Genomic DNA, 115,343 nt, shown 5'->3' with positions numbered 1-115,343 from the left:
TCATTCGTAACGAAAAGGTCGTGGGTTCGAGTCCCACTTGTGGCTCAAAAGAAAAAGGAACGTGAAAACGTTCCTTCTTCTTTTGTTTTGGCCCGGTAAGTTTGTTCTCCCTGAGGGAAAGCTTTGTTGCCGTTTTTGCGTGGGCAGTTATTTGCCGTTTTTGCTTTCTTCTTCGGAAAAAGCGTCCTGCACCTCTTTCTTTTTTTCTTCGTGGTCTTTCTTCGTGTAATTTTTCACGTTGTCGACGATCTCTTTTACTTCGTTCCAGAAATTTTCCTCACAAGGATCGCATGTGTTACAATTCTCTTTCATGGCTGTTTTATTTTATTAATGAATAATTCTGCATGAAGACATGCAAAATACGTACTACACCGGCTGCGGACAGGGAATGTTCTCGGGAAAAGGGTTAGCCGGCCTTTTGCCGGACGGTATCGATTTTTTGCGTTAGCGGTCGATCGGTCGGCGAAAAGCTGTAATTATGCTATACTCTTATTTTGCATTAAGAATTCGCAAGTCGCCTGTTTTTGCGGATAATATAGTGTACGAAGATCGTGGAGGGGGGAATTTCCATAATGACGCCGACATCGTTTGGGTCCGTGTGCAGATTTAACTGGCGGTAGTTCGTCCGGCTGAATTTTATCCACGGATTGTTGTGCATCGGAATTTTAAAGCGATAGACATGCTGGAGGCGGCTGTTTTTCGTTTCGTCGATCACGGAATCATCGTCCGCCGATTGGCATATATACACGTCGTTGTCGTCCGAAGAGGTGCAACAGCCGGTTGTTCCGGACGAAGGAAGAGAGCAATTCCATGGTTCGTGGGCGCCCGATGATGTCCAGCCATTTTTTCATGCCTTCGGTCGATTTGCACTCTCTCTGGTCGATGAGTTTGTCGGCTTTCGGTCTGTCTCCCGTGTAGATGTTCATGCTTCGGGGATCTTCTATTTTGTACAGGGTCGAATGTCCGCGCACGTGTCCCAGAAAATTGGATACATAATATTTTCCTTGAACAGAGACTTTGCTTTCCCGAAAGGTTCCAGCTCTGCCCGCGTTTGTCGAAATACAGGGTTCTGGCTCCTTTGCGGCTACCTATTCGGGCGACGAGCGTGTCGTTCTGACAATGCAGGTAGTGATAGCTGGTAAATACTTGCGAGATGTCGATTTCTGAGAGTTTCTCCCCTGTTTTCGAAAAAGCGTAAAACTTATCTGTCCAGTCTCTGAAATTCGTCATGTCGAACATCCGTCTGGAGAGAATGTAGTAGGTGCCGTCGAGCAGAGTCATCGAACCCAGGTCCAGGTCGCAATCGACATAGACTATACCGAAATTATTCCGCCGATATATAAGGACATTGATTTTTACAAGAATGGGCTGGGCATTATACAGGACTTCGACGACATGTAGGCTCTGGTGTTGAGCAGCGGTGAAATAACGCCTTTTATATATACTTATATCCCGGATGAGAACGGCAATTACTATCTCGTCGTTGACGGCGATCCGTATGACGGTAAAGAATTCGGTTTGATGAATGCTAAAGGGAGATATTGATACCGCCCGTCTACGACGAGATGGATAACCGGATAACCAATCCTTACTATTCGGATGGGTGGGTAGGGGGAGTCGCCAAGACTTACCTGCCCGAAAATCATGTTCTGATTCTGAAAGACGATCTCTGGAGCGTTATGGACGTTTCGACAGGGAAATACATCTTGAAAGATTTCGAAAGGATAAACGGGGTTTATAACGATCAGTATATCGTAAGGAAGAGATTGTCTCCTCACGAGCCGAGTAATTTTGCAATCGAATTCTACATAAGATTCTCAGGTAAACGAGGCGCCGGTTCAAATCAAAGATCTCGTAATACTTTCATAAGACAGACAAGGCTCTCATATATGAGAGCCTTGTCTGTCTTAGTAGCGGGGGAAGGACTTGAACCTCCGACCTTTGGGTTATGAGCCCAACGAGCTGCCAACTGCTCCACCCCGCGGTATTATGGTACAAAGATAACCAAAAAAAACAAATCCGCAAAAAATATCGGCTTTATTTGGCGCGTGCCGAAGGGGTGTTGCGCACAATAGGCTGGTTGTTATTTGTTTATATCGAATATGGAATGATTGCGTGCCGGATTGCCGGATGCGGCGCACCGGTTTCCAGACGCTTTATCCGAAAATCAGGTTCAGTACGTAAGCCAGCCGATAGCCGCCTTTGAGCAGTTGCTTTTCGGCCAGCAGGTTGCCTTCGTAGCGTTCCGTGTCGGAAAGTTCCGTGTCGGGTCTTACGATGTCGTAAGCGACGATGCAGTTGCGGGCATTGTCGCTCACCCACTCCCTGGGAGTCCCGCTGACCATTTCGGCCTTTTCGGCTTTCGAACAGCGATCCAGTTGTTCGCACCATTCCGTAACGCTCCATGCGTGGGGGCCGAGCGAAGGCATGTCGTCCCATACGCTGTGGAACAGAATCGCCTCGCCGTCCACTTTCAGCCAGTAGTTCGACGGGCGGTAATTGTAAATGACGTGAGCCGGACAGTGCATGTCGGGCAGGAAGTGAACCAGGTGTTTGATCAGCAGCAATACGGTCGAATCGTCCATGCTCTTGTACTTGCCATCCTTCATCCGGTCGATCGCTTTTTCTACGGCCATCAGCGCATCGCCTGGGAAGTCGCCTTCCGCATATTCGAAATCCTTGTTGACCGGAACGCAATGGTCGAACCATTCGTTCGAGTAGCCGCTTTTGGTAACGTAGCCGAGGTAGTCCATCCACGAGGCGTAATAGATGATGTCGTGTCCTTCGAGGTATTTGGCGATGTTCTTTTTCGCTTTTTTTGTCATGTTTTGTTGTGCGATGGCCGCCGAAATGTCGTGGCCCAATTTGTTCCATCCGAACGAAGAGAAAGGAACGGCCGCCAGCAGGAACGCCGCGATCAGAAGTTTCTTCATAGCGCTTTTTATATATTCGGGTTTAACGATGATTTCATCGTAAAGATAGAAATAATTCGGACTGCGACGATGTTTTGCTCGGATTTCCGGCCGAAAAAAGACATTCCGGTTCCGATATCAGCAGGGAGGATTGCATCCCGGGTCGTCGCACGTCTCTTCCGGCCGTTCGAATTCCAGGGTGGCGTGGGTGATTCCCGTGTGTTCGAGCAGGTGTTTGATCCGGTGCTTGAGCGCTGGAATTTGTTCCGTGTCGCGAACGGCGATGTGGGCTGTCAGGGCGTTCTCGGTCGTGCTGATGGCCCAGATGTGCAGGTGGTGGACGTTTGCGATTCCGGGGTCCGCATCGAGGATCTCTTTCCGGATCCGCTCGCTGTCGATCCCGGTCGGGACGCCGTCCAGCGACAGACGCAGGCTGTCGTGCAGCAAATGCGCGGTCGAGATCAGGATGACTACGGCGATCACCATGCCGATGATGGGGTCGATGACGTACCATCCCGTAAAACTGATGACGATGCCCGAAATCAGTACGCCGACCGAAACCAGCGTATCGGCCGCCATGTGCAGGTAGGCGCCTTTGACGTTCAGATCTTTCTCCTTGTCTTTCAGAAATAGCCATGCGGTAAAGGCGTTGATGACGATTCCCACGCCGGCGACCCAGGCGACGCTGCCCCCGGCGATCGGAGTCGGATTTTTCAGCTTGTCGATACTTTCGGCAAAGATGACGCCGACGGCCACCAGCAGGATACATGCATTCAGCAGCGAGACCAGCACCGTGCTTTTTTTGTATCCGTAAGTGTATTTCGGGGTCGGTTTCAGCCGGGCGAGCCGGAATGCCAGCAGCGATAGGACGAGGCTGACGACGTCGCTCAGGTTGTGCCCCGCGTCGGAGATCAGGGCGACGGAGTCCAGAAAGAGTCCCGCGCCGAACTCGACGGCTACGAAAACCAGATTCAGCAGAATGCCCAGCATGAAAGCCCGGTTCAGGTGATCGACCGAATGATTGTGCGTGTGTGCCATGATGTTTTGTTTTATAAGCAGGGCAGCCGGCTCTTCGGAAGAAGGGCCGGCTGCCTGTATGTTTAAGACGGAACAGCCGTCTCCCGTTCCGGTTTAGATCGAAAGCGTTCTCAGCGTATTCAACAGCTCCCGTTTGATCGGTTTCTGGTTTTTGATCGCTTTGCTGAACGGGATGTAAACCAGTTCGTCGTTCTGGATGCCGACCATTACGTTGCGCTGGTCTTCGAGCAGGGCGTTGATGGCGGCTTCTCCGAGCCGGCTCGCCAGAATCCGGTCGCTGGCCGACGGCGAACCGCCGCGCTGAATGTGTCCCAGGATCGTTACGCGGACATCGTACTGCGGAAATTCGTTCTTGACCCGTTCGGCCAGTCCGATGGCGCCGCCGGTCAGTTCGCTTTCGGCCACCAGGACGATGCTGCTGTTCTTCGATTTGCGGAATCCCTGTTGGATGAATTCGCCCAGTTGGTCGACTTCCGTCGCGATTTCCGGGATGATGGCCGCTTCGGCTCCCGAAGCGATGGCTCCGTTCAGCGCGAGGAATCCGGCTTCGCGGCCCATGACCTCGATGAAGAAAATGCGTTCGTGCGAGGTCGCCGTGTCGCGGATCTTATCGACCGATTCTACGATGGTGTTCAGAGCGGTATCGTACCCGATGGTCGTATCGGTGCCGAACAGGTCGTTGTCGATCGTTCCCGGCACTCCTACGATCGGGAAATTGTATTCGGAAGCGAAAATCCGCGCTCCGGTCAGCGACCCGTCCCCGCCGATTACGACCAGCGCCGAGATGCCGTGCTTTATGATGTTGTCGTAAGCGATCTTCCGGCCTTCCGGCGTCCGGAACTCCTCGCAGCGCGCAGTTTTGAGGATGGTTCCTCCCTGCTGGATGATGTTGCTGACATTCTGGGTCTGGAACGGAATGATCTCATCGGTTATCAGGCCTTTGTATCCTCTCATGATCCCTTTTACGTCGAATCCGTTGTAAATAGCCGCCCGCGTCACGGCGCGGATGGCCGCATTCATACCCGGGGCGTCTCCGCCCGACGTCAGAATACCCACGCATTTCTTTCCTTCCATAATCGTTCCTCCTTTTCGGTTCAATCTTTATCCGTTACAAAAATAGTAATTAATCAATTCCCCTGCACATTGGATGCCTGATTTTTTGAACGGAAAGAAAAGAAGAAACCGGAACGTTAATTCCGGTTTCTGCGGTTCAGAATAAAGAAAATTCCTGCGAAGATGAAAAGAAGGGGGAAAATGATCTTTTCGAACGGGATATCCAGGCACAGCCGGTCGACCAGCAGCAGCAGGATTCCGATCGCCGTGACGATGCCGCCCGGGATCCACCGGCTCAGCGAAAGCAGGTAGGTTCCGATCAGAACGACCAGCATGTGCCAGGAGAAGATCAGCTCGAATGCGCTGTCGGATAGCAGCCCGAAGTTGTTCAGCAGCCACAGGATGCCTGCGAGGATCAGGATGATCCCGATAAAAAGATTGCGCGGACGGATTATTTCAACCGTTCGGTTGCGTCCGGGTTTGTCGTTTTCGATGATTTCCATGCCGATGGTAGTTATTGGGTTGTGTCGGGTCGGCCGTCGGGATCTGCCGACGCGCCCCCCGTTTTCCGTTTTATTCCGTATAATATTCGATGCGAACGGTGTCGGTGGCCGTCGAGTCGCCTATTGAAACCGTTTCGACGCGCACCGTATCGTTGACGATCGTCGGAGTCGGGATGACGGTCACGCTCCGGGTTACATTGAAAAAGAGTTCGATGTTGTCTTTTCGCACCGCTTCTTCCAAGCGGTCGTAATTCCTTACGACGTATACGCCGATATAGATCAGGATTAGAATCCAGATACCGAACAGCACGGACAGGGTCGTTTTCCGACTCGGCAGGTCGAAAACCAGTTTCATCAGCAGGTAGATGACGATGAAAACCGGCAGGACGAACACCAGCAGCAACAGGATCACCAGCAGGACGCTCTGGGTGCCGGCGATGTGGAACGGCATTCCGACGATCGATCCGCCGATCAGGAATGAAATGACGGCGACGACGGCTGCGATGATGCTCAGCGCCAGAATGCCGCCTACGATCAGAACGAAGGCCTTGATGCAAAACAGCAATACCCGGCCCAGAACATAAAGCAACTCGGAAAATACCGAGGCCGTCCGTTCGTTTTTCGGCGAAGGATGGGCGCTGTTCAGATCTTCGCTGATGTTACGGTGGATCGACGAGGCGGTGATTTTTTCCCCGCTCATCTCCAGCCTTTGGCGCGGCGTGCGCGCTTTCGGGATCGAGAACCACAGGATCAGGTAGAGCAGGGAACTGACGCCGATCAACACCCCGAAAAATCCGCAAAACATATTCAGAAACGGGATGACGCTGATGCAGACCAAGATCAACAGCGGCGAGCAGAAAATCAGGCGCACCAGGATCGGGTCTACCCGGAAATAGGTGGCTATTCCGTTGCACACGCCGCCGAGTTTGGCTCCGTCGGGGTTGCGGTAGAGCCGTCGCGCGAAGTTGTCGGATGGAACGCTGTCTGCCTGAATGTTGTCTGCCGGCGTGCGCGTATCCATGCCGTCGGGCAGACCCAGTTGGCCGATAATGGTACGGATTCGCTCGGCGGTGACCACCGTGTCGGCGTCCTGTTCGTTCAGGATCAGTTCGCTGATGCGGGCTTCGATATCCGACAGGATTTCGGGGCCGTCCGGATTTCCTTTGTATCCTACCTCGATCCGTACCAGGTAGTCTTTCAAAAGCCGGTATCCTTCGTTTTCGAGGATAAAAGCGATGCCGGCGATGCTGACATTGATCGTGTTGTTCATGGCTGTCGGGTTTTAACGGTTTCCGTCGCGGATGATCCGGATCTGCGAGATCAGTTCACTCCATGCGATGTCGAGTTGTTCGAGGCATTCTCGGCCTTTCTGCGTGATCGAATAATACTTGCGGGGCGGTCCTTGCGGCGATTCTTCCCAGCGGTACGAAAGAAGCCCCTGGTTTTTCTGCCGGGTGAGCAGCGGATAGAGCGTCCCTTCCACCACGATCATTTCGGCGGCCTTCAGCTCGGCGATGATCGATGAAGCATAGGCGTCGTTGCGCGATATGATCGACAGGATGCAATACTCCAGGATCCCTTTCCGCATCTGGGCCTTGATATTGTCTATATTCAGTTCTGTCATGGCCTTACCTCCTGTATTCGTTATAGTTCTCTTGTTTTGCCGGTTCCAGCGGGATGATGATCCACATGACGATGTAGACCATCAGGCCGACTCCGAAAATGATGAACAGCGCCATAAGGACCCGGACCAACGTAAGATCGATTTCCGAGTACTCGGCGATACCGCCGCATACGCCGCCGATGATCTTCTCGCGGCGGCTCCGGTAAAGCCGGCGCTGCCGATCGGGTCCCGGTCCGGGTTCTTGGTCCGGGAGACTGCGGCGCGGTTCCCCGAACTCGCGGGCGCTGCCGATGATCGCGATCGCCCGTTTGACCAGCGCCGCGTCCACGACTTGCGACTGGGCCGAAATCGCGCCGTTGAAAATATCGGCGATCCGTATCTCGATGTCCTGCATCGTCTCTTTGTCGTCTACGCCGTCCAGACGGATTTCGATTTCGTTCAGGTATTTTTTCAGCATGCCGTAGGCGTCTTCGTCCACGATGAACGGAGCGCCTCCTATGTTTACGTTTACGGTCTTTTTCATGATGTCGCTTTTTTGAGATTAAACGATATTTGAATGGATACGACAAATATATGGAATAAAATTATACTTTGCAATACAAAGTACCATGTTTTTCTCAATCTATTCCGGTGCGTAAACGACAAAAGCCTTACAATATGCTTATTGTAAGGCTTTTATTTGGAAATGAGATCGGAATTATTTTTCAGAAAAAGAAAATAATTCCCGAATCAGTGCGAGGAACCGACCGGTTTAGGCCATGTCCCACTGTTCGCGGATCAGTTTCAGCGCAGCCGGAACGCTCTGCGTCCTGTCTCCTTTACAGCCGCATTCGAAGCTGACGTAATTCGGGTAATTCATCGCTTTCAGGGCGCGGAAGCCGTCCACGTAGTTGTCTACGTCGCCGTCTTCGCCGGGCGTGTTGCGGGTGCCGCGGCTGGCGATGTGTACGTGTTGCAGGTGCTCGCCGGCGGAGAAGAAGGCCCCGTAGTCGGAAGGTTCTTCGAAAGTCATGTGCCAGAAGTCGCCCATGCATTTCACGGCGGGATGTTTCGCATCGCGGCAGATCGAGGCGGCGTCGCCTACTTGGCGCAGGTAGAATGCCTCGTTGCGGTTCAACGGTTCGAGAATGACGGTCGTGCCGCACTGTACCGCGTAATCGCCCAACTGGCGGAGCTGGTCTACCAAGTAGTTGCGGGTGTCCATCGTGTGCGGCATTGCGGGAACCTGCCCGTTGAAAGCCGGAACCATGATGACGCCCGTCGAGCCGAGTTCGCCGGCCGCAGCGATGATCTCGCGCATCGTTTGGTCGAACTGTTGCCGCACGGCTTCGTCTTCCGACAGAATGAAGCCCTGGAAACCGGCGCAGATCGCGCTGACCTTGATGTTGCGTCCTTGCAGCAGTTTTTGCAGTTCGCCGACCCGTGCGGCCAAGCCGGCTCCGCCGGGTTCGAAGCCGACCACGCCGTTCTGTTCCATGAAATCGAATTTCTGCTCCAGCGTTTCACCGGGAGCGGTTCCTTCCTGGAACGAGAGTTTCAGTTCCGTTTTTTTCTTTTTAGTGCTGTCGCATCCTGCGAGCATGTTCAGCGGACTGACCGCTGCGACGGCTCCGCCGACCAGCGTCGCCCGTAAAAAGTCTCTTCTTTTCATATTTTTGATTGTTTGTTTCGGTTCGATAATTCGTCCTGCAATCGTTTCAGGTAACGGTCTATTCCCTCGGCATCGCCGGTGCGCGGCGTCCAGGGCGCCAGGTCGGACTCTTGCAGCGGGACGTACGGGCCGGGCTTCACTTCGTAGACGACCGTACCGCTTTCGAGCACCAACAGGCTATGCCACTCGCCGGCCGGAATGTCGAATCCGTAAACGCCTTGCTGCGGGTCGATCACGGCACATTCGGCAATTTCGCCCCGGTCGTTGAAAATGAACGAGGCGACGCTGCCGCGCAATACCACGATCGCCTCGTCCTTGGCAGGATTCAGGTGGCGGTGCGCCGGCAGGTAGCTGCCCGGTTCGAGCGCATTCAACAGCCGGTTTACCGGATCGTCCGGCCGTTCGTGAAAGTTATAATTCTTTCGGAGACGGTCGTCCGTTCTGGCCTGGGCGGAGGTACGGTTCAACAGTTCGGCATCGATGAGTTTCATCTTGTTTCAGGTTGTCTCCCGGAACGAATAAAAACGGGTATAGATGTATATACCCGTTTTATTGCCGGAATCCGGATCGCCGGAGTTCGTTCTATTTGCCTGTGCCCGGGACGGGAACGGTATAGATGCTCATGTCCATCGGGCCGAGTTCCATCTTGGCAGGCGTGAGGTTCAGCGGCGATGCCGTCATTTCGTCCCAAGAGACCGACTTGCCGGTGTAAGCCGATTCCCGGCCCATAATGGCGCACATATTCGATGTGGCGGTCTCTTCGGCCTGTACGATCGGGGTATTGTTGCGGATGCAGGAGATCCAGTTGACATGCTCCAGCGTGTACGGGTCGTTTTGCTGGTGGGCGGCATCTTCGGTCGCGCTGTCGTACTGCCATACGATGTTGCCCTGCAGGTCGCGGATGGCGAAGTCGGTGCTGCTCCACGATCCTTTGGTTCCCTGGATGAATTCGCTGACGTTGGAATCGCAGCCGTCGATCTGGCGGCACATGCTGTGCATATGAACGCCGTTGTCGTATTCGAAATCTACGCTGAAATTGTCGTACTGATCCCCCGTCACGCGGCGCTGGCGGCTTCCGAAAGCGGTGGCTCGTTTCGGCTTATAACCCGAGAACCAGTTGAATACGTCGATATTGTGAACGTGTTGTTCAACGATATGGTCTCCGGAAAGCCATTTCCAGTTCACCCAGTCGCGGATCATCCACTCCATGTCCGACCAACCTTTTTCACGGTTGCGGTACCACAGCATCGGCTGATTCCAGTAGACGTTGCCGCCGGTAATTTCGCCGATCAGACCTTCCTGCACCTTTTTATACGATTCTACGTAGGGGCGTTGATGGTGACGCTGCGTTCCGGTGATAACGCACAGCCCCTTGGCCTGGGCCTGCTTGGCCGCGGCCATTACGGTGCGGTAACCTTCCGGATCGACGCAGATCGGTTTTTCGAGGAAACTGTGTACCCCTTTTTCGGTGGCGTATTTGAAGTGTTCCGGACGGAAAAACGGGGGCGTGGCGATGATTACCACGTCTACGCCGGAATCGATCACGTTTTTATAGGCGTCGAAACCGGTGAAGCATTTGTCGTCGGCTACTTCGATCTGGTATTTGTCTTTCAGCGTGTTTTTCAATCCCTGCAGACGGTCGTCGAATACGTCGCCAAGCGCCGTGATCGTGACTCCGTTGGCGGCGGCCAGAAAGTTCTCGGCCGCTCCCGAACCGCGTCCGCCGCAGCCGATCACGCCGGCTTTCAGTTCTTTTCCGTCGGCCGCTTTGTCGGGCAATTCCGGAATGTAATATTCCCCGGGCGCCTTCAACGGTACGTAAGCCGTCTTTTTGCTGTTTCCGCACGAGGAAAGAAGCGGTGAAAAGCCCAGCGCTCCGGCTACGCCGGCCACTGCCGAATAGGAGAGGAACTCCCTTCTGGTAATTTTGTTATCCTTGCTCATAATAGTTAATGTTTAGGTTTTATTGATTTGGTTTCTTTTTTGTCGGACAAGCTCTGACGATTACGGTTGCTGACCCTCGGCGGGTTCGCATACGACCCGGAACCCGATGCTGCGGATATCCGAGTACCACCAGATACTTTTCGGATTTTGCGGATCGGTTTTCAGCCATTTGTCGTGCTCGGTATGTCCGCGGGCGGCCGATCGCAGATCCGCCGCGTCGTCGGAGAACTGACCGCCGCGCACTACGTGTTCTTTCCCCGATGCGGGGCCTTTCGGATCGACTGCGCCGTCGGGCATTTTCGCGTAGGCGTCTTCGGCATACCAGTCCGAACAGTATTCCATTACGTTGCCGAGCGTATTTTTAAGCCCGAACGGGTTGGCTTGTACGAACGACGGCTCCTGGGTTTTGTTCTTGCTGTTTTTGGTATAGACGACGTAACGGTTTATGTTGGTCGTGTCGGCATCGAAGAATTTCCGCCAGAAGCCCTGATCGGAGAGTTTCTTCGGATCGCCGGCGAAGAAGTAGGGCGTTTCCGTTCCGCCGCGCGTCGCGTATTCCCATTCGGCTTCGGTCGGCAGACGGTATTTCTTGCCGGTTTTTTTCGACAACCACTGGCAGAACGTTTCGGCCGCGTAATGGGTCATCGTGATGGCCGGCCGGTTGCCGCTGCCCCAACCCTGGTCGGGGATGCCGAACGGCGGGGTCGGGCCGCTGATCGCGTCTACTTCCGGGTTCGAATTGTTGGCGTAAACCTTTTCCGGCGGCGTGCGTCCTTCCGACATGGTCTCGGCGTAAAAAGCCCAGTACTGATCCCAGGTCACTTCGGTTTCGCCGATAAAGAACGGCGAAACGGTCACTTTTTTTACGGGGCCTTCGTCGTCCCTGCGGAACGGTTCGTCGTCCGGGCTGCCCATTGCGAAAGTTCCTCCGGGGATCGCTTTCATGTCAAACGATACGGTCGTACCGGGGATGGTTTCGGTAAAATTCTCGAATGCGGTTACGGTAGCCGCTTCGGTGAACGGTTCGCCTTTTTTCGCTTCGGGCTGCGGGATGCCCTGCATTTTCGCATGCGTATAGTTCGGATCGTAATGGCCTACGTCCAGATGGCAGCTGATACACTGCAGGTCGAGTTTCTTTTCGTTTTCTTCGTAGTAGAGATGGGCGGTGATACCTTCCTGACTGAGCCGCGACGGGAACAACTGCTGATGGCACTCCTTGCATGATTCGTTGTAGACGATCGTGACGGCGTGGTCCAGTTCTTTTTTACTTTCCCAGTCGAATTCGGAACTGTCTTTCGTCCAGTAGGCCCACAAATCTTTCAAACCGGTCCGCGCTTTGGCCGTGAAATGCTTGAAAGAGCCTTTCGGGGGCAGGTGGCATTCGGCGCAACCGGTCACTACGCCGCTTTTGCTGTTGTGGTGCGACGACAGTTTCCAGCTTTTATCCGCCTGAGGGTGCACATGGCACGACTGGCACGACTCGTCCGTCGAACTCTGCATGTAAACTCTGTTCAATCCGATCGTGATGCTCGCTCCGACGGCAACCGCCGCTATGACAGTTAAAATGAGTCCTTTACGGCTAAGCCCTATAATTTTTTTCTGATGCTCTTTTTTTTCGGATTTCCCGGACATACAAACTGATAGTTAAAATTTTCAATTAGCCACACTCCGCAGCTTAAATACAAATTTATATAAAATATGCCAGAAAAGCCAAAACATCGCCGAAACTTTTACTAAGAATTTTTATTAAAGTGCGTTCTAAATCACTTCCGGTTGAGGCCGATGTTCTTTCCGGAAAATGTGCGGGGGGGGGTTATTCGGCTGAAATTCCGGTTCGAAATCTACCACCCGGCTCGTTTTTCGCCCGTATAGCGACTCCGAGATGGGCGGACAGCCGGAACTTCTCTTATGATGTTTAGGGGGGGCCTGCGGATAAAATGAAGATCGACAATTCGAAGCGGTCGGCAGCGACGGGATCGTCCCGGTTGCTAAACATGATCGGCCGGGGGCGATCACTGTGTCGGCAGCGTGTATACGAAACTTTTTCGGGTAATAAAAAACGCCTTCATCGCATGAAGGCGTTTTTGTCAGGTGTGCGATGTCGAAAAATCAGTCGTTGCCGATTTCGCTTCCCATCATATCGAGCAGTTCGTTCGTAATCAACTGCTGGCGTGTTTTGTTGTACTGGATCGTAAGTTCCTGGATCAGTTCGATCGCATTGTCCGTCGCCATTTGCATGGCGATTGTCCGGGCGGCATGCTCGGCGGCGTTCGAATCCAGCAACACGGTGAAAATTTTCAGCCCCAGCACCTGCGGGATCAGCGTGTTGACGACCGTCTCGCGATCCGGTTCGACGATATAATCCGCGCTCAGACCTTTCCCTTTCTGCTGTTCGGTGTCGATCGGCAGGTACTCCTCGCGCGTCAGCACCTGTACGGCCGTGCTTTTGAAATGGTTGTATATCAGTTCGACGCGGTCGATCTCGTGATTTGCGAACATCTTCATCAACCGGGCGGCTAGATCGGAAGTTTCTTTGTAAGTCGGTTTCTCAGCCATTTTCTGGTAATCGCCCTGCGGTTCGAAACCCTCTTTGCGGGTCGCTTCGGCGATTTTTTTCCCGATCGGGAAGATCAGAATGTTTTCCCGTTTCAGCTTGCCGTAAGAGGCGATCGTTTCGTGCAGTTTTTTAGCGACATTGGCGTTGAATGCACCGCAGAGCGACGAGTTTGACGAAACGGCCACGATAGCCACCCGCTGCACTTCCCTCTTTTCGGCAAAGGGAGAACTGACCGAACCTTCGGCCGACAGGAATCCCGACAGGATACCGTTCAGCTTCCGCTCGTAGGGGAGCATGTTTTCGATGGCTCCCTGCGCGCGGTGCAACTTGGCCGACGCTACCATTTTCATGGCCGACGTGATTTTCAGCGTACTGTTGACCGACGCGATTCTTCCCTTGACCTCTTTCAGCGATGCCATGGCTTATGACTTTTTAAGTGCCGAGGCGACTGCTGCAGCCACTTCCTCGATTTTGGCGGTTACCTCGTCGTTGATGATGCCTTTTTTCAACGTGGCGAGCGTTTCGCTGCCCAGCAGGTTGTTGATCAATGCCGTTTCGAAATCCTGCACCCGATCCAGCGGAACGTCTTTCAGCAGGCCGTGCGTACCGCAGTACAGTACGGCGATCTGTTGTTCGACCGGCATCGGCGAGTATTGCGGTTGTACCAGCAGACGGGTGTTTTTCTGTCCTTTGTCGATCGTCAGCGCCGTCACCGGATCCATGTCGCCGCCGAACTTCGTAAACGCTTCCAGTTCGCGGTACTGGGCCTGGTCGATTTTCAGCGTGCCGGCCACCTTTTTCATCGCCTTGATCTGCGCGTTACCGCCGACGCGCGATACCGAGATTCCGACGTTGATAGCCGGGCGGTTTCCCTGGTTGAACAGGTCGGTGTCGAGGAAGATCTGACCGTCGGTGATCGAAATCACGTTGGTCGGGATATAGGCGGCTACGTCCCCCGCCTGCGTTTCGATGATCGGCAGCGCCGTCAGCGAACCGCCTCCTTTGACCTTGCCTTGCAGGCTGGGCGGTAGGTCGTTCATCTGCTCGGCCACTTCCTGCTGGTTGATGATCTTCGCGGCGCGTTCCAACAAACGGGAGTGCAGGTAGAAGATATCGCCCGGATACGCTTCGCGGCCCGACGGGCGGCGGAGAATCAGCGATACTTCGCGGTAAGCTACCGCCTGTTTCGACAGGTCGTCGTAAACGACCAGCGCGTGGCGTCCCGTATCGCGGAAGTATTCGCCGATGGCGGCCCCGGCGAACGGTGCGAAATATTGCATGGCGGCCGGGTCGGAAGCCGTAGCGGCCACGACGACCGTATAGTCCATCGCTCCTTTTTCACGCAGCGTGTTGACGATCGTGGCTACGGTCGAGCCTTTTTGCCCGATGGCTACGTAGATACAGTAGATCGGGTCGCCCGCTTCGAAATTGCTTTTCTGGTTCAGGATCGTATCGATGGCGATAGCCGTTTTTCCGGTCTGGCGGTCGCCGATGATCAGTTCGCGCTGTCCGCGGCCGATCGGGATCATCGCGTCGACGGCTTTCAGTCCGGTTTGCAGCGGCTGGTTCACCGGCTGCCGGAAAATAACGCCCGGCGCTTTGCGTTCCAGCGGCATTTCGATCGTTTCGCCACCGATCAGTCCCATGCCGTCCAGCGGATTGCCGAGCGGGTCGATCACGCGACCGAGCATCGCTTCGCTGACGTTGATCGACGCGATGCGCTTGGTGCGTTTCACGGTGTCCCCTTCGCGGATCTGATCCGTCGGGCCCAGCAGCACGGCGCCGACGTTATCTTCCTCGAGGTTCATTACCACGGCCCGGATGCCGTTGTCGAACTCCAACAGTTCGTTGGCCTCAGCATTCTGCAAGCCGTAGATCCGGACGACGCCGTCGCTGACCTGAAGCACCGTGCCGACTTCTTCGAACCGAAGGTCGGTGTCGATTCCCTCGAGCTGCATCCGCAGCACGTCCGAAATCTCGCTTGCCTTTATATTTTCAGACATACCTTCTTTGTTTACTGATTAAAAACACTATACAATCCGTTTGTTCTTTTCGACGAATTGTTTCTTGATATTGCGCAGTTGCGTCGCAATACTGGCGTCCAGCCGTTCCGAGTCCATTTCGAAAACGAACCCGCCGAGCAATTCCGGTCTGACGGACGTTTTGAGTTCCACCTTCCCGTTCGTTTCGGAGGCGATCAGGTCGATGATCTTCCGTTCGGTTTCGGGGGTTACGGGTACGGCCGTTTCCAGCCTGCCGGTGCTGATGCGGTTCAGTTTGCGGTACAGATCGAGGTACATCAGGCTGATCGATTGCAAGTAACGTTCCCTGCGGTTGTGCAGCACGAGCCACACGAACCGGTCGAATACTTCGCTCGTTCGTCCTCCGCCCGCGGTACGGATCAGTTCCGTTTTCTTGTCGACCGGCAGTACGGGATTATCCAGTACCCGGCGCAGCGCGTGTTCGCGTTCGAAACTTCCGGCCACGGCGGACATCTCGGCGTACACCTGTTCCGCGCATTTTTTTTCATACGCGAACTCTAGCAACGCTTTGGCATACCGTACCGGGATCATTCCTGTGTTCATACGCTACGACTGTTTCATGTCGGGCATCTCCTCGAGCAGGCGGTCGATCATCGACATCTGCGCCGGGGTGTTGTCCAGCTTGTTACGGATCACTTTTTCGGCGATATCGACCGACAGCATCGCGATCTGGCTGCGTACTTCGCGCACGGCGGCCTCTTTCTCAAGCCGTATCTGGCGTTTCGCCTCTTCGAGTTGTTTCTGGGCTTCGGCCTGCGCCTGTCCCTTCGCCTCGCTGATGATACGCTCCTTGGCGGCGGCGGCTTCGTTCAGGATTTTCATCTGATCTTCGCGCGCTTGCTGCAGCAGGGCTTCGCTTTCGGTTTTGATATTGTCCAGTTGGGCTTTTGCCTCTTTGGCCGCTTCCAGAGACTTTTCGACGAAAACCCTACGCTCCTCGACCATCTTCGTGATAACCGGGAAACCGTATTTGGCCAGGATCACGAAAACGACGATGAACGACAGCAGCATCCAAAACAGGAGGCCCGATTCGGGTTGTAAGAGTCCCATCGCTTTCCGGATTTAGGATTAAAGCGCGAGGAAACAAACGACCACGGCAAACAGCGCAACGCCTTCGACCAGCGCCGCGATGATGATCATATTCGTACGGATATCGTTCGAAGCTTCCGGCTGGCGTGCGATGGCTTCCATCGCCGATCCGCCGATCTTACCGATACCGATACCTGCTCCGATGGCGGCCAGACCGGCGCCGATCGCTGCGCCCAGTTTTCCGAGGCTCAATTCTGCTGCAACCTGTAACAATAATGTAAGTAACATAACTTTAGGTTTTTAATTGTTATTTGAATTAGTAACTTTTTGAAATTCCGTATCCGGATTAAATTTCCGCTTCTTCGGTTTTATGGTGCTCCACGCGCGCCAGGCCGATGAATACGGCCGACAGCATCGTGAATACGTAGGCCTGGATAAACGCCACCAGAAGTTCCAGCAGGTTCATGAAGATGCAGAACAATACCGATACCACTGTCATCGATCCGTTGACGGCCGGGCCCATGCTGACCGTGACGAATACCAGGCACGTGAGACTCAGGATCACCGCGTGTCCGGCCATCATGTTGGCGAACAGACGGATCATCAGCGCGAACGGCTTCGTGAAAATACCGACCAGTTCGATCGCCGGCATCATCGGAACCGGACATTTGAGCCATACGGGAACCTCCGGCCAGAAAATCTCTTTCCAGTATTCGCGCGTCCCGAACAGATTCACGGCGACGAATGTGCACAACGCCAACACCATCGTGATTGCGATATTGCCGGTCACGTTGGCCCCTCCGGGGAAAATCGGGATCAGCCCCATGATGTTGTTGATGAAGATGAAGAAAAAGACGGTCAGCAGGTACGGCGCGAACCGTTTGTAATCTTTCCCGACGCAGCTTTTGATCAGGTCGTCGTGGATCATCATCACGAACATTTCCATCGCTCCGACGAATCCGCCCGGCGCGGCCGTTTCGACTGTGCGTTTGCGGTACCACCGTGCGACGCCGAGTACGATGCAGACGAGGATCAGGCTGTTCAGCAGCAACGCGAACACCGTCTTCGTGATCGACAGGTCGAGCGGGCGCATCTCCTGTCCGTTGATGCGTTCGACGATCTTGCCGGCGTACGGGCCGTCCTGCGCGATGTAATAGCCGTTATATTCCCCATGTTCCAGGCGCGACGATGAGAATACGTTCCAGTGTCCGGTCTTGCTGCGAACGATCACCGGCAGCGGAACCGTCACGTGCGTTTCGCCCCAGGTCGTGATGTGCCATCCGTAAGCGTCGCCGATGTGTCCGAAAACGATCTCCTTCACGTCTGCGTCCTCGCCTTTGGGCAGGTCTTCCGCCGCTGCGGGTTTCGCGATCCCGAACAGCAGCAGACACACGATGGCAACGATATGTCGTAAACTATTCATTCCCTTCGTTTTTTTTCAATTTGTTTTCATAGTGCCAGAAAAACACCGTTTCGAATAGCAGGAAAATCAGGTAGTAGGCGAGAAACGTCACGACGAACTCCGTATTGCGAACATCCACCAGCGACGTGTAAAGCCCGATCAGCAGAACGAAAAGCAACATTTTCGCCACTTTCATGCCGAGGAACAGTCGCGTCATTTTCCGCCCGGTGTTGCGGCGGAAAAGCGCCACGAAAATCAGCCCCCAGAAATAGAAAAACAGCGGCATGTACGGCAGCCATTCCACATAATGTTTCGGGTAAGCGCCCAGCATCAGCGCCGCGCCGCCCCAGCCCGAAATCAGTGTCAGGAGGGTCAGCCCGATCACGTAATGCCTTTTAAATTTACGTTCCCCGTTTTCCATTTTTTCCAGTCGTTTGAGAAAGCCCGACGCTTCCCCGTGTTTTCTTTTTTCTGTCGTCAGACGCTTTCGACGCAGACCGACACTTTGTCTTTTTTCACTTCCGCAAAACCGCTCGCGATCGCCACTTTTTCTTCTTTGCCGTCTTTGAGCAGGTATTTGACCTCCCCTTTGACGAGGGCGGAGATGATCGGAGCGTGTCTTCTGAGCACGGTGAACTCGCCGAGCGCTCCCGGCAGCGTTACGCGCTCAACTTCTCCGCTGTAAAGCGTCCGTTCGGGGGATAAGATCTCGAGGGTCATACGGCAGCCTGTGCTAACAGTTTTTTACCTTTTTCGATCGCTTCGTCGATCGTTCCGACATTCAGGAAGGCCGGCTCGGGCAGGTAATCGACTTCGCCGTCGAGGATCATTTTGAACCCGCGGATCGTCTCCTCGATGGTGACCATCACGCCCGGTACGCCGGTGAACTGTTCGGCCACGGTGAACGGCTGCGACAGAAAACGCTGTACGCGGCGCGCCCGGTTCACGGTCTGCCGGTCTTCGTCCGAGAGCTCCTCCATGCCGAGGATCGATATGATGTCCTGCAACTCCTTGTTGCGCTGAAGGATCTGTTTTACGCGCTGCGCGGTTTCGTAGTGTTCCTTGCCGACCACCAGCGGATCGAGGATGCGCGAAGTCGATTCGAGCGGATCGACGGCCGGGTAGATCCCCAGCTCGGTGATCTTGCGGCTCAGTACGGTGGTGGCGTCCAGGTGCGTGAACGTGGTCGCCGGGGCCGGGTCGGTCAGGTCGTCCGCCGGCACGTAAACGGCCTGTACGGAGGTAATCGAACCTTTTTTCGTCGAGGTGATCCGCTCCTGCATCGCGCCCATTTCGGTGGCCAGCGTCGGCTGGTAACCCACGGCCGACGGCATACGTCCGAGCAGCGCCGATACTTCGGAGCCCGCCTGCGTGAAACGGAAAATATTGTCGATGAAGAACAGGATGTCCTTGGTTCCGGTTCCCGCGTCGCGGAACGATTCGGCTACGGTTAGCCCCGACAGCGCCACCGAAGAGCGGGCTCCGGGAGGTTCGTTCATCTGTCCGAACACCAGCGTGGCCTGCGATTTCTCGACCTCCTTGTAATCCACCTTCGACAGATCCCATTCGCCTTTTTCCATGCTCTCCTTGAACGCCTCGCCGTAGCGGATCACGCCCGATTCGATCATTTCGCGCAGCAAGTCGTTGCCCTCGCGGGTACGCTCGCCGACGCCTGCGAAAACCGAAAAGCCGTGGTGTTTCTTGGCGATGTTGTTAATCAGTTCCATGATCAGCACGGTCTTGCCGACGCCTGCGCCGCCGAACAGTCCGATCTTACCGCCTTTCGAATAGGGTTCGAGCAGGTCGATCACCTTGATACCGGTGTAGAGCACTTCCTGCACGGTGGTCAGTTCGTCGAATTTCGGGGGTTCGCGGTGGATCGGGTAAGCCCCTTTTTCGTCGAGCGGCTTCATGCCGTCGATCGCATCGCCCACGACGTTCATCAGCCGCCCTTTGATCTGCTCGCCGACCGGCATGGTAATCGGGCTGAAGTGCGATACCGCTTCCATTCCCCGGCGCAGGCCGTCGGTGCTGTCCATCGCGACGGTGCGCACGGTGTTTTCACCGATGTGCTGCTGTACTTCGACGATCAGGATTTTTCCGTTGTCGCGCCGGATCTGCATGGCGTCGTGGATGCTGGGCAGAACGACCTCGTTTTCGGGGCCTTCGAACGCCACGTCCACCACGGGGCCGATAATCTGCGAAATGCGACCTGTAATCTGCGACGGATGGGCCGTGTTCGATATGTTTTCCGATTCCATAACTTTTTTCCAATTAAAAAAAACATTTCAAAGGTACGGAGTTGAACGGATCAAAAAAGTCCCGATCCACGGCATTAATGTCCTAAATTTCTTTTTTACTACCTTTTTTTCTCCTTGTCGGAGTTCCGCCGGTTTGTTATCTTTGCCCCTGTCCGGCACATTTATGCCGTTGTGCGAAGATGATGAAAAAAGAAGGATTGCCCGGTATCGGCGTAGCGCAAATCGGGCCGGCGGACGGCCGCGGTTACGTGACCGATCATTTTCTGGTTACCGACCGCAGGTGGAGCGCGCCGGCTCTTTTCGCCGAGCCGGTACGGTTTTACGGCGCGTGCACCGGAATTTGTACGGCGGGGAGTTGTACGATCTCGCTGAACCTGAAAATTTCCGAAATCCGTCCCGGCGATTTAATCTTCATCGTCCCGGGAACGATCGTCCATATTCCGCGCCAAAGCGACGATTTCAGCCTTTGCATGACCGGTTTTTCCGCGGAATTCCTGAAAGGGATTTACCAGGCGATCAATCCGCTTTATCCGTATATTTTCCAGACTCCGGTGCTGCCGCTGGCTGCGGACGACGCCGAAACGCTGCTCGATCTGTTCGATTTGCTGTACGAGAAAGCGCTGCGCAAGGAGCACTGTTATTGTAGGGAGATCGTGCAGAACCTGCTGTTGACTCTTTTTTACGAGATCAGCGCCCTGTATCAGAAAAAATATGCGAAAAGCGACCGGCAACTGACCCGCGACGAGGAGATTTTCCGCAAGCTGATCCGCCTGATTATCCTGCATTATAAAGAGGAGCGGACGGTGGCTTTTTATGCGCGGGAGTTGTGTCTGACGCCTAAATACTTGTCGTCGGTCGTTAAGAAGACCACCAACCGCACCGTTACCGAATGGATCAACGAGACGGTCGTGCTCGATGCGAAAACGCAGTTGAAATCGTCGCAGATGACCGTGCAGCAGATCGCCAACTACCTGAATTTCCCGACACCGTCGTTCTTCGGCCGTTTTTTCAAGAAGCATACGGGCATGACGCCGAAAGCGTACCGGCTCAGCGAATAAGCACGCACCGGGCTGAAAATCCTGTCGGAACGGCCCTTTAATTATTATATAATAATCGCCGGGTTTTGTCCAGGCGACCGCTTCCCGTTAAAGTCCTCCCTGTCCTTTGCCCCCGAACAGTTCCGTCGCCGAAACGGCCAGCGTAGCGATGCTGATGCGGCACGAAGGGGCTGCTTTCAGGATGGTTTCGGCGCAGGCGGTCAGCGTCGAACCGGTCGTCAGCACATCGTCGACCAGCAGGATATGGCGTCCGGCCAGCCGTTGCGGACGGCGTACCGAAAAGATGTCCGCCACGTTTTCCCAGCGGTCTTTGCGGTTGCGCATGGCGGTTTGCGAACGGTTGTAGGATTTACGGACGAGACTGCGGCAATCGGTCTCCCTGCCGAGCGCCCCGGCGATGCCGCGCGCGAGGTACTCCGCTTGGTTGTAGCCCCTGCGGAAAAGTCGCCTGTAATGCAACGGTACGGGGACGATCAGGTCGACCGTGTCGTACAGGCCGCTTTCGGACAGCTCCGCGCCGAACATCGCTCCGAGTCGCAGGCAGGTTTTCCATTGTCCGTGGTATTTGAATCCGTGGATCATCGCCCGGTAGCGGCCGTGCCGGGTGAAAAAGAACATCGAGGCCGCCTCTTGCACCGGAACCAGTCCCCAGAATTTACGGGCGACCGGGTTGTCGTGCTCGGCGGCATACCCGGTCAGCGGCATGTCCCAGCGGCAGTGCGGGCACAGCCACCGGACGCTCTCGGGCAGCGCCCGCCCGCAGGCCGGGCACCGTTCCGGGAAGAACAGGCGGAATATTTCCGAAAAATAGGTGCGAAGCATGACGGACGTTCTGGGTTTGGACATCGGCCGTTGCGGCCCTGAAAAAATCGATTATTCGGGAGAACCGGATTGCCAGCGTTTCAGGTGCGGGAAAAACTGTCGCATCTGCTCGCGGGCTTGTTCGCGGGTGTACTGTACCGGGGAATCGCGGTTGAATTCGTCCAGGTAGTTCAGGCAGTTTTCGATCATTTCGTCCATCGTGCATTTCTGCGTGAACGTTCCGTCCCGGAAACAAAAATGACAGTACGTTTCGTTTGGGGTTCGGTCGGCGTTCGTGCCGAATTGGGAGGCGTCCGTAAGCGGCATGCCGCAACTTTGACAGAATTTTTGTTCCATAATTAGGTACATGATATCGGTAAGCTCTAAAGATAGCGTTTTTTCCCGAAAAAACGCTATTGCGGGTCTACGTCTACGACGATGTCGACCGGCCGGAATTCCGGCACGGCATGCAACCGATCGAAAAGTCCGGACAACTCTTTTTTCACGGCGGCGACCGGCAACTGCTTTTCGATTTTCAATAGGAACTGCAACCGGAATTGTCCGCGTATCCGATCTACTGCGGGCGGTTCGGGGCCGAGCAGCCGGCGGCCGAACCGGGTGCGCGCTTCCGTCCCGAACGCCGCAGCCGCTTTCCATAGCAAAGCGTGATCGCGATGGCGCAGCAGGACGGCGATCAACCGGCAGAAGGGCGGGTAAAAAAAGGCGCGGCGTTCGGCCAGTTGCGAGCGGATCATCGCATCGTAGTCGCTGTCGCGCGCCTGCCGAACGACCGGGTGTTCGGGCTGGGCGGTCTGGATAACGACCGTTCCCTGCTCTTCGCGGCGTCCGGCGCGTCCGCCGACCTGCATCATCATCTGGAAAGCCCGCTCCCCGGCCCTGAAATCCGGGTAATTCAGCATGTTGTCGGCGTTCAGGATGCCGACCAACGCGACGCCGCCGAAATCGAACCCTTTCGTGATGATTTGCGTCCCGACCAGGATGTCCGTTTTACGCTGTTCGAACGAAGCGATGATGCGCCGGTAGTTGCGCGACGAACGCGCGGTGTCGGCGTCGAGCCGTTCGATCGCGGCCTGCGGAAAGATCGCCGCCAGTTCCTCTTCGATTTTTTCGGTGCCGAAGCCTTGCGGAAGCAGTTCGCCGGTTCCGCACGACGGACAGGTTTTCGGGATCGGCATGTGGTAGCCGCAGTAGTGGCAGCGCAGCGTTCCGTCGTTTTTATGGTAGGTCAGCGAAACGTTGCAGTCGGGGCAGACGCCCGTCCAGCCGCAATGCCCGCACTCGACATACGGCGAGAATCCCCGCCGGTTCTGGAACAGCATTGCCTGACGACCCCGTTGCAGCGTCCGGTCGATCTGATCGAGCAGGATTTTGTTGAAATGCGAGTACTTTTCGCCGCGTTTGGCGGCGCGCAGCGTGTCCGACACGATCACCTGCGGCAGCGTGACTCCGCCGTAGCGTTCCGAGAGCACGATGTGTCCGTATTTGCCGGTTACCGCATTGTGGAACGATTCGGCGCAGGGCGTCGCGCTGCCGAGCAGCACTTTGGCGCCGCAGACGGATGCCAGCACCACGGCGGTGTCGCGGCCGTGGTAGCGAGGGGCCGAGTCGGTCTGCTTGAAGCTGGTGTCGTGCTCCTCGTCGACGATTACCAGCGACAGGTTGCGCAGCGGCAGCAGTACCGACGAGCGCACGCCGATCACGATCCGTCCGCCGTCGCAGCGCAGCAGTTCGTGGTAGACGGCGGCTCGGCGGTTGTCGCTCAGCCGCGAATGGTAGACCGTGACGGCTTTTCCGAAATAGCTTTCCATGCGCCGGATCAGTTGTGCGGTCAACGCGATTTCGGGCAGCATGTACAGCACGTTGTGCCCGGCTGCCAGCGCTTCGGCCATCAGCCGGATGTAGATTTCGGTCTTGCCGCTGCCGGTTACCCCGTGCAGCAGGACGACCTCTTTCTCCGAAAAACAGGTTTTGATCCGCTCGTAGGCCGCCGTTTGCGCTGCCGAAAGTTCGGGCAGTTTGTCTGGCGCGGCGGGCGCGTCCGATGCCGGGATTTCGGTATCGGCGATCCGGATAAATCCTTTTTCGGCCAACGCTTTGAGGATCGCGGTCGGAGCCGAAAGCCGTTTGCGCGGAATTTCGATCGGTGCGCCGAAGTCGGGATTCCCGGTTTTTTCGAGGTATTCCAGCAGGGCTTTGTACTGGGATTTCGCGCGCGACAGGGAATCCAGCGCGACGTGCAGCCGTTCCTCATTGCGGATGTCCGGATGCAGCGAAACGACCGTTTGCCGCGGCTGCATGTAGCCGCGGCCGAACGTCTCGTCCTCCGAAAAACCGTCGGATTTCAGGCCGGCCGGCAGCGCCGCCCGCAGTACCATTCCCAACGGACACATGTAATATTCCGACAGCCAATGCCACAGCCGCAGTTGTTCCGCCGTGGCGACGGGTTCCGCGTCCGCGATCCGCCCGACCGGTTTGATCCGGTCGAAAGGCGGCCGCTGGCCGTGCAGCCGGTCGACGATCCCGGTGTAGTATTTCCGGGCTCCCAGTTGGACGATCACCCGGCAGCCCGGCACGATCTGCCGCAGCATCGCGTCCGGGACGGCGAAAGTCATGGCCGGCGCGGCCAGAGGCAGGATCACGTCGGCGTAGCGGTCGGCCGTCGCGGGAGATTTGTCGGGTCGTTTTTCCAAAGAAGGATGTTTTTCGACAAAAATAGCGTTTTTTCGGGATTGTTTCCGGGTGAAGCCGGTCGTCGCGGCAAATTCTTCCGGCGGCTGCTCCGGACGGGCGGCAAGTGCAAAAAACTGTTGGCAGATCGAAAAATCTTGCCGATCTTTGTTAATCGGATCGCCGTCGCTCGGGTTGCGCGGCGGGAAACCGAAATAACGATGGAATATGAATGCGGATTTCTCGAAGACGGCTGTTTTAAAGACTATTAAAGAATATACGTTGATTTCGATCGGTCTGGTGATGTATTCTTTCGCATGGACCGGCATCCTGATTCCGGCCGATGTGATGGGAGGCGGAATCAACGGCGTGGGCCTGCTGATCTATTATGCGACCGGCGGGACGAACGGCGGCGTGCCGCTGGGGCTTTCGTTCCTGGTGCTGAACTCGGTGCTGGTGGCGGTCAGTTCGGTGTTGGTCGGGCTGCGGTTCGGCGCGAAGACGATCTATGCGATCGTTTTCATTTCGGCGGCGATGTCGGTGATGCAGGGGTTGATACCGAACAATCTACTCGGACTCGGCAACGACAAGCTGCTATCGGTAATTCTCGGAGGGGCCGTGGCGGGCGGCGGTATCGGCATCTGTTTCACGCAGGGCGGCAGCACCGGCGGCACGGATATCATCGCGATGATCGTCAACCGTTACAAGACGATCAGTTACGGACGGATCATCATGCTGTGCGACCTGCTGATCATCGGCTGTTCGATTTTCATATTCAAGAATATTACGGCCGCCATTTACGGTTACGTGATGGTGGCCGTCAACGGGTATACGATCGACGCCGTGATGGCCGGCAACCGGCAGTCGACGCAGGTGCTGATCGTGTCGAAAAAATACGAAGAGATCGCCCGGCTGATTTTCAGCGAGATGCGTAGGGGCGTGACGTTGCTCGACGGCGAAGGGTGGTACACGAAGCAGCCGACGAAAGTGGTGATGGTGGTTTGCCGCAAATACGAAACGGGAACGCTGTTCAAACTGATTAAACGGGTCGATCCGGAGGCCTTTATGACGGTCGGCAACGTGATGGGCGTTTACGGTCATGGCTTCGAAGCGTTGAAAAAATAGGTTAGAGATTTCGGAAAATTTATGCCGGAACGTTATCATATCGGAATGAAAATAAAAGAGAGCGGCGTCGCGTTGTCGCACATCGTCGAGATCGGAGAGAATCTGGCGGCTCTGAGCGCCCGTACCGGGGCGGAATACCTGCGGCTGAACCGGGGGATCAATTCGGTGGTAAATATCGACCTGCGGGAGGTGATCGCCGGGATCGACTTCAATACGGCGCAGATGCAAACCTATCCGCCGGGGCGCGGTTTTGCGGCGTTGCGAGACGCGATCAATGCGGAGTACTTCGGCGGCGAATCGTCGCGTGACAACCTGCTGATTGTGCCGGGGGCGATGAACGGACTCGACCTGCTGGCGCAAAGCGTCGACATCGAGCGGCTGTATCTGCCGGTTTATTACTGGGGGTGCTATTTCAAATTGCTGACCATCCGGGGCGTGCAACGCGCCGAATACCCGTCGCTCGACAGACTCGAGTCGATGATCCCGCGACTGACCGGCTGCGGCGTGCTGATCTGCGATCCGGGCAATCCGCTGGGACAAAAGTACGACGACGCCCGTTTGTTGGCGTTGCTGCGCAAATTGGACGCCGCCGGCGTAACCGTCTTTTTCGACAGCCCCTACCGCCGGGTTTTCCGCGACGCGACGGACACGTTCTACCGCGAAATACGCCCGTTGCGCAACGTGGCGATCGTCGAGAGTTTCAGCAAGTCGATGGGGCTCAGCGGGCAGCGGATCGGGTTTATCCATACGACCGATCCGGGACTGTACGCCGAACTCGAAAAGCGGACGATGTACACGAACAACGGCGTCAACGCGTTCGCGCAGACGCTCGTGCTGCGCTTGCTTACGACGCCCGAAGGACGGCGCGCCGTCGCGGATTTCAAAGCGGCGACCGTGCGGGACATCGGGCTGAATATCGCTTACCTGAAAGAAAACGGCCTGCTGGCCACGGAATTTTACCGCGAGTCGATGCCGGTCGGCATTTTCGCGATCGTCGACCGCAGCGAGAAGGAACTGCTCGAACACCGCATCGGCAGCGTGTCGCTGGACTTTTTTACGCGCGACGCGGCGTTGGCCGGTTACGCGTCGAGGTTCAGCCGGATTTGCGTATCGGTTCCGCATACGAAGTTCCGCGAATTTTTCGATCCGCTCGTCCGCCGATGATATTTCGGCCTCTTCGGCTGATTAATGGGGCTGCGGCGAACCGTTTTTGACGAAAAATTCATAACTTTGTACGGAATATTGATTTTTGACCTTTACGATGAAAAAGTTTAAACGCTATCTTGTCACATCGGCGCTCCCGTATGCCAACGGGCCGGTGCATATCGGACACCTTGCGGGGGTATACATTCCGTCGGATATTTATGTGAGGTACCTGCGCCTGCGGGGCGCGGACGTGATCTCCGTATGCGGTTCCGACGAGCACGGCGTGCCCATCACGATCAAGGCGCGCCAGGAGGGAGTCAAGCCGCAGGATATCGTTGACAAGTACCATAATATCATCAAGAACGCTTTCAAAGGACTCGGCATGTCGTTCGACATCTATTCGCGGACGACTTCGCCCACGCACCATAAAACCGCGTCGGATTTTTTCCGCGCGCTGTACGACAAAGGAGAGTTCATCGAAAAGACCACGATGCAGTATTACGACGAGGAGGCCGGGCAGTTTCTGGCCGACCGCTACATCGTCGGCACCTGCCCGCACTGTCAGAACGACCGCGCATACGGCGATCAGTGCGAGAAGTGCGGCAGTACGCTGAGCGCGACCGACCTGATCGATCCGCACAGCGCCATTACCGGGTCGGTTCCGGTGATGCGCGAGACGACGCACTGGTTCCTGCCGCTGGACAAGCACGAGGAGTTTCTGCGCAAATGGATACTCGAAGAGCATAAGGAGTGGAAGGTCAACGTGTACGGGCAGTGCAAAAGCTGGCTCGATTTGGGATTGCAGCCCCGCGCGGTGAGCCGCGACCTGGATTGGGGGATTCCCGTTCCGGTCAAGGGTGCCGAGGGGAAGGTGCTGTACGTGTGGTTCGACGCGCCGATCGGTTACATCTCGGCGACCAAGGATCTGACGCCCGACTGGGAAAAATACTGGAAGGACGAGGACACCAAGATGGTGCATTTCATCGGCAAGGACAACATCGTTTTCCACTGCATCGTGTTCCCGTCGATGCTGCGCGCGCACGGCGGTTATATCTTGCCGGAGAACGTGCCGGCCAACGAGTTCCTGAATCTGGAGGGAGAAAAGATCTCGACGTCGCGGAACTGGGCGGTGTGGCTGCACGAATACCTCGAAGAGTTTCCGGGCAAGGAAGACGTGCTGCGCTACGTGTTGTGCGCCAATGCGCCGGAAACCAAGGACAACGATTTCACGTGGAAGGATTTCCAGACGCGCAACAACAACGAGTTGGTGGCCGTGCTCGGCAACTTCGTCAACCGCGCGCTGGTGCTGACGCAAAAATATTACGACGGGAAGGTTCCCGCCTGCGGCGAATTGACCGATTACGACCGCGATATCCTCGGCGAACTGCCGCAGATCAAAAAGGCGCTCGAAGAGAATATCGAGAATTACCGTTTCCGCGAAGCGCTCAAAGAGGCGATGAACATCGCCCGTCTGGGGAATAAATACCTGGCCGATACGGAGCCTTGGAAGTTGTATAAGACCGATCCGCAACGCGTGCAGACGATCCTGAACGTTTCGTTGCAGATCACCGCGTCGCTCGCGATCGCCGTCGAGCCGTTCATGCCTTTTACTGCGGAGAAGATCCTGAGGCTGCTCGACGTCGAAAAGTTCGGCTGGGATCAGCTCGGAGATACGGCCCTATTGAAGCCCGGACACCGGATCGGGACGCCCGCCTTGCTGTTCGAGAAAATCGAAGACAGCGTGATCGAGGCGCAGCTCGAAAAGCTGGCCGCTACGAAACGGGCCAACCTCGCAAAGGAGGCCGGCAAGAAGGTCGAACCGCAGAAAGAGAGCATTGCGTTCGACGATTTCGGAAAGATGGATATCCGCGTGGCGACGATCATCGCCGCCGAAAAGATAGCCAAGACGAAAAAGCTGCTGAAGCTGACTATCGATACCGGGATCGACAAACGGACGATCGTGTCGGGCATCGCCGAGCACTATACTCCCGAATCGCTTGTCGGACGGCAGGTGCAGGTGCTGATCAACCTGGAGCCGCGCGAACTCAAAGGCGTGCTGTCCGAGGGGATGATCCTGATGGCGCAGGACGCTACCGGAAAGCTGGTGCTGCTGTCTCCTGCCGAGCCGGTCGGCAACGGCACGATGGTGGGGTAGCGGGAATAAAAACGGATTTGTGACGATTGAATAAAAATAGAGTTATGGACTTAGATTGGAAAAACCTATCTTTTGGGTACATCAAGACAGACTATAACATACGGAGTTATTTCCGCGACGGAGCCTGGACAACGCCCGAACTGACAACTGAGGAAACGGTCACGATGCATATGGCCGCGACCTGCCTGCACTACGGGCAGGAGGCTTTCGAAGGACAGAAAGCATTTCGCGGCGCCGACGGCGTGATCCGTATCTTCCGTCCCGAAGAGAATGCTAAACGGATGCGCTCCTCGGCCGAATACCTGAAAATGGCTCTGCCGCCGGTCGATATGTTCGTCGATATGATGAAGCGGGTGGTTAAGGCCAACGAACGTTTCGTCCCTCCCTACGGGACAGGCGCTTCGCTGTATATCCGCCCCGTGCTGTTCGGCACCGGCCCGCAGGTCGGCGTAAAGCCCGCCGGGGAATATCTGCTGATCGTTTTCGTTACTCCGGTAGGTCCTTACTATAAGGAAGGGTTCAATCCGATCAAGGTGTTGATCGACCGCGACCACGATCGCGCCGCTCCGCTCGGAACGGGGCACGTGAAGGCCGGCGGGAACTACGCGGCGAGCCTGACTTCGGCCGAGATCGGGCATGAAAAAGGATATCCGAGCGTGCTGTATCTGGATGCAAAGGAGAAAAAGCACATCGACGAATGCGGCGCGGCCAACTTTTTCGGCATCCGCGACGGCGTTTACATTACGCCCAAATCCCATTCGGTGCTGCCGTCGATCACGAACATGAGTTTGATGACGCTGGCCGCGGAGATGGGGCTGAAAGTCGAACAGCGTCCGGTCGATTACGACGAGCTCGGGACGTTCGACGAGGCCGGATCGTGCGGTACGGCGGCCGTTCTGTCACCGATCGGCAGCATTTACGATCCGCAGACCGGACATACTTTCGTTTACAACGACGGCAAGCCGGGCAAATGGAGCGAAAAGTTGTACCACCGACTGCGTGCGATCCAGTATGCCGAGGAACCCGATACGTACGGGTGGATGGCTGCGTTGTAAGGATTCGTTTTTGAAAAACAGGGAACTGCGGACGGGGAATCCCGCTCCGCAGTTTTTAATCCGGGTACGATGACCGAAAAGGAACTGGCCGCCGAACTGAAAGGCAATTTTACCAAAGGGTTTGCCGGGCGTTACGGGAAATTGATTGCGGAAAACGATCTTTTCGGGTTCGCGCTGAACCTCGGACTCGATCGCGATCCGGCCGTCGCGTTTCATGCTTCGTATGCGTTGGAAAGGGCGTTTTTTATCGCGCCGGAGGCGTTCGGGCGGCATATCGGGCATTTCGTCCGGAATTACCTTGCGATCGTCAATCCGAGCGCGTGCCGTCATTATTCGAAGATGATGGCGTGGCTGCTCGACCGGAGGCGGATCGAACTGACCGACAGTCAGCGTCAACAGGTTGCCGAAGCGACGTTCGACCGGCTGATCGACCCGTCGGTGCGTCCGGCCGTAAAAGTGTGGTCGATGGAGATACTCGACAGCCTGTCGGCAGAATTGCCGTGGGTCGAAGAGCAGCTTTACGATACGATCTGTTGGCTAATGCGCGACGACGGTCCGGCGCTGCGGAACCGGGGGACGAAAATCTGCCGCCGCATCCGTGCGCGACGGAAGACTACGCGACGGTGATTGTCGTTTATTCCCGTTTTTTATATCTTTAGGGCATCAATTACTTCGATTATGGCAAAGAAACTGACCGTAGCGCTGATCTACGATTTCGACGGCACGCTTTCGCCGGGCAACATGCAGGAGTACGACTTTATTCCGGCGATCGGCAAAAGCAACCGCGAGTTCTGGGAGGAGAGCAACGAAACCGCCCGCGAACAGGACGGCGACCCGATCCTCGCCTATATGTACCGGATGCTGCACGAAGCCAAGAGTTCCGGCATTTCGCTGCGTCGCGAGTCGTTCGCCCGGTCGGGACAGAATATCGAACTGTACGAGGGCGTTCGCGAGTGGTTCCCGCGGATCAACGCCTATGCCGCCGAACGCGGCATCCAACTGCAGCATTACATCAATTCGTCGGGCCTGCGCGAGATGATCGAAGGGACCCCGATCGCCAAGGAATTCCGGAAGATTTACGCCTGTTCGTTCCTTTACGATATCGACGGCGTGGCTTACTGGCCGGCCGTGGCGGTCAACTACACCAATAAAACGCAGTTCATCTTCAAGATCAACAAAGGGATCGAAAGCGTGTACGACAGCCGGCGGATCAACGAGTATATCGAGGAGGAGCAGCGTCCGGTGCAGTTCCGTCACATGATTTATTTCGGCGACGGGACGACCGATATTCCGTGTATGAAACTGGTCAAACAGCAGGGAGGACATTCGATCGCCGTCTACAATCCCCGTTCGCGCCAGAAACGCATGGAGATGATGGAACTGATCCGCGATAACCGCGTCAGCTATATCTGCGCTGCCGATTACAGTCCCGATAAGGAGATCGACTGTCTCGTCAGGACGATCATCGACAAGATCGAAGCCGACCACAAGTTGAGCAAATTCTATAAAAAGTAATTTGTATTTTTAAAAGCTATGAAAATTATTTTTGCTACCAATAACCGTCATAAGCTGACCGAAGCGCAGGAGATTCTCGGCAGTGGTTATCAGTTGGTAACGCCTTGCGATCTGGGTATTACCGAGGATATACCGGAAGAGCAGCCGACTCTGGAGGGAAATGCTTTTCAGAAGGCCCGCTACCTGTACGACCGCACCGGGCTGGACTGTTTCGCCGACGATACCGGTTTGGAAGTCGATGCGCTCGGCGGCGCGCCGGGGGTTCGTTCGGCCCGTTATGCCGGGGAGGGCAGAAATTCGTCCGACAACGTGGCGCTGCTGCTCGAAAACCTTTCGGGACAGGCCGACCGAAAGGCCCGGTTCCGCACGGTGATCGCGCTGATCTTCGGAGGAAAGGAATATCAGTTCGACGGGGTGGTCGACGGTACGATCACGGATACGCCGCACGGCGGGGGAGGATTCGGTTACGATCCGGTTTTCGTTCCGGACGGTTACGACGTCACGTTCGCGGAGATGGATTCTGAAGCCAAAAACGCGATCAGTCACCGCGGCCGCGCCGTCGAAAAATTGGCGGCGTTTCTTTCGGGAGCGAAATAATGCGTACGTACAAAGCCCGCGGCGTGGTGCTGCATACGATCAAATACGGCGACAGTTCGATGGTCGCCTACCTGTTTACCGACTTGTTCGGGCGGATGAATTACATGATCCAGGGCGTGCACAGCAGCCGGGGGCGGGGCAACAAGGCGGCGCTGTTCCAGCCGATGTTCCTGGTCGAATTCGAAGGGATCGAGCAGCCGCAGGCGCGGATGCATCGCATGAAGGAGGTGCGCAGCCTGACGCCGCTTTCGAGCCTGCCGTTCGACGTCCGCAAGAGCACCATTTCGCTGTTTATGGCCGAGGTGCTGTACCGATTGATCCGCGAGTCGGAGGCCAACGAACCGCTGTTCGATTTCGTCTGTCGGTCGGTCGTGCAGTTGGATCGGATGACCGAAGGGATTTCCAATTTTCACCTGTGGTTCCTCGTGCAACTTTCCGCCTACCTCGGATTCTATCCGGGCAACGAGCCGATCCCGAACGGTTATTTCGATATCCGGGGCGGCGTGTTTACGCCGTCCGTTCCGGCGCATCGGATCTGCATGGACGCTTCCTGTTCCGGCTTGCTCGGCGATCTGATGGATTGCGAAGCCGACCGGCTCGGTAGCCTGCCGTTGTCGCGGACGCAGCGTTCCGCTTTTATGGAGTCGATGCTGCTGTTTTTCGGTTATCATCTGGACGCTATCCGTACCGTCCGGTCGGTGTCGATTTTGCGTGAGATTTTTTGAGACTTGTCCGCGGCGGGCGCTCGTTTGGCTTGCGACCGATCGACGGTCGGGATGGCGTTTGCGACCGGATCGATCGAGCCGCGGGGGCGGCAGGAACCGTTTATTTTGCCGGATAGTCGGCGCCGTTTTTCAGCATACTCCCGGCGCCAAGGAAAATCTGCTGTCTTCGAAAACCGCCTGAAATCTGAAAATTATAGGACGCGTTATTCTTTTTATCGGATTTGCGGCCGGCTTACGTGTAGTTCGGGATGCTGTGAATCTTCCGGTACGGTTCGTTGAATCAAAAGATTTCGACGGCGATGGTTCGCCGGGAGCGGAGAGGCGTTGCAGTAACGAGGCCCGCTGCCCCGACCGGGCCTTATTTCGATAAAAAAGAGGAACGGGTCGATTATCGACCCGTTCCTCTTTTTATAAGAAAACGTCCGGAAAACCGGCTGTTCCTATGCAGTCGTCGATCGCCGCGATTAGCAGCGGAACGCTTTTTTCAGTTTATCGACGGCATCCAGTTTCTCCCATGCGAAAAATTCGATCTCTTTGCTCACTTCTTTTCCTTTTTCGAAAAGGGTTACTTTTTGCGTATAAGGACGGTTGCCGAAGTGTCCGTACGAAGCGGTCGCTTCGAAGATCGGGTTGCGGAGTCCGAATTCGCGGACGATGGCCGCAGGCCGCAGGTCGAACAAGTCGTTGATTTTCGCGGCGATCTGCCCGTCGGTCATTTTCACTTTCGAAGTTCCGTTCGTGTTGACGTAGACGCTCAGCGGTTGTGCGATTCCGATCGCGTAGGACAGTTGTACGAGCACTTCGTCGGCGATACCGGCCGCTACGAGGTTTTTGGCGATGTGCCGGGCGGCGTAGGCTGCGCTGCGGTCGACCTTCGAACTGTCTTTGCCGGAGAATGCTCCGCCGCCGTGGGCTCCGCGTCCGCCATAGCTGTCGACGATGATTTTGCGGCCGGTCACTCCGGTATCCCCGTGCGGGCCGCCGATCACGAATTTGCCGGTCGGATTCACATGCAGGATGTAGTCGTCGCCGATCAGTTCGGCCAGGCAGTCGCCGGCTCGTTCCAGGCGGGCTTTGGTGCGCGGAATCAGGATGTTTTGGACATCTTCGCGGATTTTGGCGCACATCGCTTGTTCAGCGGCTTTTTCGCCGCCCGCTTCGGCGGCCGTAATGAATTCGTCGTGCTGGGTCGATACTACAATCGTATGCACGCGTTGCGGTTTGTTGTCGTCGCCGTATTCGATCGTAACCTGGCTCTTGGCGTCGGGTCGCAGGTAGGTCATCACCTTGCCTTCGCGGCGGATGGCGGCCAGTTCCTTCAGGATTACGTGCGACAGGATCAGCGTGGCGGGCATCAGCTCCTTGGTCTCCGAGCAGGCGTAACCGAACATGATTCCCTGGTCGCCGGCGCCCTGCTCCTCTTCGGTCTCGCGTACGACGCCCTGGTTGATATCGGGCGACTGTTCGTGGATCGCCGACAGCACGCCGCACGAATTGCCGTCGAAACGGTAATCGGCGTTCGTATAGCCGATCCGGTTGATCACGCGGCGCGCGACGTCTTGTACGTCCACGTACGCTTCCGAACGGACTTCACCGGCCACGACGACCAGCCCCGTGGTGCAGAGCGTTTCGCAGGCTACTTTCGAATTGGAATCGTGACGAAGAAATTCGTCGAGGATTGCATCGGAAATTTGATCCGAAACCTTGTCGGGATGTCCTTCGGACACCGATTCGGAGGTAAATAAAAATCCCATCTTTAAAATTTTTTAATGGTTTAAAATACTTTTAAACAATGGGAAAAACTCAGCTGTTGTAGATGAACACAAATACTATTTTAGCATTTTTTTCCGTGGTTGCAAGCGGCCAAATCTTTCCACAAATTCAGTAACGGCGGCAAAGGTAATAACATTTCGGATATTTGCCAAAAGTTTTCGGCGTATCGCTTTTGCGGAATAGTACGGCGTTGCGTTCGTTTTCGGCGTCCGTCGTCGTCAGAAAGGATAGCCTACGCCGAAATTCAGCGTCGTGTTCTGCATCCGGAAGTTCTGAATCCAGCGCTGTCCGGCCGCTTCGTTCGGGTTGTGCAGTTTGATGCCCCAGTCGATCCGGAATACGAAGAAACTGAAATCGAACCGCGCGCCGAGTCCGGTATTGAATCCCAGTTGTTTGTAGAATCGGTCGATCTTGAACTGCGATTCTTCGCCGTAGCCGCCCTGTCCGAGGAACCAGATGTTGCCGACATCGAAAAAGAGCGCGCCTTGCAAGATTCCCCAGACTGGAAAACGGGCTTCGAGATTCGTTTCGAGTTTGAAGTTCCCCAACTGGGTGGGATAGTCGCTGACCCAGCGCACTTCGTTGCCCGGGCCGAGCGTCCGGGCCAGCCAGCCGCGCATACTGTTGCTGCCGCCGCAGTAGAACAGCCGCTCGAACGGGATGGATGTCGAATTGCCGTAAGCGTATCCCCATCCGCCGTAGAAGCGATATACGAGACTGGTTTTCGGCCCCAATACGAATTTTCGCGCCAGGTTCAGATCGAACCGGAAATACTGGGCGTACCGGATACCGAACAGTTTGTAATACTCTTCCCCCGACGAACGGCCGAACAGGTGGCTCAGTCCGTCGATCAGGTTACCGTTCGTTTCGAAATTGAACCGTAACGCCAGCGAATTGCGTTCGGTGTTGATCTTCTGGTTGTTGAAGATATACGAGCCGGACAGTCCGGCGATCAGCTGCGATTCGTAGCTGTTCCGCAGGTAGGGATTCTGCAATTGTTCGAGGAAAGCCGTGTCGATCTGCCGCAGTTTCACCACGCTGATGTCCGCCGGCCGCAGGACGAAGGTGCTGTTTTTGCCGTTGCCCCACGTATAGCCCCAGACGCCGCTGGCCAGCGTACGATGGTAGTACGGGCGGCGCTGTACGCTGTAGGAGACTTCTACTTTCGTCCGCGGATTGAAGGCTCGGTTGTAGCGGTCGATTCGCAGCGGCGTGATGAAACGGGGAAACGAAAACGAGGTCGATACGCCTAATTCGAACGAGTTGCGCTTCTGTTTGACGCGCATGAATTCGTAGCCTCCGCGCACCTTGATGTCGAACAGTTCGACGCCGCGGAACAGGTTGCGGTTCTGGTAGCCCACCGTGGCGGCGATTCCGAAATAGTCGGCCGACGTGGTTCCTTCGAGTTCCAGCGAGTATCCCTGCCGCAGCGCAGGCGTACAGAAAATAGTGCAGTTCAGGTAGTGTTCGGTGCCGTACGAGGCTTCGCCGATGCCGGTGGAGTCCTGCGACTGCCCGATGTAGGTGATCCGGTTGTCCCGCAGCAGCGTATCGCCTTCCGCTTCCGAAAAGAGGATGCTGGCGCTTTTGTAATAGTCGAGCCGCATGATGTTTTCGTAAGTCCGTTTCACTTCGTCGGCATTATACAGGTAGTTCGGGTAGAGACTGATCGTTCGGCGCAGGATCTCCGCCCGCACTTTCGACCGGGTGTCGTAAACGATTTTCAGGCCTTTGTAGTCGAGCGTGTCGAGCCGGCTTTCGTAAAGAGAATCCGACACGGCTGCCGAGGGGTTGTAATCCGGATAGATATAGATGTTCCGGATGCGGTAAATTCGGTTGTCGTCGAGCGTCGCTTCGCCTTCGGCGGTATATCCGGCCATGTAGCGTTTTACGACCATCGTCAGGTTGACCGTGCGGTTGCCCGCCGTCGAGTCGGCTACATAACTGATGTTGTTGATCGAGAAGTTGTAATATCCCCGGTTTTTCAGGAATGAAGTGATCCGTACCCGTTCGTCGTCCAGCGTATTCGCATCGAAAATGTCGCCCGTATGCAGCAACGTCGAAATCGTGTCGCTGAAAATGATCGATTGCAGCGACCGGTCCCGGAAATCGTATCGGATGCTGCCGATCCGGTACGGTTCGCCTTGCCGGGCGAGGTAGGTGACTTTCGCTTTTTTGCCCGAAGTGTCGACCCGAAATGCCGTCGAAGCGTCCAGGAAGCCTTTGCCGTTCAGGTAAATTTTCATGCCTTCGGCCGAACGGGCCGTCAGTGTCGAGTCGAGCAGCACGGGTTCTTTGCCGATGCGGCGTTTGAAACGGTTCCACCAGTTCGTTTTGTCCGGGTCTGCCGAATTGTAAGCCCACAGATAGAAATTGGTTCCCAGGAAACGTTTGGTCGGATGCTGGCGGATGAATTGTTCCAATTCCGTCCGCGTCGCCCGTTCGTCCCGCGTCAGTTGTTTCTCCCGTTCGATCCGGACGTCGCTTTTGGACAGCAGGTATTGCCCGGACGGAATGTGCCGCGTCGCGCTGCATGCTGCGAGCAAGCAGCCGCAAACGACGACGACCGGCAGCCGCAGCCGCCTTTTTGCCGCCTCTGCAAACGAATCCGACCGGAATATCCTACTCACTCCGCCAACTATTTTACAAATTTGAAACGCACCCGTAGAACGCCGTCCGCGCAGTCGCTCGAGATCAGCCTGACCGGCGGGATCTCCGCCGTGTTCGATACGTGCGCCCCGATGCACGGACAGCTGTCGAAATCGCCGATATGGACAATGCGGACGGTGGTTGCGCCTTCCGGCAGCCGCGACAGGTTGTAACGGGCGGCGGCCTCTGCCGCGGTCAATATTTCGTCCCGCACGTCCGCGTGCGAGGCGATCTGTTCGTTGACCGTCCGTTCGATTCCGGTCAGCTCTTCGGGCGTCAGGTTGCGGTGAAAGCGGAAATCGCATTTCGATTTCTTCTTTTCGATATGGGTCGAAAAGGCCCGGCCGCACCCGAGCGTCCGGGCGATCGCCCCGTTGATCAGGTGCTCGGCCGAGTGCATCGGCTCGAAATAGTCTTTTCCGTTCGGAGTTTGTTCGATCTGATTCATCGTTATTTTAAAACCGATTTTACGAATTTGTCTTCGATGTAAAAAACGCCTTTCCGGGCTTCGAACCGAACCAGGCAGTACTCCGGGTCTTCGACTCCTCCCGGAAAATGTTTGATAAACCACTCTTGCCACATGATCTTTTTGACCGCAGGGTATTCGATCACTTCGGCCGTTCCGGTTAGTGCGACGCTGTCTCCGCGGTCGAAAAAAGAGATGCCGGCGCGCGGGTTCCGGCGCAGATGCGCCGTTTTGTCGGAGCTGGTGCCGGTGGCGAACCAGATCGTAAACGGTTTTTCGGCGCGTATTTTGACGACCGGAACGGGGCGCGGGAAACCCTTTTCGTCCAACGTCGCCACGGTAATCACTTCGCACCGTTGTAACAGCGCGAACGCTTTTTCGTGAATCGTTTCCATATCCGGTCGGTCTTACGGGTTCTTACTGGTTGAAGAACCCCTGTTTTTTCAGCATTTCGAAATATTTCCGCGAAAAAAGACGGTTGTCTTCGCCCTTGTAGCGACGTTCGGTGAAAATACGCGCCAGGTTCGGTAGGTCGTTCGCTTGCAGCAGGCCGGCCGTCTCTTCGGAAGCTTCCTTGTCGGCCCAGATCGCGTCGATCGCTTCGGGCGTGTAATCGTGGTAGCGTTCGCGGTGGATCACCCCTTCCAAGGGCAGGCGGTCGGTCGGCGGCGGCAGTTTGTCGGGGTAGCCCATCGTCACGGTAGTGACCGGGATCACCCCCTCGGGCAGGGCGAGCACCTCGGCGATCCGGTCGGCGTTGTAGGTCGTCGTGCCGAGGTAGCAGATGCCGAGCCCCTCCGACTCCGCTTCGAGACAGACGTTTTGCGAAGCGAGGATCGCGTCGATCGCGCCGTTGACGAACCAGACGAAATTGTCGTACTGCGGGTCGGCCCCCCGCTGGCGGCACCACAGCGAGAACCGGCGCACGTCGACGCAGAACGTCAGCACGATCGGGGCCTGAGTGACCATCGGTTGTCCGAAATGGCACGGCGACAGTTGTTCCCGGATCTGCGGGTCGGTCGTCACGATGATGCTGTATATCTGCATATTGCCTGTGTTGGAAGCCCTCGTGCCGGCTTCCAGAATCCGTTGCAGCAGGGCCTCGTCCACCGGATCCGGCTTGTAGCTGCGCACCGACCGATGCTCGAATATCGTTTTGATCATAGCTTTCTGTCTTTTTAACGGAAACGCGGATTCCGCATGAATTTATACAAATATCCGCTATTTTTTTGAAAGAGGAAAAGCTTTTTGAAAATTTCGCGATATTTGCACGGATAAGCCGGAAACGATATGAAACAAAAATTTTATAAATACCACGGAGCGGGCAATGATTTCGTGCTGATCGATAACCGTTCGGGCGGATTCGACGTTTCCCGCGCGCATGTGGCCGCCCTGTGCTGCCGCCGCACCGGGGTCGGCGCCGACGGGCTGATGCTGCTGGAAAACGATCCCCGGGAGTTGTTCAGGATGCGCTATTTCAATGCCGACGGCGGCGAATCGACCATGTGCGGCAACGGCGGCCGTTGCATCGTGTTGTTCGCCCATCATTTGGGGATCGGCGGATCGCGCAAGCGTTTTTCGGGGATCGACGGCGTGCACGATGCGCAAATCCTGTCGGCGGACGCGACGGCGGGCGAGATCCGGCTCGGCATGATCGACGTTCCGCGCGTGGAGAAATTCCCCGATCATTATTTTCTCGATACCGGTTCGCCGCACCATGTCGAATTCGTGCCGGATGTCCGGCGGGAGGACGTCGCCCGAAAAGGCGCAATGATACGCCGCAGCGATCCGTACGCCGCCGCCGGAGGGACGAACGTCAATTTCGTGGAGATCGTTTCGGACGGTCGTATCCGGGTGCGTACTTATGAGCGGGGCGTTGAGGCCGAGACGCTTGCCTGCGGAACCGGGGCCACGGCTTCGGCGCTGGCGGCTGCCGTGCGATCCGGAAGCGATTGCCGGAATTACCGGGTCGACGTCGAGGGCGGAGTCCTTTTCGTGTCTTTCGAACGGACAGGAGACGAGCGTTTTACGAATGTGACGCTTACCGGCCCGGCGCAAAAGGTGTTCGAAGGCTGCCTGGCGGAAAAATTTTAAACCCGAAGCGGTTGTTTTTTCAAAAAAAATCTCTATCATTGCAATCGTACAAAGGACGTGAATCCTGCGTACGAAGAACTGAAATCCATGTCAAACGTTTAAACCCTTACGTTTTCACGACCCATGAAATCGACCCATGTTTTCCGGAACAAGGCCCATGATTCCGAACCGGAAGATTCGTTAAAGCGAGCGGCCAAGCTCGAACCTATTAAAAAAAGCGGAAAAGAGAAGCGGGCGATTTACAGCCGACTCGACGAGGACGACGACGACGAGTTACTCTCTTTCAAGAAACGCGAATCGGTTCTCGACTATTTCGACGACGGCGAGGAAGAACAGGACGAACGATAAACGATCGTTTATAAATCGAATGAAACGGGAATGGCTGCCGCAGGGCGGCCATTTTTTACAAAATATCGAACAATCATGGAAAAATTCATCGTTGCCGCCGAAACGGCATTGCGCATCAGCGACTCGCAGCAGGGGGATACGACGCTCGTACTGCTGCACGGCTACCTGGAATCTCTCGAAGTGTGGGAGGATTTCACGAAATTGCTGACGCCCTACTACCGTGTGATCGCGATCGACATTCCCGGTCACGGCATCTCGGAGGTGCGGGGCGAGGTGCATAGCATGGAGTTCGTGGCCGATGTGCTGAAAGGGGTGCTCGACAAGCAGGGCGTCGCGCGCTGTTTCGTGGCCGGGCACTCGATGGGGGGATACGTCGCCGAAGCTTTTGCGGCCCGTTATCCCGAAATGTTGCAGGGGCTGATTTTGTTCCACTCGACGCCGAATGCCGATACCGATGCGAAAAAAGAGGACCGACGCCGCGAGATCGAACTGATCCGCAGCGATAAGAAAGAACTGATCGCATCGCTTTTCGCTCCGAAAGGTTTTGCCGAGGCGAACCGCAAGCGGCTTCGCGGGCGGATCGAACAATTGCAGGAGCTGATCTCGTCGACCGACGACGACGGCATTGTGGCGCTGCTGAACGGGATGATCGGCCGCAGCGATATGAACGACATGCTGCACGGTTTGAAAGTGCCGCAACTGTTCATATTCGGCCGGATGGACGAATTTATCCCGGTCGAACGGGCCGAAGCGCTGGTCGCCGCTCATCCGCAGGCCGAAGCGGCGTGGCTCGATCATTCGGGACACATGGGCTTTTTCGAAGAACCCGAGGCCGCCGCGGAAATCATTCGCGGATTTATCGATAGGCACGCGGCTTGCTGAATGTTTCCGGCGCAGCCGCGAGGTACGGGGAATAAAACGGATGCTTTCTATTCGGCTAAATAATCTTTTTGTTTCACATGCCGGTAGTATTGCTGTAGGCGCGCTTTCAGGTCGCGTTCGGCGGCTTCCAACGCGGGGGTGCGGATTCCCGAAATATCGTTTTTTTGCAGGGTGTCGCTGCGTAGGTAGGCCGACAGCGTCCGTTCTCCGTCGAAAAAGAGCACCAGCGAATCGGTAATGCCCTGGTAAGTTCCGCCCGCATAATTCGAAACCATCGGTTCGCGGTCGGTTTCGCGCAACACGTCCCGTCCGAAGGCGAAATAGGGCCGGTCGTAGCCGGTCAGCCCGAGCAGCGTCGGCATCAGATCGATTTGCTGGGCGACCGAACGGTTTACGCCGCGCAGCGATCCGTCCGGCGTGTAGATCAGGCAGACGATTTGCGTGTTGCCGGTCGGGGTCAGCGTTTTCGGGGCGAAGGTTTCCGACGATACGTGGTCGGCTACGAAGACGAAAATCGTATTTTCGTACCACGGTTCCCGGCTCGAAGTCTCCATGAAACGGCGCAGTGCGAGGTCGGTGTACGCCACGCCTTTGTGTACCTTGGTTTTTCCTTCCGGCAGCGTCGCGGCGTATTTTTCCGGAACGACGAACGGGTGGTGCGAACTGAGCGTGAAAGCCGATGCGAAAAACGGCTGAGGCGTTTCGGACAGCACGCGGCTCATGTACTGTAGGAACGGTTCGTCCCAGATGCCCCAGTAGCCGTCGAAATCGTCTGTGCCGCACCGTTTTTCATAATCCTCGCGGCTATAATAATCCTGTACGCCGGCCTGCGCCGCATAGGCGCCGAAACCCATCGAACCGCGTCCCGAACCGTTGAAGAACGACGTTTTGTATCCTTTTTCGGCCAGCAGTGCCGGCAGCGCCTTCATCGGGGCGAGCGCCTGAGGCATCAGTACGAACGGCGTCCGGTAAGAGGGGATCGACGACAGCACCGAGGGCAGCGCCTCGATCGATTTGTGTCCATTGGCGAATGCGTTCTGAAAATAGTATCCTTCGCGCATCAGCGAGTCGAGGAACGGAGTGTACCCGTGCCCGTCCGGATAGAGGTCGGGATTCAGCAGCGCCGAATGTTCGCTGCTGAAACTTTCCAGGATGAAAATGACGATATTGCGGTCGCCGAACGCAAGGGAGTCGCCCGCAGCGGCCTCCGGCCGGTGGATCGGGGTGTAAATGGCCTCGAGCGTCCGGTCGTCGAAGAATTCGGTGTACGCGATCGAGCGGTTGCCGAGCGTCCGCAGCATACAGAACGGGTTGCTGAGGATCAGGTTCGCCTTCGGACTCGACGCGGTATACAGCGTGGCGTTGCTGAGCGTGATCGGGCGCGTTTGTCGGCTGAATCCGCCCCGTATGCCCCCGATGGACAGTCCGACTGCGACCAGCAGCGCCGGCAGATGGATCAGCGCGTAGGCCGTGTTCGACCGGATCCGCGACGGAGCGACCCGGATGCGGCGGTAGGCCCAGACGAGGGCGGCGATCAATCCGGCGGCAAACAGCGCGACGTACCAGTTTTCGGCGAGCGCTTTCAGCAGTACGGTTCCGGTATTGTCGTTGTTGCCGAGGTAGGAGAGTTCGTCCGAGGTGAACCTTTTTTTCGCGTAGTGGTAATAGACGCCGTCCGAGACGTTGACGATCAGCGCGAGGGCGTTGGCGACGGAAAAAAGCCAGAACAACATCGTGCCGTACCACCGCCGTTCGCGCAGCCGCAGCGGTACGAGCGACAGCACGATGAACAGCGAGTTGACGTACAGGATCGACACCGTGTCGAACACCAGGCTGCCGTGTAGCAGTCCGGGCAGTTCGCTTGCCGCGAGCGGCCCGATTTCGGCCCGGTTCTGCAGGAAGAATACGATGCGGCACAACAGCCATGCCGCGTACAGCAGTCCCAGCCTCAGGACGAGCGCCAGCGCCGGGCAGAATCCGTCGAAATGCCTGCCGTTTTTCCGGTTCATTTTTTCGTGCGTTTTCCTTTGATGACGATTTCGGGTTTGCAGTAGACCGTCGAATGGGGCGGAACCGACTCGGTGAGCCATACGTTACCGCCGATCACCGTGTCGTGGCCGATCACCGTGTCGCCGCCGAGGATCGTGCTGCCGGCGTAGATGATCACGTTGTCCTCGATGGTCGGATGGCGCCGGACGCCCGAAAGCTCTTTGTCGACAAACGTGGCGCCCAGCGTGACGCCCTGGTAAATTTTGACGTTCCGCCCGATAACGGTCGTTTCGCCGATGACGATCCCGGTGCCGTGGTCGATGTAGAAGTTCGGCCCGATGGTGGCTCCCGGGTGGATGTCGATTCCGGTCTGGCTGTGCGCGTATTCCGAAATCACGCGCGGCAATACCGGTATTTTCAGTTTGTGCAGAACGTGCGACAGGCGGTACACCATCACGGCGTAGAATCCCGGATAGCACAAGATCACCTCTTCGGTGCAGTAGGCCGCCGGGTCGCAGTTTTTGTAAAGGTTGGCGTCCTGCATCAGCCGGGTGTATATCAGCGGGATTTCGCCGAAAAACCGTTCGGTGAGATGTTCGCAGCAACAGTCCATGTCGGCGCACAGCGGGCTGATGATCTCCAGGAAATCGTGCTGGAGATTCTCCCATTTCAGATCCATTTCCTTCAGCGAGATGTTCCTTTTGTCCCGTACCGGGAACAGCAGGTTGGTCAGCGTGTCGATGAAACGGCGCGTGGCCACCTGAGACGGAACTTCGCGGTAAAACACCTGCGTCATCTTGTGCAGGCGGGACGGGAAATTCTTGATTACGTCGGCCATAGTCTATCTGATTGCCCGATCGTACGGAGCGTCGGCCGGCCGACGGCCGGCTTCGTCCTCCGCGATCAGTTGTTGAATATACAGTTCGATATCTTTTTTCAGTTTTTTATACAGGAAACACTCCTTATACTGTTCGTTGTCGAGCAGTACCTCGCGCACGTTGCGCAACGAGTTGTTGTAATTGCTCAGTTCGTTTTTCAACGACACGCCCTGCTTGGTTCCCGAAGTGATCCGTTCGACGGTCATGTCCCGCAGCCGTTCGCAAACGGTGTGCAGAAGGATCAGCACCACGTTGTCCAGCAGCGTATGGCCCTGCATGAAAAAATAGACATTGTCGGTTTCGACGCCGAACTGCCGGATATGGTGCCCGAAAGCGGCCACTTCGCCGATCCAGGTCGGATGGTTGGCTTCCAACGTTCGGAGACGCTTTTCGACCTGACGGCCGAGCCAGTGCAGCGTTTCGGCGCCGTCGTCGCGCAAATCGAGGTAGTTGAGCCGGACGCTGCTGCGGAAGTCGAGCAACGAAAAGGCCTTTTCGCTTTTGCGGCGGGCGGAGTAGGCGTACCACAGGAACAACGGGTAGATCGTCCGCGAATAAGCGGTCATGAACTTTTCGAAGTTGAAGATCAGCGTATCGTTTTTGGTCGCTTTGACGCACACCTTATGCAGCGACGGGGGGTGGCACAGGAAATTTTCGGTCGCATAGGCGTAGGTGTGGAACAGCCTCGGGGTGTTGTTCACCAGCCGCGACTGGTCGTTGAAGTTTTTGAACAGGTAGTCGAAGTCGCTGTCCATGCACAGGATCGTATCCCGGTCGCGCTCGTCGATCATCGCCAGCAGGACTTTTTTGCCTTTTGCCAGGTCGTCGCGCAACGGGACGCTGATTTCGAACTTCAGCCGCTCGGTTTCGTAGTCGTCGAAGATGCTGCGCCAGAACGCCACGTCGTCGTACCCTTCGACGAACACGCGGATCAGCCGATACGCGCCGTTCGCGTAACGGGAAACCATCGGAACCGTTTTGACCGGTTCCTGGAGTCGTATTGCCTGCCGTTCTTTCCTGCGTTTTTTCATATTCGGGTTCGGTTTGGATAAAGGCCGATGCGTTACCGTTCTTCCGGCAGCGTCACCCGCACCACTTCGATCCCGACGCGCTGCAACAGGTCGAGACCGTCGGTCGAATGGTAGTCGTCGCAGTAGACTACGCGGCGGATACCGCTCTGAATAATCAGTTTCGAACATTCGATGCAGGGCGACGACGTGACGTACAGCGTCGAGCCTTCGCTGCTGTTGTTCGATTTGGCCACCTTGGTGATCGCGTTCGCTTCGGCGTGCAGAACGTAGGGTTTGGTCTTGCCGGCCTCGTCCTCGCAGATGTTCTCGAATCCGGCCGGCGTGCCGTTGTAACCGTCCGAGATGATCATCTTATTCTTGACCAGCAGGGCGCCTACCTGCCGGCGGACGCAGTAGGAGTTTTCGGCCCAGATCCGGGCCATTTTGATGTAACGAATGTCGAGCTGACGTTGTTTTTCTTCCTGGTATCCCATAAAAAGATGTCGTGTATGCCGTTTCAGTTTTTATTCGATGTAAATTTCCAGCAGTTTTCCCTGTCCGGTCAGCGTTACCTCCTCGATGCAGGCAGGTACCAGTAGGGTCTCGCCTTTTTTGACGGTTTCGGAGCCGCCTTCCCAGCCGAGCGTCGCCCGTCCTTCGGTCAACATGTAGACGACGAACGAATCGCGCTCCACGTGGTTGCGTTCGACCGCGCCGTCCAGTCCGATCAGGTTGACGGTGAAGTAAGGCGATCTTTTCAGCGGAACCGCTTCGTTCGTCCGCGGTTCGGCGGTGATACGGTACGGGATGTCGTTGTCGAAACGGATCGCGTCGGCGGCCAGGTCGGTATGCAGTTCGCGCCCTTTACCCGAAGCGTCCGTGCGTCCCCAGTCGTAAATCCGGTAGGTGACGTCCGAAGCCTGCTGGATCTCGGCCAGCAGGATTCCCTTGCCGATGGCGTGGATCGTGCCTGCCGGAATGAAGAATGCGTCTCCGGGACTTACTTTCGGACGAGAAAGAATTTCGGGTAGCGTGCCGCGCTCCACGTGTTCCGCATAGCGTTCGCGCGATACGTCCCCGTCGAATCCCAAGTAAAGCTCGGCTCCCGGATCGCAGTCCAAGACGTACCACATTTCGGATTTGCCGTAACCGCCGTACCGTTTCGCCGCCAGGGCGTCGTCCGGATGCACCTGCACCGAGAGTTTGTCCTGCGCATCGATGTATTTGATCAGCAGCGGAAACTGCAGGCCGAATTTCTCGTAAATTTTGTCGCCTACCAGATCGCCCATATAGACTTCGATCAACTCTTCGAGGTTGTTTCCGGCCAGTATGCCGTTGCCGACGACGGATACGTCGCCGTCGAGGCCGGAAATTTCCCAACTTTCGCCGATCGTACGCTCCCGGGGCAGCCGTTTTCCGAGTTTTTCGGACAGCCGCCGCCCCCCCCAGATACGCTCTTTCGGCCGAGGCCTGAATTTTAACGGATACAGCATTCGCAACGTTTTAGCGAGCCCGGCTGCGGACGGTTCCCCGGAACGGAGAACGCAACGGCAGACAAAGCCCTGAATTTTAACGACAAATTTAACAAATTATGGCAACTTTTCATACCTTTGTTCCCGCTGCCAGTTCGCGGCGGCGGGTCGCAAGTGCGGACTTATGTGGCAATCAGCCCGATACCGTGAGGCGTGCCGGCGATTATTTTCGGATTATTTTAACCTCGCATCCGCCATGTGTTTGTTACGGGTAGAACAGGTCACCAAGCGTTACGCCGCTCATACGGCGCTCGACGACGTGTCTTTGGAAGTTCCGCGGGGGGCGGTTTACGGGTTGCTCGGGCCGAACGGCGCGGGCAAGACGACGTTGATCCGCATCATCAACCGGATCACGGCGCCCGACAGCGGCCGGGTGTTTTTCGACGGACGGCCGCTCGCTCCCGACGACATTTACCGGATCGGCTACCTGCCCGAAGAGCGCGGATTGTATAAAAAAATGCGCGTCGGCGAACAGGCGCTCTATTTCGCGCAGCTCAAAGGTCTTTCGAAGCGGGAAGCGACGGAGCGCCTGAGGGCGTGGTTTGAAAAATTCGGGATCGCCGAGTGGTGGGACCGGAAGGTGGAGGAGCTCAGTAAGGGGATGGCGCAGAAGATCCAGTTCATCATCACGGTATTGCACCGACCGGCCTTGCTGATTTTCGACGAACCGTTCAGCGGCTTCGACCCGATCAACGCCAACCTGCTGAAAAACGAAATCCTCGCGCTGCGCGACAGCGGGGCGACGGTGATTTTTTCGACGCACAACATGTCGTCGGTCGAAGAGATCTGCGACCATATCACGCTGATAGACCGTTCGCGCAACGTCCTGAGCGGCGCTGTCGGCGAAATTCGCCGCCGGTACGGCGAATCCGTTTTCCGGATCGATTTCGCGGGCGACCCGGCGGCGCTGTCGCAGCAGGAGCTGCAGCCTTACTGTTCGGTGCTCGGCATAAAACGCGGGGCGCCGTATCATACGGCCGAAGTGCGGCTCGTCTCGCCGGACGCCGTGCGTCCGCTGATCGGGCTGCTGAACGAACGAACCGAACTGCACGGCTTTTCGGAAGTGATCCCCGGGATGAACGACATTTTTATCCGGGCAGTCAACGGACAACTTGAACAAACCGACCATGAGTAAGATAGGATTGATTATCGGTCGCGAATTCAACCAGCGGGTGCGGAAACGGACGTTTATCCTGACGACCGTGTTGACGCCGCTGTTGATGGTCGTCCTGATGGTGGCGCCGGTACTGCTGAACAAGGTCGGCGGAAGCCGGCAGTTGGAGATCCTGGTGCTCGACCGCAGCGGTTGGATCGCCCCGCAGTTGCAAAGCGGCGCGCTGCTGAAGTTGACGCCTACCGACTTGTCCGAAGACGAGCTCGGCGCACCGGGAAACCGGTACAACTACCTGGTTATCGGTGAGGACGTTCTGTCCGATCCCGGGGATGTCCGTCTCTATACGAAAGAAGCCCTGACGTTCGACGTTGAAAACGATCTGAAGTCGCAGTTGGGCAGGATTATCGAAAAGCGGAAACTCGAAGCGCACGATATCCGGAACCTGTCTCAGATCATGCAGGAGGTCAAAACGGACGTTTCGATGCAGACTTTTCAACGGCACGATACCGGGGAACGACGGGCCAGTTCCGGCGTCCTGTCGATGACCGCTTCCTATCTGTTCGGGTTCCTGATCTACATGTTCGTTTTCATGTACGGCGTGATGGTCATGCACGGCGTGATCGAAGAGAAAAACTCGCGGGTGTTGGAGATCATCGTTTCGTCGGTCAGGCCGTTCGAACTGATGCTCGGCAAAATCCTCGGCATCGCGTCGGTCGCGTTGGTGCAGTTCCTGATCTGGGTTGCGCTGATCCTGGCGCTGGGAACGGCCGCCCTGCACCTGCTGACGCCCGACGCGTTGATCCGGAGCGCGGCCGTACCCGGGGTTGTGCCGCAAATGGACGCCGGTACGCTTGCGGCGATCCGGCAGGTAACCGACGGCGGTTTCCTGCTGAAATTGTTCGGCGGTTTCCTGGTTTATTTCGTCGGCGGCTACCTGCTCTATGCGGCGATTTTCGCGGCGGTCGGCAGCGCCGTCGACAACGCGCAGGACGCCCAGCAGTTGCAGATGCCGGCCACGATTCCGCTGGTTTTCGCGATCGTCGTGATGTTCACCACGATGCAGAACCCGAACGGGACGCTGTCCGTTTGGTGCAGCATCATCCCGTTCACCTCGCCGATCGTGATGATGGCGCGCATTCCGTACGGAGTGCCTGCGTGGCAGTTGGCGCTGTCGGTCGCGTTGCTTTACGGCAGTTTCCTTTCGATGGTGTGGGTGGCCGGCAAAATTTACCGGGTGGGGATTTTCATGTACGGCAAGAAGCCCGGATTCGCAGAGTTGTACAAATGGATAAAATATAAAGGATAATTAAATTGTAGTCCAATGAAAGAGTGTGTATTGGTAACCGGCGGAGCCGGGTATATAGGAACCCATACGGCGGTCGAGCTGATCGCGGCGGGGTACGACGTGGTCGTGGTCGACAACCTTTCGAATTCCGAACGGGCGGCGGTGGACGGCGTGCGTGAAATTACCGGCGCGGAGATCCCGTTCGAGCAGGTCGACTGCGACGATAAGGCTGCGCTCGCCGGGGTGTTCGACAAGTACAAATTCAATTCGGTCATTCATTTCGCGGCGTCGAAGGCCGTCGGCGAATCGGTCGAGAAACCGCTGTTGTATTATCGCAACAACATCCTGTCGCTGGTGAACGTGCTGGAACTGATGCGCGAAAAGGGCGTCCGCAACATCGTTTTCTCATCGTCGTGCACCGTGTACGGGCAACCCGAAGTGCTGCCCGTGACCGAGCAGACCCCGCGTCAACCGGCCACATCGCCTTACGGGAATACCAAGCAGATATGCGAGGATATCCTGCGCGACACGACGGCGGCGTACGGGGAGCTGTACGGCATCGCGCTGCGTTATTTCAACCCGATCGGGGCGCATCCGTCGGCGTTGATCGGGGAGCTTCCGAAAGGGATTCCTGGCAACCTCGTTCCGTTTATTACGCAGACGGCGGCCGGGATTCGGCCGTGCCTGAGTATTTTCGGGGACGATTACGATACGTCGGACGGTTCGGCTGTCCGGGACTATATCGACGTGGTCGACCTGGCCCGCGCGCATGTGGTGGCGGTCGACCGGATGGTCGGCGGCAAGAGCCGGTCGAATTACGAGTTTTTCAACGTGGGCACCGGTCAGGGGCGTTCGGTGATCGAACTGGTCGAAACGTTCGAAAAAGTCACCGGAGTCGAAGTGCCGCACAAGATCGTCGGCCGCCGGGCCGGAGATATCGAAAAGATCTGGGCCGACACCACGTTTGCGAACCGGGAACTGGGGTGGAAAGCCACGCGTCCGATCGAGGAGACGCTCGCTTCGGCCTGGGCCTGGGAAAAGCATTTGCGCGGGATGAAGTAGAGGGACAGGATTTGAAAACGAAAAAACCGCCGCATTCTCATGCGGCGGTTTTTTCGTTCGCTGGAGAAGTCCGGTTCGCTATTTGGTGGCGTCGCAGACTCCGCGCAGGTAGCCGATCGATTCGGCCACGCCGGGCAGCGGGTTTTTGCCGTCCTTTTCGAATTCGAGGCTGACCACTCCGGTATAGCCGATCTTGCGCAGTGTTTTGACGATTGCCGGAATGTCCATGATCCCGCGTCCCATTTCCCAGGTCTGGCCCGCTTTCGACGCTTCGGTCTCGTCCTTGATGTGGATGTCGTAGATGCGGTCTTTGTACTTTTTCAGGTCGTTCACGCAGCTCGCTCCGAAGCGCGCCGTATGTCCCAGGTCGATGCAGATCCCAATGCGCGGGTCGAGGTCTTTGATGTGCGCCATCACGTCGGCGGCGTCCGGGAATGTTTGGGTATCGGGGCCGTGCGTATGGATCGCCATCCGGACATTGTATTCCTTGATCTTTTCGTTGACGTAAGGCAGCAGCTCGTAGGCCGGAACCCCGATGAAAATGTCGGCGCCGTAGCGTTTCACGTATTCGAACGCGCGGTCTGCGTCGGCTTTCGAGTTCATGTAGATCGGGCCGAGGATGTAGCCGTTCACGTCGGCTGCCGCCAGCTTCGCCTTGAAGGCTTCCATCTGTTCGGTAGTGCTGTTCATCGGCAGGTGGAAATCTTTTACGCTCATGTATTTGACTCCCATCTGCTTCATCATCTTCAGGGTTTCGTCGATGTTGAAATTGCGGAACGAAAAGCCGGCGACGCCGATTTTGAAATCTTCCGAACCGTGTTTCGTTACGAATTGGGCCGATGCCGTGCACGTTCCCAGCAGCAGCGCCGCGGCGGAAAATAACGTGATGAAATTGATTTTTTTCATGATTATTTGATTGGTTAAGGTTTTCGGGAATCGGGTTCAGGGGATCGGGACAAACCCTTCGGCCCGGACTTTCCGTTTTCCGTTTTTCGGAAAATCGGGAGCAGCGCTTTCGGAACCGGTACGATCGCCCGCCGTCATCGTTACGGCAGGAGGCGGTGCGGGGATAACCGGAGAGATTTTCATAGCGCGGGTTTTGGGGAATCGTTGCGGATGCGTTAACGTGTTTTGAGCCGGATGTTCCGGAATTCGATCTTCATCGGGGGGCCTACGTGCACCTGCATACCGATCAGTCCTTTGCGGGTGCGTTCGTGCGGATCGTCGTCCACGACAATGCTCATCACCTTTCCGTTGATCAGATGGATCAGCGTGTTGCCTTTGGCGATCACGTGGCACGCGTTCCAGCCGTCGCGGTCGATTTCGGCGAAAAGGGCGTCTTTGTCTCCGGTCGAGCCGATTACGTGCGGTTTTTTTCCGGGTTCGGCCTGCGTCGCCTGTCCGCGCAGCGCCAGAAAGGTGCGGCCGCGTTCCTCGTAATTCTGTCCCGTCCACTGGCCGGGGCCGTCGATATCCAGTTGGTATCCTTTCAGCGCGTGTGCGACGCCGGGCACTTTCACGCTGCGGTAGTTGATTCCGCTGTTGCCCTCCGGGGAGACCCGGTATTCCATTTTCAGTTCGAAATCCGCTGGCGTCCCGCCCTTCCAAACGATGAACGAATTGCGCTCCAACAGCGTTTCCGGCGTCACTTCGCCGACCATGCGGTCTCCTTCGACGCGCCAGTAAACCGGGTCGTATTCCCAGCCGTCCAGCGTTTTGCCGTCAAAAATGGCCATGAACCCGGTTTCCGGTACATTTTCGTCCGGGAACGGGGATTGTGCGCCGAGCGGTTCCGGCATCCAGCAGAAAGCGGCTATACAGGCCGCAAAAACCGTTTTGTTCGCCGCGTGGCGAAGCGAGAGCGAAATCGTCGTCATTTTGGATCGGTTTGGGTGCGCGGGTCTCAGGTGTGCCCGTGCACGGGTTAGCTTACACGGAAATATCCGTGCCGTTAAATATCGTCGGAATTGAATTTATATCCGAGTCGTTTACCGGTCTGCATTTTCGAGTTCTCGATCTTGGTGTTGAGCTGGTCTACCGTGACCACTTTCACCGCGTCGTACGGCGGAACCAGCAGGTCGAAGTCGACCGTATAGTCGATCGCGTTCTCGATGATGTTCAGCAGCGCCGCCCGGTCGATCCGCTGCGTGCCGAAACTGTTGTGCCGCATGCTGATCTGGCGTTTCCCCTCGACGAAATACTGCATCTCGCGGTTGATGAAGATCCGTCCGATCAGGTATCCTTCGTCGGCGCTCCGGTTGTACCGGAACGAATCGGACAGGAAGTTGTAGATGTTGATCATCCCGCAGTAGGAGTTTTCGCGGGCCTGTTGCACGTAAGAGTTCTGCCAGATGATGTGCTCGCGGTTGAATTCGAAGACGTTGCTGTGCATGCTGAAGATCAGGATGTCGTCCGCGATTTGCAACTGCGCTTCGAATTTTCCGCGGTCGCGGTATTCGATCCGCGCCTCTTTGCCCGCCTCTTCGAGCGTATCGTCGATTTCCGACGACATTTCGTGCAGGACTTCTTTCAGGTTGCCGAACACGGAGAACGTGTTGTCGAACACTTGCTGGTTCAGCGAGGCTTTGTTACTCAGTTTTTCGATGATGCCGTTTCGTATACTGCCAGGGTCACCGTCCATAATTTTGCTAAGGTTATCGTTAAGGTTTGGTATTTTGGGTTTCGTCGTATTTACATGAGTCGGATCTGCTGGCCTTCGGTCACCTGCGAATCGCGGCTGCGGCGGTTGATGTTGCACAGACTCTTCAGTCGGATGCCGTACATTTGCGAAATGCTGTGCAGCGTTTCTCCGTCGCGGGCTACGTGGATCATCTTGCCGTTCGAACTGCGTTTGGCTTTCGGCCGGATGTAGATCATATCGCCGGTTTTGACGTTCGAATGGATGTCCAGGTCGTTGTATTTGATCAGCTTCTTGGGCGATACCCGGAATTCCGACGCTACGCTTTCCAGCTTGTCGCCGTCGCGCACGACGATGAACAGGCTGCCGTTGTTGCGGTACACGGTATGGCCGCCGTTGCGTCCCTGGATGGATACCGAATAATTGTCCACGTCTACCATATCTGCGGGCGACGCCGACGGAATCGGTTCTGCGACGGGCTCTTCGACGGGGGCGGCGTTCTCCGCGATGCGGACGTCTTGTCCTTCGTCGAGCAGGAAGAGCTGGTAGTCTTCGATGATCTTGATCAGTTGCTGGGCGTATTGCGGGTTGGTGGCGTAACCGGCCTTCTGCAATCCGTGGGCCCAGCCTTTATAATCCGTGGGGTCGAGTTTGAACAGGTCCTGATACCGGGCCGATTTGTCCAAGAACTCGGAATGATCCCTGTACGATTCCTCGACCGAAGGGTATTTGCGGAAACATTCGTCCGGGGCGTCGTCGGTATGCGAGATGGTCTGCCCCGTCCAGTTGCTTTTGCACTTGATGCCGAAATGGTTGTTGGCCTCGCGGGCCAGACGGCTGTTGCCGTTGTCCGATTCGAACAGCGCCTGGGCCAGTTTGATGCTCGCCGGGATGCCGTAAATATCCATCTGTTCGACCGCCAGCGGTTTATACTTCAGGATATAGGCCTCGCGGGTCAGTTTTTGTTGTCCTTCGGCTGACGCGGTCGTGACGGCGAGCAACGCGAAAGTCAGAACGATTTGTCTGAGATTCTTCATATCGGGGTTCGGTAAATGCTTCCGACAAAAATAATATTTTCTTGGAATTTGCGCAAAAATCTTTAGCTTTGTATGTAACTTTAACGGAAAACCTATGTTTACGACAAAAAGCAATCAGATATTTTCACAAGCCATTGCCGATTATCATCGTTTTGACAAGGTGGATATGCCGATCGACAATCCCTATAAAAACGGGTCGATCGAATATTTGTTGTATTTGAAAAACTGGATCGACACGGTTCAGTGGCACCTGGAGGACATCATCCGCGATCCGCACATCGATCCGGAAATCGCGCTGAAAATCAAGCGCCGCATCGACCGTTCGAACCAGGAGCGCACCGACATGGTGGAATACATCGACAGTTATTTTCTCGATCTGTATAAGGACGTTCCCGTAGCGGAAAATGCGACGGTCAATACCGAGAGTCCGGCCTGGGCGATCGACCGCTTGTCGATTCTCGCGCTGAAAATTTATCACATGGCGCAGGAGGTGGCTCGTAAAGATGTATCACTGCAACATGTCGAAGAGTGCGGCCGAAAACTGGCCGTACTGCGGCAGCAGCAGGACGACCTGTCCGCGGCGATCGACCAGTTGCTCGAAGATATCGCCGCGGGGCGTAAGTACATGAAGGTTTACAAACAGATGAAAATGTATAACGATCCGGAGTTGAATCCGGTTCTGTACGCGTCGAAATAACATGGCGGTAATTTCTCGGTCGACTTCCGTGCGTTTGCTGGTGATCCGTTTGTCGGCGATGGGCGATGTGGCGATGGTCGCTCCGGTACTGGTAGCCCTGCGCAGAAACTATCCGAATCTGCGCATTACCGTTTTGACTCCGAAATTTTTGCAGCCGTTTTTCCGGGAAGTCGGAAACATCGAGTTTTTCGCGCCCGATCTGAAAGGGCGGCACAAGGGAGTGGCCGGCCTGTTGCGACTGGGGCGCGATTTGGGCCGTTTCGATATGGTTGCCGATTTGCACGACGTGTTGCGCAGCAAGGGGTTGTGCCGTCTGATGAAACTGCGGGGCACCCGGATCGAACGTATCGATAAAGGGCGGGCCGAAAAAAAAATGCTGACGGCTCCGGAAAACAAGCAGCGGGTGCAATTGAAGACGACCGTCGAACGTTACCGCGAAGTATTCGTCCGGCTCGGGTTCGATTTGCCCGAGATCCCTCTTCCGAGCCGCATTCGTTACCCGATGTCGGAAGCGGTGGCCCGGTTGGCCGGCGCGCATGACGGCACATGGATCGGAGTTTCGCCTTTCGCACAGCACGAAGGGAAAATTTATCCGCTCGACAAGATGCGCGAGGTGATGCTGCGGCTGGCCCGTATTCCCGGCGCACGTATTTTCGTTTTCGGGGGCGGGGATGCCGAAAAAGCGTATGCCGAAGAGGTGGCTGCGCTGCGGGACAATATCGTATCGGTGATCGGGCGCATCCGTCTCGGTCAGGAAATGGAGTTGATTTCGAACCTGGATCTGATGGTGAGCATGGACTCTTCGGGGCTGCACATGTCGTCGTTGGTCGGACTGCCGGTGGTGTCCGTCTGGGGGGCGACCCATCCGTTCGCGGGATTTTACGGTTTCGGCCAGGACCCGGCGCTGGCCGTTCAAGTCGATATGCCGTGCCGGCCCTGTTCGGTGTACGGCAACAAACCCTGCCTGTTCGGAGATTACCGGTGTATGCGTCAGATTACGCCCGGGATGATCGTAAGCCGGGTATGCGGTCGGTTGGGCGTGGAAATACCTTCCGGGAATGCGGATTAGAAAAACTTTTAAAGCAACGGTTTGGGCGGCGGCCGCGATTTGTGTCGCGGCAGTCCTATTTTTGGGCGTATCGTGGATTGCCGAGTACCGGCCCGACGTCCGGGAAACGGTGATCTACGACACGGCGGAACCCGTTTTTCTGCCCGATACGCTGACCGTCCTCAGTTGGAATGTCGGGTATGCGGGCCTGGGCGACGACATGGATTTTTTCTACGACGGCGGAAAGCGGGTCAGGGACAGCCGGCGGCGAACGTTGGAGAACCTGCGGAATATCGTCGCCGAGCTCCGGAAAGCGGACGCCGATATCATGCTGTTACAGGAGGTGGACTGCGATTCGCACCGTAGTTACGGAATCCGGGAGGTGGATTCGCTGCGCGCAGCTTTTCCGGGATACGTGCTGTCGTTCGCTTATAATTACCGGGCGTGGTGGGTGCCTATTCCGCTCCGAAGTCCGATGGGACGCGTCGGGAGCGGGCTCGTGACGCTTTCGCGGGTTGTTCCGCTACAAGCTCAACGGGTGCAGTATCCGTCGGCCTTTCCGTTTCCGGTGCGGTTGTTCAATCTGAAACGCTGCTTGCTGGCCTTGCAGTTCCGGACGGCGGGCGGCGATACGGTGCTGATCGGCAATACGCATAATACGGCTTACGATGCCGGTGGGATGCGCGATGCCGAAATGCGTTTTCTCGGCGGGATGTTGCGACGGGATGCCGCGCGCGGAGTCGTTTCGGTGGTCGGCGGCGACTGGAATCAGTATCCGCCCGGATATACGCCTTCTCCGGAGGAACTTTCCAACGAATTTTTCGTGCCTCAGGCGGTCGATTCGCAGGTTTTCGGGCCGGGATTCCGGTTCGCGTACGACGATTCCGCGCCTTCGCTGCGTTACCTGGACGCTCCGTGGACGCCGGTTCCGGAAGACGGGGAACCTCGGCAGCGGCCGCAGACGACGCTGACCGATTTCTTTCTGGTCTCTCCGGGCGTCCGTGTCCTGTCGGTGCGTACGCTGCCGCTCGGTTTCCGGTCGAGCGATCACAATCCGGTCGTGATGAGGGTTGTGTTCGAAAATACCGCCGGCGCGGGCTCGCAATAATTTGTGTGAAATAATTCACAGTTCGTTGCCTGAATCCGTAAAAAAAAACTACCTTTGGGTTCTGGAAATAAAAAGTTTGTTGCCGTTATGAATATACCAGTCAATTTGAAGTATTCGAAAGACCATGAGTGGATACGGGTCGAGGGGGCCGAGGCCTATGTCGGGATTACCGATTTCGCACAGAATCAATTAGGAGATATCGTTTTTGTCGATGTCACGACGGTCGGCGAGACGCTGCCCCAGAACGAGGTGTTCGGTACGATCGAAGCGGTGAAAACCGTTTCCGACGCGTTCCTGCCGGTCGGCGGAGAGATCCTCGAATTCAACGAAGCGTTGAACGACGCTCCCGACCGGGTCAACAAGGACCCTTACGGGGAGGGCTGGATCGTGAAGATCCGGATGACGGACCCCGCCGAGCTGAACGTGCTGCTCGGCGCGGACGATTACGGCAAGCTGATCGGCTGAGACGCCGGTTGCGCGGATGCGAATGGATAAGGACTTTTTTAAAAAATAAATTTGAAGTATGAGCAAAGTAACAGTAGTGGGTGCGGGCAACGTGGGTGCGACCTGTGCCAATGTAATTGCTACAAGGGAAATTGCCGACGAGCTGGTTCTCTTGGACATTAAAGAAGGAGTTTCGGAAGGCAAGATGTTGGATATTTTCCAGACGGCCACGCTGATGGATTTCGACACCAAACTGACCGGCGTTACGAACGATTACGCCGCTACGGCGAATTCGGACGTGGTTGTCGTTACGTCGGGGATGCCGCGCAAGCCGGGCATGACCCGCGAGGAGCTGATCGGCGTGAACGCCGGCATCGTCGCTTCGGTAGTGGGCAATATCCTGAAATATTCTCCGAAAGCGATCATCGTGATGATCAGCAACCCGATGGATACGATGACCTACTTGGCGCTGAAAAAGACGGGTCTGCCGAAGAACCAGTTGTTCGGTATGGGCGGCGCGCTGGATTCGGCCCGTTTCAAATGCTATCTGAGCAAGGCGCTGAACGCTAATTCGAACGAAATCGAAGGTATGGTGATCGGCGGTCACGGCGACACCACGATGATTCCGCTTTATTCGAAAGCGAGCTACAAAGGTATGCCGGTAACCGAACTGCTGAGCAAGGAAGAGGTCGAAAAAGTGGTAGCCGACACGATGGTGGGCGGCGCTACGCTGACCAAACTGCTGGGTACTTCCGCATGGTACGCACCGGGCGCTGCGGGAGCCTATGTGGTCGAGTCGATCATCCGCGACCAGAAAAAAGTCGTTCCGTGCTGCGCTTACCTCGAAGGCGAATACGGCCAGCAGGATATCTGCATCGGCGTACCCGTCGTACTGGGTAAAAACGGCGTCGAGAAAGTGCTCGAACTGAACCTGAATGCCGATGAAAAAGCCTTGTTCGAAAAGAGCGCCGAGGCTGTCCGCAAGACGAATGCGATCCTGAAAGAGATAAAAGCTTTGTAAATATCTTCCGGTTTCGACAGATAAGGCCGGCAGGAAGCCGGCCTTTATTTTTTTAAAAAAAAGTATCCGTTGTCTGGAAAAAGCATTTACGGAATACCGCTCCGGATACGCCTAAAACTTAATGAACGATGAAACGAATGATCCTGTGGTTGCAGGCGGTTCTGTTTTGTGCGCTGACCCTGCAGTGTTCCGATGATAAAAACGGAGAATCGTATACCTTTCGGCTGTCGATTAGCGATTGGCCGATAACGCCCGGTTCGCTTTCCCAGCGGGTGGACATTGAGGCTCCCGACAGATGGTCGGCTGCGGTTGCGTATGCCGAAGCGGAGAGCGAACCTTGGTTGACCGTAGAGCCCGCGTCCGGGCGGGCCGGACGCAGTTCGTTCACCCTGAAAGCGAAAACCAACCCGTCGCTCGGCGTCCGTAACGCTACGGTGACGGTAACCTGCGGCGGCGAGTCGCGGACGATTGCCGTAAGTCAGCCTGCCGGGGAAGGGGTCGAGGTAACCCCGACGGAGCACGAGCTGGAGTACCGCGATACGGTGATCCGGGTGACGGTGTCCCATAACGTTTCCTTCCGGTTAGACATTGTCTACCTTTCCGGCGGACAGACGAAATGGATTACGCAGGTTCCTTCGGGCAAGTCCGATGTGGAAAAGTCCGAAGTGAAGTTCAACGTGGCGGCCAATACGAACGGGACTCAAACCAGTACGCCGGAACGCAAAGCCATTATCCGGATTACCGACGTTTCCGGAAAAGCGACGGACGTGCCAGTGCTTCAACGCGGGTACGACGACGGGACGCGTTCGTTGAAAGTTATGACGTTTAATATTCAGACGACCAACACCCGCCCCTGGGACGAGAGGCGGGAAGGCGTCGTGAAAATGCTGCGGGAAGAGAATCCCGATATGTTCGGCTTGCAGGAGGCGCGGATCGACGTGCTGAATACGCTCGACGAGCGGCTGGGCAACTATGCGCGGGTCGGGATCGACCGGGACGGAAGTCCGCAGAGCAGCGAATACATGTCCGTTTTCTACCGGAAAGATCGTTTCGTATTGGTCGCCAGCGGGAATTTCTGGCTCAGCGAGACGCCCGACCAGATGTCGATCGGATGGGATGCGGCTTACAGGCGGATTGCCACCTGGGTGAAGCTCCGCGAGCGGGATTCCGGCAAAGAAATTCTCTATCTGAATACGCATTTCGATCACAAGTCGGCGACCGCGCGGCGCAATTCGGCGGAACTGATCGTCGCCCGGCTGAAAAAATACGGCGCCGACGATCTGGCGACATTCGTTACCGGAGATCTGAATGTGGCCTATACCAATGCTGCGATGGCCCCGCTGACCGGCTACCTGACCGGGGCCCGCGAGTCGTTCAGCCCGATGGATCAGACCCCGACTTTCCATAACAACGGTTCTTCGGCTGCGTTTATCGACCATATTCTGTACCGCAACATCGACGCCCCGCAGAGTTACCGGGTGCTGACCGACTGTTACGGCGTGCAGAAAGACGGCAAGGATTATTATCTGTCGGATCATTATCCGGTCACGGCCGTTTTTTCCTACATGAAGCCGTAAACGGCGGTTGCACAAACCGGTTTCCCTTATCGGGGGACAGATGCCCTTCCGGGTATTTGCCCCCGTTTTTCGCATACCCTGACGCGCTTTCTTATTGCGTTATAAAATAATACGATAGAAAATAGAAGAAGCAGAGTGCGGTACGAAACGGACGATTCCTGAAAAAGCCGGACTGTTTCGGCTGTGAACGCATTCCGGAATGGATGCCGCGCGCCGAAGTACCGGCGGAGGGTTTCTGTTCGGTAATATGCCGGGACGGCCCGGAGAGATCGTCTCTTTTTGATAAAAAAGATTACTTTTGCATTAAAATGCGTGTGAAATGGCCGAACCAGAAGAAATCGCCAGAGAAGAGTCTGTTGCTGCCGAACCTGCCGCCGCATCGCCGAGACAGCCGGAGCCGTCGACGCGTCCCGTGTCGCGTCCGTCCCGGTTCGAGCGCTATGTGAGGCGGGTGATCTCCGGGAGCATTCTGGCCGATGCGGAGGTGCAGAAGCACTACCCGTACGTGTTGTTTATGGCCGTACTGATGTTTCTGTATATCGCCAACGGGTTTCATACGCAGAAGCTGCACCGGCAGCACGAAAGGCTGACCGCGCGGGTCAAGGAACTGCGTGCGCAGTCGCTGACCATTTCGTCGCAGCGGATGATCGCCACGCGGCAGAGCGAGATCATCCGCGAACTGGAGGAGCGGGGCATTCCGCTCGATGAGTTGGTGAGCCCGCCGAAGATCATCGACAAGTAGCGCCGTATGGAGGAACGCAAACCGGATATCAAAAAAGGAATATTGCATCGCGTGCAGGTGCTCTATGTGTTGTTTTTCATCATCGGCCTGATGATCGTGGGCAAGATCCTGTATCTGCAGTACGGACCCAAAAGCGGGCGGTTGCGCAGCGAAGGGACGACTATCACTTACGAGCGGGTGGCGATGGAAGCCGACCGGGGCGATATCCTCGCCTGCGACGGCCGTATTCTGGCCACTTCGGTGCCGGAGTACGAAGTGCGGATGGACTTCGCCGCCAACGGACTGGTCGATTCGATTTTCCTGCGCGACGTCGATTCGCTGGCTTATTGCCTGTCCGATTTTTTCGGCGACAAAAGCAAGAGCGCTTATAAGCTGAAATTGATCAATGCGTTCCGGGAGCGGAGGAAAAACCGTTACGTGCTGCTGTCCCCGCGACGCGTCAATCATTTGGAAATAAAAGAGATCGCCCGTTTCCCGATATTCCGGCTGGGGCAGAACCGGGGCGGTTTCATCGCTAAGCAGACCAGCCGTCGGCTGCTGCCTCACGGCGATATGGCCAAGCGCACGATCGGCATGGTGAACCAGACCGGGACGAAAGTCGGTATCGAGGGCGCTTTCGATAGCGTGCTGCACGGTATCGACGGAAACGTGCTGATGCAGCGTATTTCGGGAACGTTCCGGGTTCCGGTTCCCGACGAGATGAACGTCGATCCGGTGGACGGTATCGACGTGGTGACGACGCTCGACGTCGATATCCAGGACGTGGCCGAGAAAGCGCTGCGAGAGCAGCTCGAAACGATGCAGGCCGATTGGGGGACGGCGATCCTGATGGAGGTTTCCACCGGCGAAATCCGTGCGATCACGAACCTGACCCGCAAGGGCGAGGGAAACATCGTCGAAGATTACAACTACGCGATCGGGATGAACATGGAGCCCGGTTCCACGCAAAAGCTGGCATCGTTGATTACGCTGCTCGACGATGCCGGGGCCAGTCTCGACGAAAAATACGATACCGGCAACGGTACGGCCATCATCGGTCGCACGAAAGTGACCGATACGCACGGTTACGGCTTGCTGACGTTGAAAGGCGTTTTCGAAAAGTCGTCGAACGTCGGTTTTGCCAAAGCGGTGAATAAGTATTACAAGGACGATCCGAAACGCTTCGTCGAACACCTCTATAAAATGGGTTTGAACGAGCCGCTCCACCTGCAAATCGCCGGCGGCCAGAATCCTGTGATCCGCAAGCCCGGAGACCGCTGGTGGGACGGGACGACGCTGACGAACATGGCTTACGGGTACGCGCTGCTGCTTACCCCGATGAAAACGCTGACGTTCTACAATGCGGTGGCCAACGACGGGCGGATGGTGAGCCCGCTGTTCGTCAAAGAGTTGAGGCAGTACGGGCAGACGTTGCGGACCTACCGGGCGCGAACGATGGTCTCTTCGATCGCCTCGGACGAGACGCTGAAAGAGGTTCGCGCGGCGATGCGCGGCGTCGTGGAAGAGGGAACGGGACGCATCCTGAAAAGCCGTTATTATAAGGTGGGCGGCAAAACCGGTACGGCGCAGATTCCGGTGAACGGGCGCTATACCGACCGCAACGGCGGACGGCACTACCTGGCGACGATGGTGGGCTATTTTCCCGAAGACGATCCGAAGTACAGTTGCCTGGTCGCGCTCAAGACTTACAATGCTCCGGGACACCGGAGATTTTATTACGGGGCTTCGCTGGCCGGGCCCGTATTTCGGGCGATTGCCGACCGGGTGTACGCCAAAAATACCGCTTGGCAGGATCCGTTGTCGCAGCGAAAGGAAAAAACGGATGAAAAGCCCCGGCTCAAGGCCGGTTGCGCCGACGAAATGCGTGAAGTCGCTTATCGTTTCGACGTCCGTTACGAAGGACGGCGCGGACGGACCGACTGGCGGGGAGTGGAAGCCGTCGATTCGGCCGGGATTGCGTATACAAGCTACGAGGGATGGTCGGACGAAGTGCCTTCGGTGGTCGGGATGGGCCTGAAGGAGGCCGTTTATCTGCTGGAACGCCGTGGAATGGTCGTCGCGTTTTCGGGGGTCGGCGGCGTCGAGTCCCAGTCCGTCCCGGCCGGAACGAAAGTGCGCCGAGGAATGCTGATTCGGCTGGAACTCGGCTGTACGCCGTTGGAACCGGGGATTTACCTGAAGGAGAAAAAGGCGGACAGCTCGGCAGATTCCGTGGCTTCTTCGGGCCGCGGCGATTGAAAATCGAGCAAGAAGAAATAGCCGATTCGTATAATTCCGGGAAAAAAGATATCTTTGTAACGCAGCGTAAGTTTTATGGGAAGACTGTTTCGATACTTTTTACTGGCAATGGCCCTTTCGGTGATCGTTCCGCGCATTTTCGGCGACGGTCCGGCCGCGGAATGCGCGCCGGCGCTCGAAACGGTTTGCGACCAGATCACCGAAGCCGCTCCGCCGGGAGAGTTGCACCGGTTCGTCTTCGCATCGTTGCAGAGCGATTTGGCGCCGGGGTCTTCCGGTTTCTGTTCTTTCGTAACTAAAACGCCCGTGTCGCGGGTGTCGTCCCTGTTCCGTTTTTGTGCGAATGCGGTGTCTGAGAACCGCGTCGTGAGCAGCGGACCGCTGACGCGGCTGCGATTCCAGCAGCGGTGTTTCGACGGCTGGCTTGCGGCATTGCAGCACACGGGGTATTACGTCTTTTTTCTCAGAAAAATCATTGTTTAGCCGATTCCGATCGAACGTTCGGTGCAGGCGTCCGGCATAGTCGGTTGCGTCGGCCGTACGACGGTTTTCCGGAACGGTTTCCGGTGTTGTTTCCCCCGGCGGAGGGAGCATTCCGCCGCGTATTTTATCAATCACCGAATAAAACAATGAATCATGAACAACGATTTTAAAGTAATCGACGACACGCTGTACAGCGGCGTCGCCGCAGAAGATATCATTCAACGCAGAAAAAGTCCCGTAATCGCCTTGATCGTCGCTCTGGCCGGCAGCGCGCTGGCCGTCTGGAGCCTGACTTCCGATACGATGGTCGATCGCGGCAACCTCTCTTCGATGCTGATGCTCGTCGGGGGGCTGATTGCCATCGTCGGGTTCATCAAGGCCGGGGTGACGTTCAGCTCCGCGGCGCCGGTCTATAAACCGACCGGGGAACGGATTCGCCGGTACGAAATCTATTATCAGGCTGCCGATAAGCCGGCCCTGTGCGCTGCCGTATCGTCGGGCGATATGGAGCGCCTGGTGAATATTCCACGCAACGACAAATCGAGCAGCCTGTTGCTGACGCTGTATGCGACCGAGAGCGGTTCGTTCTCGATGGGGCAGGTGTCGCAGTACGTTCCCCACGCTTTCGAGCCGGTTACCGACGTCGTGCGGTTTTCCGCCGAGCAGGGCAAACTGGCGGTCGGACTGGTCTGACCGCCGTGTAGTCACGGATGCCGGTCCGCCCCGAAAGGCGGGCCGGCTTTTTCTTTTCGGGAGCGTCCGGCGGAAGCTCGGGGCGGAATGTGAAAAAAATGCTAAAAAACGATCGTTTTTTACGGGAAATGAATAAAAATAGTAATTTTGTCCGTTGCTGAATTGTGAGAAACGCCCCATGTTGTTATTCGGGAAATACATTTTGATTGTAATCGTCGCCGTGCTGATGTTGTGCGTGCTGAGTTACATTTCGGTGCCGGTCTATGATTTTCAGTCCGGCCGTTCGTTCTGCGGGGATTCCGTTTACAATCCGTATGCAGGGGCCGATTCGTCCTGTTGGCGGAAAGCCAATTTCCATGCCCATCAAAAAGAGAAACCCCAGTGCGATTATACGGTCGAACAGATGCTCGAAGCCTATCGCAGCAACGGGTACGATATCATGAGCATCTCGGATCATCAGTGCCTGAATACCGAGCATGCCGACCGCCCCGGATTTATCCCGACTTACGAACACGGTTACGGGATCAACGGTTACCATCAGTTGGTGATGGGGGCCGAACGGGTCACGTGGCGCGATTTTCCGCTGATGCTGACCCAGTCGCAGATGCAGTACATGTTGCACTGGCTGCGCCCGCAGGCCGAGGCGCTGGTGCTGAACCACCCGGGCAAGACGCGGATCATCGACCTGGCGGTGTACGGCTGGCTACGCGGGTACGATCTATTGGAAATCAATCCGGAACGGGGACGCGAGCGTTCCGAGCAGTACTGGGATACGGCGCTTTCGGCCGGGATCTATTCGACCCTGATCGGCGACGACGACGCGCACAATATCCGCAACCGGTCGTCGTGGTTCCAGCGCTGCTTCACAATGGTCAATACGCCGTCGCTACGCCCCGGGGATATTATGAAGTCTTTGAAAAAAGGGGCCGCTTATGCGGTATACGTTCCGCACGACGTTAATAACCGTCCCGATCCGCACGGAGACCTGCCCCGGATGGAGCGCATTTCGATGCAGGGCGATACGATTCGCATCCGGGTCGACCGGCCCGCTTCGGCGATCCGGTTTATCGGACAAAACGGAACGCTGCTTGCAGAGGGAAGCGGGGCCGAGGCCGTTTATGCTTTTCGGAAGAACGATGCCTACGCGCGTGCCGAAGCGCATTTCGACGACGGAACGATCCTGTTTTTCAATCCTTTCGTGCGGACTGCCGACGGTAATCGTCCCGTCAACGTATTCGTTCCGGTGGTGAATTACCCGCTCACGGTGTTGTGCCACCTGCTTTGGTTCGCCTTGTTGGCCGGGCTGACCGCTCTGATGCTGTACCTGTCGGGCGTGCGCCGCGGAAGCTTGTATTACCGGTGGAATCCGTCGGTCGCGCCGGAACGAACGAAACCGGACCGACGGGAGACGACCGCCGGTTCGTAACGACCGGGACTGTCGTAAAAAATGAATATGTCGGGTCCGAATGCCGGGCCCGTTTTGGGAATATGACACATCTGGATCCGATCATCTCAGACCTTGCGTTGATCCTCGCCGTCGCGGGGGTTACGACGCTGCTGTTCAAATGGCTGAAACAGCCGGTCGTGTTGGGTTACATCGTCGCCGGGTTCCTGTGTAGCGGAAATTTCCTGTTACAGGGGGTTTCGAACATGGGGAACGTGGACATCTGGGCCGAGATCGGTATCATTTTCCTGTTGTTCTCGCTCGGCCTCGAATTCAGCTTCAAAAAATTGATGAACGTCGGCGGCCCCGCGCTGATGACGGCATTGGTCGTGATCGTCGGGATGATGTGCTCCGGCTTTATGGCGGGACGGGCCCTCGGCTGGACTTCGACGGACAGTATTTTCCTCGGCGGGATGCTGTCGATGTCGTCTACGACGATCATTATCAAGGCATTCGACGATCTGGGGCTCCGCAGCCAGAAGTTCACGTCGCTGGTGTTCGGGGTGCTGGTGGTCGAAGACCTGTTCGCCGTAGTGTTGATGGTGATGCTGTCGACGCTTTTCGTGCAGCGGGCGGTCGAACACGTCGTGATCGCCGAACAGCTTTTCAAACTGATCTTTTTCTTGATTCTGTGGTTCGTCGTGGGGATCTATCTGATTCCTACGTTCCTGAAAAAAATACGGAAATTCCTGAATCAGGAAACGCTGCTGGTGATCTCGCTGGGCCTTTGCCTGATTATGGTCGTGCTGGCGACTTACGCCGGATTTTCGTCTGCGCTCGGGGCGTTCATCATGGGGTCGATCCTAGCCGGGACGGTACAGGCCGAGAGCATCGAGAAGGTCATCGCTCCGGTCAAGGACCTGTTCGGGGCGGTCTTCTTCGTGTCGGTCGGGATGCTGGTCGAGCCGGCGATGCTGGTGCAATACATCGTGCCGATCGTTTTTTTGACGGTGGTCGTGATCGTCGGACAGATATTCTACGGGACGCTCGGTTTCCTCGTGTCGGGGCAGAATCTGAAAATCGCGTTGCAGTCGTCGTTCTCGCTGGCGCAGATCGGAGAGTTCGCCTTTATCATCGCGTCGCTCGGACTGTCGATGGGGGTTACCAGTTCGTTCCTTTATCCGGTCGCGGTGGCCGTGTCGGTCGTGACCACATTTACCACGCCGTTTATCATCCGGCTCAGCGATCCTGCCTATCACCGGATCAACCGGTTGATTCCGAAGCGGATGAAAGCGCTGCTGGCCCGGTACAGCGCCGGGTCGCAAACCGTCAACAGCGAGCGGGAGTGGATGTCGCTGCTGAAAAAGTCGCTGTTGAACATGTTTATCTACTGCGTGCTGTTGGGCGGCGTGGTGTGGATCTCTTCGAGTTACTATTCGCCGTTCGTCGAGGAGCGTTTCGAAGGATTCGCCGGCAAACTGATCGCTACGACGACGACCATTCTCTTTATGACGCCGCTGTTGTGGGGGCTTGCGGTGCGGCACCTGAATCGCAGGCTGTTCGTGCCGCTGTGGAACGATCCCCGTTTCAACCACGGGTTGTTGGTGTCGTTGATCGTGCTGCGGATTCTCCTCGCGCTGATGTTCGTACTGACCGTAGTCGCTCACCTGAGTTCGTACCGTTGGGGGGCGTTGATGGCGTTCGCCATTCTGCTGTTGCTGTTGGCGCTGTTCTGGAGACGGATCAAAAGAGGATACCTGCGTTTCGAACAGCGTTTCTTTACCAACCTGAACGAAAAAGATGCGAGCACCGTCGTGACGACCGGGAACTACCGCGCCAAGTTCCTGCATATGGCTAAGATGACGGTTTCGGCCGACAGCCCGCTCGTCGGGCGGTGTTTCAGGGAGTTGGATCTCCGCCTGCGCTACGGGGTGACGGTGGTGTCGGTGCTGCGCGGCAGCCACCGGTACAATGCGCCCGGCGCATCGATGGTGCTGATGCCGTCCGACGAGATTTCGGTCGTCGGGACGGATGCGCAGTTGAGCCAGTTCGCTTCGAAGGTCGAAGTGCCGCTGTCGCCGGTCGATCGGGAAGAGGCGACGATGCAAAAATTTTCGGTCGGCGAGCATTCCGTACTGATCGGTATGACCGTTTCGCAGTTCGGCATGATGTGCCGAGGGGCCTGCTTGATCATCGGGATCGAACGCAGCGACGGCTCGTACGTCAGACCGCTGGGACTGGTGCGTTTTCAGCCGTACGATATGGTTTGGATCGCCGGCGACCGGGAGACGATCGAACAGGTGCTCGTCGGAACGAAGCCTCCCGTACCGAAAACGGAAAAAAAGCTCGTACGGCGGATTCTCCGCAAGAAATGATTTTGTCGATAAGATGTCAATTAAAAGGCATCTTATTTTTTATTTCTCCGGTGTAAAACCTTACTTTTGTATATTGCATAAAGTGTATATGGATGTTACGTGAGCTATTGGTGGACGTGGAAGTGCTTTCGACGACGGGAGACCTTTCGGTAGAAATTGACAATCTTGAGTTTGACTCGCGCGAGGCGAAGCCGGGAACGCTGTTTTTCGCCATGCGCGGAACGCAGACCGACGGACATCGCTTTATCGGGGCGGCCGTCGGTCTCGGAGCGTCGGCGGTAGTATGCGAAGAGTTGCCGGAAGAGTTGTGCGGTGGGGTGACCTATGTGCGGGTGGCGGATTCGACGGTTGCGCTGGGGCGCATCGCGTCGGCCTTTTACGGACATCCGAGCCGTAATCTGAAACTGGTGGGTATAACCGGAACCAACGGGAAAACCACGACGGCGACGCTGCTGTACCGGTTGTTCCGCCGGCTGGGATATAAGGTGGGATTGATTTCGACCGTAACCTACTGCATCGATACCGAACAGCGCGAATCGACCCATACGACGCCCGACGGCATCCGGCTGAATCGCATGATGGCCGAAATGGTCGAACGCGGATGCGAATACTGTTTTATGGAAGTCAGTTCGCACAGCCTCGTGCAGCACCGCATCGAGGGACTCTCTTTCGTCGGCGCCGTTTTCAGCAACATTACCCACGACCATCTGGATTATCATCATACGTTCGCTGAGTACATCCGGGCCAAAAAAATGCTGTTCGACGCGCTGCCGGAGGGAACGTTCGCGCTGACCAATGCCGACGACCGCAACGGCATGGTGATGGTGCAGAATACCGGCGCGGAGGTCAAGACTTACGCGTTGCAGGCGTTCGCCGATTTCCGGTGCCGGATCGTCGAGATGCATTTCGACGGCATGCTGCTGAATCTGGACGGTTCGGAGGTCTGGGCGACATTCCTCGGGCGTTTCAACGCTTACAACCTAACGGCCGTATATGCGACGGCCCTGCTGCTCGGCGCCGACCGCGACGAGGTGCTGCGTATCCTGAGCGAGCTGACGTCGGTCAGCGGCCGTTTTGAGTACGTTCGTTCGGCGGACGGGGTGACCGCCATCGTCGATTACGCTCATACTCCGGATGCGTTGCAGAACGTCCTGCGGACGATCGACGAGATTCGCCGGGAAGGGCAGCGGATCTATGTCGTCGTGGGGTGCGGCGGCAACCGCGACAAGACCAAGCGGCCCGAAATGGCGCAGATCGCCGTGGCGAACAGCGACCTGGCGATCCTGACTTCGGACAATCCCCGGATGGAAGATCCCGAAACGATTCTCGAAGACATGAAGGCGGGGCTCGATCCGTCGGCGTCGTATCTCGCCGTTACCAACCGCCGCGAGGCGATTCGGACGGCCGTGACGCTGGCCCGGCCGGGCGATATCATCCTGCTGGCCGGCAAAGGGCATGAAACCTATCAGGACATTGCCGGAGTGAAACGTCACTTCGACGACAAGGAAGAGGTTTCGAACCTGTTCGCACTGCGGACGAAGAAGTAAATTCGATTAAGAACCGTATTTATGTTATATCATTTAGTCAAGTATCTTTCATTGCATTTCGACATTCCCGGTGCGGGGATGTTCCTGTCGCTGTCGTTCCGTGCGGCGATGGCGATTATTCTGGCGCTGGCGATCGGAATGATTTTCGGCCGCCGGATCATCCGTTTCCTGCAGCGCAAGCAGATCGGCGAGGAGGTGCGCAACCTCGGCCTCGAAGGACAGTTGCAGAAACGCGGAACGCCGACGATGGGCGGCGTTATTATCCTGATTTCGATTCTGATCCCGACGCTGTTGTTCGGCGACCTGACCAACGTTTATACGCGGCTGATGATCGTTTCGACCGTCTGGCTCGGATTGATCGGTTTCCTGGACGACTACATCAAGGTGTTTCGCAAGAACAAGGAAGGGCTCAGCGGCCGGTACAAGATCGTCGGGCAGGTCGGCCTCGGACTGATCGTCGGTTGCGCGATGTGGCTCAGCCCGCAGATCGTGACCAAGGAGAAACTGGACAGAAACGCGCCGCGCGCGCATGTGGAATATGTCAACGACAACGGGCAGCGCAGCGCGGTCTATATGGCGCCGGCCGAAAAAACCGTCAATACTACGATCCCGTTCGTCAAGAACAACGAATTCAATTACCACTGGCTGGTGCCGGGCGACAGCGAGCGGGCCGACCTGTGGACGTGGCTGGTATACGTCGTGATCGCTACGCTGGTCATTACCGCCGTCTCGAACGGCGCGAATCTGACCGACGGGCTCGATGGACTGGCTTCCGGCGTGTCGGCGACGATCGTCGTCACGCTCGGGATACTGGCCTACCTGTCGGGGAACGTCATTTACGCCGATTACCTGAATATCATGTATATACCGATGAGCGGGGAGCTGATCGTCTATGCGGCGGCGTTTGCCGGGGCGCTGTTCGGCTTTTTGTGGTACAACTGTTATCCGGCGCAGGTCTTCATGGGCGATACCGGCAGTTTGGCGATCGGCGGAATCATTGCCGTATTCGCGCTGCTGATCCGCAAGGAGTTGCTGCTGCCGATCCTGTGCGGGATTTTTTTCATCGAAAGCCTGTCGGTCATCATGCAGGTCACCTATTTCAAATATACGAAAAAACGGTACGGCGAAGGCCGGCGCATTTTTCTGATGTCGCCGCTGCACCACCATTTCCAGAAGAAAGGTTACTTCGAATCGAAAATCGTCGTGCGTTTCTGGATCGTGCAGTTGCTGCTGGCCGCCATCACGTTGGTAACGCTTAAAATCAGATAACGATGCAGAGGATCGTGGTATTGGGAGGAGGCGAGAGCGGTTGCGGGTCGGCGGTGCTGGCGCGCGTAAAAGGATTCGACGTGTTTCTGTCGGATAGGGGGAGTATCGCTCCGAAGTACAGGGAACTGCTGGAGAAATGGGATATTCCTTATGAGGAGGGACGGCATACGGCCGGTAAAATCCTGTCGGCCGACAAAGTCGTGAAAAGCCCGGGAATTCCGGACAAGGCTCCGATGGTGAAGGCCGTCCGGGAGCGGGGAATCCCGGTTATTTCTGAAATCGAGTTTGCGGGGGCTTATACCTCTGCGCGAACGATCTGCATCACCGGCAGCAACGGCAAGACGACGACGACGACGCTGACCTACGAGATTTTGCGGCAGGCCGGCGTGAACGTCGGCCTGGCCGGAAATATCGGCGAAAGTTTCGCGCTGGCGGTGGCCACCGGCAATTACGATTGGTACGTGATCGAGCTGAGCAGTTTCCAGTTGGACGGCTGTTACGATTTCCGGGCCGATATCGGCGTGCTGATGAATATTACGCCCGATCACCTCGACCGGTACGATTACGAGTTGCAGAATTACGTGGGCAGCAAGTTCCGTATCCTGCGGAACCAGCGACCGGAAGACCGTTTTATTTATTGCGCCGACGATCCGCTGACGCTCGGAAACCTGCCGAAACATCCGCTCGGGATGCAAACCCTGCCGTTCAGCGTGAAAACCTGCGACGGATGCGCGGCGATGCTGGCCGATGGCGTGATCCGTGCGGAAGTTGCCGGGAAACGGGTGGAGATTCCGGTTGCGGAATTGAAAATTAAGGGAATGCATAATACTTATAATGCGATGGCCGCTTCGCTGGCGGCCTTGTCGGCCGGGGTCGGGCCGGATGCGATATGCCGGACGCTCAGGGCGTTCGAAGGGGTCGAGCACCGCCTCGAAAAGTGCGGGGAGATCGACGGCGTGACCTACGTCAACGATTCGAAAGCGACCAACGTCGATTCGGTGTGGTACGCGCTGGAGAGCATGACCCGTCCGGTGGTGTGGATCGCCGGCGGAACCGATAAAGGGAACGACTATGCGCGGCTTTACGAGTTGGCGGAGGCGAAAGTCAAGACGCTGGTCTGCATGGGCGTCGATAACGGTAAGTTGCTGAAGGCTTTCGATGGTCGGATCGGGAAGATTGTCGATACCCATTCGCTGGACGAGGCGATGGCGGCCGCCCGCCGGAACGCCGGAACGGGCGATGTGGTACTGCTGTCGCCGGCCTGCGCCAGTTTCGACCTGTTTAAAAATTACGAAGACCGCGGACGGCAGTTCAAAGAGAGGGTCGCCGCCGCGCAACGATAACGTATCGATAAAACCGAAAAAACGACGATCATGCAACCGGACGAACCGCACAACGAACAGCAGGGCTTTTTCGACCGCTTTTTCAGCGGCGACCGCGTACTGTGGGTGATCATTGCGATCCTGTCGATCGCGTCGCTGCTGGTGATCTATTCGTCGACCGCGTCGATGGCTTACCGTAAGGCCGGCGGGGATACGGCGCACTATTTCCTGCAGCAGTTGAAGTTCATCGTGCTGGGGTTCGCCGCGATGATCGCCGTGCACCGGATCGATTACCAGCGTTACGCGCGTCCGCGCTTTCTGTCGTTCGTTTTCGTTACGGCGCTGCTGTTCATGCTGTTGACCTTCTTCGTCGGAGTCAACCTGAATAGCGCTTCGCGGTGGATCCGCATCCCGCTGATCGGCGTGACGTTCCAGCCTTCGGATTTCCTGCGGATCGCGCTGATCGCGATCCTGGCGCGGCAGTTGGCCAAGCGGCAAACAAACATTCACCGTATGCCGCTGCTGCCTGCGCTGACGCTGCGCGGGTGGCGTAAAAATCCGGACAAGAATTTCAATATACTGACCAATATCACGATCCCCGTTCTGGGGCCGATCGTGATCGCCTGCGCCGCGATTTTTATTTCCAATTTTTCGACGGCGGCGATCACGTTCTGCACCTGTCTGATCATGCTCTATGTCGGGCGTGTCCGCGTGCGGGAGTTGTGGCGGCTGGTCGCGCTGGTGTTCGTGACGATGGTTTGCGCCGTGTCGGTGATGTACGCCTTCAATATCGGGCGGTCGCATACGTGGGTCAACCGGCTTGGGATCGGGGATATGATGAGTAAGACCGAGCAAGTCAAAGCGCAGGGCGAAGACGACGACCTGCAGCAGGAGCAGGCCCGGATCGCGATCGCTTCGGGCGGATTGATGGGCAAAGGGCCCGGAAACAGTACGCAGCGGTCGAACCTGCCGCACTCCTATTCGGATTTCGCGTATGCCTTTATCGTCGAAGAGTACGGGCTGATCGGAGCGTCGCTGATGCTTTTCCTGTACCTGTGTATTTTCTTCCGTGGGATCGTTACGTTCCGGCGTTGCGGGACGGCGTTTCCGGGATTGCTGGTGCTGGGGCTTTGCCTGATGATTACGTTCCAGGCAATCTGTAACATGCTGGTTTCGGTGTGCCTGTTCCCGGTGACCGGACAGACGCTGCCGCTGGTCAGCCTGGGCGGTTCGTCGATCGTGTTTACCTGCCTGGCGCTCGGCCTGATTCTCGGGATCAGCCGACAGGTGAAGGAAGAGTCGCTGGATCGGCCGAGAAAAGAGTCGTTACTGGAGTAGCGGAACGGGCGGCCGTTTTTGCGGCGAATATCGGATCATTGATGTTGTGTTTGAAAATATGGATCGGAAATTAAAAGTCATACTGAGCGGAGGAGGTACCGGAGGGCATATCTATCCGGCGGTTGCGGTGGCCGAAGCGCTGAAGCGGCGGCTCGGCGACGGCGTCGAAATCCTTTTTGTCGGCGCCGAAGGGAAGATGGAAATGGAGAAAATCCCGGAGCTGGGCTACCGGATCGAGGGGCTGCCCGTCGCGGGATTGCAGCGGCGGCTGACGCCGAAAAACCTGGCCGTTCCGTTCAAGGTCGTGCGGTCGGTGCTGCGCGCCCGGCGAATCGTCAAAAAATTCGGGGCCGACGTAGCGGTCGGCTTCGGCGGGTATACCAGCGCGCCGGTGCTGTGGTCCGCGCAGCGGATGGGAATTCCGACGCTGATTCAGGAGCAGAACTCCTATGCGGGCATGACCAATAAGATGCTGTCCTCGCGCGTCAGGCGTATCTGCGTGGCTTACGAAGGGATGGAACGCTTTTTCCCGAAAGAGAAGATCGTCCTGACGGGCAATCCGCTCCGGGGGCGTTTTTGGCGCAATCCGGATCTGCGCGCGGAGGCGCTTCGGCATTTCGGTTTGGAAGAGGGCAAGCCGGTGACGCTGGTCGTCGGCGGCAGCCTCGGTACCCGGACGCTGAACGAAATGATGAAAGCCAACGTGGATCGGATCGTTGCCGAAGGGAAGATACAGGTGATTTGGCAGACCGGTAAATATTACGAACGGGAGATGACGGAGTTTATGCAGGGGCGCTCCGACCGGGGTATCTGGCGCGGAGCTTTTATCGACCGGATGGATCTGGCCTATGCTGCGGCCGACATCGTCGTGGCGCGGGCCGGAGCCTGTACCGTTTCGGAACTGTGCCTGATCGGCCGGCCGACGATCTTCGTGCCGTCGCCGAATGTGGCCGAGGATCACCAGACCAAAAATGCGATGGCTCTCGTCGGGAAGCAGGCCGCCCGGATGATTCCCGACCGAGATGCGGTGAACGGAGTTTTTCCGGTCGTGGAGGAATTGTTGGCCGATCCGAAGCAACTCGCTGAAATGGAGCGTAATATATTGACTTTAGGGATCGGCGATTCCGCAGATCGGGTTGTGAATGAAGTTATGGATGTTGTAAACGAAAAATAATGAACTTTAGTAAAATATATTTTTTAGGAATCGGAGGGATCGGGATGAGCGCCCTGGCACGTTATTTCCTGCACGAGGGGAAACAGGTGGCCGGATACGACCGCACCGCGTCGGAACTGACCCGGGCATTGGAGTGCGAAGGAGCGACCGTTACTTATGAGGACGAGGCGGATACGATTCCGGAGCCGTTTCGGGACAAGGCCGATACGCTGGTCGTTTATACGCCGGCGATCCCGGCCGACAGCCCGCAGTTCGGATTTTTCCGGGCCGGGGGATTCGAAATCGTCAAGCGTTCGCGGATGCTCGGCGTGATGGCCGAGGGGAAATACCTGATGGCCGTCGCCGGAACGCACGGCAAGACGACGACCAGTACGATGGCCGCGTGGTTCGATCGCGAGGCCGGGGGCGGCGGCAGCGCTTTTCTCGGCGGGATCTCGAAAAATTTCGGTAGTAACCTGGTGCTCGGCCCGGGGGAACGGTTGGTCGTCGAGGCCGACGAGTTCGATCGGTCGTTTCTGCAGCTCTATCCGGACGTCGCGGTCGTGACGGCGGTCGATGCCGACCATCTCGACATTTACGGGACGCACGAAGCGGTCAAAGAGGCTTTTTCGGAGTTTGTCGGGCAGATCAGACCGGGCGGCGCGCTGATTCTCAAACAGGGGGTCGAACTGGATATCCGTAACGACCGAATCCGGGTTTACCGGTATGCATACGATACGCCCTGCGACTTTTACGCCGACCGCATCCGGCTTGAGCCGGACGGGCGGCACACGTTCGACCTTGTTTGTCCCGACCGCGTGATCCGGGATTGCACGCCGGGCGTTCCGGGATGGGTGAATGTCGAAAATTGCGTGGCGGCGGCGGCGATGCTGTGGGTGGCCGGTTTCGACGAAGCGAAGCTGCGGGTCGCGATCGCGTCGTTCAGCGGCGTGAAGCGCCGGTTTGATTTTTACGTCAATACGCCGAAGCATATTTATATGGACGATTACGCGCACCATCCGAACGAACTGCGGGCCGCGATCACGTCGGTCAGGGAGATGTTCCCGGCGCGGAAGCTGACGGTGGTGTTCCAGCCGCACCTGTACACCCGGACGCGCGATTTTTACCGGGAGTTCGCCGAGGCGTTGTCTTTGTGCGACGAGGTGTTGCTGCTGCCGATCTATCCGGCGCGCGAGGAGCCGATCGAAGGGGTGGCTTCCGAAATGCTGCTGCCGCTGATCGGTTGTCCGGCACGGGTCGTCCGCAAGGAGGATCTGACGGACGTGCTGAAATCGAAGAACCCGGAATTGCTGGTGACGTTCGGGGCGGGCGATATCGACCGCTTCTGCACGCAGATCGCCGGTTTATTCGCAGAAAAATAAGAACCCGATAAAACGGAGAATCGTGAAACGGTCGCTGGTTATCACCCTGAATCTGCTGACGTGGACGCTGCTTGCGGTCTACCTGTCGTTTTCGTTGCGATATACGTCGCAGCGGAAAAAGGAACAGTTGTGCCGGGAGGTACGGGTGACGGTGCTGGACAGCGCCGAGCGGAATTTCATTACGCCGGCGATGGTCAGGGCGTGGTTCGCAGCCGAAAAGATGAAGTTGGTCGGAACCGAACTGTCGTCGATCAATACCCTCGAACTGGAGCGTTTCGTCCGGCGGCGCGGGTTCGTCCGCACGGCCCGCGTCTACACTTCGATGGATGGGCGGCTGAACGTGGAATTGACGCAACGGCGTCCGGTGGTGCGGTTCAATACGCAAAACGGGTACAATTTCTACGTGACCGACGACGGCTATGTCCTGCCGCAGCAGCGCTATTTCGTGGTCTATGTTCCGGTGGTTACCGGTTATGTGCCGTTCCCGTTCAAACCGGACTATGTCGGCCCGCTCGACCGGTTCGCCGGAAATCCCGAAAAAAAAGTGCAGAAAAATTACTCGTTTTTGGTGAAACTGATTAATTTTGTGAAATTCGTGGATAGTGACGACTTCTGGAAAGCGTTTATCGTTCAGATTCATGTCGTCGGCTCGCAGGCCGGGGACGGGTACGATCCTGATATCGAGATCGTGCCCAGGGCGGGCGACCAGGTGATCATGCTCGGCAGCGTCGACGGTTACGAACAGAAACTGGCAAAGTTATTGAGTTTTTACCGGCATGCCGTCGCCTACGAGGGGTGGAATTGTTGTAGCTACATAAATTTGAAATATAAAGATCAGATTGTCTGCATCGAATAAACAGGAATGAAAGTGGAAAACGGGGATTATATTGTTGCAATCGATTTAGGGACGAATACCGTGGTCGCGATGATCGGCACGAAAGGCGAGGACGGCCGGATTCGGGTTATCGACCGGGAAGTTTCCGCCGTGCAGGGGGCGGGGATGATCCGCGGCGAAATCAAAAATATCGACCTGGTTTCCAGAAGCATCAAGGAGGCCGTCGATGCGATCGGAGAGCGCCAGGGAATCCGGATCACCGAAGCCTATGCCGGTATATCGGGACAGCACATCCGCAGCGTAAAGCAGCCCTATTACGTATTTGCCAGCCGCGGCGGGGAGATCCGCCAGGAGGACGTCCGCCAGTTGCACGACAGTATGCGCAACGTTCCGGCTCCCGAAGGGGAGAAAATCCTGCAGATCATTCCGCAGAACTACATTGTCGACGACGAGGAGGAGACGGCCAATCCGGTCGGGACGTTCGGCAACAAACTGGCGTCGACGTTCAACATCATATTGGGCGATTCGGTCGCGATCAACCGGTTGGAGATGGCCCTCAAACGGGTGGATATCGTTCCGCTCGGGCTTTTCCTGAATGCGATCGCTTCGGCCGAGGCCGTGCTGACGCCCGACGAAAAGGAGGAAGGAGTCGCCGTGGTGGATATCGGAGCGGGGACGACGGACGTGGTCGTTTATCAGAAAAATATCATCCGTCACGTAGGGATCATCCCGATGGGCGGCAACGTGATCAACAAGGATATCCGCTCGTACGGGATTCTCGAAAAGCATGTCGAGAACCTGAAGACCCGTTACGGGGAAGCCATGCGCGATGCGGCGCAGCCCGACAAATACATTACCACGCCGGGCCTGAGCGCGAAGGCGTCGAAAGAGATTTCGTCTCAGAATCTGGCGGCGATCATCGAGGCGAGGATGCTCGACATCATCGACTTCGTGGTCGAGGAACTGAAAAAATCCGGGTTTCAGGATCGGCTTGCCGCCGGGGTGGTGCTGACCGGAGGAGGCGCGCAGTTGAAGCATGTCGAAACCTTGTTTAAAAGTTACACCGGGATGGATGCCCGCGTAGCGGGGGCGGAGAGCACGCTCGACGGGGAGAGTCTCGAAACGGCCGGACAGCCGGCCATGGCGACTGCCGTCGGCATCCTGGCGCGGGCATTCGACGAACGGGCCCAGAACAAGACTTCCCGGTCGAAACAGCAGGTCGTTCGTCCGGCAAGGGAGGAAAAGCCGGTTACCGAGCCCGCTTCGCCGGTCAAGCGGAAGTTGAACGATTTTTACCGGAGCGGGAGCCGGCCGCACGAAGAGGAAGGCGCCGGGTTGCAGGACGACGCTTACGAACCGGAATACAAACCCAAGCGCAAGCCGGGATTGTTCTCGAAGCTCAGGGAGAAAGTGATCAACATGTTTGACGAGGAGATTGAAGATAACGAGATTTAGGTTTATCGGCGCGGGCGGATCGGTTTCGGCCCGCGTCGGTCGTAATGGAACGAGTGTGAAAAGCGTAAAAGATTTAGTATATGTCTGACGTAAAAGATATAATCGATTTTGAAATTCCGAAGCTGTCGCCTTCGATCATCATGGTTACGGGTGTCGGCGGCGGCGGTAGCAATGCCGTCAACCACATGTTCGAGCTGGAGATCGCCGACGTTTCGTTCATGGTGTGCAATACCGATCCGCAGGCGCTGCGCAACAGTCCCGTCCCGGTAAAGGTGCGTCTCGGACAGAACGGCCTGGGCGCCGGCAACAATCCGGAAAAAGGACGACAGGCGGCTTTGGAGAGCCTCGACGAGATCATCGAGATTTACAAGCGCGAAGGCACCAAGATGGTCTTCATCACGGCCGGTATGGGCGGTGGAACCGGAACCGGCGCGGCGCCGGTGATCGCCCGGGCAGCCAAGGAGCTGGGTATCCTGACGGTGGCCATCGTGACTCTTCCGTTCAAGACCGAGGGCCCGAAACGGATGCGGCAGGCCCAGCAGGGGATCGAGGAGCTGCGCGGCTGCGTCGATTCGCTGCTGCTGATCAACAACGAGAACATTCAGGAGATCTTCGGCAAGCTGACGCTGACCGAGGCGTTCGGCAAGGCCGATGATATTTTGGCTACCGCAGCCCGCGGGATCGCCGAGGTGATTACGCGCGAAAATACGGTGAACGTCGATTTCGCCGATGTGCAGACCGTGATGAGCGACAGCGGCGTAGCGTTGATGGGTTCGGGCCGCGCTTCCGGCGAAGACCGGGCGATGAAGGTGGCCAACATGGCGCTGGAGTCCCCGTTGCTGAACCACAACGACATCGCCGGGGCGAAAAATATCTTGATCAACATCACCTCGGGCGACGAAGAGATCACGCTCGAGGAGACCTATATGATTACCGAGTACATTCAGGAACGCGCCGGGAACAACGCCGATATTATTTGGGGAGCCGGTAAGGACGACGCTCTCGGACAGGATATCGAGGTGACGATCATCGCGACCGGATTCGATTATGCGCAGATGAACATGGTCAGCTATTCGCCTCTGCAGGATTACAAGGATTCGCTTCGCAAGGCGAACGTTCGCGGCGAGTCGGAGAACGATGCGGTTGCCGGCGAACCGGTTGTCGAGTCGCCCGAACCGGCCGAAAAACCGGCGTTCGTGCCGCATGAGCCGTCCGTGCGTCCGGTGTCCGCCGCGCCGGGGGGGCAGCCCGATGCCGCCCGCCGGATCGTGCCGAACCGTCCCGTCCCGGTTCCGCCGAGACCGCAGCCCAAACCGTTCAGCGCGCCGGTTTCGCAACCTGCCATCGAATCCAAGAAGGACGAAGGTTCCGATATCGATATCGAAGAACTGGAGAACCGTCCCGCCTTCGTTCGTCGGAATATCAAGTTCGTCAAAGACACTTCGGCGGAAGGTAACCGCAGTGCGAGGGTCGTGTTGAAAGACGATTCCGCACAGCAGAGCGACAAGGGGCAGAGCAGTTCGTTGTTTGACTAAGCCGTTCCGGTTATGGATCGGGCCGGCTAAATATCTGTAATTTTGACAGCGTGTTTTATCCAGGCCGTGACGTTCAACCCGTTTACGCTGCAGGATTCCGTGATCCTGCTGATCGTAATTCTGTTGCTGGGCGTTTCGGCGTCGGTTTCGGCTTCTGAAACCGCTTTTTTCTCCCTTTCGCCGCGGGATGTCATCCGGCTGAAGAACAGCCCGGATCGTAGGAGCAATGCGATCCTGCGGTTGCTGTCGGCGGACGAGTATCTGTTGGCGACGATTCTGGTCGTCAATAACCTGGTCAATATCTGCATCGTGATCCTGTCCAACGGACTGATCGACTCGCTGGTCGGGTTCGCCGGCGCCGCGGGGCTGGAGTTCGTCGTGAAGATGGTGATCGTTACGTTCCTGTTGCTGCTGTTCGGAGAGATCATGCCGAAAATCCTCGCATCGTACCATCCGGTGCGTATCGCGCGGATGATGGCCGTACCGTTGCTGTTGCTCAAGGCGCTGTTCAGGCCGGTTTCGTTCCTGCTGATTCGTTCGGGCGGTTATATCAACCGGAGCGTGACGCGGAAGCGGGAGAACATTTCGATCGACGAACTGTCGAATGCGATCGAGATGACCTCCGGACAGAGCGCCGAGGAGAAGCGGATGCTGTCCGAGATCGTGGATTTCGTTCATACCGAAGTGGTGGAGATCATGAAACCCCGTCTGGACATCGTTTCGCTCGACATCGAGGCCGATTTCGATCGGGTGCGCGAGACGATCGTTTCGTCCGGTTTCTCGCGGATTCCCGTCTACGAAGAGAGTATCGATCATATCAAAGGGGTGCTATATGTAAAAGATATGCTGTCGTATGTCTCGCACGAGCGGGATTTCGAGTGGCAGAATCTGATCCGCAAGCCTTATTTCGTGCCGGAGCACAAGAAAATCAACGAATTGCTCGAGGAGTTCCGGGACAGTAAGATCCACATGGCGATCGTGGTCGACGAGTACGGTTCCACGATGGGGTTGCTGTCGTTGGAAGATATCCTGGAGGAGATCGTCGGCGAAATTTCGGACGAATCCGACCGCGATCAGGCTTTTTATACGAAGCTCTCTCCGAATACGTACCTGTTCGACGGTAAAACCCATATCAATGATTTCCTCGAAGTGTTGGAATTGGACGACGATTATCTCGACGCCATGAAAGGCGGCGCGGAGACGATCGCCGGGCTGATGCTGGAGATCCGGAAGGATTTTCTGCACCGGGGCGAAACGCTGACCTGCCGCGATCTGGTTCTGCAAGTCGAAGAGATGGACGGCAGACGGATCGATAAGATTAAGGTTACGGTGGTTTCTTCCGGAACAGGTAATCTGTAAGGGGGTGTATTTCTGTATATTAAAATTTATACTTCATTAATATTTGTTATTGTTTTTTATAAAACTAAGGAATACGCCCATGAAATACGTTTGCTTGTTTGCCGTTTTATGGCTGGGGGCCGGCCGGTTGGCCGCGCAGTCCGGTTACCAGCCCGCGCCGGAGAATCTCCGCAGCCGGGAAGCGTTTCAGGATAGCCGTTTCGGGATGTTTATCCATTGGGGCATTTACAGTATGCTTGGCGACGGCGAATGGGCGATGACGAACAAAAACATCGATTGCCGCGAGTATGCGAAACTGGCGGGAGGATTTTACCCGTCGAAATTCGATGCGAAGGCGTGGGTGCAGGCAGCTAAAGATGCCGGCATGAAATACATCTGCATTACCTCGCGCCATCACGACGGTTTCTCGATGTTCGGCACCCGGTATTCGGATTACAACATCGTCGAAGCCACCCCTTACGGACGGGACGTTGTCAGGGAACTGGCGAAAGAGTGCCGCAAACAGGGGATCCGGCTGCATTTCTATTATTCATTGCTCGACTGGACGCGCGAAGATTACTATCCGTTGGGCACTACGGGGCAGGGTACCGGGCGTACGGCTCACGGGGATTGGAACGATTACCTCGGTTTCATGAATAACCAACTGACCGAACTGCTGACCGGGTACGGGCCGGTCGGAGCCGTTTGGTTCGACGGTTGGTGGGACAAGGCGGATGCCGACTGGCAACTGGATAAAATTTACGCGACGATCCACCGGTTGCAACCCGGCTGTTTGGTCGGGAACAATCACCATCGCGAACCGTTCCCCGGAGAGGATTTTCAAGCGTTCGAGCAGGATCTTCCGGGACAGAATACCGCCGGGCACTCGGCTGGGCAGACGATCAGCGCCTTGCCGCTGGAAACCTGCGCGACGATGAACGGGACATGGGGTTACAGCATTACCGACCGGAACTATAAGTCGGTCGCTGCGTTGATCCATCTGCTGGTCAATGCCGCCGGACGTAACGCTAATCTGTTGCTGAACGTCGGCCCGCAGCCGGACGGCGAGATACCGCAGGCTTCCCTCGAAAGGCTCCGGGAAGTCGGCCGGTGGATGAAAACTTACGGGGAGACCGTCTACGGAACCCGGGCCGGAGAGATCGCTCCCGGTGCGTGGGGCGTTTCCACCCGCAAAGGCGACCGGCTCTTCGTGCATGTTCTCCGACGCGACGGCGATACGCTTTCCCTGCCGCTGACCGGCGGTGTCGTCCGTTCGGCCGTTCGTTTTGCGGATCGGGCGGAAGTGCCTTTTTCGGTGGCCACAGACTCCGTGTCGCTGGATTTGTCCGGGATACCGGCCGACGAAATCGACAGCGTGATCGAGTTATCCGTACGGCGGTGAATGAAAAAGTTCCGCTCGAGGCGAGACGATATTCTTTTTTAAGTTTTATAGTGTCGGGACGGATTCGTAACGGGGGGAGACTCCTGCCGCCTGTCGCAGCATCCTCCGGAACGTCCGGTATCATAATGCTTGGGCGACGATTTCCGCAAGATCGTAAACAGGCATCGAATTGCCCCGGGCGATCCCTTTCTTACACAGCGGGCAGGCCGTGACGACCGCATCGGCCCCGGTGGCGGCAAAGGCTGCCGCGACGCTTTCGCCGATTTTCCGCTGTCCGTCGTCGTTGATGGCGATGTTCGCCAGGCTCGAACCGCAGCAGAGCGCTTTTTCACGATTTTCGGCCACTTCGGTCAGCCGACCGACTGCGGCGATCACTTCGCGCGGAGCGTCGTAAATGCCCGAACCGCGTCCCAGCTCGCAGGGGTCGTGGTAGGTGAAATTCAGGTCGCCGATTTTCGGGTCGATCCGGTGCGCTTTCAACAATCGCTGGATGTACTCCGAATGGTGCAGCACCTCGATGCCTTCCAGCCGGTAGTCTTCGCGGAAAACGCGCAGGCAGATCGGACACGAAGTAACCAGCGTTTCGATGCCGTGCTGGCGGAAAAGTTCCGTATTGTATTCCATCATTTTCCGTGCGGCGTCCACTTCGCCCGAGAGCTTCAGCGGTCTGCCGCAGCATACGCCCCCCTCTTTGTCGGCCCACCACACTTCATCGCCGGACGCTTTGAAAATGTCGTCCATCGCGCGGAGGATCTTCGGGGTCAGCAGCGTCATGCAGCCGGCGAAGTAGCCGACTTTGCCGTTTCCCTGCGAACGGTCGATTCCCCGGATATATCCGTAACGGTTTTCGCCGACCGGTACGGCCGTCCGCTGGCGGCTGTTCAGCCGCAGCGTATTTTGTTCGATGCCGACCGGGCAGGCCTGTTCGCAGCGACCGCACATCAAGCAGTTGTTGGCCACCGCATCGGTCAGGTTGCCGCTCCGCAGGTCGCGCAGGAAGTAGACCGACTGCACGCCGTTGATCCCGGCGGCCCGTTGCAACTGGCAGGGGTCGATGCAGATGCCGCAGCGCGAGCAGGCGTTGGTCTGGAAATGGTCGTAGCTCGACGGTTTTTCTTTGCTGCGCAGCCCCGCGTTTCGTAGGAAAATCAGCGGAATCTCGGTAAAAATATGCATATAGCGCGAGAACGGCAGCGCGACGAAAAAGACGCCCAGCGTGATCGAGTAGAACCACCAGGTCGGCAGTTCGCCGGCCATCAGCACGTCGGGCGGCAGTATGCGGGCCAGCAGTTCGCCGGTCGAATTGGTCAGGAAGCTGCCGCAGCCGACTCCCGGGGGAATCAGGTGGTGCTCTTCGCCGAGCGCCCATACGATGCCGCCGAATTTCCAGATTACGCCGCTGGTCATGCTCTCGGCCAGCAGCCGGGCCGGGAAGATCAGCCACAGCGCCGACAGGGCGATCCGGTCGCCCGGCGTATGCCGGGTCGTTCGGCGCATACCCATCATCCGCGAACGGATTCGTTTGAACAGCGCCAGGCCGATACCGATCAGGATCAGCAGCAGCAGCGCGTCTTTGATCAGCGAGAAATTGAAATTATGCTCGAAAATAGGGTGTACGTAATAAGAGAAGAAGATATCGACGTACAGCGGAACGTTTTCGCCCTTGAAGTAGACCAGCGTTTCGATCCAGCCGGTCAGGATCAACAGAAACCATCCCAGCGCGAAACTGGTGTGCATGTAACCCAGCAGTTTGTTGGTGCGCCATATCTTGCGGTGCAGCAGCGATTCGCTGATAACCTCCCCGACCGAGCGGAACGTCGAGCGGGTGAACAGCGACCGGACGAACAGACGGCGCTCCGCCGCGGTCAGTCCGACGAACCAGCCGATATATTTATACAGAAGCGTTACCAGCAGGAAGAAGGCTCCCAGCCAGAACGGCAAGACGAATAGTCTGAAATGCTCCATGTTTTATTCCGATAACGGTGCACGCGGTGCCGCGTGCGGTTGTTTACAACTTCGTTTTTCTTCGTCCGGGTTCGCGGAAACGGTCCGTTACTTTTCGGGCACCTCTTTTTTCAGAGTCAGCACCAATTGCCGGATGTTGATTCCGCGCGGGCAGACCAGCCGGCATTTGCCGCACAGCATACATTTGGCCAGTTCTTCGCGGATGCCGCGGTATTCGCCGCGCCGCACCAGCGTTTGCAGTTTACGCACGTTGAACTTGGTCAGATTGCCGGCCGTACAGGTCGCCGTACAGTTGCCGCACGCGATGCAGGTCTGTAGTTCCGGATGTTCGGCCAGCAGCCGGCGGGAGTACTGCATGTCGTTGCGGTCGATGTCTACGCCGCGCGTTTGGCTGATGGAAAATCCCCAGTTCATGGCGTTATTCTTTTAGCGATTCGGCCACCCGGTGTGCGGCGGCGACGGCTTCGTTGATCGACTCCCCGATGTTTTTCGGCGCCGTGATCGTTCCGGCATAGAAGATATGCGGCGACCCCGAGTCGACGCTTCCGGTAAACTGATCTTTCGGCTTGACGAATCCGCTGGGGTATAGGTCGACGCCGTTGCAGCGGCTCCACTGCAGGTTGCATGCTCCGGCTTTCATGCCGACGATCAGCACCAGCATGTCGACGGTCATTTTCAGCGGCAGGCCGATCAGCGTGTCTTCGGCCTTGATCTGCACTCGGTTGTCGATCGTTTGGCTCGCCTCGGAGATGCGGCCGCGGATGAAATGGATATTGAACTCCTGCTGCGCCTGCCGGTAGAGTTCCTCGTAGCCGGGGCCGAACATTCGCATGTCCATGTAAAAGCTGTATACCTCGGCGTCGGGGATCGCCTGTTTCATTTCGATCGCCTGTTTGACGCCGGTGATGCAGCAGACCCGCGAGCAGTGGCGCTGGTTCACCTTCTCGTCGCGCGATCCGACGCAATGCAGAAAGGCGATCGTCTTCGGTATCCGGCCGTCGGCCGTGCGGATGCCGCCGTTGCGGAACATCCGTTCGACGTCTACCGTCGTATATACGTTGTCGTAGATTTTATAACCGTACTCCTCTTTCAGTTCGGCCGGGAAAAGGTCGAAACCCGAAGTGACGACCACCGCGTCGGAGCGAAGCCGGGTGCCGTCGTTCAGCGTTACGTTTTTACCCTCCTGTCCGATCTCCTTCACCTCCCGGGACGTGAGGATTTCGGCGCCGGAAGCGTCGACCTGTTCGCGAAGCGATCCGAGTACTTCGCTCGCGGGGGTCATGGTCGGAAAGAGCCGGTCCCAGCGGTTCAACTTGCCGCCGATCGTCTCCTCTCTCTCGATAATCACCGGGCTGATGCCCAGTTTGCTGAGCGTAATGGCCGTCTGCATACCTGCGACGCCTCCGCCGATGATAATTACCTTTTTTCCCATAATCCGTTACAGTATGTTTTTCGTGTAGCTTCCGATCGCCGCGGGGGCCGGTTGCCCGATGTATTTTCCATTTTTGCCGAGGTATTTCGCCGACGGGTCGTACTGGACGCCCATCTTGTCGAGCAGCGGTTCGACGGCAACCTGATGCATCTGCATACCGAGTTCCCAGGGATCGTATCCGAGCACCAGCCCGGCCAACTCTTCGTAGGTCAGCACGGGGATGCCGCGGTTGTCCTGCCCGTAAAACGTTCCCTCCATTTCGGAGATCGTGTATTGCCATTTGTCGAGGAACATCGCGCAGCCCGGGCAGTTGGCCAGGATGAAGTCGGGCTTATACGGGGCCATCGATTCGAACTTTTTCTTGGAGTTGGCGACCGAATAGCCGCGGTTGGCCATCACCAGGTAATTGCGGAATCCGAATCCGCAGCAGTGCCGCCGCTCCGGATAGTCGACCACTTCGCCGCCCCACGCCTCAATCATTCCGGCCAGCACGTACGGGAATTCCGATCCGCCGATACCGACCTTCGGGAAAATCTTCGCATAGTGGCAGCCGATGTGTTCGACGCCGCGCAGCGGTTTTCCGGTTTCGACGTTGACCAATTTGTGTTTGGCTTTCGCGGCGATCTCTTCGCGGTGGTGGAAAATCACGTCGGACGTGTGCGCCAGGTTTTTCGGCTTTTTGAATTCGCGGCCGGTAGCTTTATAAAGGTAGTCGCGGGCCTTCTCTTCCAGTTCCGGGAAGTCGTGCCACATTTCGAGCGCTTCGGAATAGATGCCGAACGACGTGATGCACGACGGGACGAAATTCTCGTACCCCGATTCGGTCATCAGCGAGAACTGCCGCGCCACGACCGTCATGATCGTTTCGAGCGGCACGATGTCGGTATGGTAGCCGATGCCGGTGCAGGAGGTGTGACGCGGGTCTTCGTGGATGTCCCGACCCAGGTCGTTGCGCAGGATATTTAAAAAGGCCGCTTCCGATCCGGGAAAAAAATTCTGCCGGATGCAGCTGCGCGCATAGTAGTAATCGTTGTCGGCGATCTGTTTCTGATACTCTTTCCAGGGTGTTTTCATCGCGTTCGTTTTTTGTTTCGGCCTCTTATTTTCCGGAGTGTTGGCCGCTGTTAGTCGTGAATACGTCGTGGAAATAGTCGTCCCCGGCTTTTTCGTATCCCATTTCCTTCGCTTTTTTATCCGAGCACGTTTCGATGTTCTCGAAAAAACGCATACCCCCGGTCACTTCGAAAATGCTGCGGATCTCCTCCATGCTGCGGTCGTCGATCTTGCGTCCGGCTCCGACGCCTACCTTGCAGTAGTTGTCGCCGAAACGTTCGAAGACGTCTTTGTCGTTGTCGTGGATCCACCGCCATACCGGCCCCTGTTCGGGATGTAGATCCGGATCGACGAAATTCGGCTTGACGCAGTAACCCGACGTCAGGATATTCTGCCCGATGGTGCGTTTGATGGCCAGTTGCTGGCGTCCTTTCTCGGACTCGGTGAAGAAACCGAGTTTTTGCGACAGCGTGCGCAGCGACTGGATGATATATCCGGGCGTATTGCCGCGCGGGCAGCGCGGGCGGCACGACATGCACTCCCCGCAGTACCAGATCGTATCGCTTTTGAGCAGCTTTTCGATGGCGTCGTCGTCCTTGGTTTGCACCATGTTGACGATCTGGCGCGGGTCGTAGTTGTAAAACTCGGCCGCGGGGCAGACTCCCGTACAGATCCCGCAGTTCATGCAGGCCGTCAGGCCCTCTTTCATGCGGACATCCTCCATCAGCATATCGAAATATTTCCCCATAACTCTTGTCCGATAACGTGCATATTTTTACACGTAACAAATTTACATCCAATGTGTAGCACGGAACAGAGAGGATAGACCTATTTTGAATGGGTATAAATACTTAATTTTTCGCCGCGTTCGTCCCGATCGGACGATTCGGGGCGCGGTACGGCCTGGGGGAAGGGTTTACAGGATGCGGCGGCTGGCGGCGTGCGGCAGCAGGGTCAGGGTGTCCCAGTCGATGCCGGTGATCAGTACGGCTCCGGGACGTTTGCCTATGTCGAAACTGCCGGCCCATGCGTCGATTCCGAGCGCTTCGGCGCCGCTGCGGGTGGCCCATTGCAGCCGTTCGGGCAGCGGGATTTCCGGGAACCTTTTCAGTTCGTCGATCATCGACAGCGAATCGTTCGACGCGAGGCTGTCGGTGCCGACGGCGATCCGCCCCGATAACCTATGGAGTAACTCGGCGGGAGGCGTCGCCCTTTCGATAAAATCGTTCGACCGAGGGCACAATACCCATGTGAGCCGGTTCCCGAAACGATGTTGAAGAGTGTCTGCGATTTGTTCGGTGACGAACGTGTTGTGCACCAGCAGCATATTTTTTTCTTTCGGGACCGAGCCTGCGATGCGTCCGGCCGGCGATCCGTATCCGGCGAAATCGATCGTTACGCCTTCCCGGAGGTTCCGTTCGTGAAGGGGCCCCCGTTCTTCGAAAAGTTCCTGTTCGCCGCGGCTTTCCATAAAGTGTACCGACAGCGGGTTTCCCGCTGCGGCGATCGCCCGGAACGCGGCGTCCTGCAGCGAATAGGTGGCGTGCGGGGTGACCGAGGCGGAGAGTCCGAGCGCTTCCGATTCGGCGGCGATTCGGCGTAGGAATGAAAAGTCGGTCGTGCGCAGGCCGAAACCTTCAATGAAATTGTGGTAATGGATGCGGCTATTCCGTTTCAGCTCGAACGTAGACGTGCCGTTGCAAATATCCCCGACGGCCACTATGCCGTCGTGTTCCATCCGGGCGTTCCAATAAGCGGCCGCTTCGATACGTTGTTGCGGGGCGGTTTCGTTGCGCGCCCGCGCGATCGTGTCGGCAAACCCGGCGAACCCGCAGCCGCGGGCGATCCGGCCGCGCAGGTACGACAGTTCCAGATGGCAATGCGCATTGACCATGCCGGGGATCAGCAGGCCGCCGAAAAACTCCACCCGCTGTTGCGAATCGACCGCGTCGGAGGCGGCGATTTCCCGTAGGACGCCGTCAGCGTCGAACGACAGAATCCCGTTGCGCAGCAGTCCCTGTGGTGTCAGGATAAAGTGCGCCGATAATCTCCTTTTTATCTGCGACATGGGAGGCGTTTGAAGGTAAGTTGTACGCTGCCAGGCTCGGGTTGAACCGGAATATTTCGCGGATCAGCGAATCGGCGGCTTCCCGCAGCGGCAGGAAGTAGGTGATCGTCATCGAGTCGATGCGCAGGGCGATGCTCTTTTCCTTGTCGGACGGGGAGGTCGCCAGGCTGATCCGTACTTCGTTCGTTTTCGGATCGGTGACGTCGAAACTGAAAATTTCCTGTTTCTGAGCCCCTTTGATATACCCCAGGTAGTAGAAACTGCCTTTCGTGCCGTCCGTCGTATCGAACTGGTAGTGCGTATAGCGGAGGTTTCCGTTACGACTCGAAGTGTCCAGGTCGTACTTGAATGCGACCTGGTAGCGTCCCGGACGTACCGGAAGGACGATGTCCGGTTTGTCGGGATCGGACAGGCGCCGGAGCCGCCGGGTCGAGTCGGAGTAGACGACGCGTCGGTAGCGGTTCATGGTGCGGCTGTCGACGGTGTCCAGCGTGGCGATCCGCGCTTTCATCAGGGAGTCTTCCCGATCCAGCCGCCGGGCCACTTCTTCCAGAATGTCCGTAAATCGGACGCTTTTGCGCCGCGAAAGGTTGTTGATCGTGTAGCTGAGATCCGAGGGTTTGTATCCGTATTTTTCAAAAATCGGGGTGTAGAAATCCACCGTGTCCGCCTGCGAAAATCCGCTTTTCGGCGAGTCGCGGTAGGCGTTGGCCAGGAAAATCTCGCGGGTGATGGCGATCAATTTCTCGTCCGGTATGTTGCGGGGCCGGTTGCAGGCGGCCGCCGTGACGGCGACGCACAACAGGCAGATCAATCGTTTTATCATGGTCGGTTCTGACTTATCTCTTTTTTCGGTATCATCGCGCGCACCGTCAGCACGGAAATCAGGTAGCTGACCGAAACGAACGTTACGATTACCCACGCCAGGTCGCTCGGATGGACTTCGACCGGATAGGCGTCGATCAGGAACGTCTCTCCGGAGAGTTTGAGGAACCCGAAATGCTGCTGGGCCAGCGCCAGCGCGACGCCGAGCAGCAATCCGCCGCCGGCGCCGATCAGGTAGATCAGCATCCCCTCGGCGACGAAGATCTTACGGAGCAGCTTCGTATCGGCGCCCATCGTGACGAGCGTCTGCGAATCCTTGCGTTTTTCGATGATCAGCATTACCAGCGAACCGATCAGCGAAAACGAAGCGATCACCAGTACCAGCAGGATGATGAAATAGATCCCCCATTTTTCGTACATCATGATGCGGTAGAACGACTCTTTTTGCTGGTAGCGCGACTGGATTTTGTAATCGTCGCCGAGCCATTGCCCGATCTGTTGCTGCACCCGCTGCGGCGAAGCGTCCGCTTCGAGACGGATGGCTACCGACGAAGCTTGTCCCGGATAGTCGAGCAGTTCCTGTGCGAAGTGGAGCGGGACGATCACGTATTTCCCGTCCACTTCGGCTTCCAGCGCGAATACGCCCGACGGGAAAATATTCTGTTTTTTGTAGAAACTGTACGGCAGCAGCGGCGAAACCCGCCCGCGCCGGGGGACGTACACCGAGATCGGGCTGTTCAGGTTGACCCGGATGCCCAGCGCGTAGGCCATGCCCTGTCCGACGTAGGCTTCCGGGAAATCTCCGAACTGCAATTGGAATACGCCTTCGGTTCGCAGGCTGTCCAGCGGCACCACCTGCCGGTAGAGCGAATCGACCCCGCACATCGTGCCGAAAGCCTGCCGGTCGCGGTACTCGAAGACCGCATTGTCTTCGAGCGCGTACGCCGCGTCCCGCACGCCGTCGATTGCCAGAAAGCGTTCGCGCGGCAGCGAGTCGATCGGGAATACCTTGCCCCGTACCGGCGTGATCCGGATATCCGGGTCGAACGACCGGTACATGCTTTTGATCAGCCCCTCGAAACCGTTGAATACCGACAGCAGAATCACCATCGCCATCACCGGGATCGCCACGGAAAAGGCGCTCACTCCCGAGACGATGTTGATCACCGAGTGCGATTTCTTCGAAAAAAGGTAACGCCGTGCGAAAAAGAGCGGTAGACGGGGCATGATCCGGATTTTCTATTTCAGCAGTTTGTCGATCGCGCTGATGTATTCCAGCGAGTCGTCGATGTAGAAGGCCAGTTCGGGCACGTGTCGCAACTGGTTCCTGACCCGCACGCCGAGCGTTTTGCGAATCAGCCAGTTGTTTTCCTGCAGCGAGGCCATCACCTCCGCATGTTTTTCGAACGGGAAGATGCTCAGGTAAATCTTAGCCAGTTCGAAATCCGGACTCATCCGTACCAGCGTTACCGATACCATGGTTCCGCACAGCAGCGAAGCGGCCTCTTTGGAAAAAATTTCGCTGATGTCGCGTTGGATTTGCCGCCCGATTTTTTGCTGGCGGGTGGATTCGATGCGGTCGTTCATTTTTTATCTGTTTTTTGTGATTCCTGTATCGATTCGGTCTCTTTTATCGTCGGTTGGCCGGCCGTTTGTCCGGGCGTTCCGGCGGGTGCGGGATACTCCTTTTTCGTTTTTTCCCGTTTCGTCTTCCGCTTTTCCGGTTTTTGCCGCTGCAGGGAGTCCGGAAGCATTCGTTGCAGGGAGTCCGGGAGCGCTTGCCGTAGTCCGGATGGCAGACTATCGGCGGAAAGGTCCGCTGCGCCCAGGCTATCCCCGTGCTTTTTCGCTTTTTCGATCAGTCTTTCGGCCCGGCGCATTTCGGCCTCCTGCATCCGTCTCGCGACGCCCTTGCTCGGCTCGGCGCGGATGCCTTCTTTGCTCAGGCGGTAATAGAAGGCCATCGAAACGTTGATGTTGTCCAGCGGCGAATGGGTCGGATTGCCCTGATATTTGGTTCCGTTCCGCAGAACGTCCGAGTAACCGAAATAGTAGCGGCCTTCGAAAGCCACTTCGAACCGACGGATCAGGAACGAAAGTCCCGCTCCGCCGCAAAGTCCGTATCCCCACCGCGTATCGCGGGTCAGTTTCATCGTATACGGTCCCTGTTCGTAGATCCCCGCCCGTTTCGATTTATAATAGTATTTCGAGTCCATGAAATAAGAGAGGTAGACGCCCAGGTTGACGAAGAAGCGTCCGTGCCGCTGCATGAAGTAGAAATGCGGCTGCCACATCAGCGGCAGTTCGAACGAATTGATCGTGCGGTGGTAGCTCGTGTCGCCTTTGCTTTGCAGGTCGTACATGAATCCGCGTCCCATGTACTGCAAGTCGGCCTGGATGGCCCCGACGAATTTTTGCGCGGTATAGAATTTATACGAAATCCCGCCCGAATAGAGCCCCCATTCGGTGCCCGTCTCCCGGGACGGGGTGAACCGTGCGGAACCGCCGCCCCATCCGCCGCGCACGCCGATATAATGCTGGGCCCGGAGCGTTCCGCATCCCAGCAGGATCACGAGTAAAGACAGTTTAGCTATTTTCCACATATTTCGTTTCTTGTTCCGCATTCGTTTGTTCCGCGACAGCTTTCGTTACCGGCCTATCATGCTGCCCATACCTCCCATGCTGCCCATGCCCATGCCGCCGCCGCTGTTATGCTGTTTCTTCTGGTTGGCGGCGTCTTCGGCCCGTTTTTTTGCGATCGCTTTCAGCCGCGCTTCGTTGTCCCGGTTGATTTTCGCCGTCATGCTTTCCATCGTAATGGGGCCGAAAATCCGGTTCATGTCCACGTCGAAGACCAATTCCCAGTTCTCCTTAGTCGTGATCTCCTCCGAATTATTGTCGTCGACGTACATCCCGACCCGTTCGGGCTGCTGTCTTTCGACCAGCGATCCGGTGTCCCATCGGCCGTTCCCGTTGAGATCCTCGATGAAACGGATTTTTACGGTACCTACGTCGATGTATTGCAGCGTATGGCTCCCCGTTTTCAGATGGGCGACCTCTTTCAGAACGGAGCCCTGCGGGGAGATCACCTGTACGACGTATTCGCTTTCGGGCGTTTTACCCTGGATATTCAGCACCAGCGTGGCGTACTTTTCGGGCGATTCGATCGTAAACTCGGATCGCAGCGTATCGTTGCTCTCGCCGTTGGTGTTCTTGAATACGCCGGCCGGGATAAGCAGCCGGTATTTCTGATCGGCTTCCCACGGGGCCGCGAGAGTCCATTTCCGGAGTTTCAGGGTATCCTGCCGGAAAGTCAGCCCGACCGGCGTCGTCTGGTCGCCTTCCCCGAGTTTCAGCAACGACATGGCCGCGCTGTCGACTCCCGTCAGCGGATAATCGAATTCGAAAACGATGTTTTTCTCCGGATTGAGCGTCGTTCCGCCCGCTACGCGGACTTTGAACGGATTGGGTTCCGGAAGGTCGTCCTCTTTTTTCTTTTTCTCCTCTTTTTCTTTTTTCACCGGGGCCCTCCAGCCCAGTTTCAGCAGTTGGGTGTCGGGCTGCAAGCGGAACAGGCTGTCGTGCTTCATGTAAATCAGCTTGCCGCGCAGCGTGTCGGGCAGGTCTTCGGATCTGGAGTCGAACCACAGTTCCATGGTGTCCCGCTTCGAATTTCCGTATTCGGTGACGATCTTTCCGGGGTCGATTCCTTCGAACGAAAGTTCTTTGATGTCGGGATGCGGAGCCGTAAAGGTAAGTACGATCCGGTTGCCGTGCGTGCGCTTCGATCCGGTGTAGGTCTGCCGTCTGAACGGTTTGTCCATGAACATCCGCATCATGACCTGCGGGTCGGCCTGCATGTAGCGGCGCGTGGTGTCGTACCAGATGTCGAATCCCGGCTGGTTCAGCGGGTTGTAGGTCGAGTCGAGGAATGCCACGCGGTCCACTCCCGGTTCGTATTCGAGGTTCCCGTTGTTGTCTTCGAGCGCGTAGATCCGGTAGTCGATCGGTTTCAGGTTCTCAGCGATGAAGATTCCGTTCGGGAAAGATTTCCCGACGGCGATCGGTTTGCTTTTCAGCAGCGTCGAATCGTACTGCGGGATCGAGTCGGTTTTCGCGTCGTAAAAGAGGATGTAGACGTTGCCCACCGTATCCGTCGTCATGGCGTCGGTCGTGTAGCCGGACATCAGCAGCGAGTCGATGTGGTCGCCCGTCGAAAAGACGTAGCGCAGACCGGTATACGGATTCCCCTCGTTGTTGTCCACGACGCTTTTGCCGAAGTTCAGCGAATAGGTCTGGTTCGAATCCAGATCCTCCTTCAGGTCGATCTGGATACCCCGCCCCCGCAGCATGAGGGTCGGTTTTTTCTTCATGAACGGGGAGGTGAAAAACTCCTTCTGCTGGTCTTTGAGCTGGACGTATTCGTTGAACTGGATCGTGATCCGTTTGTCTTTGAAATTGGTCGTCCCGAAAGCGGGGGTCATCATGACGACTTTCGGCGGCAGCGAGTCGCGCGGGCCTCCCTGCGGGGTGCCGACGCTGGCGCAGCGGGCCAGGATCCCGAAGCAGAAAAAAGCCAGGATCCCGAAGCGGGCGATTGTTTTACAGATATTTATTTCGGTCACGCTCATTTTAATCGGAGAATAGGAAACAAAGGTAGTGATTTTTCGTCAGTTTTTCATGCCGTCCGCGCCCGGCGGATTTGCGGCCTGCAGCAGTTCGCGGCGCAGTTGCCGGATCGTTTTCTTCAGCACCGGGTGCACGTAGTCGGGAAGTACCTCCTCGAGCGGCGCCAGCACGAAATCCCTTTCGGCGATCCGCGGGTGGGGAATCGTCAGCCGGTCGCTGTCGACGACCCGGTCGTCGTAGAACAGCAGGTCGATATCCATCGTGCGCGAACCGTACCGAGGCCCGGGCCGGCGAACCCGCCCCAACTGCCGTTCGATCTGCAGACAGCGCTCCAACAGTTGTTCAGGCGGAAGCGCCGTGGCGACTACGAGCACCTGGTTCAGAAAATGTTCCTCGGCTTCGAATCCCCACGCTTCGGACTCCCGTACGGACGAACATCGTTCGACGACGCCCACCTCGCGGGAGATCGCTTCCCGCGCCGCTTCCAGGTTTTCCGCTACCGACCCGAGGTTTCCGCCGGTGATCAGGACTGCTTTCGACATCAGATTTTACGGATCAATTTGCTGATTGTTAATGCAAAGTGCGGGAAAAGGATGCGCGGGTTGCCATTCTGGGCGACCTGTCGGATCGCCAGTTCCATTTCGGCGATCAGTTGCTCGATGTTCCCGTTGTTGACGTACGGAGCAAATTTCCTGCAAAATTCGTATTCGCGGCCGAACAGGTAGGCGATCCGTTCGACGCCGGCCGTCAGCATGTAGCTGTCGCGGAGCAGCCGGATGGCGTTTTCGAGCAGTTGTTTCTGTTCTTCGCGTCCCAGGGCGGCGACCGTTTCGGCCCATTCCAGCAGTTCCATGTGGCGGTCTTCATAGCTGAGCCGCATCAGCCGCACGAACAGTTCGAAATATTCGTCGCTGCTTTCGCGCTGTTCCAGCACCCGCGACGCTTCGAGGATGCTGCCGCGCGCGAGCCGTGCGACTTTGGCCGCATCGTCCGTCGGCAACCCTTTGCGGGCGGCGAGCCACGCCGCCATCCGTTCGTCCGCGATGGCCGGTACGTCGACGACCTGCATCCGCGACAAGATGGTGGGCAGCAGCCGTTCGGGCGATTCGGAGACCATCAGGAAGAGGGTCTTTTCCCACGGTTCCTCGATGATTTTCAGCAGTTTGTTCGCCGCCTGCGTGTTCATCCGCTCGGGCAGCCAGATAATGACCGCCTTGTATTCCGATTCGAACGCTTTGAACGACAGTTTGCGGATGATTTCGTCGGCTTCGAACGTGCTGATATTTCCCTGTTTGTTGTCTATTTCGATGGCCGAATACCACATCGGTTCGCTGAAATACCCGCCGGTTTTTTCGAACAGCCGCCTCCACTGCGACAGGAAAGCGTCGCTCAGCGGCTTCTCGCCCGACGATTTTCCTTTCGGCGTGTTGACCGGAAAGACGAAATGGACATCCGGATGAGCCAATTGCGCGATCTGGCGGCAGGACGGGCATTGCCCGCAAGAGTCCCCGTCGCGGCGGTCGGTGCAGTTTAGGTACTGGGCATAGGCGATCGCCAGCGGCAGTGCGCCGACGCCTTCGCCGCCAATGAAGAGCTGGGCATGGCTGATTCGTCCGCGCGTTACGCCCTGAACCAGTTTGGCGGCGGTTTCTTGCTGTCCTGTGATCTCTTTAAACTGCATGGCTTCGTTGTTTGAAAATGACCGGGTTTTCCGTCGCGGCGGCCGTTTCCGCTCCGGTGTGGCGTTTGCGCGGACTGCGGCGGCGCAACCCTCCCTGCAAAGATACGAAAAACCGCGGAGTTTATTATTTGCGTCCGGTCGATCCGAATCCGCCGGCGCCGCGCTCCGTTTCGCTCAGCTCCGACACGCTTTCCCATTCGATGCGCGTGAATTGCGCGACGACCAGTTGCGCGATCCGCTCGCCCGGTTTCAGTTCGAACGGCTCGTTCGACAGGTTGACCAAGATCACTTTGATTTCGCCGCGGTAGTCGGGGTCGATTGTCCCTGGCGCATTGGCTATTGAAATGCCGTGTTTGGCGGCCAGCCCGCTGCGCGGACGCACCTGGATCTCGTAACCGTCCGGGATTTCGACGTAAAGGCCCGTCGGAACGAGAGCCCTTTGCAGCGGTTCGAGCACGATGCTTTCGGTCGTATTGGCCCGGACGTCGAGGCCGGCCGCGCTGACCGTTTCGTAATGCGGCAGTTCGAATGCCGATCGGTTTATGACTTTTATTTTCATATCGTTAACGTTTAATGATCGAGTGTAATATACCTTTCATGTCGATTTTTTCGAGACGGATCGCATAGAATCCGAAAGCCGCCAGCATCGCGAGGTTCAGCGTGTACTCCAGCGCGGCGGGTAGCGCGGACGTGAGCAGCGACGCCCCGTAAATCGCCCCGCCGACCAGGAAGTAGGTCCCGATCCGGCGCAAGTCGTACGGGACGGGATAGTGTTTCTGGTTCAGGTAATAGCTGACGGCGACCATGGCGGTTTCGCAGCCCAGCCGGGCGAGCGCGGCTCCGAAATATCCCAAGACGGGAGTCAGCGCCAGGTTCAACCCGAGCGTGAAAACGAGCCCCGTTCCGGTGATCCAGATCGCGTATTTCGTTTCGCCGGTCTTTTTGTACCAGAACGACAGGTTCAGCCAGATCCCTGCGAAAATATTTGCCAGCAGGATGACCGGCAGCACGTAAACCCCTTCGCGGAAGTCTTTCCCCATCATCAGCGCGAACAGGTTCGTGAAGAGCGTGATGCCCAGAAACATGAAGATCGACACGATGATGAAATATTTTTGGGCCTCTGCGTTTTGCCGTTTGAAATCGTCGTTTTTAAACCCCGACAGAAAGTAGGGCTCCGCGGCGTAACGGTACATCTGGGTGAATAGGAAGATGATGACGGCTAATTTCGAAACGGCGCCGTAGATGCCCAACGCGTCCATCGAGATGCCCGAAGGCAGCAGGTATTTGATCATCTGCCGGTCGATGAACTGGTTCGATACGCCGGCGATGCCGCTGACCAGCAGCGGGAACGAGTACGCCAGAATCGTCCGCAACTGCCGCCACCGGATGCGCGGCACGGCGTCCCGGAAGTCCGGTATCAGTGCGAACAGCAGCACGATGTTGGCCAGCAGGTCGGCCAGCAGCACGTATCCGGCCCCGTATTGCGGGTCGTACCATGATGCGCAGATGCCGAGTTCGGCCAGTCCGGGCAGTCCCGAGTAGAAAAAGAAAGTCAGCGCGAGGTTGACGATCACGAACAGCAGCCGCAGGATCATGAACCGTTTGGCCCGGCCTTGCTGCCGCAACCGCGCCAGCGGGATCGCCGTGACGGTATTCAGCATAACGATGGCGGCGACCAGCCGGATGTATGACGGATGGTCGGTGTATTCCATGACCCGGGCCAGTTGTGGCGTAAACAGCAGCGCGAGTACGAAAAAAACGATGCTGACGGCGGTCACCGCGCCCCATACGTTCGAAAAGATCGTCCGCTTTTCCGCTTCGCTGCCGGCCTTTCCCGCAAAGCGGAAATAACCGGTTTCGAGGCCCATCGTCAGCAGCACCAGCACGAACGGGATCAGCGCGTAGAGGTCGGTGACGACTCCGTACTCGCCGACGGTCATCACGCGGGTCAGGTACGGGAACAGCAGGTAATTCAGGAAACGGGGCACGATCGTCCCTAGCCCGTAGATCGCCGTCTGTCCCGCCAGTTGTTTCAGCATATCGGGTTAATTTTTCACAAAAATAGCGAAATATGCGATACGATGCGATGTCTGCCCGTTTTTAATATTCCGTGTGTTTCGCCCCGGTTTTTTCGGTCGAAACGTCCGGAACGTTCCGCTTCGAAAACAAAAAAGGCCGCCGCTTCGTGATGTGAACAGCCTCTTTGAAACGACACCATATTCGGTGTTGGATTTCAAAATTTCGAGTAGTTTAATTTAATTCTGTCGCAAAATGAATTTATTCCTATCTTTGTAATAGTCATTGAATAAACGATAATGTTTGCCGAACGTAATTTACCGGAGGGTAGAAAGCCGTTTACCGGCCCGTACGATGTCTGCCGAAATAGCGATCGTTAACTTTCCACGCCATGAAAAACAAGTCGATACTGCTGTCTCTATTGCTGGGATTTATTTTTCCGACCGCATTCGCCCAAAACGGGCCACATAAAAACGGCGGAGCGTTTGAGAAAAAAATCGAAAACAATTACAAAAACAAATCCATACAGATAATCAAGGGAAAAAAATACGGCATTTGGAATCTCGATAGTAAGACCGAACTCGAAAAACGCTTCTTCGGAGATTATAATGCGGATGTCGAGTTTTTCGTATCCCCCTCCTTCGAAGGTGCGACCGGTTTCCGTCTTACGAAAGATTCGACCGAGACTTCCTATATCCTCGAGGTCAAACGCGTTTCGAATTACAAGGAAGCTTCCCGACTGGCGGAGGAAAAGTTTCCGTCGATAGGGATTCCGATGGCGCTGCTTAATTCTTTACCTAAGAATATCAAAAGCCTGATATTTGATCATAATTCCGCTATGTATCCCAAAGCAAGGGAAGAAGAGTTAAAACTGTACACGATCGAGACCCGCTCTTTCCCCGTAAGCGATCGGTTCGCAGAAAAATTATACTCCAAAATGCTTTCATCGATCGATGACTTCAAAGCCGAGGGAAGGCCGGAGGGTTTTTTTGATGGTTATCGGGTAACTTTCCGTTGCGTTGTCGGAGATGAATTACGATCTCTGCATATACGTATGCCTCAAGGTGATATCCTGGCTTTCTCCGATCTTTGCAGACAGATGATCGACGATGCTGGAAAAGGCGAGTTCGACGAATCAAAATATATCAAATCATTGAAGAAATGACTCGATATATCGTTTCGAAAAAGGCCGCCGCACGAAGCGACGGCCTTTCTGGAAAAGGTTTTGTCGGCGGTTATTCCTTGCCGATGTTGTCGAGGGCTTCCTGTACTTTTTCGATGAACATGTCGCCGTCGGCTCCTCCGACGATTCGCCCTACTTCCGTTCCGTCCTTATCGAGGATCAGGAAGGTGGGGTAGGCGCGCACGCCGTATTTTTTAGCGACGTCGATGCCTTCGCCCTTTTCTGCGTCGAATTTGGCGTTGACGAACGTCTTATTGAAGTAGTTGCCCACTTTTTCCTGCGGAAAGACCTGCGTGGCCATCGCTTTGCACGGGCCGCACCAGGTGGCGTAAACATCCACGAACAGGTATTTTTTCTCCTTGGCGGCTTTTGCCAGCAACTCTTTCAGCGTCCCTTTTTCGAACACCGTTCCTTTGATCTCCTTGGCGGCCGGGGCTGTCTCCTTCGTGTTATTCTGAGCGAATGCCGCTACCGAGAACAGCGCCAACATCGTCATTGCAATCCATTTTTTCATAATTTTTCGGTTTTTAATGGTTCGTATCGGTTGTCGTTTGCAATTGTCGTTCCATAACAGAACGGAAAAACCGTCCGTTTAGTTGTGCATTTCCTTCGTTATTTTGCGTTTCCGGTCGGTCGCTGCCCGGAGCCGGCCTCTCGTTTTTCCCGCTCGCGGGTGGACAGCAGTCCGCAGGCCGCCTGGATGTCTTCGCCGCGCGAAGCGCGGATCGTCGTCGTGATCCCCCGGCGGGTCAGCGCGTCGCGGAAACGGACCAGGGTCGTCTCGTCCGGGCTTTGCATCGGGGCGTCGGGGATGGCGTGGAAGCGGATCAGGTTGATGCGGCATTTCAGCCCCGCCAGCAGTCGGACGAGCGCTGCTACATGCCGGTCGGAATCGTTGATTCCCCGGAACATGATGTATTCGAAACTGATGCGTCGCTGGTGCGAAAAATCCCATTTTTTCAACTCCTTCACCACTTCTTCGATCGGATACCGGTTTTGTACCGGCATCATTTCGAGCCGTTCGGCGGCGAACGGGTTGTGCAGGCTCACCGCCAGGTGCACTTTCGTCTTCTCCAGGAACGTGCGCATGGCCGGGATGACGCCGACGGTCGACAGCGTGATACGGGTCGGACTCCAGGCGTAACCCCAGTCGGCGGTCAGGATTTCGAGCGACCGCAGTACGTTATCCGCGTTGTCGAGCGGTTCGCCCATGCCCATGTAGACCACGTTGGTCAGTTGCGCGCTTTCGGGGATCGACCGGATTTGATTCAGAATTTCGCCGGCGGTCAGGTTGTGCGCGAAACCTTGGCGCGCCGTCATGCAGAAGCGGCAGCCCATCCGGCAGCCCGACTGCGACGAAACGCACAGCGTCGCCCGCTGGCCGTCCGGGATGTAGGCCGATTCGACGAAGCGATCCCGCAACGTCGGGAAAAGGTATTTTTTCGTGCCGTCCGCAGATTGCTGTACGGCAGCCGACGGGATGCGGCCTACTTGATATCTCTCTTCGAGCGCCCGGCGGTTTTTCAGCGAAATGTTCGTCATCTCGTCGATCGACAGCGCTCCCTTCCGGTAAATCCATGCCGCGATCTGAGTGGCCGTGAAGCGCGGCATCCCGAACGAAGCGGCGACTTCGGCGAGCTCGCCGAGCGTTTTGCCGAACAACCATTCCTTTTCCATAGCGCAACGGGTTTGTACAAATAAAAAAAGGCTGTCGCCGACAGCCTGTAAAAGTCAAGGTGGAGAATACCAGGGTCGAACTGGTGACCTCTTGCATGCCATGCAAGCGCTCTAGCCAACTGAGCTAATCCCCCTTCGGGGGACAAATATAGGCATATTTTCAAAATCTGCAAAACCGGATGACGAAAAAAACGGGCGGAGGCTTTTTTTCGACGGTATTTTTTGTAAATTTGTGGTAAATTGAGTCTGGTGCGCGAGAGACGGGGGAGGGTGTTCCGGCCGCGTGGCGAAGCGCCTTTTTTGAATTTATGAAACAGGAAAACGAAACGATAGTTCCCGCCCGCGAAGCCGTGCTGGTCGCGGTGATCCGGGATCAGCAGCAGGAACGGCAGGCCGTGGAATACCTTGACGAACTGGAGTTTCTGGCCGAGACGGCCGGGATCGCTTCGGTCAAACGGTTTACTCAGCGGTTGGCCAACCCTTCGTCGAAAACGTTCGTCGGCGAGGGTAAACTGGCCGAGATCGCGGCTTACGTCGAGGAGCACGAGATCGCCTACGTGATTTTCGACGACGAACTGACTCCGTCGCAGTTGCGCAACCTCGACCGGATTTTCAAAAATAAGATTTACGACCGGACAAGTCTGATTCTCGATATTTTCGTGCAGCGTGCGACCACGGCCTATGCGAAAGCGCAGGTCGAACTGGCCCAGTGTCAGTACTTGTTGCCTCGGTTGACCGGGATGTGGACGCATCTCGAACGGCAGCGCGGCGGAACCGGGACGCGCGGCGGCGCCGGCGAACGGGAGATCGAGACCGACCGCCGCGTGATCCGCGACCGGATCAGCAGGCTGAAAGAGCAGCTCAAAAAGATCGACCGGCAGATGGCCGTGCAGCGCAGCAACCGCGGGTCGCTGGTGCGCGTGGCGCTGGTAGGCTATACGAACGTCGGAAAATCGACGTTGATGAATCTGGTTTCGAAAAGCGAGGTTTTTGCCGAGAACAAGTTGTTCGCGACGCTCGACACGACGGTGCGCAAAGTTGTTTTCGACAACCTGCCGTTCCTGCTGTCGGATACGGTCGGCTTTATCCGCAAGCTGCCGCATCAACTGGTCGAATCGTTCAAGTCGACGCTCGACGAGGTGCGCGAAGCCGACCTGCTGCTGCATGTGGTGGATATTTCACATCCGAATTTCGAGGAGCAGATCGACGTGGTGAAGCAGACCCTGCAGGAGATCGGGGCGGGCGATAAACCGGTTTTTCTGATCTTTAACAAGATCGACGCTTACACGTTCGTCCGCAAGGACGAGGACGACCTGACCCCGGCCACGCGTGAGAATCTTTCGCTGGAAGATCTGAAGCAAAGCTGGATCGCAAAAGCCAACACGCCGTGTATCTTCCTTTCGGCGCGCGAGAAAATCAATATCGAAAAGTTCCGGCACGACCTGTACGGCATGGTGCGCGAGATCCATGCAGGGCGTTATCCGTTTAATAACTTTTTGTATTGATCGTATTTCTGTGAAATACAAAAATGTATTTTAATAAAGGATATTGCGAAAATTCACAAAACAGCTACATAAAAAAAAGGGCGGACAGATGATGATACGGGTATTGGATCGGGAAAACACCATTTTCAACAGATTTATCGCGCAGATGCGCGATGTGAACGTGCAGGGCGACAGTATGCGCTTCCGGCGCAACCTGGAGCGGGCCGGCGAGGTGATGGCTTATGAGATCAGCAAGACGCTGCATTATACGAAGCATGTCGTGGAGACGCCGCTCGGCGAAGCCGAAGTGTCGCTGCCGGACGACCAACTGGTGATCGCTACGATCCTGCGGGCGGGGATTCCGTTTCATCAGGGTTTTCTGAATTATTTCGACGATGCGCAGAACGCGTTCGTGTCGGCCTACCGGAAGTATAGCAAGGACGGCAGTTTCCATATCAAGGTCGAGTATATATCGAGTTGCGAATTGACCGGCAAGACGCTGCTGCTCGTCGATCCGATGCTGGCTACCGGGGCGTCGCTGGCGCTGACCTATCAGGCGTTGCTGGAGAAGGCCGGGAAACCCCGCCGGACGATCGTCGCTACGGTGATCGCCAGCGAGGAGGGGATCGAATTCGCGAAAAAGAATTTTTCGATGCAGGAGGCCGAGATTTGGTGCGGAACGGTGGATGCCGAACTGACGGTGAAATCCTATATCGTTCCCGGGATCGGCGATGCCGGCGACCTGGCCTACGGCGATAAAATGTAATGGACTGTTAGATAGGGCGAATGCCCGATGGGGGAACGATGGAGAATCCGCAGTTGGAACTGGCTGACCGTTTTATCGGGGAGACCGCCGTCAATCTGTTTTTGACCGGACGGGCGGGGACGGGCAAGACTACGTTCCTGCACAGGCTGCGGGAACGCTCGCCGAAACGGATGATCGTCGTGGCGCCGACCGGTGTGGCAGCGATCAATGCCGGCGGGGTGACGATCCATTCGTTTTTCCAGTTGGCGTTCGCACCGTATATTCCCGAATCCGTCCGCGGCGTGAACCCGCAGAACCGACAGGAGCAGTTCCGTTTCAATAAACAGAAAATAGCCATTATTCGCAGCATCGACCTGCTGGTGATCGACGAGATCAGCATGGTCCGCGCCGACGTGCTCGATGCGGTCAGCGACGTGCTCAGGCGGTACCGCGATCCGGGCAAACCGTTCGGCGGCGTGCAACTGCTGCTGATCGGCGACCTGCAGCAGTTGGCTCCGGTCGTGCGCGACGAGGAGTGGAGCTTGCTCGGTCGATTCTATGCGTCGCCGTTCTTTTTCGAATCCCGGGCACTGAAGGAGACGTCGTACGTCTGCATCGAATTGCAACATATTTACCGGCAGAGCGACGAACGCTTCATTACGATGCTGAATGCCGTGCGCGAAAGCCGCGTCGATCCTGCGATGCTCGAAGAGCTGAACCGCCGTTACCGGCCCGCTTTCGATCCGGACGAAAAGGACGGATACATTACGTTGACATCGCATAACCATACGGCGCATGGGATCAACGAGGCGAAAATGGCCGCGCTGCCCGGCGCGTCCTGTACTTACCAGGCGGCGCTGGAAGGAACGTTTCCGGAATACCTTTATCCGACCGATGCGTCGCTGACGTTGAAGGCGGGGGCGCAGGTGATGTTCATCAAAAACGATCCGTCGCCCGAGAAACGGTATTATAACGGAAAAATCGGTATCGTGACGGGGTTGGACGACGGGTCGGTCGAGGTGCTGCCGCACGGGGCCGCCGAGCCGATCGCCGTGGAACCGGCCGAATGGCTGAATACCAAATACAAGATCGATCCCGAAACGAAAGAGCTGACCGAAGAGGTCGAAGGCCGCTTCGTTCAGTATCCGCTGAAAGCGGCATGGGCTATTACGATCCATAAAAGCCAGGGGCTTACGTTTGAACGCGCGGTGATCGACGCGGCCGACTCTTTTTCGCACGGGCAGGTGTACGTGGCGCTCAGTCGCTGCAAGAGTTTGGAAGGGTTGGTGCTGCGCGCCCCGCTCGACGCGCGTTGCATGATCTGCGATCCTACCGTCCGCGCGTTTACGGATTACGCCGCGGAACACCGGCCGGACGGCGCGCTGCTGGCCCGTCAGGCCGAAGCTTATTACCGGCGGCTGTTGTTGGAACTGTTCGATTTCGCGGCGGTAGGCAAACGACTGCGGATACTCCGCCGGTTCGTCGACGAACACCTGGGCGCGCTTTATCCGAAATTGTCGGCCATGTGGCAACAGCATACGGTGCGTTTCAGCACCGAGATAAGCGATGTCGGCATTCGTTTCCAAAAACAGATCGACCGTATGATCGGCGGGAGCGCAGGCTACCGCGACGATCCGCGGCTCGCCGAACGGGTCGGCAAAGGACGGGACTATTTCCTGGCCCGATGCGGCGAGATTATCGATCCGCTGTTGGCGGCCTGCGACGTCGAGATCGACAGCAAGGAGCTGCGGAAAGATTTTGCGAAGATGCTGTCGGCGGCCGGGGACCAGGTGCGGATTAAAAAAGCCGTGCTGGAGGCGACCGCTGACGGATTCGACCTGCACCGTTACCTGGAAGCGAAGGCGAAGGCTTCGCTGGAAGAGTCCCGGATTTCGATCGGCGCGGAAGCGAAGGTGACGGTTTCCGACGACGTGCTGCATCCGGCGCTTTTCGAAACGCTGCGGAGCTGGCGCAAAGAGGAGGCCGGCCGGCAAAAAGTTCCGGTATACGTGGTGATGAGCCAGAAAGCGCTGCTCGGCGTGTCGAACCTGTTGCCTTCTTCGCTCCGCGAACTGGCGCGTATCAAAGGGATAGGCGATAAGTTTCTGGAAAAATACGGGGACACGGTGCTGGAATTCGTTCGGGAGTTCCGGGCCGAAACGGGAGCCGATATGGATTTCCCGACTCCGGAGGTCGCCGTGAGGCCGGATGCAGGGGGGACGAAACCGAAGAGAAAAGAGCGGGAGGACACGCGGCTGGTTACGCTGGGATTGCTCGAAGAGGGGCTTACCCGCCGCGAAATCGCCGCCGAACGCGGATTGAGCGCAGCTACGATCGACGGGCATATTGCCGACCTGATCCGGCGCGGCGCGCTCGAAGCCGACCGATTCGTGCCGGAAGACAAGATCCGGGCGATTACCCGTTGTCTGAACGAGCATCCCGGAGAGAAATTCGCATTGATACAGGAAAATCTCGGCAGCGATTATTCGTACAGCGAGATCCGTTTCGTGCACAGTGCGCTCGAACGGGGCGAGTAGTCCGCCGTTGCGGTTTCCGTTTTTGTTATCTGCCGCAAGAGTGTTACCTTTGTTCCGCATAAAACAACGGATCATGGAACAGAATTACGCCAGAGAAGAGGTGTACAATCCCGAAACCATCGAGAAACTTTCCGAACATTACCGAGCGATCCTCGAACTGCTGGGCGAGGATACCGACCGCGAAGGGTTGGTCAAGACGCCCGAACGGATCGCCAAGGCGATGTGTTTCCTGACGCGCGGTTACGATGAAGATCCGCGCGAAATCTTGTTGTCGGCCAAATTTCACGAAGAGTACAAACAGATGGTGATCGTCAAGGATATTGAGCTGTATTCGCTTTGCGAACACCACATGCTTCCTTTTTACGGGAAGGCGCACGTCGCATACATTCCGAACGGCTATATTACCGGACTCTCTAAAATCGCCCGGGTTGTGGAAGCTTATGCGCGCCGTCTCCAAGTGCAGGAACGACTGACCGTCCAGATCCGCGACTGCATTCAGCAGGCGCTCGATCCGTTGGGGGTGGCGGTGGTGATCGAGGCCGGACACATGTGCATGCAGATGCGAGGCGTGCAGAAACAGAGTTCACTGACCACTACTTCCGCATTTACAGGCGTGTTCCTCAGGCAGATGCAGACCCGGGAGGAGTTTATTCATCTGATCCGCCGCGGCTGATCCGTCTTCTGCAAGGGAGATTCCGGTCGAAAAATCAAAGCGGACCGGGAGGAAGATTTTTCCTGATTTATTCTTTCGCCTTCGTCTCTTCGACGTGCGGGCGGGCCACCGCTTCGCCTTCGCGGATAACCGGATAACCGGGTTTTACGGGCGGTTGCTGCGGAGCCTCGGGGGCCGGCGGAGTCCCGGCGACGGAATCCTGCTTCGGAGTCGTATCGACCGTAACTTTTCCTTTTACTTTGCGCATTACGAAGTCGTCGAACCGCTCGTTCGATTCGAACCCGTCGGCATAGATGACATCCCCTTTCTGGGTGATTTTCGAATCGACGTTGGAATAGACCCGTTTGGATTTCTGGTTCCAGAACAACTGCTCGGTTTCGAGCTGGTTGCCGTCGGCATTGCTGCCGCGGACATTTCCTTTGGCTTCCCAGAGCTGCTGCCGTTTCATGAAGATCGCGTAATTGGCCGACAGCTTCGCTTCGACAGTCTGGGTCGAGTCGTTGTAGGTCTCGATCTCGATCCCTTTGCGGAATTCGATGTAGGGTTCCTCGGCATATTCGTACTCTTCGAGCAGCGGCGCGGAAAAACGGAAGGAGAGGTTACCTTCCTTCGTCTGGATGACCGTCAGGTTCTCGCTCTGCTGGGTCATCATATTCTGGTTGTTCTCCTCTTCGACGACGGCCGTTTGCCGCGAGCACGAAAACAGCAGCGCCGCACTTCCGAGAAGTGCGGCGACGGCCGTGATATTTCGGTAAAAGCGAATCATTTCGATCGGGAGCCGGTGTTATTGGTACTTGAACCGCTTGAACCAGTCGTCCTCGCCGAACAAGCTCAGCCCGATGGAGAGTTTGATGTAATTCTCCCGGATCATCCGAAACTGCCGCGTTCCCATCGCGCCGTCGGCGGTTCTGCCGCGCTGGCCGAATTCGACTCCGACATTGACGGCGCTCAGTCCCTGGACTTTGATCGGAATGCCCACGCCGAGCGTGATGGCCTTGTCGCGGACGTTGTGCCCGTTGATCCGCATGTAGTAATCGTTGTAACGGAAGCCGAGCCGGTAAGACCACCGGTTCAGGACATGGCGGACATCCATCGGATTCGGAATGTACTGAACGCCGAACTTGATGTACTGGTTGTTTTTGAATTCTATGCCGTTCATCGGATCGTTCGTGTTCACGTTGTTCCACTGTTCCATGGAGTAATCCAGGCCGAGGCTTAACCGTACGGATTGGTAGCTCAGGCCGAACGTGAACGTATTGGGCAGCGAGAAATTCTCTTTTGAAGTCGTATCGGTAATTTTGTCCGACGTAATGCTGGTCGAGTAGATCGAGCGGCTCGTGGTCGGCTTGAGATTCGTCCTGGGCCGGTAAGTCGCTCCGAAGGTCAGCACGCGTTTATCGCTCTGAATCAGGTCGTATTGCAATCCGATGTTGGCCCCCAGCCGCGAAATGGATTCCCGCGCGGTTCCGTGGGCGTTGACGAAGGTTTCGTTGGACAGCAGCGAAGTGATGTCGGTGTTGAAATACCGCGAGATGCGCCCGTGGTAATAAACCATGTCGGCGCCGACCGACAGACGTTTGGTCAGCAGGATGCCGAATCCCAGCTTGGCCTGCGTGACGTTCCCTTCTCCGGTGTAGTTATACAGCACGTCCATATTATTGGCCAGGAAGAACGGGTCGGTGTCGCGCATTTCGATCCGGTAGCCCACGCTGCTCATCGGGGTGACGCTGATGCCGATTCCCAGCGAACGGGCTATCGGGAACGCAAGTGCGATGTCCCTTACGTTGAACGAATTGTGGCTGGTTTTGGCTGCCGAAGTTTTCGAGTAGGTGTTGTTTCCTTCGATTTCGACGTTGAACAGGAACGTTTTTTGTTTCAAAATGCTGTAAGAGGCCGGGTTCAGGTAGTTTATCTTCAGCGCGTTGCGTAATCCGATACCGGCGCCTCCCATCGAACGCATATACCCGGGGCCCTGGGTCGAGAAGTCCCCGATTCCGTAAAACGTATAAGGAGAGAAAGTATTCAGACTGCTGCTCTGAGCCCACGCCGCTGCGGGCAACGCCAGCAACAATGCCAGGACAACCCGGAGAATTCGCTTGTTATTCTGCATTATATTCTAAAATTCGGTTCAGACCGTAAGCCACAAGGTCGTAGGTTGCAAATATCGTATTTTTTAATCGTTTGGCAAAGAAATTACTGTCTCCCCCGGTGAAAATTATCCGCAGGTCGCTGTATTTGCGTTGCAGGTCGCGGATATAGCCTTCGATTTCGTAAACGATTCCGTTGACCACGCCGCATTCGATGGCGCTTACGGAGGTGTTGCCGAACAGTTCGGTCGGGTTATCGTTCAGCGAGCACAGCGGCAGTTTTTTCGTGAAGTGGTGCAGGGCCTTGAAACGGATCGCCGCGCCGGGGGTGATGTTGCCGCCGAGGAATTCGCCGCCCGAGACGACGTCGATCGTAATGGCCGTTCCGAAATCGACGATCAGGATATCGCTGTTCGGGTAGATCGTATTGGCTCCTACGGCTGCGGCCAGCCGGTCGGCGCCCAGCGTGCCGGGCGTGGCGTAGCGGTTGACGATCGGCACCGGGACGTTTTGGTCGAACCTCAGGAACCGCTTCATGCGCTGTTCCAGGAACCGTTCGAGTTCCTCGTCCGTGTCGCGCGACGAGACGATCACCGCGGCGTCGATGCCCGGGTTCGCTTTGAGCAGTTTTTCGATATAGGCCGTGTCGATCTGTTCGGTTTTCAGAAAATCGACGACCTGGCCACCGTCGATGATGGCCAGTTTGGCGAGCGTGTTTCCTATGTCGATAGCAAGATTCATCCGTACAAAATTAGTGATAAAAACCGTTCCCGCAACCTCCCGCCGCTCTCCGCTCCGGTACGAAATCCCGCTAAACGACCCCTTCCCCGCGGACTTTGGCTGCCAGTTCGCAAAGGTTCGCAGTCGCTTCGGATATGTTTTTTATATTTCTAACTACAATAGACAGCTTATTATTGTTCTGTTTGAAAATAAATTTACTGTCGGGGCGCGTCGCGATTTTCAGGATGTTGCCGAATACCGTGCTTTTGTAGTAGGCCGAATGCTGGTTTTCGATGAATTTCAGGATCATGATGCCGTTTTTGACGATCGCTTTCTCGAACCCGAGTTCGATGCATACCCACCGCATCCGAACGATGTCGAACAATTCGCGAGTCGCTTCCGGAATCGGGCCGAAACGGTCGATCAGATTTTTCTCGAAAAGGGCCAGCCGCCGGTCGTCTGTGATGTGGTCGAGTTCGCGGTACAGGCGGATTTTCTCGGCGGAACTGCTGATGTAAGCGTCCGGGATAAAGGCTTCGCGGTCGGTGTCGATCTGCGTGTCGGAGATGTACGTGGCCGGTTGCGGCGGCGCCGTTTCGCCGGGCGTTTCGCCGGTTTTCGCGAATTCTTCTTCGCGCAGTTCGGCGATCGCTTCGTTCAGGATTTTCTGATAGGTTTCGAAGCCGATATCGGCGATGAAACCGCTCTGTTCGCCGCCCAGTAGGTTGCCTGCGCCGCGGATGTCCAGATCCTGCATGGCGATGTTGAATCCCGCGCCGAGGTCGGAGAACTCTTCGATGGCCCGCAGCCTGCGTCGTGCGTCGGACGACAGCATTTCGTCCGGCGGCGTCAGCAGGTAGCAGAACGCCTTGCGGTTCGACCGCCCGACGCGGCCGCGCAATTGGTGCAGGTCGCTCAGGCCGAAGTTTTGGGCATTGTCAATGATGATCGTGTTCGCGTTCGGCACGTCCACTCCCGATTCGATGATCGAAGTGGCTACCAGCACGTCGAACTCCCCGTAAATGAAGTCCATCATCAGTTGTTCGAGCTGTTGCGGGTTCATCTGCCCGTGCCCGACGCCAACGCGCGCTTCCGGGCACAGCTTCCTCACGAGGCGTTCGATGTTGCCGATCGTCTCGACGCGGTTGTGGACGAAATAGACCTGCCCGTTGCGGGAGAGCTCGTATCCGATCGCTTCGCGGATGATCTCCTCGTCGAACAGGTGGCTCTCGGTGGCGATCGGCTGGCGGTTCGGCGGCGGCGTTGAAATGACCGACAAGTCGCGCGAACCCATCAACGAGAATTGCAGCGTACGCGGGATCGGGGTGGCCGTCATCGTCAGCGTGTCGATGTTGGCTTTCAGGTGGCGCAGTTTCTCTTTGGCCGCTACGCCGAATTTTTGTTCTTCGTCGATAATCAGCAGGCCCAGATCCTTGAATTCGATGCTTTTGCCGAGCAGTTTGTGCGTTCCGACCAGAATGTCGATCTTGCCGGCGGCCAGATCGTCGGCGATCTGCCGCATCTCTTTCGCGCTTTTCACGCGGCTCAGGTGCTCGATCCGCACGGGGAATTCTTTCAACCGGTCGTTGAACGTTCGGTAATGCTGCAAGGCGAGGATCGTGGTCGGAACCAGTACGGCGACCTGTTTCGAGTCGGTGACTGCCTTGAAAGCGGCCCGGATCGCGATCTCGGTCTTGCCGAAGCCGACGTCGCCGCAGATCAGCCGATCCATCGGCGTGCGGCTCTCCATATCCTGCTTGACCAGTTGCGTGGCGGTCTGCTGGTCGGGCGTATCTTCGTAGATGAACGAGGCTTCCAGTTCGTGCTGCAGGTAACTGTCCGGCGAATATGCGAAACCTTCGCTCGCCTTGCGTTTGGCGTACAGCGCGATCAGCTCGCGGGCGATGTCCTTGACCGCCTTTTTCGTGTTCAGTTTCATCCGCTGCCAGGCGCCCGATCCCAGCTTGTAGATTTTCGGCGGTTCGCTCTCCTTATCTTTGTATTTCGAAATGCGGTGCAGCGCGTGTACGTTGACCAGCAGCACGTCGTTGTCGCGGTAGACCAGCTTGATCGCTTCGTGTACCTTGCCGTTTTCGACCGTGCGCGTCAGTCCGCCGAAGCGTCCTACGCCGTGGTCGATGTGTACCACGTAATCGCCTACCTTCAGCGAATTAAGCTCCTGGATCGTCAGACTTTCGCTGCGGTCCAGTTCGCCGCGGATGCGATAGCGCTGATAACGGTCGAAGATCTGGTGGTCGGTATAAAAACACTTTTGCGAAATGTGGTCGATGAATCCGGCGTGCAGCGTCAACGGCACCGATCCGAACCGGACCTGTTTGGCGCCGATCGAATTGAAAATATTGCCTAGGCGTTCCAGTTGGGCTTTATTTTCGGTCAGGAAAAAAGTTTCGTATCCGTTTTCGCGGTTTCGTGTGATGTCTTCGGCCAACAGTTCGAAATTCTTGTTGAACTGCGGCTGCGGCGAAGTATTGAAGGCGATCCGGACGTCTGCGGCGCGTTCGGTGATGTTGTCGTTGAGCAGGATGAAGGTCGCCTTGCCGCTGTTTTCTAAAAATTCTTTGCGACTGGTGACCATCCGGTCGATTTCGGACGGATTTTCGAGGTCGCCGAGTATTTTGGTGCGGATGTCGTTGAATCGTTTCAGCGTGTATTCGCCGTCGGCGATCCAGTAGACGGCCTGTCCGGCGAACGTGGCGAACGAAACGCGGGCCGACGCATTGGCGATGTCCTTCAGGTTCGGGACGATTTCGACTTCGGCGAGTTTCCCGGTCGAGAGTTGCGTCGAAATGTCGAACGGGCGGATCGAGTCGATCTCATCGCCGAAAAAGTCGATGCGGTACGGCACGTTGGACGAAAACGAAAAAATGTCGATGATTCCGCCGCGTACCGAGTATTGTCCCGGTTCGTAAACGAAATCGACCCTTTCGAAACGGTTCGTCGTGAGGATTTCTTCGACGAATGCCGTCGAGAGACGGTCGCCTCTGCGCAGCGTCAGGATGCTTTCGCGGAGCTGCTGCTGGCCGACGACTTTTTCGGCCAGCGCTTCCGGATAGGTGCAGAGCGCCAGCGCGCCGCCGTCGTTGTTTTTTACGGCGTTCAGCGCTGCCGTTCGCTGTACGATCCCCGACGGATCTTCCTGTCCGAATTGGATCGAACGTTTGTAGCCGGTCGGGAAAAACAGCAGTCGTTCTTCGCCCAGCAGCGGAAACAGATCGTTGTACAAGTAGCCCGCCGCGTCCCGGTCTTCCATGACGAAGACGTGCAGCCCTCCGGTTTGCCGCACGGCTGCTGCCGCGACCAGCGACAGCGACGATCCGGCCAGCGAAGCCAGTCCGACGCTGCGGCCGGGACGGATCTCCGCGGCCAGTTGCCGGTAAGCTTTTTCGCCGGTAAAAAGTTGCAGCAGTTCGTCGGTGGTCATGGTGCGGTTCAGAACAATTCTTCGTCCTTCCGGTTGAAATAACGGGTTTCGATGATGCCGGTGGTCGTGTTTTTAACGATGCGGATGGCGCACCGGTATTTCAGCATCCAGCGCAGCCGCAGCGAGAATACCCCTTTGGTCAGGAAGGCGGCTACGACCGGGTTGACTCGGAGCTTGATGTAGTCGAGTTTTTTCTCTTTCGCGTAGTAGGCGATCTGTTTTTCGATTTGCGTATCGAGCAGCGCGGCCGGCGTGACCAGTCCGGTGCCGTGGCAGGCCGGGCAGGTTTCGCGCATGTCGATGTGCGTCTCGGGACGCACCCGTTGGCGGGTGATCTGCATCAGGCCGAATTTCGATAGCGGCAGGATGGTGTGCTTGGCGCGGTCGTTCGCCATCATCTCGCGCATCTTTTCGACCAGCGCCGTGCGGTTTTCGCTTTTGTGCAGGTCGATGAAGTCGATCACGATGATACCGCCCATATCCCGCAGGCGCAACTGCCGCGCGATCTCGGCCGCCGCCGCCAGGTTGACGTCCATGGCCGTCTGCTCCTGGTCGTTGTCCACTTTGGCGCGGTTGCCGCTGTTGACGTCCACCACGTGTAGCGCTTCGGTATGTTCGATGATCAGGTAGGCTCCCTTTTTCAGCGAGACGTATTTGCTGAAAAGCGACATGATCTGTTTCGATACGTCGAAATTGTCGAAAATGGGAACGTTGCCTTTATAGAGCTTGACGATTTTTTCCTTTTCCGGAGCGATCGTGCGAATGTATTCGCGCACTTCTTCGTAGACGGTCTGGTCGTCGATGCAAATGCTGCTGAACGAACCGTTCAGCAGATCGCGTATGATGGTGGTCGTTCGGTTCTCTTCGTTGAGGATCAGGGCGGGAGCCGTACTGTTGCGGACGCCCGATATGACTTTTTTCCAGCGTTCGATCAGCGACAGGATGTCGTGCTTGATCTCTTCGTCCTGCTGTCCCATCGCCGCGGTGCGGATGATCACGCCGTAGTTGTTCGGCAGCACTTCCGATGCGATGCGCTTGAGCCGTTTGCGCTCTTCGGCCGAACGGATTTTCTGCGAAATGGATACCTTGTTCGAAAACGGGATCAGTACGACGTTGCGCCCCGCGAGCGACATGTCGCAGGTCAGACGGGGCCCTTTCGTCGAGATGGCCTCTTTGGCGATTTGTACCAGGATCGATTGTCCGCTGGCGATGAATCCGGATATTTTCCCGTTCTTGCCCATCGCCTTGTCGAGGCGCATGGTTTCGAAGTTCGGGATTTTCTTGTTGTTGGTCAGTATGTTGACCAGCTTCTGCTGGGTGGTGAACTGAGGGCCGAGATCCAGGTAGTGGATGAATGCGTCTTTTTCGTATCCTACGTTGACGAACGCGGCGTTCAACCCGGGCATGATCTTCTTGACTTTTCCCAGATAGATATCGCCGACGGCAAATCCCGTTTTGCATTTTTCCTTGTTCAGTTCGACAAGCTGTTTGTCTTCGAACAGGGCGATGGTGATTTCGTTGGAGGTTACATTGATTATTAATTCTTTATTCATCAGTTGTTTGAGGTTTCGTCACGATCCGCCGTCGTCGCTTGGCGATCCTTTGCGCGGGCGGTCGTGGGGGAGAAGTGATCACTGGCTGTTTATTATGCAATAAACCTAAAGACCCCGAAGGGCTCTTTAGGTTTATAATACTAAAGATGCATAAAATATGCGACCTACTTTTTCTTTTTGTGTCTGTCTTTTCTCAGACGTTTTTTCCGTTTGTGGGTAGACATTTTATGCCTTTTCCTTTTTTTACCGCTTGGCATGATTGAAAAATTTAATAAATAAGGTTACTATTTGGTGTTAGCTTTCACCTTGCCCGCAAAGCTCTTGGCCGGTTTGAACGCCGGGATGTTGTGGGCAGGAATTGTGATCGTCGTATTTTTCGAGATGTTACGGGCTACTTTTTCAGCTCTTTTCTTAACGATGAAGCTGCCGAAACCTCTCAGGTATACGTTCTTATTGGCCGTCAGCGAATCTTTGATGCTTTCCATGAAAGATTCCACGATCTGCTGCACCTGCGCCTTTTCGACGCCCGTGCTTTTTGCGATTTCATTAACGATGTCCGCCTTAGTCATAATTACAAGTATTTTTAGTTTAACTTATTTTCAAAACTCCCGCTGGAGTGCAAAGATACATTTAATTTTTGATTCCAACGATAAAAACAACTTTTTTTTTGGATTTCCGAGCGCGCTAACTCTTTCTGTCCTATTTCGTTTCTATACCCTGAGGTTTCGCAAAAATCAGCCCAAAAATCACGGCCGGCCCGATTTCCGTTTATAAATCTTATTCTGAGACGAATAACCGTTCTGTGGAAGGGTAAGTCGCTGTCTGTTAGATTCGTGTCTTTCGGCGCCTGCCGTAAGTATAACGCGGCAAAACGTTTTATAGTCTTTCAGCGGGCAATAAACGGCTGATTTTTGCATTATAATCGAAACAAACGGCCGCATTACGGACTTTGTATTCGGTGGGTTGGCTGGAAAATAATTATCTTTGTTAGTAAAATTCGGAGGAGTTATGAGCGGTGCTAAAATTTTATGGGTGGACGACGAGATTGATCTGCTGAAACCCCATATCCTGTTTTTGAAGGGAAAAGGTTATGACGTGGAGACCTGCAACAACGGTTACGATGCGATCGACCTGGTGGCTGCGCGGCAGTTCGACCTGGTGATCCTCGACGAGATGATGCCGGGGCTGACGGGGCTCGAAACGCTGCCCCGGATCAAGGAGTTGCGGCCGATGACCCCGGTGATCATGGTTACCAAAAGCGAGGAGGAGAACATCATGGACAAAGCGGTCGGATCGAAGATCGCCGACTACCTGATCAAGCCGGTTAATCCGAATCAGGTGTTGCTGTCGATCAAAAAGAACGTCCACAGCCAGCAGTTGGTCACCGAACAGACCACGGCCGATTACCGCAGCGAGTTCGGGCGCATTTCGTCGTCGTTCGCCGATGCGCGGACGTTCGCCGATTGGGTGCAGATCTACCGCAAGCTGTATAACTGGGAGATGGAGCTCTCCGAATCGACCGATCCGGGCGTCCGCGAGATTCTCTCTT

General features: G+C 56.5%; 106 protein-coding genes and 3 tRNA genes (2 of these 109 running past the window's edge). 45 read left to right on the top strand and 64 right to left on the bottom strand.

All coding sequences use genetic code 11. The features are described 5' to 3' along the window. Positions 1–45 (top strand) — tRNA-Thr (locus tag C1A08_RS05405); it begins 28 nt to the left of the window's first position. 102 nt (positions 46–147) lie between these two features. Here the strand turns inward: C1A08_RS05405 and C1A08_RS13220 are convergent. From C1A08_RS13220 to atpD, 23 genes are all read right to left on the bottom strand, one after another. Continuing rightward, positions 148–312, bottom strand: coding sequence for a hypothetical protein (locus C1A08_RS13220; protein WP_172970727.1), 165 nt, complete (start codon positions 310–312; stop codon positions 148–150). A gap of 407 nt (positions 313–719) precedes the next feature. Further along, a complete protein-coding gene (locus tag C1A08_RS05395; protein ID WP_101571903.1) occupies positions 720–926 on the bottom strand; it encodes a hypothetical protein in 207 nt (68 codons plus the stop codon). A 985-nt stretch (positions 927–1,911) separates the two neighbouring features. Continuing rightward, positions 1,912–1,984, bottom strand: a tRNA-Met gene (locus C1A08_RS05390). 172 nt (positions 1,985–2,156) lie between these two features. Next, positions 2,157–2,933 carry a S1/P1 nuclease gene (locus C1A08_RS05385; protein WP_101571901.1) on the bottom strand — a complete coding sequence of 259 codons (777 nt, stop codon included), beginning with the start codon at positions 2,931–2,933 and terminating at the stop codon, positions 2,157–2,159. A 117-nt stretch (positions 2,934–3,050) separates the two neighbouring features. After that, on the bottom strand, positions 3,051–3,950 hold the full coding sequence (locus C1A08_RS05380) for a cation diffusion facilitator family transporter (RefSeq protein WP_101571899.1): 900 nt from the start codon (positions 3,948–3,950) through the stop codon (positions 3,051–3,053). Positions 3,951–4,043: 93 nt separating this feature from the next. Next, on the bottom strand, positions 4,044–5,024 hold the full coding sequence (pfkA, locus tag C1A08_RS05375; RefSeq protein ID WP_055202750.1) for a 6-phosphofructokinase: 981 nt from the start codon (positions 5,022–5,024) through the stop codon (positions 4,044–4,046). A gap of 116 nt (positions 5,025–5,140) precedes the next feature. Then, on the bottom strand, positions 5,141–5,506 hold the full coding sequence (locus C1A08_RS05370; RefSeq protein WP_055202748.1) for a LiaF transmembrane domain-containing protein: 366 nt from the start codon (positions 5,504–5,506) through the stop codon (positions 5,141–5,143). Between the two features lie 70 nt (positions 5,507–5,576). Next, positions 5,577–6,776, bottom strand: a complete 1,200-nt coding sequence (locus C1A08_RS05365; RefSeq protein ID WP_101571897.1) for a PspC domain-containing protein — start codon at positions 6,774–6,776, stop codon at positions 5,577–5,579. A gap of 12 nt (positions 6,777–6,788) precedes the next feature. Further along, positions 6,789–7,130: a PadR family transcriptional regulator gene (locus C1A08_RS05360; protein WP_055202744.1), complete on the bottom strand. Its 342-nt coding sequence runs from the start codon at positions 7,128–7,130 to the stop codon at positions 6,789–6,791. A gap of 4 nt (positions 7,131–7,134) precedes the next feature. After that, positions 7,135–7,653 carry a PspC domain-containing protein gene (locus C1A08_RS05355; protein WP_101571895.1) on the bottom strand — a complete coding sequence of 173 codons (519 nt, stop codon included), beginning with the start codon at positions 7,651–7,653 and terminating at the stop codon, positions 7,135–7,137. Positions 7,654–7,881: 228 nt separating this feature from the next. Then, positions 7,882–8,781: a sugar phosphate isomerase/epimerase family protein gene (locus C1A08_RS05350; protein ID WP_101571893.1), complete on the bottom strand. Its 900-nt coding sequence runs from the start codon at positions 8,779–8,781 to the stop codon at positions 7,882–7,884. Beyond that, the gene (locus tag C1A08_RS05345; protein WP_101571891.1) at positions 8,778–9,272 is read right to left on the bottom strand and encodes a WbuC family cupin fold metalloprotein; all 495 of its coding nucleotides are present in this window, start codon (positions 9,270–9,272) and stop codon (positions 8,778–8,780) included. Before C1A08_RS05345 ends, C1A08_RS05350 begins: the two co-directional genes overlap by 4 nt. A gap of 91 nt (positions 9,273–9,363) precedes the next feature. Continuing rightward, a complete protein-coding gene (locus C1A08_RS05340; RefSeq protein ID WP_055202735.1) occupies positions 9,364–10,725 on the bottom strand; it encodes a Gfo/Idh/MocA family protein in 1,362 nt (453 codons plus the stop codon). 60 nt (positions 10,726–10,785) lie between these two features. Continuing rightward, positions 10,786–12,357, bottom strand: a complete 1,572-nt coding sequence (locus tag C1A08_RS05335) for an SUMF1/EgtB/PvdO family nonheme iron enzyme (RefSeq protein ID WP_055202733.1) — start codon at positions 12,355–12,357, stop codon at positions 10,786–10,788. Between the two features lie 477 nt (positions 12,358–12,834). Then, positions 12,835–13,701 carry a F0F1 ATP synthase subunit gamma gene (locus C1A08_RS05330; RefSeq protein ID WP_101571889.1) on the bottom strand — a complete coding sequence of 289 codons (867 nt, stop codon included), beginning with the start codon at positions 13,699–13,701 and terminating at the stop codon, positions 12,835–12,837. A gap of 3 nt (positions 13,702–13,704) precedes the next feature. Next, the gene (atpA, locus tag C1A08_RS05325; protein WP_055202729.1) at positions 13,705–15,285 is read right to left on the bottom strand and encodes a F0F1 ATP synthase subunit alpha; all 1,581 of its coding nucleotides are present in this window, start codon (positions 15,283–15,285) and stop codon (positions 13,705–13,707) included. Between the two features lie 27 nt (positions 15,286–15,312). Further along, a complete protein-coding gene (locus C1A08_RS05320) occupies positions 15,313–15,867 on the bottom strand; it encodes a F0F1 ATP synthase subunit delta (RefSeq protein WP_101571887.1) in 555 nt (184 codons plus the stop codon). Between the two features lie 3 nt (positions 15,868–15,870). Next, on the bottom strand, positions 15,871–16,374 hold the full coding sequence (gene atpF, locus C1A08_RS05315; RefSeq protein ID WP_055202725.1) for a F0F1 ATP synthase subunit B: 504 nt from the start codon (positions 16,372–16,374) through the stop codon (positions 15,871–15,873). 18 nt (positions 16,375–16,392) lie between these two features. Then, positions 16,393–16,641: an ATP synthase F0 subunit C gene (gene atpE / locus C1A08_RS05310; protein WP_055202723.1), complete on the bottom strand. Its 249-nt coding sequence runs from the start codon at positions 16,639–16,641 to the stop codon at positions 16,393–16,395. Between the two features lie 58 nt (positions 16,642–16,699). Next, on the bottom strand, positions 16,700–17,776 hold the full coding sequence (gene atpB / locus C1A08_RS05305; protein ID WP_055202721.1) for a F0F1 ATP synthase subunit A: 1,077 nt from the start codon (positions 17,774–17,776) through the stop codon (positions 16,700–16,702). Then, on the bottom strand, positions 17,769–18,176 hold the full coding sequence (locus tag C1A08_RS05300; RefSeq protein ID WP_101571885.1) for a hypothetical protein: 408 nt from the start codon (positions 18,174–18,176) through the stop codon (positions 17,769–17,771). Before C1A08_RS05300 ends, atpB begins: the two co-directional genes overlap by 8 nt. A 56-nt stretch (positions 18,177–18,232) precedes the next feature. Continuing rightward, positions 18,233–18,475, bottom strand: a complete 243-nt coding sequence (gene atpC / locus C1A08_RS05295; protein ID WP_055202717.1) for an ATP synthase F1 subunit epsilon — start codon at positions 18,473–18,475, stop codon at positions 18,233–18,235. After that, a complete protein-coding gene (atpD, locus tag C1A08_RS05290; RefSeq protein ID WP_101571883.1) occupies positions 18,472–20,016 on the bottom strand; it encodes a F0F1 ATP synthase subunit beta in 1,545 nt (514 codons plus the stop codon). The genes atpC and atpD overlap by 4 nt, the downstream gene beginning before the upstream one ends. A gap of 179 nt (positions 20,017–20,195) precedes the next feature. Between atpD and C1A08_RS05285 the strand changes: the two genes are divergently transcribed. After that, complete coding sequence (locus C1A08_RS05285) at positions 20,196–21,074, top strand: helix-turn-helix domain-containing protein (RefSeq protein ID WP_101571880.1); 879 nt, start codon at positions 20,196–20,198, stop codon at positions 21,072–21,074. An 87-nt stretch (positions 21,075–21,161) separates the two neighbouring features. Here the strand turns inward: C1A08_RS05285 and C1A08_RS05280 are convergent, their stop codons facing one another. The 3 genes from C1A08_RS05280 to priA are packed head-to-tail and all read right to left on the bottom strand — an operon-like array spanning position 21,162 to position 24,586. Beyond that, complete coding sequence (locus C1A08_RS05280) at positions 21,162–21,896, bottom strand: ComF family protein (RefSeq protein ID WP_101571878.1); 735 nt, start codon at positions 21,894–21,896, stop codon at positions 21,162–21,164. A 51-nt stretch (positions 21,897–21,947) separates the two neighbouring features. Continuing rightward, a complete protein-coding gene (locus tag C1A08_RS05275) occupies positions 21,948–22,232 on the bottom strand; it encodes a zinc ribbon domain-containing protein (protein WP_055203530.1) in 285 nt (94 codons plus the stop codon). A 56-nt stretch (positions 22,233–22,288) separates the two neighbouring features. Beyond that, the gene (gene priA / locus C1A08_RS05270) at positions 22,289–24,586 is read right to left on the bottom strand and encodes a replication restart helicase PriA (RefSeq protein ID WP_257937047.1); all 2,298 of its coding nucleotides are present in this window, start codon (positions 24,584–24,586) and stop codon (positions 22,289–22,291) included. Between the two features lie 259 nt (positions 24,587–24,845). Between priA and C1A08_RS05260 the strand changes: the two genes are divergently transcribed. From C1A08_RS05260 to recO, 8 genes are all read left to right on the top strand, one after another. Further along, complete coding sequence (locus C1A08_RS05260) at positions 24,846–25,688, top strand: YitT family protein (protein WP_306345971.1); 843 nt, start codon at positions 24,846–24,848, stop codon at positions 25,686–25,688. Positions 25,689–25,733: 45 nt separating this feature from the next. Further along, entirely contained in the window at positions 25,734–26,852 is a 1,119-nt protein-coding gene (locus C1A08_RS05255; protein ID WP_172970729.1) for a pyridoxal phosphate-dependent aminotransferase, read from the top strand. Positions 26,853–26,949: 97 nt separating this feature from the next. Next, complete coding sequence (gene metG / locus C1A08_RS05250) at positions 26,950–28,989, top strand: methionine--tRNA ligase (RefSeq protein WP_101571872.1); 2,040 nt, start codon at positions 26,950–26,952, stop codon at positions 28,987–28,989. A 44-nt stretch (positions 28,990–29,033) separates the two neighbouring features. Beyond that, the gene (locus tag C1A08_RS05245) at positions 29,034–30,044 is read left to right on the top strand and encodes a branched-chain amino acid aminotransferase (protein ID WP_101571870.1); all 1,011 of its coding nucleotides are present in this window, start codon (positions 29,034–29,036) and stop codon (positions 30,042–30,044) included. 69 nt (positions 30,045–30,113) lie between these two features. After that, on the top strand, positions 30,114–30,671 hold the full coding sequence (locus C1A08_RS05240) for a hypothetical protein (RefSeq protein WP_101571868.1): 558 nt from the start codon (positions 30,114–30,116) through the stop codon (positions 30,669–30,671). Between the two features lie 51 nt (positions 30,672–30,722). Next, entirely contained in the window at positions 30,723–31,559 is an 837-nt protein-coding gene (locus C1A08_RS05235; RefSeq protein ID WP_055202701.1) for an HAD family hydrolase, read from the top strand. Between the two features lie 18 nt (positions 31,560–31,577). Beyond that, positions 31,578–32,156 carry an RdgB/HAM1 family non-canonical purine NTP pyrophosphatase gene (rdgB, locus tag C1A08_RS05230; protein WP_101571866.1) on the top strand — a complete coding sequence of 193 codons (579 nt, stop codon included), beginning with the start codon at positions 31,578–31,580 and terminating at the stop codon, positions 32,154–32,156. Next, complete coding sequence (gene recO / locus C1A08_RS05225; RefSeq protein WP_101571864.1) at positions 32,156–32,881, top strand: DNA repair protein RecO; 726 nt, start codon at positions 32,156–32,158, stop codon at positions 32,879–32,881. Before rdgB ends, recO begins: the two co-directional genes overlap by 1 nt. Before the next feature lie 464 nt (positions 32,882–33,345). Here the strand turns inward: recO and metK are convergent, their stop codons facing one another. From metK to C1A08_RS05200, 5 genes are all read right to left on the bottom strand, one after another. Then, a complete protein-coding gene (gene metK / locus C1A08_RS05220; protein WP_101571862.1) occupies positions 33,346–34,635 on the bottom strand; it encodes a methionine adenosyltransferase in 1,290 nt (429 codons plus the stop codon). Between the two features lie 237 nt (positions 34,636–34,872). Beyond that, entirely contained in the window at positions 34,873–37,284 is a 2,412-nt protein-coding gene (tamL, locus tag C1A08_RS05215; RefSeq protein ID WP_228385745.1) for a translocation and assembly module lipoprotein TamL, read from the bottom strand. Between the two features lie 8 nt (positions 37,285–37,292). Beyond that, the gene (locus C1A08_RS05210) at positions 37,293–37,751 is read right to left on the bottom strand and encodes a hypothetical protein (protein ID WP_055202694.1); all 459 of its coding nucleotides are present in this window, start codon (positions 37,749–37,751) and stop codon (positions 37,293–37,295) included. Between the two features lie 2 nt (positions 37,752–37,753). Next, entirely contained in the window at positions 37,754–38,164 is a 411-nt protein-coding gene (locus C1A08_RS05205) for a pyridoxamine 5'-phosphate oxidase family protein (protein ID WP_055202691.1), read from the bottom strand. A gap of 22 nt (positions 38,165–38,186) precedes the next feature. After that, the gene (locus C1A08_RS05200) at positions 38,187–38,933 is read right to left on the bottom strand and encodes a nitroreductase family protein (protein WP_101571860.1); all 747 of its coding nucleotides are present in this window, start codon (positions 38,931–38,933) and stop codon (positions 38,187–38,189) included. A 126-nt stretch (positions 38,934–39,059) separates the two neighbouring features. Here C1A08_RS05200 and dapF point away from each other — a divergent pair, with 126 nt between their 5' ends. From dapF to C1A08_RS05185, 3 genes are all read left to right on the top strand, one after another. After that, positions 39,060–39,863, top strand: a complete 804-nt coding sequence (dapF, locus tag C1A08_RS05195) for a diaminopimelate epimerase (RefSeq protein WP_101571858.1) — start codon at positions 39,060–39,062, stop codon at positions 39,861–39,863. Between the two features lie 123 nt (positions 39,864–39,986). Further along, on the top strand, positions 39,987–40,211 hold the full coding sequence (locus C1A08_RS05190) for a hypothetical protein (protein WP_055202686.1): 225 nt from the start codon (positions 39,987–39,989) through the stop codon (positions 40,209–40,211). 75 nt (positions 40,212–40,286) lie between these two features. After that, on the top strand, positions 40,287–41,093 hold the full coding sequence (locus C1A08_RS05185; protein WP_180951527.1) for an alpha/beta fold hydrolase: 807 nt from the start codon (positions 40,287–40,289) through the stop codon (positions 41,091–41,093). A gap of 47 nt (positions 41,094–41,140) precedes the next feature. Here the strand turns inward: C1A08_RS05185 and C1A08_RS05180 are convergent, their stop codons facing one another. Genes C1A08_RS05180 through C1A08_RS05160 form a run of 5 tightly spaced genes read right to left on the bottom strand, consistent with a single transcriptional unit; the run spans position 41,141 to position 46,463 of the window. Continuing rightward, positions 41,141–43,102, bottom strand: coding sequence for an LTA synthase family protein (locus tag C1A08_RS05180; RefSeq protein ID WP_101571856.1), 1,962 nt, complete (start codon positions 43,100–43,102; stop codon positions 41,141–41,143). Next, entirely contained in the window at positions 43,099–43,920 is an 822-nt protein-coding gene (epsC, locus tag C1A08_RS05175; protein WP_055202682.1) for a serine O-acetyltransferase EpsC, read from the bottom strand. The genes C1A08_RS05180 and epsC overlap by 4 nt, the downstream gene beginning before the upstream one ends. Before the next feature lie 3 nt (positions 43,921–43,923). Further along, positions 43,924–44,991: a DUF4435 domain-containing protein gene (locus tag C1A08_RS05170; protein WP_101571855.1), complete on the bottom strand. Its 1,068-nt coding sequence runs from the start codon at positions 44,989–44,991 to the stop codon at positions 43,924–43,926. 32 nt (positions 44,992–45,023) lie between these two features. Beyond that, positions 45,024–45,464, bottom strand: a complete 441-nt coding sequence (locus tag C1A08_RS05165) for a deoxycytidylate deaminase (RefSeq protein ID WP_055202678.1) — start codon at positions 45,462–45,464, stop codon at positions 45,024–45,026. Positions 45,465–45,494: 30 nt separating this feature from the next. Beyond that, a complete protein-coding gene (locus tag C1A08_RS05160; RefSeq protein WP_101571853.1) occupies positions 45,495–46,463 on the bottom strand; it encodes a type I phosphomannose isomerase catalytic subunit in 969 nt (322 codons plus the stop codon). A 235-nt stretch (positions 46,464–46,698) separates the two neighbouring features. Between C1A08_RS05160 and C1A08_RS05155 the strand changes: the two genes are divergently transcribed. The 3 genes from C1A08_RS05155 to galE are packed head-to-tail and all read left to right on the top strand — an operon-like array spanning position 46,699 to position 49,963. Beyond that, on the top strand, positions 46,699–47,637 hold the full coding sequence (locus C1A08_RS05155; protein WP_101571852.1) for an ABC transporter ATP-binding protein: 939 nt from the start codon (positions 46,699–46,701) through the stop codon (positions 47,635–47,637). After that, a complete protein-coding gene (locus tag C1A08_RS05150; protein WP_101571850.1) occupies positions 47,630–48,922 on the top strand; it encodes an ABC transporter permease in 1,293 nt (430 codons plus the stop codon). The genes C1A08_RS05155 and C1A08_RS05150 overlap by 8 nt, the downstream gene beginning before the upstream one ends. Positions 48,923–48,937: 15 nt before the next feature. Beyond that, complete coding sequence (gene galE / locus C1A08_RS05145; RefSeq protein ID WP_101571848.1) at positions 48,938–49,963, top strand: UDP-glucose 4-epimerase GalE; 1,026 nt, start codon at positions 48,938–48,940, stop codon at positions 49,961–49,963. A gap of 78 nt (positions 49,964–50,041) precedes the next feature. Here the strand turns inward: galE and C1A08_RS05140 are convergent, their stop codons facing one another. From C1A08_RS05140 to C1A08_RS05125, 4 genes are all read right to left on the bottom strand, one after another. Further along, entirely contained in the window at positions 50,042–50,869 is an 828-nt protein-coding gene (locus tag C1A08_RS05140; protein ID WP_101571846.1) for a sugar phosphate isomerase/epimerase family protein, read from the bottom strand. A gap of 215 nt (positions 50,870–51,084) precedes the next feature. Next, on the bottom strand, positions 51,085–51,840 hold the full coding sequence (locus C1A08_RS05135; protein ID WP_257937046.1) for a 3-keto-disaccharide hydrolase: 756 nt from the start codon (positions 51,838–51,840) through the stop codon (positions 51,085–51,087). A 74-nt stretch (positions 51,841–51,914) separates the two neighbouring features. Then, the gene (locus C1A08_RS05130) at positions 51,915–52,604 is read right to left on the bottom strand and encodes a hypothetical protein (protein ID WP_101571844.1); all 690 of its coding nucleotides are present in this window, start codon (positions 52,602–52,604) and stop codon (positions 51,915–51,917) included. Between the two features lie 50 nt (positions 52,605–52,654). Beyond that, entirely contained in the window at positions 52,655–53,638 is a 984-nt protein-coding gene (locus C1A08_RS05125; protein WP_101571842.1) for a glucosaminidase domain-containing protein, read from the bottom strand. A 94-nt stretch (positions 53,639–53,732) separates the two neighbouring features. Here C1A08_RS05125 and C1A08_RS05120 point away from each other — a divergent pair, with 94 nt between their 5' ends. The 23 genes from C1A08_RS05120 (at position 53,733) to C1A08_RS05010 (ending at position 82,024) form a co-directional block, all read left to right on the top strand. Next, positions 53,733–54,335 (top strand): DUF4254 domain-containing protein, encoded by a 603-nt coding sequence (locus C1A08_RS05120; protein ID WP_055202660.1) that lies wholly within the window; start codon positions 53,733–53,735, stop codon positions 54,333–54,335. Position 54,336: 1 nt separating this feature from the next. Then, a complete protein-coding gene (locus C1A08_RS05115) occupies positions 54,337–55,404 on the top strand; it encodes a glycosyltransferase family 9 protein (protein WP_228385747.1) in 1,068 nt (355 codons plus the stop codon). Continuing rightward, positions 55,394–56,491 carry an endonuclease/exonuclease/phosphatase family protein gene (locus tag C1A08_RS05110; protein WP_118457048.1) on the top strand — a complete coding sequence of 366 codons (1,098 nt, stop codon included), beginning with the start codon at positions 55,394–55,396 and terminating at the stop codon, positions 56,489–56,491. Before C1A08_RS05115 ends, C1A08_RS05110 begins: the two co-directional genes overlap by 11 nt. 87 nt (positions 56,492–56,578) lie before the next feature. Continuing rightward, positions 56,579–56,956, top strand: coding sequence for a glycine cleavage system protein GcvH (gene gcvH, locus C1A08_RS05105; RefSeq protein ID WP_101571839.1), 378 nt, complete (start codon positions 56,579–56,581; stop codon positions 56,954–56,956). A 58-nt stretch (positions 56,957–57,014) separates the two neighbouring features. Beyond that, positions 57,015–57,956 carry a malate dehydrogenase gene (gene mdh / locus C1A08_RS05100; RefSeq protein WP_055202654.1) on the top strand — a complete coding sequence of 314 codons (942 nt, stop codon included), beginning with the start codon at positions 57,015–57,017 and terminating at the stop codon, positions 57,954–57,956. A 128-nt stretch (positions 57,957–58,084) separates the two neighbouring features. Then, positions 58,085–59,533: a BACON domain-containing protein gene (locus C1A08_RS05095; protein WP_101571837.1), complete on the top strand. Its 1,449-nt coding sequence runs from the start codon at positions 58,085–58,087 to the stop codon at positions 59,531–59,533. A 319-nt stretch (positions 59,534–59,852) separates the two neighbouring features. After that, the gene (locus C1A08_RS05090) at positions 59,853–60,275 is read left to right on the top strand and encodes an FtsL-like putative cell division protein (RefSeq protein ID WP_101571835.1); all 423 of its coding nucleotides are present in this window, start codon (positions 59,853–59,855) and stop codon (positions 60,273–60,275) included. Positions 60,276–60,281: 6 nt separating this feature from the next. Further along, a complete protein-coding gene (locus C1A08_RS05085; RefSeq protein WP_101571833.1) occupies positions 60,282–62,513 on the top strand; it encodes a penicillin-binding protein in 2,232 nt (743 codons plus the stop codon). Positions 62,514–62,588: 75 nt separating this feature from the next. Next, positions 62,589–62,996, top strand: coding sequence for a hypothetical protein (locus tag C1A08_RS05080; protein WP_145996521.1), 408 nt, complete (start codon positions 62,589–62,591; stop codon positions 62,994–62,996). Between the two features lie 153 nt (positions 62,997–63,149). Then, on the top strand, positions 63,150–63,689 hold the full coding sequence (locus C1A08_RS05075) for a hypothetical protein (protein ID WP_055202644.1): 540 nt from the start codon (positions 63,150–63,152) through the stop codon (positions 63,687–63,689). A 202-nt stretch (positions 63,690–63,891) separates the two neighbouring features. Further along, positions 63,892–65,115, top strand: coding sequence for a hypothetical protein (locus tag C1A08_RS05070; protein ID WP_145996520.1), 1,224 nt, complete (start codon positions 63,892–63,894; stop codon positions 65,113–65,115). 62 nt (positions 65,116–65,177) lie between these two features. Further along, positions 65,178–67,448 (top strand): cation:proton antiporter domain-containing protein, encoded by a 2,271-nt coding sequence (locus C1A08_RS05065; protein WP_101572058.1) that lies wholly within the window; start codon positions 65,178–65,180, stop codon positions 67,446–67,448. A 92-nt stretch (positions 67,449–67,540) separates the two neighbouring features. Beyond that, on the top strand, positions 67,541–68,995 hold the full coding sequence (locus C1A08_RS05060; RefSeq protein ID WP_180951526.1) for a UDP-N-acetylmuramoyl-L-alanyl-D-glutamate--2,6-diaminopimelate ligase: 1,455 nt from the start codon (positions 67,541–67,543) through the stop codon (positions 68,993–68,995). A 21-nt stretch (positions 68,996–69,016) separates the two neighbouring features. Beyond that, on the top strand, positions 69,017–70,264 hold the full coding sequence (gene mraY / locus C1A08_RS05055; protein WP_055202638.1) for a phospho-N-acetylmuramoyl-pentapeptide-transferase: 1,248 nt from the start codon (positions 69,017–69,019) through the stop codon (positions 70,262–70,264). Between the two features lie 2 nt (positions 70,265–70,266). Then, complete coding sequence (gene murD / locus C1A08_RS05050; RefSeq protein ID WP_101571826.1) at positions 70,267–71,607, top strand: UDP-N-acetylmuramoyl-L-alanine--D-glutamate ligase; 1,341 nt, start codon at positions 70,267–70,269, stop codon at positions 71,605–71,607. Positions 71,608–71,637: 30 nt separating this feature from the next. Continuing rightward, positions 71,638–72,924: an FtsW/RodA/SpoVE family cell cycle protein gene (locus tag C1A08_RS05045; RefSeq protein WP_081032493.1), complete on the top strand. Its 1,287-nt coding sequence runs from the start codon at positions 71,638–71,640 to the stop codon at positions 72,922–72,924. A 58-nt stretch (positions 72,925–72,982) separates the two neighbouring features. Beyond that, positions 72,983–74,098 carry an undecaprenyldiphospho-muramoylpentapeptide beta-N-acetylglucosaminyltransferase gene (gene murG, locus C1A08_RS05040; protein ID WP_101571825.1) on the top strand — a complete coding sequence of 372 codons (1,116 nt, stop codon included), beginning with the start codon at positions 72,983–72,985 and terminating at the stop codon, positions 74,096–74,098. Then, a complete protein-coding gene (gene murC / locus C1A08_RS05035; protein ID WP_101571823.1) occupies positions 74,098–75,459 on the top strand; it encodes a UDP-N-acetylmuramate--L-alanine ligase in 1,362 nt (453 codons plus the stop codon). Before murG ends, murC begins: the two co-directional genes overlap by 1 nt. 22 nt (positions 75,460–75,481) lie before the next feature. Next, positions 75,482–76,315: a cell division protein FtsQ/DivIB gene (locus C1A08_RS05030; protein WP_055202627.1), complete on the top strand. Its 834-nt coding sequence runs from the start codon at positions 75,482–75,484 to the stop codon at positions 76,313–76,315. Between the two features lie 6 nt (positions 76,316–76,321). Continuing rightward, a complete protein-coding gene (ftsA, locus tag C1A08_RS05025; RefSeq protein WP_101571821.1) occupies positions 76,322–77,749 on the top strand; it encodes a cell division protein FtsA in 1,428 nt (475 codons plus the stop codon). 80 nt (positions 77,750–77,829) lie between these two features. After that, on the top strand, positions 77,830–79,284 hold the full coding sequence (gene ftsZ / locus C1A08_RS05020; RefSeq protein WP_101571819.1) for a cell division protein FtsZ: 1,455 nt from the start codon (positions 77,830–77,832) through the stop codon (positions 79,282–79,284). A gap of 42 nt (positions 79,285–79,326) precedes the next feature. After that, positions 79,327–80,643 (top strand): gliding motility-associated protein GldE, encoded by a 1,317-nt coding sequence (gene gldE, locus C1A08_RS05015; RefSeq protein WP_101571817.1) that lies wholly within the window; start codon positions 79,327–79,329, stop codon positions 80,641–80,643. A 79-nt stretch (positions 80,644–80,722) separates the two neighbouring features. Continuing rightward, positions 80,723–82,024: an alpha-L-fucosidase gene (locus tag C1A08_RS05010; RefSeq protein WP_101571815.1), complete on the top strand. Its 1,302-nt coding sequence runs from the start codon at positions 80,723–80,725 to the stop codon at positions 82,022–82,024. 120 nt (positions 82,025–82,144) lie between these two features. Here the strand turns inward: C1A08_RS05010 and C1A08_RS05005 are convergent, their stop codons facing one another. The 15 genes from C1A08_RS05005 to C1A08_RS04935 form a co-directional block, all read right to left on the bottom strand. Further along, entirely contained in the window at positions 82,145–83,989 is a 1,845-nt protein-coding gene (locus C1A08_RS05005; protein ID WP_101571814.1) for a (Fe-S)-binding protein, read from the bottom strand. Positions 83,990–84,076: 87 nt separating this feature from the next. After that, positions 84,077–84,403 (bottom strand): 4Fe-4S dicluster domain-containing protein, encoded by a 327-nt coding sequence (locus C1A08_RS05000; RefSeq protein WP_055202614.1) that lies wholly within the window; start codon positions 84,401–84,403, stop codon positions 84,077–84,079. Between the two features lie 4 nt (positions 84,404–84,407). After that, positions 84,408–85,421 (bottom strand): FAD-dependent oxidoreductase, encoded by a 1,014-nt coding sequence (locus tag C1A08_RS04995; RefSeq protein ID WP_055202612.1) that lies wholly within the window; start codon positions 85,419–85,421, stop codon positions 84,408–84,410. A gap of 6 nt (positions 85,422–85,427) precedes the next feature. Beyond that, positions 85,428–86,495: a CoB--CoM heterodisulfide reductase iron-sulfur subunit B family protein gene (locus tag C1A08_RS04990; protein ID WP_055202610.1), complete on the bottom strand. Its 1,068-nt coding sequence runs from the start codon at positions 86,493–86,495 to the stop codon at positions 85,428–85,430. A 25-nt stretch (positions 86,496–86,520) separates the two neighbouring features. Then, entirely contained in the window at positions 86,521–87,222 is a 702-nt protein-coding gene (locus C1A08_RS04985; RefSeq protein ID WP_055202609.1) for a 4Fe-4S dicluster domain-containing protein, read from the bottom strand. 168 nt (positions 87,223–87,390) lie between these two features. Further along, a complete protein-coding gene (locus C1A08_RS04980) occupies positions 87,391–88,542 on the bottom strand; it encodes an amidohydrolase family protein (RefSeq protein WP_153497777.1) in 1,152 nt (383 codons plus the stop codon). Then, positions 88,454–89,368: a DUF4296 domain-containing protein gene (locus C1A08_RS04975; RefSeq protein WP_101571810.1), complete on the bottom strand. Its 915-nt coding sequence runs from the start codon at positions 89,366–89,368 to the stop codon at positions 88,454–88,456. Before C1A08_RS04975 ends, C1A08_RS04980 begins: the two co-directional genes overlap by 89 nt. Continuing rightward, positions 89,365–90,594 carry an FtsX-like permease family protein gene (locus tag C1A08_RS04970; RefSeq protein ID WP_101571808.1) on the bottom strand — a complete coding sequence of 410 codons (1,230 nt, stop codon included), beginning with the start codon at positions 90,592–90,594 and terminating at the stop codon, positions 89,365–89,367. Before C1A08_RS04970 ends, C1A08_RS04975 begins: the two co-directional genes overlap by 4 nt. Positions 90,595–90,606: 12 nt before the next feature. Then, on the bottom strand, positions 90,607–90,954 hold the full coding sequence (rbfA, locus tag C1A08_RS04965; RefSeq protein WP_153497778.1) for a 30S ribosome-binding factor RbfA: 348 nt from the start codon (positions 90,952–90,954) through the stop codon (positions 90,607–90,609). Then, positions 90,951–91,970: a porin family protein gene (locus tag C1A08_RS04960; protein ID WP_172970730.1), complete on the bottom strand. Its 1,020-nt coding sequence runs from the start codon at positions 91,968–91,970 to the stop codon at positions 90,951–90,953. The genes rbfA and C1A08_RS04960 overlap by 4 nt, the downstream gene beginning before the upstream one ends. Positions 91,971–92,015: 45 nt before the next feature. Then, a complete protein-coding gene (locus C1A08_RS04955) occupies positions 92,016–93,998 on the bottom strand; it encodes an Ig-like domain-containing protein (protein ID WP_101571804.1) in 1,983 nt (660 codons plus the stop codon). Between the two features lie 39 nt (positions 93,999–94,037). Then, entirely contained in the window at positions 94,038–94,538 is a 501-nt protein-coding gene (gene folK / locus C1A08_RS04950; RefSeq protein ID WP_101571802.1) for a 2-amino-4-hydroxy-6-hydroxymethyldihydropteridine diphosphokinase, read from the bottom strand. Next, a complete protein-coding gene (locus C1A08_RS04945) occupies positions 94,538–95,677 on the bottom strand; it encodes a DNA polymerase III subunit (protein ID WP_101571800.1) in 1,140 nt (379 codons plus the stop codon). The genes folK and C1A08_RS04945 overlap by 1 nt, the downstream gene beginning before the upstream one ends. Before the next feature lie 124 nt (positions 95,678–95,801). Further along, positions 95,802–96,236, bottom strand: coding sequence for a dUTP diphosphatase (gene dut, locus C1A08_RS04940; protein ID WP_055202594.1), 435 nt, complete (start codon positions 96,234–96,236; stop codon positions 95,802–95,804). A 4-nt stretch (positions 96,237–96,240) separates the two neighbouring features. Beyond that, the gene (locus C1A08_RS04935) at positions 96,241–97,716 is read right to left on the bottom strand and encodes an oligosaccharide flippase family protein (protein ID WP_101571799.1); all 1,476 of its coding nucleotides are present in this window, start codon (positions 97,714–97,716) and stop codon (positions 96,241–96,243) included. 368 nt (positions 97,717–98,084) lie between these two features. Here C1A08_RS04935 and C1A08_RS04930 point away from each other — a divergent pair, with 368 nt between their 5' ends. Further along, a complete protein-coding gene (locus C1A08_RS04930; RefSeq protein ID WP_101571797.1) occupies positions 98,085–98,858 on the top strand; it encodes a hypothetical protein in 774 nt (257 codons plus the stop codon). Between the two features lie 70 nt (positions 98,859–98,928). On the opposite strand, the gene C1A08_RS04925 is transcribed toward C1A08_RS04930, so the two are convergent. The 3 genes from C1A08_RS04925 to C1A08_RS04915 all read right to left on the bottom strand — a co-directional run bounded on the left by C1A08_RS04925 (position 98,929) and on the right by C1A08_RS04915 (position 100,687). Continuing rightward, positions 98,929–99,390, bottom strand: a complete 462-nt coding sequence (locus tag C1A08_RS04925; protein WP_055202588.1) for a thioredoxin family protein — start codon at positions 99,388–99,390, stop codon at positions 98,929–98,931. Positions 99,391–99,488: 98 nt separating this feature from the next. Next, positions 99,489–100,553: a 23S rRNA (adenine(2503)-C(2))-methyltransferase RlmN gene (gene rlmN, locus C1A08_RS04920; RefSeq protein ID WP_101571794.1), complete on the bottom strand. Its 1,065-nt coding sequence runs from the start codon at positions 100,551–100,553 to the stop codon at positions 99,489–99,491. Positions 100,554–100,613: 60 nt separating this feature from the next. Beyond that, positions 100,614–100,687: transfer RNA gene (locus C1A08_RS04915), tRNA-Ala, on the bottom strand. A gap of 174 nt (positions 100,688–100,861) precedes the next feature. On the opposite strand from C1A08_RS04915, the gene hflX reads away from it, so the two are divergent. From hflX to folE, 4 genes are all read left to right on the top strand, one after another. Next, the gene (hflX, locus tag C1A08_RS04910) at positions 100,862–102,058 is read left to right on the top strand and encodes a GTPase HflX (RefSeq protein ID WP_101571792.1); all 1,197 of its coding nucleotides are present in this window, start codon (positions 100,862–100,864) and stop codon (positions 102,056–102,058) included. Positions 102,059–102,146: 88 nt separating this feature from the next. After that, complete coding sequence (gene upp, locus C1A08_RS04905; protein ID WP_055203514.1) at positions 102,147–102,803, top strand: uracil phosphoribosyltransferase; 657 nt, start codon at positions 102,147–102,149, stop codon at positions 102,801–102,803. Between the two features lie 20 nt (positions 102,804–102,823). Next, complete coding sequence (locus tag C1A08_RS04900; RefSeq protein WP_228385748.1) at positions 102,824–105,319, top strand: helix-turn-helix domain-containing protein; 2,496 nt, start codon at positions 102,824–102,826, stop codon at positions 105,317–105,319. Between the two features lie 73 nt (positions 105,320–105,392). Then, positions 105,393–105,992: a GTP cyclohydrolase I FolE gene (gene folE, locus C1A08_RS04895; protein WP_101571788.1), complete on the top strand. Its 600-nt coding sequence runs from the start codon at positions 105,393–105,395 to the stop codon at positions 105,990–105,992. A gap of 67 nt (positions 105,993–106,059) precedes the next feature. On the opposite strand, the gene lptC is transcribed toward folE, so the two are convergent. The 6 genes from lptC to C1A08_RS04865 all read right to left on the bottom strand — a co-directional run bounded on the left by lptC (position 106,060) and on the right by C1A08_RS04865 (position 114,363). Continuing rightward, positions 106,060–106,758: an LPS export ABC transporter periplasmic protein LptC gene (gene lptC, locus C1A08_RS04890; RefSeq protein ID WP_055202580.1), complete on the bottom strand. Its 699-nt coding sequence runs from the start codon at positions 106,756–106,758 to the stop codon at positions 106,060–106,062. Positions 106,759–106,776: 18 nt separating this feature from the next. Next, the gene (locus tag C1A08_RS04885) at positions 106,777–108,102 is read right to left on the bottom strand and encodes a hypothetical protein (protein WP_101571786.1); all 1,326 of its coding nucleotides are present in this window, start codon (positions 108,100–108,102) and stop codon (positions 106,777–106,779) included. Further along, on the bottom strand, positions 108,092–108,820 hold the full coding sequence (locus C1A08_RS04880; protein ID WP_055202574.1) for a type III pantothenate kinase: 729 nt from the start codon (positions 108,818–108,820) through the stop codon (positions 108,092–108,094). The genes C1A08_RS04885 and C1A08_RS04880 overlap by 11 nt, the downstream gene beginning before the upstream one ends. Before the next feature lie 70 nt (positions 108,821–108,890). Continuing rightward, the gene (mfd, locus tag C1A08_RS04875) at positions 108,891–112,241 is read right to left on the bottom strand and encodes a transcription-repair coupling factor (RefSeq protein ID WP_101571784.1); all 3,351 of its coding nucleotides are present in this window, start codon (positions 112,239–112,241) and stop codon (positions 108,891–108,893) included. An 8-nt stretch (positions 112,242–112,249) separates the two neighbouring features. After that, positions 112,250–113,794, bottom strand: a complete 1,545-nt coding sequence (locus C1A08_RS04870) for an Rne/Rng family ribonuclease (RefSeq protein WP_101571782.1) — start codon at positions 113,792–113,794, stop codon at positions 112,250–112,252. A gap of 284 nt (positions 113,795–114,078) precedes the next feature. After that, the gene (locus tag C1A08_RS04865) at positions 114,079–114,363 is read right to left on the bottom strand and encodes an HU family DNA-binding protein (RefSeq protein WP_055202566.1); all 285 of its coding nucleotides are present in this window, start codon (positions 114,361–114,363) and stop codon (positions 114,079–114,081) included. Positions 114,364–114,802: 439 nt separating this feature from the next. Here C1A08_RS04865 and C1A08_RS04860 point away from each other — a divergent pair, with 439 nt between their 5' ends. Beyond that, positions 114,803–115,343, top strand: partial view of a PglZ domain-containing protein gene (locus tag C1A08_RS04860; RefSeq protein ID WP_055202564.1) — the start only. It continues 1,013 nt past the right edge of the window; 541 of the gene's 1,554 nt are visible here — the first part of the coding sequence; it begins with the start codon at positions 114,803–114,805; its stop codon lies beyond the right edge, outside the window.

The organism is Alistipes sp. cv1, assembly GCF_900240235.1.
GTDB lineage: Bacteria > Bacteroidota > Bacteroidia > Bacteroidales > Rikenellaceae > Alistipes_A > Alistipes_A hominis.
This window is presented reverse-complemented; position numbering and strand designations above follow the sequence as displayed.

Excerpts from the sequence above, each read along its gene's own strand:
- C1A08_RS13220 (WP_172970727.1), bottom strand. The coding sequence starts at position 312 with ATGAAAGAGAATTGTAACACATGCGATCCTTGTGAGGAAAATTTCTGG.
- C1A08_RS05395 (WP_101571903.1), bottom strand. The coding sequence starts at position 926 with ATGAACATCTACACGGGAGACAGACCGAAAGCCGACAAACTCATCGAC.
- C1A08_RS05385 (WP_101571901.1), bottom strand. The coding sequence starts at position 2,933 with ATGAAGAAACTTCTGATCGCGGCGTTCCTGCTGGCGGCCGTTCCTTTC.
- C1A08_RS05380 (WP_101571899.1), bottom strand. The coding sequence starts at position 3,950 with ATGGCACACACGCACAATCATTCGGTCGATCACCTGAACCGGGCTTTC.
- pfkA (WP_055202750.1), bottom strand. The coding sequence starts at position 5,024 with ATGGAAGGAAAGAAATGCGTGGGTATTCTGACGTCGGGCGGAGACGCC.
- C1A08_RS05370 (WP_055202748.1), bottom strand. The coding sequence starts at position 5,506 with ATGGAAATCATCGAAAACGACAAACCCGGACGCAACCGAACGGTTGAA.
- C1A08_RS05365 (WP_101571897.1), bottom strand. The coding sequence starts at position 6,776 with ATGAACAACACGATCAATGTCAGCATCGCCGGCATCGCTTTTATCCTC.
- C1A08_RS05360 (WP_055202744.1), bottom strand. The coding sequence starts at position 7,130 with ATGACAGAACTGAATATAGACAATATCAAGGCCCAGATGCGGAAAGGG.
- C1A08_RS05355 (WP_101571895.1), bottom strand. The coding sequence starts at position 7,653 with ATGAAAAAGACCGTAAACGTAAACATAGGAGGCGCTCCGTTCATCGTG.
- C1A08_RS05350 (WP_101571893.1), bottom strand. The coding sequence starts at position 8,781 with ATGAAAAGAAGAGACTTTTTACGGGCGACGCTGGTCGGCGGAGCCGTC.
- C1A08_RS05345 (WP_101571891.1), bottom strand. The coding sequence starts at position 9,272 with ATGAAACTCATCGATGCCGAACTGTTGAACCGTACCTCCGCCCAGGCC.
- C1A08_RS05340 (WP_055202735.1), bottom strand. The coding sequence starts at position 10,725 with ATGAGCAAGGATAACAAAATTACCAGAAGGGAGTTCCTCTCCTATTCG.
- C1A08_RS05335 (WP_055202733.1), bottom strand. The coding sequence starts at position 12,357 with ATGTCCGGGAAATCCGAAAAAAAAGAGCATCAGAAAAAAATTATAGGG.
- C1A08_RS05330 (WP_101571889.1), bottom strand. The coding sequence starts at position 13,701 with ATGGCATCGCTGAAAGAGGTCAAGGGAAGAATCGCGTCGGTCAACAGT.
- atpA (WP_055202729.1), bottom strand. The coding sequence starts at position 15,285 with ATGTCTGAAAATATAAAGGCAAGCGAGATTTCGGACGTGCTGCGGATG.
- C1A08_RS05320 (WP_101571887.1), bottom strand. The coding sequence starts at position 15,867 with ATGAACACAGGAATGATCCCGGTACGGTATGCCAAAGCGTTGCTAGAG.
- atpF (WP_055202725.1), bottom strand. The coding sequence starts at position 16,374 with ATGGGACTCTTACAACCCGAATCGGGCCTCCTGTTTTGGATGCTGCTG.
- atpE (WP_055202723.1), bottom strand. The coding sequence starts at position 16,641 with ATGTTACTTACATTATTGTTACAGGTTGCAGCAGAATTGAGCCTCGGA.
- atpB (WP_055202721.1), bottom strand. The coding sequence starts at position 17,776 with ATGAATAGTTTACGACATATCGTTGCCATCGTGTGTCTGCTGCTGTTC.
- C1A08_RS05300 (WP_101571885.1), bottom strand. The coding sequence starts at position 18,176 with ATGGAAAACGGGGAACGTAAATTTAAAAGGCATTACGTGATCGGGCTG.
- atpC (WP_055202717.1), bottom strand. The coding sequence starts at position 18,475 with ATGACCCTCGAGATCTTATCCCCCGAACGGACGCTTTACAGCGGAGAA.
- atpD (WP_101571883.1), bottom strand. The coding sequence starts at position 20,016 with ATGGAATCGGAAAACATATCGAACACGGCCCATCCGTCGCAGATTACA.
- C1A08_RS05285 (WP_101571880.1), top strand. The coding sequence starts at position 20,196 with ATGATGAAAAAAGAAGGATTGCCCGGTATCGGCGTAGCGCAAATCGGG.
- C1A08_RS05280 (WP_101571878.1), bottom strand. The coding sequence starts at position 21,896 with ATGCTTCGCACCTATTTTTCGGAAATATTCCGCCTGTTCTTCCCGGAA.
- C1A08_RS05275 (WP_055203530.1), bottom strand. The coding sequence starts at position 22,232 with ATGGAACAAAAATTCTGTCAAAGTTGCGGCATGCCGCTTACGGACGCC.
- C1A08_RS05255 (WP_172970729.1), top strand. The coding sequence starts at position 25,734 with ATGAAAATAAAAGAGAGCGGCGTCGCGTTGTCGCACATCGTCGAGATC.
- metG (WP_101571872.1), top strand. The coding sequence starts at position 26,950 with ATGAAAAAGTTTAAACGCTATCTTGTCACATCGGCGCTCCCGTATGCC.
- C1A08_RS05245 (WP_101571870.1), top strand. The coding sequence starts at position 29,034 with ATGGACTTAGATTGGAAAAACCTATCTTTTGGGTACATCAAGACAGAC.
- C1A08_RS05240 (WP_101571868.1), top strand. The coding sequence starts at position 30,114 with ATGACCGAAAAGGAACTGGCCGCCGAACTGAAAGGCAATTTTACCAAA.
- C1A08_RS05235 (WP_055202701.1), top strand. The coding sequence starts at position 30,723 with ATGGCAAAGAAACTGACCGTAGCGCTGATCTACGATTTCGACGGCACG.
- rdgB (WP_101571866.1), top strand. The coding sequence starts at position 31,578 with ATGAAAATTATTTTTGCTACCAATAACCGTCATAAGCTGACCGAAGCG.
- recO (WP_101571864.1), top strand. The coding sequence starts at position 32,156 with ATGCGTACGTACAAAGCCCGCGGCGTGGTGCTGCATACGATCAAATAC.
- metK (WP_101571862.1), bottom strand. The coding sequence starts at position 34,635 with ATGGGATTTTTATTTACCTCCGAATCGGTGTCCGAAGGACATCCCGAC.
- C1A08_RS05210 (WP_055202694.1), bottom strand. The coding sequence starts at position 37,751 with ATGAATCAGATCGAACAAACTCCGAACGGAAAAGACTATTTCGAGCCG.
- C1A08_RS05205 (WP_055202691.1), bottom strand. The coding sequence starts at position 38,164 with ATGGAAACGATTCACGAAAAAGCGTTCGCGCTGTTACAACGGTGCGAA.
- C1A08_RS05200 (WP_101571860.1), bottom strand. The coding sequence starts at position 38,933 with ATGATCAAAACGATATTCGAGCATCGGTCGGTGCGCAGCTACAAGCCG.
- dapF (WP_101571858.1), top strand. The coding sequence starts at position 39,060 with ATGAAACAAAAATTTTATAAATACCACGGAGCGGGCAATGATTTCGTG.
- C1A08_RS05190 (WP_055202686.1), top strand. The coding sequence starts at position 39,987 with ATGAAATCGACCCATGTTTTCCGGAACAAGGCCCATGATTCCGAACCG.
- C1A08_RS05185 (WP_180951527.1), top strand. The coding sequence starts at position 40,287 with ATGGAAAAATTCATCGTTGCCGCCGAAACGGCATTGCGCATCAGCGAC.
- C1A08_RS05180 (WP_101571856.1), bottom strand. The coding sequence starts at position 43,102 with ATGAACCGGAAAAACGGCAGGCATTTCGACGGATTCTGCCCGGCGCTG.
- epsC (WP_055202682.1), bottom strand. The coding sequence starts at position 43,920 with ATGGCCGACGTAATCAAGAATTTCCCGTCCCGCCTGCACAAGATGACG.
- C1A08_RS05170 (WP_101571855.1), bottom strand. The coding sequence starts at position 44,991 with ATGAAAAAACGCAGGAAAGAACGGCAGGCAATACGACTCCAGGAACCG.
- C1A08_RS05165 (WP_055202678.1), bottom strand. The coding sequence starts at position 45,464 with ATGGGATACCAGGAAGAAAAACAACGTCAGCTCGACATTCGTTACATC.
- C1A08_RS05160 (WP_101571853.1), bottom strand. The coding sequence starts at position 46,463 with ATGCTGTATCCGTTAAAATTCAGGCCTCGGCCGAAAGAGCGTATCTGG.
- C1A08_RS05155 (WP_101571852.1), top strand. The coding sequence starts at position 46,699 with ATGTGTTTGTTACGGGTAGAACAGGTCACCAAGCGTTACGCCGCTCAT.
- C1A08_RS05150 (WP_101571850.1), top strand. The coding sequence starts at position 47,630 with ATGAGTAAGATAGGATTGATTATCGGTCGCGAATTCAACCAGCGGGTG.
- galE (WP_101571848.1), top strand. The coding sequence starts at position 48,938 with ATGAAAGAGTGTGTATTGGTAACCGGCGGAGCCGGGTATATAGGAACC.
- C1A08_RS05140 (WP_101571846.1), bottom strand. The coding sequence starts at position 50,869 with ATGAAAAAAATCAATTTCATCACGTTATTTTCCGCCGCGGCGCTGCTG.
- C1A08_RS05135 (WP_257937046.1), bottom strand. The coding sequence starts at position 51,840 with ATGACGACGATTTCGCTCTCGCTTCGCCACGCGGCGAACAAAACGGTT.
- C1A08_RS05130 (WP_101571844.1), bottom strand. The coding sequence starts at position 52,604 with ATGGACGGTGACCCTGGCAGTATACGAAACGGCATCATCGAAAAACTG.
- C1A08_RS05125 (WP_101571842.1), bottom strand. The coding sequence starts at position 53,638 with ATGAAGAATCTCAGACAAATCGTTCTGACTTTCGCGTTGCTCGCCGTC.
- C1A08_RS05120 (WP_055202660.1), top strand. The coding sequence starts at position 53,733 with ATGTTTACGACAAAAAGCAATCAGATATTTTCACAAGCCATTGCCGAT.
- C1A08_RS05115 (WP_228385747.1), top strand. The coding sequence starts at position 54,337 with ATGGCGGTAATTTCTCGGTCGACTTCCGTGCGTTTGCTGGTGATCCGT.
- C1A08_RS05110 (WP_118457048.1), top strand. The coding sequence starts at position 55,394 with ATGCGGATTAGAAAAACTTTTAAAGCAACGGTTTGGGCGGCGGCCGCG.
- gcvH (WP_101571839.1), top strand. The coding sequence starts at position 56,579 with ATGAATATACCAGTCAATTTGAAGTATTCGAAAGACCATGAGTGGATA.
- mdh (WP_055202654.1), top strand. The coding sequence starts at position 57,015 with ATGAGCAAAGTAACAGTAGTGGGTGCGGGCAACGTGGGTGCGACCTGT.
- C1A08_RS05095 (WP_101571837.1), top strand. The coding sequence starts at position 58,085 with ATGAAACGAATGATCCTGTGGTTGCAGGCGGTTCTGTTTTGTGCGCTG.
- C1A08_RS05090 (WP_101571835.1), top strand. The coding sequence starts at position 59,853 with ATGGCCGAACCAGAAGAAATCGCCAGAGAAGAGTCTGTTGCTGCCGAA.
- C1A08_RS05085 (WP_101571833.1), top strand. The coding sequence starts at position 60,282 with ATGGAGGAACGCAAACCGGATATCAAAAAAGGAATATTGCATCGCGTG.
- C1A08_RS05080 (WP_145996521.1), top strand. The coding sequence starts at position 62,589 with ATGGGAAGACTGTTTCGATACTTTTTACTGGCAATGGCCCTTTCGGTG.
- C1A08_RS05075 (WP_055202644.1), top strand. The coding sequence starts at position 63,150 with ATGAACAACGATTTTAAAGTAATCGACGACACGCTGTACAGCGGCGTC.
- C1A08_RS05065 (WP_101572058.1), top strand. The coding sequence starts at position 65,178 with ATGACACATCTGGATCCGATCATCTCAGACCTTGCGTTGATCCTCGCC.
- C1A08_RS05060 (WP_180951526.1), top strand. The coding sequence starts at position 67,541 with ATGTTACGTGAGCTATTGGTGGACGTGGAAGTGCTTTCGACGACGGGA.
- mraY (WP_055202638.1), top strand. The coding sequence starts at position 69,017 with ATGTTATATCATTTAGTCAAGTATCTTTCATTGCATTTCGACATTCCC.
- murD (WP_101571826.1), top strand. The coding sequence starts at position 70,267 with ATGCAGAGGATCGTGGTATTGGGAGGAGGCGAGAGCGGTTGCGGGTCG.
- C1A08_RS05045 (WP_081032493.1), top strand. The coding sequence starts at position 71,638 with ATGCAACCGGACGAACCGCACAACGAACAGCAGGGCTTTTTCGACCGC.
- murG (WP_101571825.1), top strand. The coding sequence starts at position 72,983 with ATGGATCGGAAATTAAAAGTCATACTGAGCGGAGGAGGTACCGGAGGG.
- murC (WP_101571823.1), top strand. The coding sequence starts at position 74,098 with ATGAACTTTAGTAAAATATATTTTTTAGGAATCGGAGGGATCGGGATG.
- ftsA (WP_101571821.1), top strand. The coding sequence starts at position 76,322 with ATGAAAGTGGAAAACGGGGATTATATTGTTGCAATCGATTTAGGGACG.
- ftsZ (WP_101571819.1), top strand. The coding sequence starts at position 77,830 with ATGTCTGACGTAAAAGATATAATCGATTTTGAAATTCCGAAGCTGTCG.
- C1A08_RS05010 (WP_101571815.1), top strand. The coding sequence starts at position 80,723 with ATGAAATACGTTTGCTTGTTTGCCGTTTTATGGCTGGGGGCCGGCCGG.
- C1A08_RS05005 (WP_101571814.1), bottom strand. The coding sequence starts at position 83,989 with ATGGAGCATTTCAGACTATTCGTCTTGCCGTTCTGGCTGGGAGCCTTC.
- C1A08_RS05000 (WP_055202614.1), bottom strand. The coding sequence starts at position 84,403 with ATGAACTGGGGATTTTCCATCAGCCAAACGCGCGGCGTAGACATCGAC.
- C1A08_RS04995 (WP_055202612.1), bottom strand. The coding sequence starts at position 85,421 with ATGGGAAAAAAGGTAATTATCATCGGCGGAGGCGTCGCAGGTATGCAG.
- C1A08_RS04990 (WP_055202610.1), bottom strand. The coding sequence starts at position 86,495 with ATGAAAACACCCTGGAAAGAGTATCAGAAACAGATCGCCGACAACGAT.
- C1A08_RS04985 (WP_055202609.1), bottom strand. The coding sequence starts at position 87,222 with ATGGGGAAATATTTCGATATGCTGATGGAGGATGTCCGCATGAAAGAG.
- C1A08_RS04980 (WP_153497777.1), bottom strand. The coding sequence starts at position 88,542 with ATGTCGCAGATAAAAAGGAGATTATCGGCGCACTTTATCCTGACACCA.
- C1A08_RS04975 (WP_101571810.1), bottom strand. The coding sequence starts at position 89,368 with ATGATAAAACGATTGATCTGCCTGTTGTGCGTCGCCGTCACGGCGGCC.
- C1A08_RS04970 (WP_101571808.1), bottom strand. The coding sequence starts at position 90,594 with ATGCCCCGTCTACCGCTCTTTTTCGCACGGCGTTACCTTTTTTCGAAG.
- rbfA (WP_153497778.1), bottom strand. The coding sequence starts at position 90,954 with ATGAACGACCGCATCGAATCCACCCGCCAGCAAAAAATCGGGCGGCAA.
- C1A08_RS04960 (WP_172970730.1), bottom strand. The coding sequence starts at position 91,970 with ATGTGGAAAATAGCTAAACTGTCTTTACTCGTGATCCTGCTGGGATGC.
- C1A08_RS04955 (WP_101571804.1), bottom strand. The coding sequence starts at position 93,998 with ATGAGCGTGACCGAAATAAATATCTGTAAAACAATCGCCCGCTTCGGG.
- folK (WP_101571802.1), bottom strand. The coding sequence starts at position 94,538 with ATGTCGAAAGCAGTCCTGATCACCGGCGGAAACCTCGGGTCGGTAGCG.
- C1A08_RS04945 (WP_101571800.1), bottom strand. The coding sequence starts at position 95,677 with ATGCAGTTTAAAGAGATCACAGGACAGCAAGAAACCGCCGCCAAACTG.
- dut (WP_055202594.1), bottom strand. The coding sequence starts at position 96,236 with ATGAAAATAAAAGTCATAAACCGATCGGCATTCGAACTGCCGCATTAC.
- C1A08_RS04935 (WP_101571799.1), bottom strand. The coding sequence starts at position 97,716 with ATGCTGAAACAACTGGCGGGACAGACGGCGATCTACGGGCTAGGGACG.
- C1A08_RS04930 (WP_101571797.1), top strand. The coding sequence starts at position 98,085 with ATGAAAAACAAGTCGATACTGCTGTCTCTATTGCTGGGATTTATTTTT.
- C1A08_RS04925 (WP_055202588.1), bottom strand. The coding sequence starts at position 99,390 with ATGAAAAAATGGATTGCAATGACGATGTTGGCGCTGTTCTCGGTAGCG.
- rlmN (WP_101571794.1), bottom strand. The coding sequence starts at position 100,553 with ATGGAAAAGGAATGGTTGTTCGGCAAAACGCTCGGCGAGCTCGCCGAA.
- hflX (WP_101571792.1), top strand. The coding sequence starts at position 100,862 with ATGAAACAGGAAAACGAAACGATAGTTCCCGCCCGCGAAGCCGTGCTG.
- upp (WP_055203514.1), top strand. The coding sequence starts at position 102,147 with ATGATGATACGGGTATTGGATCGGGAAAACACCATTTTCAACAGATTT.
- C1A08_RS04900 (WP_228385748.1), top strand. The coding sequence starts at position 102,824 with ATGCCCGATGGGGGAACGATGGAGAATCCGCAGTTGGAACTGGCTGAC.
- folE (WP_101571788.1), top strand. The coding sequence starts at position 105,393 with ATGGAACAGAATTACGCCAGAGAAGAGGTGTACAATCCCGAAACCATC.
- lptC (WP_055202580.1), bottom strand. The coding sequence starts at position 106,758 with ATGATTCGCTTTTACCGAAATATCACGGCCGTCGCCGCACTTCTCGGA.
- C1A08_RS04885 (WP_101571786.1), bottom strand. The coding sequence starts at position 108,102 with ATGCAGAATAACAAGCGAATTCTCCGGGTTGTCCTGGCATTGTTGCTG.
- C1A08_RS04880 (WP_055202574.1), bottom strand. The coding sequence starts at position 108,820 with ATGAATCTTGCTATCGACATAGGAAACACGCTCGCCAAACTGGCCATC.
- mfd (WP_101571784.1), bottom strand. The coding sequence starts at position 112,241 with ATGACCACCGACGAACTGCTGCAACTTTTTACCGGCGAAAAAGCTTAC.
- C1A08_RS04870 (WP_101571782.1), bottom strand. The coding sequence starts at position 113,794 with ATGAATAAAGAATTAATAATCAATGTAACCTCCAACGAAATCACCATC.
- C1A08_RS04865 (WP_055202566.1), bottom strand. The coding sequence starts at position 114,363 with ATGACTAAGGCGGACATCGTTAATGAAATCGCAAAAAGCACGGGCGTC.